Here is a 111,542-nt window from a genome sequence, read left to right on the forward strand (position 1 = left end):
GCCGAACAGCGACGCGGAGGCGAGGACGCCGGTCCGCCCGCGCTCGTCGAGTTCGCGGAGCGTCTCGCCCGTCACCCGGGCGCCCAGCGAGTGCGCGAACAGGTGGACCGGGCGCCCGTCCTCGTCCGCCCACGCCGTCAGCCAATCGGCCAGCGGGACGGCGTTCGCCTCGGCGGTCTCCTTCGCGGGTCCCCAGTCGTCGTTCGACGCCCACGAGTAGCCGATCACGGGGCGTGCGCTCTCAGCGCCGGCGTCACCGTCGCCCGCCCCGCCCGTCGCCGCATCCAGCCCCAGCCGAGCGGTGTACGCCTGATCGCGGGCGGACTCGGCGTCCGCGCCGAGACCGTGAACGTACAGGACCACGGAGTCGGTCCCGCCGAACTCCCACGAACCCGACCGCTCCGTCGGGTCCGCCTCGTCGAGGCGCCCGCGCGTCGACACCATCGGCTGCGTCTCGGGCGCGTCGTACCCGCCGGAGTCGCCGTCGAGCGCGTTCGCGACGTAGAGACCGCCGCCGCCGAGGAGACCGAGACCGCCCGCAGCGCCGTACAGGAGTCGCCGTCGCGTGACGAGTCCGGAGGGGCCGTCCGATGCGTCCGAATCGTCGGCAGGGATATCGGATGAGATATCGAATCGTCGGCCCGAACGATCAAATATCTGACGCGGCGGCGACGGCTGTTTATAAACGGATCTCCTACGTCGGGTATGAGCTACCCGGTCACGTACTACTGTCCCCACTGCGGGACGCTCGTCGCGCTCGAACGCGAGGGGTACCTCGCGGACAAGTCGGTGACGCCGTACCCGCTGGAGGGGTGGACCTACGTCGCGCCGACGGAGCCGTTCGACGCGGATGAAGACGGTGAGAGCGATGACAATACCGTTGAGGCGGATGGCGTCCGGTTCGTCTGCGGCGAGAGCGACGGGGTCGACTGGGACCCGCACGACGGCGTGCGGGGGACCGACGTGGGCGGCGACGAGCCGTATCGGGAGCCTGACGGCGAGGGCGTCGGCTGCGGCGAGCCGTTTTATTTGTCTTTCGTCCGCTACGAGGACGGCCGGGAGATCGACCCGGAAGCGGAGTCGGAGCCGGTCGAGATCAATCCCGATCCGCGGCCGAGCGGTCCCCGCGGGCCGGGCGGTCCCGGCGAGACCGGCGGCCCGGGCGACTCCGACGGCGGCTTCTGGTGACTACTCGGTGAAAGCTGCGGCCAACTGCTTATAAATGGTTGCTAGCGCAGAGAGTGTCTCAAAAACCCCAGCCGCTCGCTTATAAATAGTTGATAACAGATCGACGGCGAACACCGCCAAAGCCCCAGCCGTGAGGGCGGCGCACGCTCGCTGTCGTTCGAGACGCCTTCGGCGTCTCGTGATGACGAAACGGCTTCGCCGTTTCGAACCACGCTCCTCACTCGGTCGCTCACTCCGCTCGCTCCCTCGTTGTGGTGCTTGCGTCGCCTGCGCCGCCCTCGCGGCTGCCCCTTTGAGTCCCGTCCCGCACAGCACCTCACCCTCCCCAGCCTCGTCGGCGGTCCTCCGCTTCGCTCCGGACCGCCGACTCCCTCGCGCGTGCTCCTCGCGGCCGCCTTCGGCGGCCACTCGGAGGCGCGCGCCACCGTATCGTTCATTTATAAGTGTCGTCTCCGTGGACTCCCGAGACTTCGCGAGTCGAACAGCCAAACCCCTTAAACGGGGAGCGAGTAGCTCCGTCCATGGAAAGCATCAATCGGACCGCGATCGAGCTGGTCGACGAGGCGCTCGATTTCGCCGGCGAACTGGACGTCGTCGGCTACGAGCTGGACAACGGCGCCACCGTCGTCGACTTCGGGGTCGACGCGGCCGGCGGGGTCGAGGCGGGACTGCTGCTCGCGGAGATCCAGACCGCCGGGCTGGCGAACCTGCGGACCCGAATGGGAACGCTCGCGGGCGCGCCGCGCCAGTACGTCGAGCTGTCGACGGATCACCCCGCGGTCGCGCTGCTCTGCTCGCAGAAGGCCGGGTGGGAGGTCACGACCGAGGGCGGCTTCGAGGGCCTCGGCTCCGGGCCGGCTCGCGCGCTCGTCGGCCGCGAGGCGGAGTTCGAGCGCGTCGGCTACTACGACTCCTCGGAGTTCGCCACGCTCGCGATAGAGTCGACGACGCTGCCCGACGAGGCGGTCGCCGAGCAGGTCGCGGAGATGGCCGAAGTCGACGCCGAGGGCGTGTTCCTCCCGACGTTCGCCACCGGCTCGACCGCCGGCTCCGTCACCACCGCGGCCCGCGCCGCGGAGCTCGCCGTCTTCCGCCTGCTGGAGGTCGGCTACGAGCCGACGGACGTGCTCCACGCCTCCGGCTCGGCGCCGATCGCGCCCCCGACCCGCGACGAGACCGAAGCGATGGGCCGGACCAACGACGCGCTCGCGTACGGCGGCGAGGTCCACCTTCAGGTCGCCCGCGACGACGACCGCTTCGACGAGATCGTCTCGACCGCCAGCGAGGAGTACGGGACCCCCTTCGTCGAGGTGTTCGAGGACGCCGACTGGGACTTCTACGAGGTGCCGGAGAGCGTGTTCGCCCCGGCGCAGGTCACGGTCGACGTCGTCGACGGTCCCGTCTACACGGTCGGCGAGACCGACGAGGAACTGCTCGCGGAGTCGTTCGGCTACCGCTGATCTCCGTCGGACTCGACGCGTGCGACTCAAACCCGTCCCCGAACCCCCGACCGACCTCGATCGCCTCCGCGAGTACCAGCGCGCGGTCCCGCTCGTCCCCGGCGACACCGACGACTGCTGCGCCCGCCTCCGCCGGCGGTGTGACCTCCCCGACCGGCAAACGGCCAACGACTGGCTCGCGTTCCTGCGCGCGCTCGGCTTGGTCGAGGAGACCTCTCGGGGGTTCGTCCGCGCCGACGCCGAACCGACCCCGGAGCGCGTCCGCGAGGGGCTTCGGACCGGGATCCTGTTCGTTCCCGAGGCGCTCGCCGCGCTCGACGAGGCTTCGCCCGACGACCCCCTGACCCCGGACGACCTCTTCGCGGCCACCCGCGACGCGGTCCCGCGCCACGACCGCGCCCGCGACCCCGATTGGGAGGCCGCGTGGCGCGACCGCGCGCGGCGGCTGCTGGAGTGGCTCGCGCTCGTCGACCTCGCGGTTCGCGCGGACGCCGACCCGGACGGAGCCGCGGAAGGCGCCGGCTACGTCGCCGGCGACGCCGCCTGACGGCGCGACACTCGTCGTCCGCCCGACGGCTCGGCGCTCGCGGGCCGCCCTCCACCCCGACCGCCACCCCGCAACAAGCCTTTTACTCGCCGCCGGAGAGTGGCGCATATGGGACGCTTCGACGAGCGCACGGTCCGCTACGAGCCGACGAGCGTCAAGGACCTGCTCGTCGAGATGAAGGACACCGCGGAGCTACTGATAGACCTCTCGTACTCGGCGGTGCTCCACGGGAGTCCGACGGTCGCCCACGAGGTCGTCGAGCTGGAACACCGGATGGACGTGCTCCAGATGCGCGCCCGGATGAGCCTGATGCTCGCCGCGCGGAACCCCAACGAGGCGGAGACGCTCGCGCCGGTCCTCGGCGTCATCGCCGCCGCCGACAAGGTCGCGGACGCCGCGGGCGACATCGCCAAGATCGTCACCGAGGAGATCGGGCTCCCCGACGCGATGCGGGGCGCGCTCTCGGCGGGCGTCGAGACGCTGATCCGCGGGACCGTGGCCGCCGACTCCGCGTACGCCGGGCGGACGCTCGACGACATCGACCTCGAATCGGAGACGGGCGTCCGCGTCATCGCGGTCCGCCGCGACGAGGACTGGATCCTCAACCCCGGGCCGGGCACCCGACTGAAGGCGGGCGACGTGACGCTGTTGCGCGGGCCGGAGGCCGGCGTCGCCGACGTGTACCCCGAACTGAGCGGCGAGGCGTTCGAGCCGGAGCCGCCGGCCGAGCCGGCGATAGACGATCTGGAGCGCGCCGTCGACTCGATCGTGTTGATGAAGAACCTCTCGGAGCTCGCCGTCGATCTGGCGTACGGCTCCGTCCTCTTCGACAACGAGGAGCTGGCGGAGGAGGTGAGCAACCTCGAGATCGAGGTGGACGCGCTCCAGTCGCGGTTCGAGGCGTGGACGCTCCGCGCGGCGGCCGAGGCCGACGATCCGGTGTCGCTGCGCGGACTTATCCACCTCGGCGTCGCGACCGAGGAGATCTCCGACGCCGCGCTGGCGATCACCGAGGGCGTCCGCCGCGACCTCGACGTCCACCCCGTCGTGGAGATGGCGGTCCAGGAGTCCGACGAGATAATCACTCGCACCATCGTCGGCGAGGGGAGCGACCTCGACGGGACCGCGGTCGCCGACGGCGTGCCCGCGACCGACATCTCGACGAGCGTGCTCGCGATCCGCCGACCGGACGACGGGTGGCTGGTCGGTCCGGACATCGACACCACGCTGCGGGGCGGCGACGTGATCATCGCGAAGGGGACCCGGACCTCGGCGGAGGAGTTCGATGCCCTCGCGGCGTGAGGCGGACGGGGAAGCCAGGGGCGGGGAGTCGGACCCGGCTGCCCTCGCTCGGTCGTACTACGACGCGCTCGACGCCGGCGAGTACGACCGGCTCGCGTCGCTGCTCCACCCCGAGTTCGTCCAGCGACGCCCCGACCGAACGTTCGAGGGGCGCGACCGGTTCGTCGCGTTCATGCGCGACGAGCGGCCGAACACCGACACCACACACGTCGTCGAGCGCGTCTATCCGGCCGGTCCCGGCGTGGCGGTTCGGGGGCGCGTGCTCGACGCCGACGGCGCGGAGCTGTTCGCGTTCGTCGACGTCTTCTCGGTCGACGCGGGGCGGCTGACCGCGCTGGAGACGTACGCGGCCGAATCGTAGACTGCGCGCCGGCGACACCGTCCCCCGAACGAGCTTCTACCAGGCCGCGCGCAACACGCCGAGGACCTCCTCCGCCGTCGCGTCGAGGTCGGCCGGCGCGCGCTCCATCGGCGGGTCAGCGGCGACGAACTCGGCGATTTCCGGCAGGTCCACCTCGTCGGTCTCGGGCAGGTCTCGGAGCCGGCTCGGCACGTCGAGCGCGTCGCGGACCTCGGCGACCGCCTCGACGACGTCCTCGGCGACCGCGTCGTCGTCGCGGCCTTCGGTCCGAACGCCCAGCCCGGCCGCGAGCGCCCGGCGGCTCGCGTCGACCCGGTCGAAGAGGGACGCCAGCGCGTGGGGGGCGACGACCGCGTGGATCGCGCCCTGTTGGACGTCGTACCGGCGGGCGAACCCGTGACCGAACGCGTGGATCACGCTGATCTTGCGGTCGAGCTGGACGAGCAGCGCCCCCACGACCGCGCGGTCGGTTGCGGCCTCGCCGCCCGGTCGGTCGCCGGCCACGCGGGGGAGCGCGTCAGAGAGGAGGCGGAGCCCGTGGACCGCGGCCGCGTCGCTCACGGGGGAGGCGTCGCGGGCGTACGGCGTCTCGATCCCCTTGTCGAAGCCGTTCATCGCCGATCCGGCCAGCACCGAGGTCGGCGTCGTCTCGAACAGCGCCGGGTCGGCGACGTCCGCGACCGGCCACGCGCCGCTCCCGCTGACGGTCACCGGCTGGCCGGTCGGCGACTCGGCGGCCGAAAAGACCTCCAGCGACCCGCCGGCCGAGACGTCCGCGCCGGCGAACGTCGTCGGGACGGCGACGACGGAGAGGTCGGGGTCCGTCCCGGCTGCGAGGTCGCCGAGGGCGTCCGGCCCGGTCTCCGCGTCGGCGCGGAGTTCGCCGAGGTCCCGGCCGTCGGCCGCGAGCAGCGTCGCCTGTCTGGCGATATCGAGGCTGGCGCCGCCGCCGACCGCGACGAGGACGCTCGCTCCCACCTCCGCTCGCGCGTCGAGCAGGTCGTACGCCGTCTCGACATGCTTGTCGGGAGCAGTCCCGTCGAAGACGCCGGCGAGCCGGTCGCCGAGGCCCTCCCGGACCGGACCCATCAGGGCGTCGTTCGCGCCCGTGTTCGATCCGCAGACGACGAGCGCGTCCCCGAGGTCGCGGTCGTCGAGCCAGTCGCCGAGACCGGCGATCCGTCCCCGTCCGTATCGGATCTCGCAGCCTCGGTGAACGTGTTCGAAGGAGTCCGCGATCGGTAGCATCGACGGGCGGTACGCGGGGCGCCGGCTTGTAGCTGTGGGAATGCTCCGCATACTGCGGTTTACTCCTGGACCGGGACCCGACGGTGCGCCGAATCGACCCTCCGACGCGTCGACCTCGCCGTTCACGCGCGCGGGCGTGCGCCGGGTTTAACTACTGACGGCGATTAGCGACGGTAAGTTCCTATGTCAGAGCAGAGCGAATACGGAGCCGGCCAAATTCAGGTCCTCGAGGGCCTACAGGCCGTCCGTAAGCGACCGGCGATGTACATCGGGTCCACGGACGGTCGGGGGCTCCACCATCTCGTCTACGAGGTCGTCGACAACTCCATCGACGAGGCCCTCGCGGGCCACTGCGAGGAGATCGAAGTTCGGATCCACGACGACGGCTCCGTCTCCGTCGCCGACGACGGACGCGGCATTCCGGTCGACACCCACGAGGAGTACGACCGCCCCGCGCTGGAGGTCATCCTGACGGTCCTCCACGCCGGCGGGAAGTTCGACTCGAAGTCGTACCAGGTCTCGGGCGGACTCCACGGCGTCGGCGTCAGCGTCGTCAACGCGCTCTCCCAGCGGCTGGAGGTCGAGGTCAAACGCGACGGCGGCGTCTTCCGCCACGAGTTCGCGGCGGGAGAACCCGCCGAGGACGGCTTCGAGCGCGTCCGCGACATGGACGCCGACGAGTCGACCGGAACCCAGATCCGCTTTTGGCCCGACGAGGAGATATTCGAAACGACCGAGTTCCAGACGTCGACGCTCGCCAACCGGCTCCGCGAGCTGGCGTTCCTCAACTCCGGCGTCGAGATCCGCCTCCTCGACGACCGCGACGACACCGCGGAGACGTTCCGCTACGACGGCGGGATCCGCGAGTTCGTCGCGTACCTCAACGAGACCCGCTCGCCGATCCACGAGGAGGTCATCTACTTCGAGGACGAGACCGACGGCGTCCACGTCGAGGTCGCGATGCAGGCGACCGAGGAGCTTCAGGGGTCCGTCCACGCGTTCGCGAACAACATCAACACCCGCGAGGGCGGCACCCACCTCACCGGCTTCAAGACCGCCCTGACGCGGACGGTCAACGACTACGCCAACGAGCACGGGTTGGTCGACGACCTCGACGCCAACCTCAAGGGCGAAGACGTCCGGGAGGGGCTGACGGCGGTCATCTCGATCAAACACCCCGACCCGCAGTTCGAGGGGCAGACGAAGACGAAGCTCGGCAACAGCGAGGTCCGCGGCGTCGTCGAGTCCGCGACCCACGAGAAGCTCGGCACCTTCTTCGAGGAGAACCCGGAGACCGCCGAGAAGGTCGTCCACAAGGCCGCGGAGGCCGCCCGCGCCCGGAAGGCCGCGAAGAAGGCCGAGGAGCTCACCCGCCGGAAGTCCGCGCTGGAGTCGACCGCGCTGCCCGGCAAGCTGGCGGACTGTCAGACCCGCGACCCGACCGAGGCGGAGCTGTTCGTGGTCGAGGGCGACTCCGCGGGCGGCTCCGCGAAGCAGGGCCGCAACCGCGAGAACCAGGCGATCCTGCCGCTGAAGGGGAAGATCCTCAACGTCGAGAAACACCGGCTCGACCGTATCCTCGAAAACGACGAGATCCGCGCGCTGATCACCGCTATCGGCGCGGGCATCGGCGAGGAGTTCGACATCGACGACGTGCGGTACAACAAGATCATCCTCATGACGGACGCCGACGTCGACGGCGCTCACATCCGGACGCTCCTCTTAACCCTCCTCTACCGCCACATGAAACCCCTCCTGGAGGCCGGCTACGTGTACGCGGCCCAGCCGCCCCTCTACCGCGTCCGCTACCGCGGCGAGACGTACGACGCGATGACCGAGGCGGAGCGCGACCGCATCGTCGCGGAGGAGTGCGACGGCAACCCCACGCAGGTCCAGCGGTTCAAGGGCCTCGGCGAGATGAACCCGGACCAGCTGTGGGACACCACGATGGACCCGGAGAACCGCCGGCTCAAGCGGATCACCATCGACGACGCGGCCGCGGCGGACCGCATGTTCAACGTGCTGATGGGTGACGCGGTCGAGCCGCGCAAGCAGTTCATCAAGGAGCACGCGACCGAGGCGGAGTGGGTGGACATATGAGCTCCGACGCCCCCGACGCCGACCCCGGCGACGTTCCCGCCGCGCAGGTGACGAACGCGCGCATCGAAGACGAGATGGAGCAGTCGTACATCGACTACGCGATGTCCGTCATCGCGGGTCGCGCGCTCCCCGACGTGCGCGACGGACTCAAGCCCGTCCACCGCCGGATCCTCTTCGCGATGAACGAGGCGGGCGTGACGAGCAACTCCGCGCACCGCAAGTCCTCCTCAGTCGTCGGCGAGACGATGGGGGATTACCACCCGCACGGCGACAGCGCCATCTACGACACGCTCGCGCGGATGGCCCAGGACTTCTCGATGCGCTACCCGCTCGTCGACGGGCAGGGGAACTTCGGCTCCGTCGACGGCGACCCGCCGGCCGCGATGCGGTACACGGAGGCCCGGATGTCCCCCATCGCCGAGGAGCTCATGGCGGACATCGAGCGCGACACCGTCGACTTCCAGGCGAACTACGACGACCGCCTCGAGGAGCCGGAGGTCCTGCCGGCGGCGTTCCCGAACCTGCTCGTCAACGGCTCCTCGGGCATCGCCGTCGGGATGTCGACGAACATCCCGCCGCACAACCTCGGCGAGGTGATCGACGCCACCGTGGAGCTGATCGAATCCCCCGACGCGACCGTCGAGGACCTGATGGAACACGTCAAGGGCCCGGACTTCCCGACCGGCGCGAACATCGTCGGGCGGAACGCGGTCCACAAGGCGTACAAGACGGGTCGCGGCCGGATCCGCGTCCGAGCGGAGTTCGAGGTCGACGAGGAGGAGAGCCGGATCGTCATCTCCGAGCTCCCCTTCCAGCAGAACAAGTCGCGGCTCGTCGAGCGGATCGCGGAGGACGTCAACGAGGGCGCCATCGAGGGGATCCGCGACCTCCGCGACGAGTCCGACCGCGACGGGATCCGGATCGTCGTCGACCTCAAGCGCGACGCGATGGCCGAGGTCGTCAAGAACCAGCTGCTGGAGAGCCACCTCGAACGCACGTTCGGCGTCATCAACCTCGCCCTGGTCGACGGCTCGCCGCAGGTGCTGGACCTCAAGCAGACGCTCGAACACTACGTCGACCACCGGCGCGACGTGGTCCGCCGGCGCTCCGAACACGAACTCGAAGAGCGCGAGGACCGCGCGCACATCCTCGAAGGGCGGCTGAAGGCGCTCGACAACGTCGATAGCGTCGTCGAGACGATCCAGGACTCCGACGACCGCGACGCCGCGAAGGCAGCGCTGGAGTCCGCGTTCGACTTCACCGAGGCGCAGGCGGCGCATATCGTCCGGATGCAGCTCGGTTCGCTCACGTCGATGGAGACGGCCGAGATCGAGGCGGAGTACGAGGAGGTGAACGCCCGGATCGAGCGGCTGGAGACGATCCTCTCGGATCCCGACGAGCTCGATCAGGTGATCGTCGACGAGCTGCGGGAGATCAAAGACGAGTACGACGACGAGCGACGCACGAGCTTCATCGAGGACGCGGGCGACGTGACCCACGAGGACCTCATCCCCGAGGAGGAGTGCGTCGTCGTGATGAGCGAGGACGACTACATCAAGCGGATGTCGCTGGACACGTTCCGCGCGCAGAACCGCGGCGGGAAGGGGATCATCGGCACCGGACTCAAGGAGGGCGACCGCGTCTCCTCCGTGTTCGCGGCCAACTCCCACGACTACCTCCTCGCGTTCACCAACCACGGGCAGATCTACGAGCTGAAGACCTACGAGATCCCGGAGATGTCCCGCACCGCCCGCGGGAAGTCCGCGGTCAACCTCCTCGATCTCGACGACGGCGAGGAGATCGAGTCGGTCGTCAACACCGAGGACCTCGACGACGACGAGTTCCTCACGATGGTCACCCGCGACGGCTACATCAAGCGGACCGCCGTCGACGAGTTCGGCAACATCCGGTCGACCGGGATCCGCGCGATCCGGCTGGAGGACGGCGACGAGCTGGTCGACGTGGAGGTGACCGACGGCGAGCGCGACATCGTCATCGGCAGCCGCAACGGGATGGCGATCCGGTTCGCGGAGTCGGAGGCCCGGGCGATTGGCCGGACGGCCCGCGGCGTGATCGGTATCGACCTCCGCGAGGGCGACGCCGTCGCGGGCGTCGCCGCCATCGACGACGAGTACCACAACTGGGTGCTCACCGTCACCGAGAACGGGTACGGGAAGCGCTCGGACCTCGACGAGTACCGCCAGCAGTCCCGCAACGGGAAGGGACTGATCGACATCAAGACCGGCGACCGCAACGGCGAGGCGGTCGCCATCGAGGCGGTCACCCACGGCGACCACCTGCTCGCGATGAGCGCGGCCGGCCAGATCATGCGGACCCGCGTCGAGGAGATCTCGACGGTGAGCCGCAACACGAAGGGCGTCATCGTGATGAACCTCGAACCCGACGACGAGGTCGCCTCCGTCGACATCGTCCCCGAGTCGGTCCACGCGGCCGATGGCGACGACGCCGAAGCGGACGACGACGAGTAACGTTCGGCGACCATCTTTTCGGCGCGTCGACGACCGCGAGCGGCGTGTGTGGGCTTGAAGTCCCACCGCGACAAGCGACCGCCATGGAACGACGTCGACTCCTCGCCGCGAGCGCCGGCGCGCTCGCCGGAGCGGCCGCGGGCTGTCTCGGGGTCGGCGAGTCCGAGCCGAGCCGCCTCGACCTGACGGTCCGCAACGACGGCGACGACGCGGTCGACGTGGAGGTGGTCGTCGAGGGCGACGACGGAACGACGTACGCGGAGGAGTCCGACCGCGTCGACGCCGGCGTCGCGCGGGCGTTCGAGGTGCCCGTCGGCGAAACCGGGCGTCACGAACTCGCGGTGACCGGTGCCGACTGGGAGGGTCGGCTGGCGTGGGACGCGGGCACCTGTCGCCTGTACGACGGGCAGATCACGGTCGACGGCGAGCAGGTCGCGGTCGCGGGCGAGTGCGCCGATCCGCGGTAGGTCTCTCAGGAAAGTTACTTACTGTCTCCGCGAAAACCCCCGGACGAGATGGACGAGTACGAGGGGATAGACGAGGTCGTACACGAACCGAGCGAGGCGTTCGCCGAGTCGACGAACGTCGCCGCGTTCATGCGCGAGTACGGGATCGACGACTACGAGGCCCTCATCGAACGCACCACCTCGGAGGTCCCGGGCGAACCCGACTCCGGCGTCGACTGGTTCTGGGACGAGATCGTCGACTACCTCGATATCGACTTCTACACCGACTACGACGCCGTTCGAGACGACAGCGACGGCCCGCAGTTCTCCGACTGGTACCCCGGCGGCGAGGTGAACGTCGCCCACAACGTCGTCGACCGCCACGCCGCGGTCGACTCGCCGAACCGCAACCGCGTCGCGCTGATCTGGGAGGGCGAGCCGGGCGACGGTCGCGAGATCACCTTTCACGAGCTCCGCCGGCAGAGCGACCGCGTCGCCAACTACCTGACCGAGGCCGGGATCGAGACCGGCGACACCGTCGGGCTGTACATGCCGATGGTGCCCGAGGTCGTCGCCATCCTCTACGGCTGCCTGAAGGTCGGCGCGATCGCGGTGCCGATATTCTCCGGGTTCGGCCGCGAGGCGACCGCGACGCGGATCGACGACGGGGAGCCGTCGGTGCTTTTCACCGGCGACGGGTTCTACCGCCGCGGCGACGAGGTCCGGCTCAAGGGCACCGCGGACGAGGCGGTCGCGGACGCCGGCCACGTCGAGGAGGTGGTCGTGTACGACCGACTGGGTGCGACGCCCGCGAGCGACGACGAGGCGGGGGGAGAGACCGGCACCGGTGGAGCGACCGACGACGCCGACCCCGTCCCCTGGGACGACGAGCGCGACCGGACGTGGGACGACGCGGTCGGCTCCCAGCCCGCGACGTACGAGACGAAACCCCTCCCGAGCGATCAGGAGTCCATGCTCCTGTACTCCTCGGGGACCACGGGCGAGCCGAAGGGGATCGTCCACACCCACGCGGGCGTCCTCACGCAGTGCGCGAAGGAGATTCACTTCGGCTTCGACCAGAAACCCGCGGATCGGTTCTTCTGGGTCTCCGACATCGGCTGGATGATGGGTCCGTGGACGCTGATCGGCAACCACGCGTTCGGCGGGACGGTGGTGATGTACGAGGGCGCCCCCGACCACCCCGAACCGGACCGCTTCTGGGAGCTGATCGACCGGCACGGAATCACGCAGTTCGGCATCTCGCCGACCGCGATCCGCGCGCTCCGCAAGCACGGAGACGAGTGGGTCGAGGGCCACGACCTCTCCTCGCTACGCATTTTGGGTTCGACCGGCGAGCCGTGGGACCCCGAGTCGTGGCGCTGGTTCTACGACGCGGTCGGCGGCGGCGACTGCCCGATAATCAACATCTCCGGCGGCACGGAGATCTGCGGCTGCTTCCTGATGCCGATGCCGAACCAGCCGCTGAAGCCCTGTACGCTCGGCGGCCCGGGACTCGGCATGGACATCGACATCGTCGACGAGACCGGCGAGTCGGTGCGGGAGTCGGGCGAGCGCGGCTACCTCGTCGCGCGCGATTCCTGTCCCTCGATGACGAAGTCGCTGTGGTCGGGCGACGAGCGCTATCTCGACGAGTACTGGTCGACGTGGGAGGACCTCTGGGACCACGGCGACTTCGCGCAGAAGGACGCGGACGGCTTCTGGTTCCTCCACGGCCGCGCCGACGACGCCCTCAACGTCGCCGGTCGGAAGGTCGGCCCGGCCGAGATCGAGGGCGTCCTCATCGACCACGACGCCGTCAACCAGGCGGCCGCGGTCGGCGTTCCCGACGACACCACCGGCACCGCGGTCGTCGCGTACGTCGTCCTCGAACCGGGCGTCGACCCGAGCGACGACCTCCGCGAGGAGCTTCGGGCCTTGGTCGGCGACGAACACGGCAAGCCGTTCCGGCCGCGAGAGCTGCTGTTCGTCGACGCCTTCCCGAAAACGCAGTCGGGGAAGATCATCCGTCGCGCGATCGAGTCCGTCTACAACGGCGAGGACCCCGGCGACCTCTCGTCGATGGAGAACCCGGAGGCGCTCGACGCGCTCCGCGACCCGTCCTGAGCGCGATCGCTGTCCGACCGAATCGGTCGCCAGTTAGCCGCTCGCGTCCGCCACCGCCTCGTCGAGCGCGTCGTAGTCCGGCTCCTGCCCGGCGTTCTCGGCGAGCCAGCGGTACGTCACGGTGCCGTCGGCGTCGATCACGAAGACGGCGCGCTGCGCGACCGTCTCGACCCCGTAGTGCTCGAAGTCCTCGATCACGTCGTACGCCTCGATCGCGCGGTGGTCGGGGTCGCCGACCAAGGCGAACGGGAGGTCGTACTGGGCGCGGTACGCGGCGAGCGCGTGCGGGAGGTCGGTGCTCACGCCGAACAGGGTACAGCCGTCGCGGTCGAACCCGTCGCGCAGCGCCTCCATCTCGTCGGTACAGGTGTTCGAGAAGGCGGCGGGGAAGAAGGCGAGCACGACCGGCTCGTCGCCGAGGTGGTCGGCGAGTTCGAACGGCGCGATGTCGCCGTCTACGAGCGATCCGGTGAAGTCGGGGGCGTCGTCGCCGACAGCTGGCATATCCGATTCTCGTCTGCCGGCCGTATCACCGTTTCGGCGGCGGCGCTCCGATCGAGCGAGGCAAAAAGACTATAGTCGCCACAGGGCTACTGCGAGATAGAGATGACAAGTGCGATTCCACTGTTCGGCGGCCTTCCGGTGGGGCCGGAGCTCCTCATAATCCTGCTCGTGTTGGTCCTGCTGTTCGGGGCGAACAAGATTCCGAAGCTCGCCCGGTCGACGGGGCAGGCGATGGGTGAGTTCAAGAAGGGCCGCGAAGAGATCGAAGAGGAGCTGAAAGAGATGGAAGACGGCGGAGAGGGGTCGACGCTCGACGACGAGGACGACGAGTTCGACGACCTCGAAACCGAGACCGAAAAGGAAACGAGCGCGTAACCCGGTCCCGACGCCGACGGACAGCCGCTGTCGTATTTTCTCCTCCCCCGTTCTGGGCGCGTGGCCTAGCGGACAGGGCGAGAGGTTCCTAACCTCTCGATCGCGGGTTCGAATCCCGTCGCGCCCGTTCCTTCGCTTCGCTCAGTCACGGGCGCGACTGGCTCCCCGCTCGCTTCGCTCGCGTGGATCCCGCCGCGCCCGCTACCTGCGAACAAAGTGAGCAGTATCGACGCAATCGGGACTTGAAGCAGGGAACGACCCCTGCCTCACTCCGCTCGCGTGGATCCCACCGCACCCTCGCAGATCGGCTCTGTTGAAATCCCATTAGTCAGATATATTACCGACTGAAACAGCCGGTCGATGAGAGCTGCGAAAAGAACAAACTGTTTCTCCTTGGAATGTAACTCTCTCAACGTGATCGATCAGGAGTTACGGAGAAACCTCTGTAGGGTAGGAATCATCGTTGTTGCTTTCTTCGGAGCGGTTTTTGTTTTCGTCTACCTCGATTCGCATTTCCTCAGCTCCCTGTTCTCGTTAGTCGCCGTCGCTGGTGTGTTCCTGCTCTTGAATCTTCAGAAGGCGTACTCAGTCATTATGATCGTCGTTGGAGTTCTCGCACTTGCGTTCGCCGTTCTCGGCTATCTGAATCTTGGTCTCGTAAATATGCCCGTTCTGTATGCCCTCCTCGCAGTACTGGGAATCGTTCGTGGCGGTCAGGCGTATCGAGCAACGGAAAAACTGTACTGACCGCGACTGGGCCAAAATATGTCCTTTGCTGAGGGTTTCAACAGAACCCGCAGATCATTTTAAATTCCCCTCACCGTCCTCGACGTCTCGGGAGCGTCCCTCAGTCCGATCCCTCGCCCAGCCGCGGAAACGAATGCGACGCGAGCGCGACCGATCCGACCGCGATAGCGAGCGTCGCGGCCGCCAGTCCGGTTCCGGGTTCGTACAAAAGCGGCGGGTGGTAGCCCACCCAGTAGTCGACGACGACGTTCGCGATGCCGAGCGCCAGCGCCGCCGCGAGCGCGCCCGGCGTCGTGCGTCCGAAGGCGGGAAACAGGAGGGCGAGTCCGACGAACAGCAGGTGCGTCCCGATCACGCCCCAGTAGTAGAGCCAGGCGTCGGGGGCGGCGACGTACTGTCCGAACGCGAGGTTGAGCGAGACCAGCGGCCAGACGCCGAACTGGACCAGCCAGACGAACGCGAGCGTCTGGAGGTACGCCAGCCCGCGCGAGTTCGGGGCGTCAGCGGTGACGTCGCCGCCGCGTCGGACGGTGGGCGCAGTCGCGACGAGGACGGTGCCGCCGAGCGCGACCGCGGCCGCGGAGTCCGCGTACAGCGGCCAGAGGGGGACCGGTACCCCGCCCGCCGTCGACGCGTAGTACCCGACTCCCACCGCGAGCATGAACGCGGTGAACGCGCAGACGACGGCGAGGCTCCGCGGCGTCCCGAGCAGCTCCTCCGCGATCGCCGCCCGGACCCGCCGCCTGACCGCGCGCCGCCGAAGGCGCTTGAGCCGCCGAAGTCGCCGGAACCGCTCGGTGCGTGTCACACCCGACGATCGGTTCGCGTGGGACTAAAACCCGCCCGTCCGCTGTCGATTATCAATCGCGGTGTTTTGCGAGACACCTTTTTCAACGGACGAGGCATTCCCGGAACCATGAGCAACGAGGACGCCGAGCGCTCCGCCCCGCGGTCCGATCCGAAGGGCGATCGCTCGGCGTCCGACGCGTCCGAATCCGGCGGGGAGGCGGCGGACGCAACCGAGGCGGACGCACCGGAAGCGGGCGCGGCAGAGGCGGACGCGACAGGGGCAGATGGGCCGGACGAAGACACGCCGAGCGCGACGGATTCGCCCCCGAAATCGCCGGATCAGACGGGTGACGACAGCTCGGGCGACGACAGCCCGAGCGACGACAGCTCAGACGACGACAGCCCGAACGACGACAACCCGGACGACGGAGCGTCCGAACCACCCGAATTCGACGAGGGGACGGGATCGAACGACGGGTCTCCGGTCGTCACCGGCCGGTACTCCTGGCGGTCGCTGCTCGCGGAGCGCGGACACGAGGGCGCCGCGAAGCGCGTGTACGGCGACGTGCCGGACGCGCCGGCGGTCCCGGGCGACGCGGTCGCGCTCCACCTCCCAGACGGCGTCGACGAGGTGATCCGGGCCGCCGGCGTCGACGAACCCTTCGAGACCGACGGTGAGACCGCCGTTCCCGGCCACGGCACCCTCGAGCGAGGCACGCTCGTGATCGGTCCGGACGCCGTCCTCCTCAGCGGTTCGGCGGTCGTACCGACGGGCGAGCGACGCGCGACGCCCCCGACCTCCCTGACCGCTGAGACCGACGAGAACGGGGGCGAAACCGCAGACGACGCCGAGGGGAGCGCGGACGCCGATCCCGAGACGGACTCAGACGAGGTGGCGGAGCCGGATCCGGCGGAGACCGCCGACGCGGCGGACGTCGACCCCGACGCCGACCCGGACCCCGACGCCGGCTCGGACTCTGTCTTCGCCGGTCCGGTCGGTCGGGGCGGCGTCCCCGGAATCGTCGTCGCGCCCGGAGACGGCGTCGAGTCGGTCCCGGCGCGCGCGCCGACCCCGGAGGAGTGGGACCGCGTCGAGTTCGATCCGGCGGACCTCCTCGGGTTCGATCCGAGCGAGTCGGAGTACCGGTTCCGCGCGGCCGCCGCGGTCGGCGACGTCCTCTGGGACATGTGTGCGGCCCGGTACGACCCCTACTCGGTCCCGGTGTTGAAGGGGTACTACACGTGGGACGACTACCGCGAGGAGTTCTTCCTCGACGAGGAGGGGAACCCGCCGACCGAGGAGAACGAGGCGGGAGCGGAGGTGCCGCTCTCGTTCACCCACGAGGACAAGACGGAGGCGCTCGGTTTCGACCCGGACCGCACCGAGGAGCTGCTCGGCGCGGGCGAAAGCGCCGCCGCCGAACTCGCGGACCTCGTCGACGAGCGGACCGTCGACGTCAACCCGGAGATCGACGAGGACGCGTTCTTCTCGACCGCGTCGGGCCACACCACCCTGACGAACCGGTACGACTTGGAGAAGGCGGTGCCGATGCCGAAGAAGACGCACTTCCGCGAGGAGGAGCGCTACTGGGTGAACAAGCCGTACGCGTTCGTCATCGTCTTCCGGTCGACGAAGGAGAACGAGGTGAAGTACTACGCGGTCCAGCCGTACCGGACGGAGATCGAGGCGGACCTCACCGAGTTCCTCACCGGGAAGCTCCGGACGTCGATCAAGTACGCCGACGAGTCGATCGCGGGCGGCGACGAGGCGTTCCGCGAGGAGGTGATCGTCGAGGAGACGCGCTCGCTGCTCGACCGGTTCGACCTCTACGAGGACGGCGGTGACGAGCGCGGGATCGCGGACACGCTGGTCGACCGGTTCGGCGTCGACCCGACGGACGGGATCGCCGGGCGGATCGCGGAGTCGCTGGGGTACGAGCCGCCCGTAGAGTCGCCGTCGGACCCGCCGTCGATTAGCGCCCGCCCGGAGCCGGCCGTCCTCGCGGAGGACGCCGAGACGCTCTCCGAACATCAGGTCGAGAAGCTGCTGTACTACCTCAAACGGGACTTCATCGGCTACGAGCGGATCGATCCGATCAAGTACGACATCAACGTCGAGGACATCTCCTGTGACGGGTACAACTCGCCCGTCTTCGTCTACCACTCGGAGTACGAGCAGATCATCACGAACATCCACCACGGCACCGACGAGCTGGACGACTTCGTCGTGAAGCTCGCCCAGCGCTCCGGGAAGGGGATCTCGAAGCGCCGGCCGCAGGTGGACGCCACCCTCCCGGACGGCTCGCGCGCCCAGCTCACGCTCGGCCGCGAGGTCTCCGACCACGGGACCAACTACACCATCCGGCAGTTCAACGACGTCCCGTTCACGCCGATCGACCTGATCAACTGGAAGACGTTCTCGCTCGACGAGATGGCGTTCCTCTGGCTCTCGATCGAGAACCACAAGAGCCTGATCTTCGCGGGCGGCACCGCCTCCGGGAAGACGACGAGCCTGAACGCGGTCTCGCTTTTCATCCCCTCGAACGCGAAGATCGTCTCCATCGAGGACACCCGCGAGGTGGAGCTTCCTCAGCGCAACTGGATCGCCTCGGTCACGCGCCCCTCCTTCTCCGACGACGACAAGGGGGACATCGACGAGTTCGACCTGCTGGAGGCCGCGCTCCGCCAGCGCCCCGACTACATCGTGATGGGCGAGATCCGCGGCGAGGAGGGCCGCACGGCCTTCCAAGTGATGTCCACGGGCCACACCACCTACACCACGTTCCACGCCGACTCCGTCGGCGAGGTGCTCAAGCGGTTCACCACCGACCCGATCAACGTCTCGAAGACGATGTTCACGGCCCTCGATCTGGTCTCCATCCAGACGTCGACCCGCGTTCAGGGGAAGAAGGTGCGCCGGAACAAGTCGATCACCGAGATCAACCACTACGACGCCGAGAACGACGAGATCAACGTTCAGGACGTGTTCCAGTGGCAGGCGGAGACGGACGAGTTCCTCCAGATGGGCGACTCGAACACCCTCGAAGACATCATGTTCGACCGCGGCTGGAGCCGGGCGACCCTCGACGAGGAGCTCCGCAAGCGTCGGGTCGTGTTGGCGTACCTCATCGACCGCGGACTCAACAGCTACGCGCAGGTGGCGGCGACGTTCCAGGCGTTCATCAACGACCCGGAGACGGTGCTGGCGCTGATGGCGAACGACGAGCTGGAGCGCTCGCTGGAGGACCTCCGCGAGATGGAGTCGGTGCTGATCAACGTCGACCGCGACAAGGAGGAGCTGGTCCCGCGGCCCGACCCGGACGCCGAGGCCGAGGCGGCGGTCGCCGAGATTCTCGACTCGGCCGAGGACCTGTTCGAGACGTACCGCGGCGAGGTTCCCGACTCGGTCGCGGACGCCCTCCTGGAGATGGACAGCGCCCGCGACGTCGAAGCCCGCCCGACAGCCGAGCGCGAGGCCCTCGCCGAGACGGCTCGGGAGGCGGACGCGACCGCGACGGATCCGGATACGGCGGCGAACGCGACCGACGCGGGCCTGATCGATGCGGACGCGACGACCAAGGACGCGACGACTACGGATCCGATCGACGCCGACCCCTCTGCCGCCCCGTCTCCCGGCCCCGCTCACGGCGACTTCGAGGGGGTTTCTGAGGGGGACGCGACCGCGGCCGGCGACGGCTCCGGCGATTCCGGAGAGATAGACTTCGAAGAGCCGTTCGACGAGGGAGTCGACGTACTCTCGTCGTCCGCGGAGCCGTCCGAGCGGGGCGCGGTACCCGAGACGGACGCCGCACCGGACGTGAGCGAGGGGTTCAGCGCCGCCGACCCCGTCGCGGGCGACGGTCCCGACGGAACCGTTGACGGGGAGCCAGGCGAGACCGACGAGGAGGGGACGGCGGCCGGCGGCGACGCGGCGACCGACGGCGTTGAAACGGCCGAGAGCGCCGACGCCGACGCCGACGACGCCGCTGAATCCGACGACATCGACCCCGACGACGACATCGACGACTGGGGGTTCGACGCCGTCGAGTCCGCGGAGGAGGGGTGACACGATGTCCGTCGTGAGGGCCGAGCAGTGAGCATCGACGTGGACGCGGGCGACGGGGGTCTCGACGCGAACGTCCTCGCGGAGCTGTGCTATCCGGTGTTCGAGCTGCTGTTCGACTCGGATGGCGACTTCGTGGACGACGTCGAGCGCAAGCTCGTCGAGGCGCGGATGCCGGACCAGGTCGAGATGTACATCTCGCTGGCGCTCGCCGTCGGGCTGCTGGTCGGCGGGGCGCTCTGGGCGCTCGGGACGCTCGTCGGCTACGGCGTGTTCTCGCTCGGACTGATCGACCCCGAGGCGCTCTCGCTCGGGATCCCCGCGCCGACGCCCGGCGTTCAGGCGGTGCTTCGGTCGCTCGTCGTCCCGACCGCGGTGCTCGTCAGCGGTCTCGTCTTCGGCTCGATCGGGTTCGCGATCGGGTTCGGCGGTCTCATCGCGGTCCCGTACTCGCGGGCCTCCTCGCGGAAGCGCGAGATCAACCTCCTGCTCGCGGACTCCGTCTCGTTCATGTACGCGCTGTCGGTCGGCGGACTCAACCAACTGGAGATCCTCCGCGCGATGGCGACCGCCGAGGACACCTACGGCGAGGTGTCCCGCGAGTTCCAGAGCATCGTCAACGAGACGGAGTACTTCGGCACCGACTACCGCAACGCGATCCGCCAGCAGTCGATGGAGACGCCCTCCGACGAGCTCTCGCAGTTCCTCGCCGACATGCTCTCTATCGTCAACTCCGGCGGCGACATGGAGGGCTTCCTGAAGGACAAAAAGGAGAAACACCTCCGCACGTCGAAACAGGAGCGCGAGATGACGCTGGAGACGCTGGAGCTGTTCGGCGAGATGTACATGACGCTCTCGCTGTTCCCCCTCCTACTCATCATCATCCTCGTCATCATGGGGATGATGGGCGAGGCCGACGACCGCCTGCTGTACGTCACGGTGTACCTGCTCATTCCGCTGGTCGGCGTCGGCTTCCTCGTGCTCGTCTCGACGGTGAAACAGGACGACCCGGGCGACGGCTTCCTCCAGCCCGACGGCGGCAGCGAACGGCTCCGACAGACCAGCCGGGAGGGCCTGTTCCACTTCGGGCTGGTGGAGGCGTTCGTCGGCAACTTCCGCGTCTTCGACCGCATCCGCGACCGCGAGGGGACTCACAAGACGATGGAGATCCTCTCCGCGCCGCACCTCTTCTTGCGCGAGAACCCCCTATACACGCTCGCGCTGACCGTTCCCGCGGCGCTCGCCTTGGTCGGCGTCGCGGCCGCGGCCGGCTCGGCGCCGACGACGCTCGACGGCTGGATCGCCCGCCCGGTCTGGTCGGCGTTCGTGTGGGTGTACGTCCCCCTCTACGTCGTGTTGCTCCCGCTCGGGGTCTTCTACGAGTGGCACCAGCGCTCGCGGCGGGCGGTGACGGGGAAGCTCTCCGAGACGCTCCGGAAGCTCTCCTCCGCGAACGACACCGGGCAGACGCTGCTCGAGTCCGTGCGCACGGTCTCGGAGACGTCGACCGGGAAGCTCGCGGAGGAGTTCGAGGTGGTTCACGCGAAGGTGAACTACGGGATGAGCCTGCGCGACGCCCTCGTGGAGTTCAACAACGCCTACGCGGTGCCCCGGCTCGCGCGGACGGTGAAGCTCATTACGGAGGCGCAGGAGGCCTCCTCGCAGATCACGGACGTGTTGACGACGGCCGCGCAGGCCTCGGAGAACCAGGACGACATCGAGCGCGAGCGCAAGTCCCGGACCCGGATGCAGGTGGCGATCATCGTGATGACGTACATCACGCTGCTCGGCGTGATGGCCATCCTCCAGACGCAGTTCATCGCCGTGATGGGCGACCTGGTCTCCCAGAGCGACGGCGGCGCCAGCACCGGCGGGGCGGGGTTCGGCGGCGGCGGCAGCATCGACCCCGACGTGCTCTCGATGCTGTTCTTCCACGCGGTGACGATCCAGGCGATCCTCTCGGGGTTCATCAGCGGCTACATCCGCGACGCGGAGCTCACCTCGGGCGTCAAGTTCGCCGTGATCCTGATGACCCTGGCGCTGGGGGTGTGGATCTATGTCGGGTGACCGCGCGCAGACCGTCCTCGACTTCGTCGTCGGGATGTCGGTGTTCCTCGTCGCGGTCGGGTTCACGTTCGCGTTCGTCCCGTCGCTGCTGGAGCCGTACGCCGTGGGCGAGGGCGCGACCGTCATCGTCGCGGAGCGCGGCGCCGCGCGGCTCGCCGAGTCGTCGCTCGCCGCCACCGGGTCGACCGCGACGCTCTCGCACGCCTGTACGCTCGCCTTCTTCGACGGGACGGACGCGGCGGCCGTCGAGTCGGACTGTGCGTGGACGGCGAACGCCAGCGACCTCCACGACGAGCTCGGTGTCGACGACTTCCGCGGACTCAATCTGACCGTTACCCAGCGCGGGACCGTCGGCAAGCTCGACCCGGACGGCGCGGCCGTCGAGATGCGCGCCGGTCCCGCGCCGCCGCGGACGGAGAGCGTCTCGGCCGCGAGCCGTCTCGTCACGATCGTCGACCCCGAGGACCCGCGGGGTCCCGAGACCTACCGGCTCACGCTGCGGGTGTGGTGAGATGTTCGTCGAACACCTCCCCGACGACCGGGGGCAGGCGCACACGTTGGAGGCGTTCACGGCAGCGCTGCTTCTGGTCGCCGGTCTCATCTTCGCGACGCAGGCGACCGCCGTGACGCCGCTTTCCGCCAGCACGTCGAACCAACACGTCGAGAACCAGGCGGCGATCGCCGCACAGGACGTGTTGACGACGGCGGGCGAAAGCGGAAACCTGACCGCAGCGCTGCTGTACTACGACGGAGAGGGGTTCGTCAACGCGAGCGAAGACGGCGCTTACGTCGGCGTTCCCCCGGGGCAGCACCCGCTTCACGACCCGCTTGCGGAGGCGTTCGGCGACCGCCAGATCGCGTTCGACATCGAGGTGTATTATCCCGAGAACGGTAGCGACGGGCTGGAAAGCGTCACGATGGTCAACATGGGGGAGCCGAGCGACAACGCGGCGACCGCGAGCACGCGCGTGACGCTGTACGGCGACGACCGGTTCGGCGATGACGGCGACAGGGACGCCCTCGCGGAGAACGGTACGGAGTCGTACTTCGCGCCCCCGGTCGACGGAGACCGGCCGGCGGTCCTGTACACGGTCGTGGAGGTGCGAATCACCGCATGGCAGATGTGACACTCCCCCGTATCCGTGGCCGCGGACGCGACGACGCCGATGCCGACCGCGAACGCGGTCGCCCGGGCCGCCACGGTGCGGACCGCGACGGAACCGACGGCGACGAGGACCGCGCGCAGATCATCCTCATAACCGGACTGACGCTCGCGGTCCTCTTCGTCGCGGTCGTCCTCCTGTTGAACACCGTCATCTACACCGAGAACCTCGCGACCCGCGGCACCGATGCGGGCGGGGCGGAGGCGATCGAGTTCCGCGATAGCGCCGTCGAGGACCTCGGCGGAATCCTGTACCGCGAACACCGGAACGGCTCCGAGAACGTGACCCGGACGTTCGCGGTGAGCGCGGAGACCTACGGCCGGACGATCGCGGACTTCCGGACGCGGGACAAGACGATAGCCGACGTGCGCGTGAACCTCTCCACCGCCGAGAGGGGCTACTTCATCGCGCAGAACGAGACCGACGGCGGGGTCCGGAACATGACGGCCCCCGACGACTCGACCGCGAACTGGACCCTGGTGAACGACGTCTCACGCGCCCGGAACTACCGGCTGACCGTGAACTCGACGTCCCTCTCGAACGACGAGGGCGGAGCGTTCGCGGTCGTGGCCGACGGCGCGGACGAGGACTGGTCGGTGACGCTGTCGAACAACTCGACTGACGCGATCACCGTGCGGGTGAGAAACGCGACGATCGACGATTCGAGGACCTTCACCCACGGGCCAGACGGGAACGTCACTATCGACCTGACCGCCGGTACGGTCGGCGGCCAGCGGTTCCCCAAGCTCGTCTGGGCCGGGGGCGTCCAGAACGGAACCGACCCGAACGAGTCGTATGACATCACCTACGAGAACGGCGACGAGGCTCGGGGGACCTACCACCTCGTCGTCGACGACTGCGACGGCTGCGGCGCCGACCCGCCTCCGGCTCGGTTCTCGGGGCTATCCGTCGTCGAGGGGATCTACAGCGTCGACGTCGAGCTCAGCCACCGGACGCCGGAGCTGACCTACGGCGACGTGGTTCGGATCGCACCGGGTGAGCGCGATGCGTGAGACGCCCGGGGGGACGGACCGCGCCGTGTCGGTCACCGTCGGCTACGTCATGACGCTCGCAATCTCGACGCTTCTGCTCTCGGGGCTGTTCGTCGCCGGCGGCTCGTTCGTCGAGACGCAGCGCGAGCGAGCGGCGCAGGGGGAACTCACCGTCGTCGGCGAGCGGATCGCGGCGGACATCGGCACCGTCGACCGGCTCGCGGCGAACGCGGCGTCGCGGGAGGATCTCACGGTCGACCGACCGGTGACCCTCCCCGAAAGGGTGTCCGGAACCGGGTATCGGGTACGCGTGACCGCCGACGACACTCGGGGGACGATCGCGCTCGAAAGCGATCGGACCGACGCGACCGTCGAGGTACCGTTCCGCACGAGCGAGAGCGTCGCGGTCGAGAACACGACCGTCGACGGCGGCGACCTTCGGATCCGGTGGGACCCCCCTGACGAAGGCGCCGGGACGAACGGCGCCGTGGTGGTGAGCGAGCGATGAGGGGTGCCGACCGCGGCGCCGGCTTCCGGAGCGCCGACCGCGGCGTCAGCGAGACCGTCGGGTTCGTGCTGGTGTTCGCGCTGATCGCGACGACGATCGCGGTCACGTTCACCGTCGGACTCGGCGGGTTGGAGGACGCCCAGCTCGCGGAGCGCGACAACAACGTCGAGCGCGCGTTCGACGTCCTCCACGACAACTTCAACGACCTCAGCCGGGACGGCGCGCCGAGCCGGGCCACCGAGCTCCGGCTCGGCGGGGGCGAGCTGGCGTTCGCGGACGACTCGACCTACAGGATATACAACGAGTCCAACGATTCGGTCGAAGGCTCGACGACGGCGATCGTGTACCGCGGCGCGGGCGAGACGGAGATCCGCTACGAACACGGTGCGGTGATCCGGAGCGACGGAGGGGGCAGCGTCATGCTTCAGGAGCCGGACGTCCTGTTCGGCGAGACGACGCTGATCGGACTCGTCGCCCTCGGTCCGAGGGGGACCGAGAGCGTCGGCGGCGACCGGACGGTGCTCGTTCGGGGCGCCCACCCCGACGACGGCACCGTGACGGCGGTGAGCGAAAACGTCACGATCCGGATCCGAGGCCCGACCGCCGACGCTTGGTACCGGTACTTCGACGACGAGAGAGACGGCGCCGGCGACGGGACGATCACCGACGTCACCCACACCCCGGCCGACGACGAGACGAGGGTGAACCTGAGCGTCGGCGGTGACGACCGGCTCGTGGTCCACCGGACGCTGGTCGACGTCCGATTCACCGACTGAGCGGGCCGCCTCCGTGCCGGAGAGCGGAGGGAACCGGGTCAGTCGTCTTCGATTCGGATCTCCTGGGTGGAGACGTGGAGGTAGTTGATCGTCGGAACGTCCTCGACCTCGTCGAACACCTCGGCGGTTTCGAGCGCCTCGTCGTACCGCATCGTGAACCGAGCGTCGTCGATGTCGTCGAACCCGTCGACGGTGAGCGCCCCGCGGATCGTGATATCGCCCTCGGCGTCGTCTACGTTCGCGTTCGGGGCGTACACCACGCCGGTGATGTCGACCGGCGCGTCCTCGCCGTCAAACTCCAAGTCGTCAGCGTTCGAGAACAGCCAGAACGAGCTTGCGGGCTCGTTCGGACCGGTGGAGACGGTCACGCCCTCGCCGCCGTCTTCACCGCCGATCTGGATGTCTCCGTCCGGGTCGTCGTGGAACAGTCGAAGCTCCGCGCCCTCTGAGACGCTCACCTCCGAGTGGTCTTCGATCGAGAGGTCGTCGCTCGCGTAGATCCGGACGTTTCCGTCGCCGACGACGGTGAGCTTTGCGGGGTTGGAGCCGCTCCCGCTCATCGCGAAGTCGTCGTCGACGCGGAGGTCCAGGTCTCCCTCCGTGACATCGAGCACAAGTTCGCCGCCGGACAGGTCGAGGTCGTCGAACCGGAACCCGGCGTGGTCGCCGCCCGCCTCGAGGGTGACGGTCCCGCCGTCGACGGAGAGTCCGCCGTCGCCCGAGGTGGTGACCTCGGCGTCTTCGACGCGGTACGTCTCGCTGCCGCCGGAGACGTCAAGTCCGTCTTCCACGGCCGAGCGATCCGTGATCGGCGCGTCGTCACCGAGTTCACTCCAAGATTCGTAGGTCGTCGCCGTGGCGTTGCCGTAGCGGGCGTCGTACTTGTCGAACGCGCTCACGAGGTATCCGTCGACCGGCTCCGGATCGTCGATCGTCGCCCGCTGTGTCACGTTACCCGTGACGTTGATCGGGTGGTCCCCGTTCTGGATCCCGTTGGGGTTCGGATGGATGTCGTATCGCGCCAGGAGGTCGCCCCGGATCGTCACGTACTCGGATTTTCCCCCTCGCGGGGAGTCGATCTCGCCGCCCGCTGCGATCACCGCGTTGTCGCGGCTCTTGAACGGATCCGTCTCGTTGGCTGAGTCGTAGCTGTCGGCCGTCAGCGACCCGATCGACCGCAGGTCGAACGTGCTACTGCCGAGCGTTCCCATCGAGTACGAGACCCCGGTTCCCACGAGGTCGCTCCGCAACAGGACGGTCACCGAGCCGTTGTTACGGTCGACGATCTGGGTGTCAGTCCGAGTCTCGAAGAACGACGCCCACCCCTCGTGGTAGTCGCCGGTCACCGTCACCCGGATGTCGTCGACGACCGGGTTCTCGGCGACGTGTCCCACCGGTGACCCCTCGCTCGTGAGAGTCACGTCACCGCCGTCGGCCGTCGCGTTCTCGGCGATCGTCACCAGCGGTACGGTGAGCGTCTCGCCGCGGTAGTGGAACTCCGGCGCGGAGACCATTCGGCTCCTGTTCCCGTCGCTTCGCCACACCCCCCCGCCCTGATATGCGATCCGCGTTCCGTCTCGCTCGTACACCAGCGCGCCGAGGCTCGCGTTGACGATCTCGTCGCCCGTCTCGTTCTCGGCGATCACCATCCGTCCCGCGTCGTGATCGACGGAGAGGTCGCCGCCGCCGCTGCCGAACGAGACGCGCTGCGACGGCGACCCGCCGTGCGCGACGAGGCTCGCCTTGGAGTCCATCTGCGTCATCGCCCCCTCGGCGCGCTGGAGGTCCGCGGTCCGCTGGGAGTCGTCGAGCGCGGCGCCGCCGAGCGCAACCGTGGTGCCGACGACCGCGACCGTCAGCCCCAACAGCAGCACGGTGCCGAGCACCTCGCTCTGCGCGCGCTCGGCCGCGGCTCCGCGGTCTCTCCCGCTCATGTCCTGTCGAACGCTCCGGCCGCTGATAAACGTGGACACCCGCCTATCAGTCGCGATAGCCGTGGAGCGGGGACGAACTCCCGCCGACGGCTCGGTTCGACGAGGCGCCAGAGAACAGGGGATATATCTCGTCGGCGCCCCTTCCGGCACCCGTGACCGAGCGACTCTACCTCGCGGACGACGCGGTGACGACGTTCGAGGCGACCGTCGAGCGCGTCCTCTCTGCCCCGGACCGACTCGTCCTCGACCGGACCCACTTCTACCCGACCGGGGGCGGCCAGCCGCACGACACCGGGACGATCCGCGCGGCCGACGGCGACGACGCGGGAGACGGGACCGCCGGGGACGGCGGCGCGCAGTGGCGCGTCGTCGACGTCGAGATGGCGGACACGGTTCACCACGAGATCGAGCCGAGCGACGGGACGGCCGACTCGACCGGCGGTTCCGACGACGCGCCTGCGCTCCCGGAGCCGGGAACCGACGTGGTCTGCGAGGTCGACGCCGACCGGCGCGCGGCGCACTCGCGGTACCACACCGCACAGCACCTGCTGTCGGCGCTGCTGCTCGCGGAGTACGGCGCGCAGACGACCGGGAACCAGCTGTACCGCGACCGCGCGCGCCTCGACGCCGCCTACGACCGGTTCACGGACGACGACCTCGACCGGATCGAGGCGCGGCTCAACGAGCTGGTCGCCGACGCGCGACCGGTGTCGAGCTACACGATGGACCGCGAGACCGCGGAGGCGACGCTCGACACCGACCGGACGCGGATCGACCTCCTCCCCGACTCGATCGAGGAGCTCCGGATCGTCGAGATCGCGGGCGCGAACGAGGGCGACGAGCCGTACGACCGCACCGCCTGCGCCGGGACCCACGTCGCGAACACCGCGGACATCGGCGAGGTCGTCGTCACGGGTCGAGAGACGAAAGGTCCCGAGGAGGAGCGCGTCCGGTTCGCGCTCGCCGAGCACGTCGACGCGGACTGATAGGGGCGTCAACGCCCCGAGAGCGCGCCCGGCCCTCGCCCGCGATCCCGCCGCTTATATACGATCCGCGGTAGGTTCGGGCATGAAGTTCTGCGACGAGTGCGGATCCATGATGAAATCCGGCGAGGGGGAAGACCACTGGGTGTGCGACTCCTGCGGCTACGAGATCGGGCGCGACGACGGCGACGACGAGTGGACGACCCAGTCACAGGTCGAGTCCGAGATCGTCGACGTGAGCGACGCCGAGGACAAGGGACTGCCGACGACGACCGCGCAGTGTCCCGAGTGCGACAACGACAAGGCGTACTGGTACATGCAACAGATCCGCGCGGCCGACGAGTCCGAGACCCGATTCTTCGTCTGTACCGAGTGCGAACACAAGTGGCGCGAAGACGACCACTGACCGGTTCGTCTCCCGTCCGCACACGATTCTCCCGGCGCCCCGCCCGTTTTATTTCCGTTCGGAGAGACGCGGGTCCATGGAGCCGCCTGTCGTCCCCCGCGACCGCCTCGACGGCTGGACGCTCGTCGCGGAGACGACGGAGCGACCCTTCGCCGCGGGACCGGTCTCGGTCACGGCGGGAACGACGCGCTACGAGCGAGAGACCCCGCCGCCGCGGCCGTTCTTCTTCGCGAGCCGGCTCCGCATCTCGCCGGAGGCCGGACCGAACCCCGCCCTGACCCGACTCGTCGAGTCGCGGGCCCGAGAGGGGTTCCGCGACCGGCTCGCCGACCGGGACATCGCTGGTCTCGAACGCCGCGACGACCGGTCCCTCGACGTCGACGACCCCGGCGCGTCGCCCGCGACGCTGTCGGTGTTTCACGGGCGCTGTACCGTCGAGGGCGAGCGCGTCCCGGTGGAGGCGTTGCTCGCGGTGTGGGAGTCCGGCGAGTATCTGATCGCGGGCGGCGCCTACCCGACCGCGGAGGGGTTCGAGGCGACCAGACGAGGGGTGTTGGCGCTGGTCCGCGGGGTCCGTCCGCCCGACGCGGCCGCCGACGCCGTCGGCTCCGGGCGTCCGGAATGACCGGTCAGCAGGCGACCGCGCCGGCGGTCGAGTCGATCGGCGACCCGTCGTCCTCGTAGTCGGCGTCCCCGACCGCGCCGTCGAACATCGGGAGCCGTAGCTCGTAGGTGTACAACACGTCGAAGGCCGCGAACGGGTCGACGCCGTCCGCGAGCGCCTCCCGGGCGGTCAGCCTGACGCCCGCCGCGAGCGTGACGATCGGTTCGCCGTCGAGCCGCCCGGCGGTTTCGAGACCGAACTCGTTGCCCGCGCCGGGGTCGGTCAACACGGAGAGGTGGATCACCGTCTCCATCGCCGCGCCGCTTCCGCCGTCGCCGATCGAGATCGGGTACCCCTCGCCGGTGAAACACTTCGTGATGGGGGCGACTCGGCTCCCGTTCGCCCCGACGCCCGGTCCGGTCGTCGCGGGACCGTCCGCGGGACCGGCGGCTGGGAGATCGACGGCCGCGGGACCGTCTCCGGGATCGACGGCCGACGCGTGGGAAGGCGGTCCCGACGCCGCGGCCTGTCCCGCGACCGCTCCGGCGCCGACGCTCGCGGCGACGAGCAACAGCGCGAGCGCGAGGGCGCCGACGCGGGTCCGTTGCGGACGGGTCATCGGCCGTCCCTTCGAGCGGCTCGCTTAAATCACCGCGGTCGACGGTATCAGTCGAGAGAATCGCCGCCGAGGAGCCCCTCGACGAGCAGCTCCGCGGACGCGACGTTCGTCGCCAGCGGCACGTCCTTCACGTCGCAGACGCGCAACAGCGCCGAGATGTCCGGCTCGTGCGCCTGCGCCGTCAGCGGGTCCCGGAGGAAGACGACGCCGTCGATCCGGTCGCTCGCGATCATCGCGCCGATCTGGAGGTCGCCGCCGAGCGGCCCGGACGACTGTCGGTCCACCGCCAGCCCCGTCTCCTCCGCGATGCGTTTGCCCGTCGTTCCGGTCGTCACCAGTTCGCAGTCGTCGAGGACGGCTGCGTGCGTCTCGACGAACGCGACCATCTCGTCTTTCAGCTCGTCGTGTGCGATGAGCGCGATGCGCATACGTGGCGGTCGCCGCGGCGTCGCTTAAGTACTGCCCTCGCCGCGGTCCTCGCCCCGATCACCCGTCGTCGGTCGACGGTCCCGCACACCGGTCTTCGAGCCAGTCGAACTGCGCGGACAGCTCCGTCCGGCGCTGTCGCTCGATGACGGTGGCGTCGAGGAGGTCGCCGACGAGCGCCACGTCGAGCGCGAACTCCGTCGTCGCGGTCACCTCGCTCCCCGCCCCGGTCGGCGTCACGACGTACGCCGTCCGCATCGCCTCGAAGATCCCCTCGCGCTGCTCGTAGGCGAGGTCGGCGTCGGGGTCGTCGACGACCTCCAGCGTCAGCTCGATGGCGGCGAGACCGACGTCGTTCGCCACGCGCACCGTCTCGCCGTCGACCGAGACGTCGTCGAACCCCGAGGACCGAACGAACGGTCCGAGGTCGTCCATCGCGTCGCGGACGGTCTCCGGCGGTGCGTCGATCGTTCGCGAGAGGGTGACAGAGTTCATGGGTGCGTGTCGGACCGTCTCGGTTTCCGGTTTGAAGTCGTTCCGTCGCTCACTCGGCCGGTGCGGTCTCGTCGCGGGTGCCGTCGCTGCTCGCGTCGCCCGTGTCGCCCGCGTTGTCGCCGCCGACCGCTCGGCGCGGGGCGAACCGGCCGAGGGCGACGCGCGCCAGCGTGCCGGGACCGTGCCGACGGATTACCAGGAGCGCGTTCGCCGCGAAGACGGCGACGCCGAGCGTCACCAGCGAGGTCCCGGCGAGCGCAATCTCGGGCGATCCGCCCGCGAGCGTCGCGCCCGACGCGCCGGCGGCGAGGTCGGCGCCGACGAGCAGCGCCGTTCCGAGGAACAGAAGCGCCCCGTCGGCGGCCGCGAGCCGGTCGTCGTAGAGGTCGTCGACCATCGGGACCGCCTCGAAGCCGACCCGGTCGCTGTACCGGTGGACCCAGACGATGAAGGGAACGATGTGGTACAGCGTCCCGAGGATGACGAACCCGATCACGCCGAGGAGCAGCAGCGGTGCGCTGCCGGGACCGCCGAGGACGTGGTCGGGGGCGGTCGGCGACCGGAGCCACGCGGGCGCGGCGGTCGCGACCCACGCCGGGAGCGCGAGCGCGACGACCGCGTACCGCGTGTGCATCGGCGTGCGCTCGACGCGCATCTCGGAGAGCCGGCGGGCGAGAACCACCGCGAACGCCAGCGCGGCGAGCAGGATCAGGACCGCACCGCCGCGCGCGAGCGCCGCGGACTCGACCAGTCTCCCGGCCGCGAGCGCGACGGCGCCGACGGGGTGGCCGACCTCCTCGACCGCGCGGAGCCGGTGGTCGACCCCGCGAAGCTCCGTCTGCGTGAACATCGTTCCGAGCTGGTACAGCGCGCCGTAGACGGTGGTCAGCACCGCGCCGAAGACGGCGAGGGTGACGTGGGCGCCGCGAACGCCCGTGTGCGAGACGCCGAGACCCGCGAGGAACCCGGAGCCGAGGTCCGCGGCGAGCAGGACGCCGAGTCCGGTCAAGACGACGAAGAAGGCGAGCGCGACGGCGAAGTGTCGCTCGGTCACGTCGAACTCCTCGACCGTCGCGAGCGTTCGCCCGACGTTGTAGACAAACGTCCAGAAGCCGGCGAGCATCAGGGCGCCGAACCCCGCCAGCCACGAGAGCCGGCCCAGCGCGAGCGCGGCCGCGAACCCGACCAGCCCGCCGCCGACCAGCGCGAGCTGGACGCTCGCGAGCCGCCGCGAGTGAAGCGTCGTCCCCGACCACACCGGGACGAACTGCGTCATCGCGCCCATGATCGTCACGCACACCCACCCGACCAGGAACAGGTGGACGTGGACGAGACCGCCGAGTCCCGGCACCCCATCGACGACCAGTCCGATCCCGACGAGTAAGGCGGCGCCGAGGAGGGTCAGTCCGACGAGGAAATGCCGAAGCGGGACCGTCATCGCCGGTCCCCGCGACGCGTCGATACCGCCCGGAACTGCTCCCATGTCCGGAACACGGAACGCGTCCGCCCTCCGCCTGTTCCCGAAGATGTTCGCGGGATCGTCGGCACGCGGGAGTCGCCGTCGCGGTCCCGCGCCCCCGGACCCCCGCCGTCCGTCCCTTACCGACGGGAAGATGTTCGGCACAACGGGCGTGACGATGCGGCGTGAACCGTCGGCCATGACGGCAACCAGCGTCGACGCCGAACGCGAGTACGACGACCGTCGCTTCACCGCCCGCGAGGTCTCCCGCACGGACCGGTCGAAGACGGTCTGCGGCTACTTCGAGCCGGACCAGTTCATCCCCGTCCACGCGCCCGACAGCGACGTGACGATCGTCGTCCAGTCCGGGGAGGGTGTCGTCCGCGACGGCGACGAGGACCGCGCGGTCTCGCCCGGCTCGGTGGTCACGATCCCAGCGGGCCAAGACCGGGGCGTGCGTGCCGACGGGACCCGGCTGGAGGCGGTCCTCGTCACCGCGCCGCCCCCGACCGACGCGGAACACGAGCCGGTCCGACGGGGACTGAAGACGGGGACGTTCGACCCCGACGAGTGAGATTCGGCGCGACCTCGCCGACGGAGATTCGGCGCGACCTCGCCGACGGAGATTCGGCGCGACCGCGCGGGCGAAGATGTTCGCCCTCACCGATACCCCGGTCGGCGCCCCTGTTTCCCCCACGAATGGCCGCAACGACCTCACCGGCCCCGCGCTGCCGGTGCCGCCGTCCGCACGCCCGCGTCGACCGCGACCGCGCCAGATACCTCGCCGCGATCGACCGCCTCGCGGCCGACCCCGACGATCGGGTTCGAACGGGCGCCGTCAGCGACCGTCTCGGAGTTAGTCCAGCGAGCGTGACCGAGATGTTCGGGCGCCTCGACGCCGCGGGCCTCGTCGATCACGAGAAGCGGGCCGGAGCGCGGCTCACCGAGCGCGGCGAGCGGATCGCCGCGGAACTGGCGTGGCGGCGCTGCGTCGTTCGGACGTTCTTCAGCGCGGAGCTCGACTTCGGACTCCCCGAGGGGACCGGGTTCCGAATCGGGTTCGCGCTCCCCCGCGAGGGGGTCGAGCGCCTGTCCGCGATCACCGACGCGTCCCCGGGCGACCCCTGTCGGTCGAGCGGCGACGCGGCGGCGGGCTGTCCGTGGGCGAGCGGCGACTGATCGGGAGCCGGTCGTGCTCGCCGGACTCACTCGCGACGAGGAATCGACCGTGTCGCTCCCCGACGGCACGGCCTTAAGTCCGTCCGGTGACGAAAGCGCTCCATGCCACGCGACCGAGACACCGCGTCCCTCGGCGTCCGCACCGCCCGCGACGCCGCGGAGGTGTCGTAGATGGGCGGGGGAACGCCGGAGGACCGAACGCCGGGCGAGCGAGTGACGGAGGACCGAACGCCGGGCGAGCGAACGCCGGACGGTCGAGCGATCGGCGTCGACGTGGGCGGGACGTTCACCGACGTGGCGCTCTCGCTCGAGGGCGACCTCGTCACCGCGAAGGTGCCGAGCACCGACGACCAGAGCGAGGGCGTCGCGGCCGGCATCGAGAAGGCCTGCGAGGCGGCCGGTGTCGACCCCGAGAGCGTGACCGAGTTCTCACACGCGATGACCGTCTCCGTCAACGCGCTGCTGGAGGGCGACGGCGCGCGGACCGCCCTCGTGACGACCGAGGGGTTCCGGGACGTACTGGAGATCGGCCGACAGACCCGGCCGTCGCTGTACGACCTCGACGCCGAGAAGCCGGCGCCGCTCGTCCCCAGACGCCGTCGGTTCGAGGTGGCCGAGCGCGCGACCCCCGACGGAGTCGAGCGCGCCGTCGACGACGGGGAGATCGATTCGCTCGTCGCGGACCTCCGCGACGCGGACGTCGAGTCCGTCGCGGTCTGTCTCCTCCACGCCTACGCGCACCCCGAGAACGAGCAGCACGTCGCCGAAGCGCTGCGAGAGGCCCTCGACGCTCCGGTGTCGGCCTCCGGCGAGGTGCTCCCGGAGTTCCGCGAGTACGAGCGCACCTCGACGACGGTCGTCGACGCGTACGTGCGCCCGGCGATCGACGGCTACGTCGGTCGCCTCACCGAGCGGGCGCGGGACCTCGGGCTGCCGCAGCCGCGGATCATGCAGGCCAACGGCGGCGTCACCGACGCCGAGACGGTCAGGCGAAACGCGGTGACGACCGTCCTCTCGGGACCCGCGGCGGGGGTCGTCGGGGCGAGCGCGACGGCGGCGACCGACGCGACCGACGCCGACCGCGCCGGGCTGATCACCTTCGACATGGGCGGGACCTCCAGCGACGTGAGCCTCGTCCGCGACGGCGAGGTCGCGCGGACCACGGAGTCGACGGTCGCCGACCGGCCGATCGGGACACCGATGGTCGACGTCGAGACCGTGGGCGCGGGCGGGGGGTCGATCGCGTGGGTCGACGCCGGCGGCGCGCTCCGGATCGGGCCGCGCTCGGCCGGCGCCGACCCGGGTCCCGCCTGTTACGGGAAGGGCGGCACGGAGCCGACCGTCACGGACGCGAACCTCGTGTTGGGGTACGTCGGCGCGGACACGGACCTCGGCGGCGACCTGTCGCTCGACGCCGCGGCGGCCCGCGACGCGCTCGCCGACCTCGCGGAGGAGGCCGGGATGGACGGTCCGGTCGCGGCCGCGCTCGGCGTCCACCGCGTCGCGAACGCCGACATGACCCGCGCCATCCGCTCCGTCACCGTCGAGCGCGGCCACGACCCGCGGGCGTTCGGTCTCGTCGCGTTCGGCGGCGCGGGACCGATGCACGCGGTCCAGATCGCGGACGGACTCGATATCGAGCGCGTCGTCGTCCCGCACGCGTCGGGCGTCCTGTCGGCGTACGGGCTGCTCGCGGCCGACGAGACCCGGGACGCGGTCCGGACGCGTCAGGGACCGCTCGCCGAGGTCGACGCCGACGCGGTCGACGCGCTCTACGAGGAGTTGGCCGACGACCTGCTGGACGAGGTCAGCGACCCGGACGCGGCGCGGGTGGAGTACGCCGCGGACCTGCGGTACGCCGGACAGAGCTTCGAACTCGCCGTCGACGTCGAGCGCCCGTTCGACCCCGCTGCGGCCGGCGAGCGGTTCGCGACGGCTCACGAGTCGGCGTACGGCTACCGGGCGGACGAGCCGGTCGAACTGGTGAACTGCCGCGCGACGGCGACCGTCCCACGCAGCGCGCCGGCGATCGAATCCGTCGGCGGGAGCGACGCCGAACCCCGGACGACTCGCGAGGCGGTGTTCCCCGACGGAACTCACGAGACCCCCGTCTACGACCGGGAGCGGTTCCCGGCGGACGAGGACGTCGAGGGCCCCGTCGTGGTCGAGGGCGCGGAGAGCACGGTCGTCGTCCCGCCCGCGTGGCGCGTCCGGCTCCGCGCCGACGGCGCGCTGATCGCGGAGGTGAGCGACGCGTGAGCGACCCGGCGACCGAGGGTGAGATCGACCCGGTCACGCTGGAGATCCTCCGGAACCAGCTGGAGAGCGTCGCGAGCGAGATGGGTCACGTGCTGATCCGCGGCGCGTACTCGCCGAACATCAAGGAGCGGCAGGACTGTTCGACGGCGATCTTCGACGCGGACGGCCGGATGGTCGCGCAGGCCGAACACATTCCGGTCCACCTCGGTGCGATGCCCGACGCGGTCGCGGTCGTCCTCGACGAGGACCCGAAGCCGGGCGACGTGTTCGTCGTCAACGACCCGTTCGCCGGGGGGACGCACCTGCCGGACGTGACGCTTGTCTCGCCGATCGCGCCGAACGGAGAGATCGTCGGCTTCGCGGTGTCGCGCGCGCACCACGCCGACGTGGGCGGGAGCGCGCCGGGGAGCATGCCGCCGGGCGCCCGGGAGATATACGAGGAGGGACTCCGGCTCCCGGCGGTCCGGCTCGTCGACGGCGGCGAGCCGAACGAGGCCGTCCGCGACCTGATCCTCGCCAACGTCCGGACGCCGGACGAGCGCGAGGCGGACCTCCGGGCGCAGCGCGCCGCGAACGCGCGCGCCGAGGAGCGCGTCGGCGAACTGCTCGACGAGCACGGCGACACGCTCCTCGACGCGTTCGACGCCGTCGTCGACTACTCCCGCGAGCGCGTCGAAAGCGAGATTCGCGACCTCCCGGACGGAACCTACCGCGCGGCCGACGCCCTCGAAGGCGACGGCGTGACGGACGCGGACATCCCGGTCGCGGTGACGGTCACCGTCGACGGCGCGGCGATCGGCGTCGACTTCGCCGGCACCGCCGACCAAGTGGACGGCAACCTGAACGCCCCGTTCTCGGTGGCGAAGAGCGCGGTCTACTTCGTCGTTCGCGCGGTCACGGACCCGGAGATCCCGCCGAACCACGGCTGTTACGAGCCGGTGTCTATCTCCGCGCCCGAGGGGTCCCTGCTCGACCCCCGGCCGCCGGCCGCGGTCGTCGGGGGGAACGTCGAGACGAGCCAGCGCGTCACGGACGTCACGCTGGCCGCGCTCGCCGAGGCGGTGCCCGACGCGATCCCCGCCGGCGGCCAGGGGACGATGAACAACGTGATCGTCGGCGACCGCGCGGGCGAGTTCACCTACTACGAGACGATCGCCGGCGGGTTCGGCGCCCGCCCGAGCAGGGACGGGATGGACGGCGTCCAGGTCGGCATGACCAACACGCTCAACACGCCCGTCGAGGCGCTAGAGACGGCGTACCCGCTCCGCGTCGAGCGGTACGCGCTGCGTCCGGGAAGCGGCGGCGACGGCCGCCACCGCGGCGGTCTCGGTCTCGAACGGACCGTCACCGTCGAGACCGACGCGACCGTCTCGCTACTGACCGAGCGCCGGAGAACCGCGCCGCGCGGCCTCGACGGCGGCGAGGACGGGGCGCTCGGCGAGAATCTGATCGACGGCGAGGCGGTCCCGGCGAAGACGTCCGTCGACGTCGCGGCCGGAACGACGGTCTCGATCCGCACGCCGGGCGGCGGCGGGCACGGCGACCCCGCCGAGCGCGACCCGGACGCGCGGGAGCGAGACCGTCGGGACGGGAAGATAGCGGACTGACGGGACAGAAAGGACGACGACGGCCGAGAAGAGGAGTCAGCGATCAACGGGACGGAGGACCCGGTCGAGTCACCGATCCGATCACTTGAACCGGAACGTCTCCAGATTCTTCGGCGCGAACGTCCGCATGTTGTAATCGTGGTACAGCGCCGAGGAGAGGTCCTGAACGGAGCCCTCGTCGCCGTGGACACACAGGACTTTCTCCGGGCGCGGGTTCATCGTCTTCACGAAGTTCTCCAGCCCCTGTCGGTCGGCGTGGCCGGAGAAGCCGTCGACGACCTCCGTCCCCATCTGGAGGGTGAGCGTGTCGCCGCGGCTCCCGCCGCCCCAGCCGTCGACCGGGATCTCGTCCCAGCCGTTCTGGATCCGGCGGCCGAGGGTTCCCTGCGCCTGGTAGCCGACGAACACGAGGTTCGAGTCCGGCTCGGGACCGATGTGGCGGAGCCACGACATGATCGGGCCGCCCTCGATCATCCCCGAGGTGGAGACGATGATACACTCGTCGCCGTCGGCGACCTCCTGTCGCTCCTCCTCGCCGCCGTCGATGTGGTTGAACTGGTCGGCGAGGAACGGGTTCTCGTCCTCGTGGAAGATGCGGTCGCGGAGGTCGTCGCGGAGGTACTCGGGGTAGGTGGTGTGGATCGCGGTCGCCTCCCAGATCATCCCGTCGAGGTGGACGGGCATCTCCGGGATCTCCCCCTCGCGCATCGCCTCCTCTAAGACGAGCATGATCTCCTGGGAGCGCCCCACGGCGAACGCGGGGATGACGACCTTCCCGCCCTGCTCGTACGTCTCGTTGATGACCTCCTTGAGCGCCTCCTCGGAGTCCTCCTGGTCGGTCTGGTAGTCGTTGCGGCCGCCGTAGGTGGACTCCAGCACGAGCGTCTCGACGCGCGGGAAGTCGTTGACCGCGCCGTTGAACAGCCGGGTGTCCTCGTAGTGAATGTCGCCCGAGAACGCGACGTTGTAGAGACCGTCGCCGATGTGGAAGTGGGTGACCGCGCTGCCGAGGATGTGGCCCGCGTTGTGGAACGTGAGCTTCACGTCGGGGGCCACGTCGGTCACGTCGCCGTACTCCAGCGGGATGGTGTGTTTGATCGCGTCGCGGACCTGCGCGGACTCGTACGGCGGCGTCCGCCCGTCCTTCGCCGCGACGTCGAGGTAGTCGAGCGTGAGGAGTCCCATCAGGTCGCGGGTCGGCTCCGTCGTGTAGATGGGACCGTCGTAGCCGTACTTGTAGAGGAGCGGGACCAGCGCCGAGTGGTCGAGGTGGGCGTGGGTCAACACGACCGCGTCGAGGGTCGCCGCGCCCGCGCCGAGCGCCTCGGGCACCTGGAGGTACGGCACCTCGCCCTCCGCGCCGGGCTTGTCGCCGCAGTCGATGAGGATCCGGGTCTCGGGCGTCGAGAGGATGAACGCCGCACGGCCGACCTCGCGGCAGCAGCCGAGCGTCGTGATCCGGACCCACTCGTCGTCGGACATCTCCTCGCGGTGGATCTGGCGGCCGACGCGTTCGAGGATGTCGCGTCGCTCCTCGCGCTCGTTTTTCAGGAAGCCCCGGACGTTCGAGACGGTGGAGGACTCTATCGGCGGCGTCCGAACGACCTCGGGGGTCCAGCCGACCTCCTGCGTGATCTCGCGGAGCGTCGAGCCGCGGCGGCCGATCACCATCCCGGGCTTCTCGGCCTCGATGACGACCTCGCCGGTGTCCTCGTGGAAGTCGAGGTCGGTCACGCCGGCCTCCTCCGGGATCACGTCGCGGACCTCGTCCTCGGCCCGCGCCGGCGGCGAGAGGGCGCTCGGATCCGGTCGGACCGTGATCCGCTTGCGGAGCTTCGAGGCGAGCCGTCGGATCAGGTCGCCGTCGCCGGCGAACTGCTTCGGGTCGCGCGTGTAGACGACCAGCTCCGGTCCCTCGTATTTGACATCGGTGACCGTGATGTCGTTCGGTATTTCCTGCTCGATCTCTGATTTCAACGTATCGAGTTGCTTATCGACTTGACTCATATCTCACTGCGGGTCGTCGAGGCCGCCGTCGTCGAATCGCGGCGCGCGTCGCGCGGCGACTCGCCGCCGATCGGTCGACCGTGACGGGGTAGGCATAGTGGAAGTACTGTCCGTAGTGGTTCCGTACGCGGGAACAGCCAGCGAAAACCCGCTTGGTTCACGCTACTGCCCCGCCGTTATAAAAGCCTTCGCAAAGGGCAAGCCGACGGCGATCGAACCCCGTCTATGCGCGTCACGCCGCAGACGGTCCGCGACGAGCGCGACTGGGTCCGCGACCGCGCCGACGTCGTCGTCCCGATCCTCAACGACACCCGCGACCGGCTCGGCCGGCTCTTCGAGACGGAGGTGGACGCGGTCGCGCCCGAGGCGTACCGCCGCGAGGTCGACGCCGTCTTCGCCGACGGCGAGGTCGCGGTCAACGTCGCGGCCTGCGTCGCGCTCCTCCGCGACCTCGACGTGGCGGGGGACTACCCCGGGTTCGTCGTCGACGAGGTCCTCGGCCGGGAGCTGGCGGCGACGGTCGCCGGCGGCCGTCCGCTCTCGCTGCTCGCGCAGGCGACGTTCCACGTCGCCGACCTCCACGTGGACCGGGACGCCGCGGCCGATTCGGACGAGTCCGGCGCCGGGACGGCCGGCGCCGACGACCTCGACGCCGCGCTCGCCGCGGGGTTTCAGACGCGGCTTCCGGGCTGGGACTGGCGCGAGGGAGAGAGTCCGTTCGCGGTCGCCGCGGACGGCGACGCCGGCGATTCCGATTAGAACGGTCCGACTACGAAGTGAAGTTTTTCACCAGCCCGTACGCCTTGTCGAGCAGCGCGTCGGGGAGGAACCGCGCGAGGACGCCGACGCGAGCAACGGTCCCGGGCTGGACCCGTGCGGGGGGCCGGGTCGCGCTCGCGGCGTCGTAGATCGCGTTCGCGACCAGTTCCGGCTCGACCGCGCCGGGACCGTCGCCGCCGATCAGCTGCGCGTCCTCGAACATCGCGTAGAACTCCTCGTACGCCTCGGTCCGCTCGATCCCCTCGCGCTCCTCGGGGTCGGCCGCCGCTTCCGCGCGCTTCGAGAAGTTCGTCTTCACGGGACCGGGTTCGACGACGACGACGTCGATCCCGAGGTCCGCGACCTCGTTCCGCAGCGCGTCCGACATCGCTTCCAGGGCGAACTTCGACCCGCTGTACACGCCGCCGCCGGGCATCGACACGCGCCCCGCGACCGACGAGACGTTGACGATGGTCCCGTCGCGCTCGCGGCGCATCGCCGGGAGGACCGCCCGGATCAGCCGGTGCGGGCCGTACACGTTCACGTCGAACTGGTCGTGGACTCGCTCCGTGGTGACGTCCTCGACCGGTCCGAACTGTCCGTAGCCGGCGTTGTTGATCAGGGCGTCGATCGCGCCCTCCTCGTCGAGGATTCGGCCGACGACGCGGTCGACGTCGTCCTGGTCGGTGACGTCGAGCGTGGCGAGCTCACAGCCCGCCTCGCCGAGCGTTTCGACGTCCGCCGGGTTCCGCGCGGTGGCGTACACGGTCCATCCCTCGTCGAGGAAGGCGTGCGCCGCGGCGCGGCCGATGCCCGAGGAACAGCCGGTGATGAGTGCCGTCTTCTGCACGCGTTTTCGGTCAGTCTCCGACGGCATAACTCTCCCGACCGGTCGCGCCCGACCCGTCCCGTCTCGACTCGGGCCACTGCTCCCCCGTTCGGATTTTCGTCACAGCTCCTCGATTCGGATTTTCGTCACAGCTCCTCGATTCGGATTTTCGTCACAGCTCCTCGGTCCGGATCCCCAACGCCTTCGACGCGGGCGCGGTCCGCTCGAACCCCCACCGCTCGTAGAAGCCGTCGACGTCGGCGAGGAGGTCCACGTACGCGCCCTCGGGCGCGTTCTCGCGCAGCCACGCGACGAGCGCGTCCACCATCGCCGTCCCGATCCCCCGACCCTGCTGTGGCGGCGCGACTGCCGTGTCCGTGAGATGGAAGATGGAGCCGCCGTCGCCGACGATCCGCGCCATCCCGACCGCCGACTCGGTCTCCGTCTCGACGACGTGGACGCCGTACGTCGTGTTCGGTAGCCCGCGCTCGCCGGCCTCGCGCGACCGATCGGTCATGCCGGCGTCTCGCCTGAGCCGGCGGAACGCCGCGACGGACGGCGTCGTCTCTCGGAGCTCGTAGCCCGCCGGGAGCGCGGTCTCGCCGAGTCGCCGCTCGGAAGCGTCGGACCCGGCCGCGTCGTCGCTCATGCGCGGTCGTTCGCGGCCGCAAAAGTAGTCGCTTCGGTCGCGGGCGAGCCGACTTACTCCTCGTCGCTCTCGCCGTCGGTCTCGTCCTCGTCGGCCGGGAGCAGGTCGCGCTCGTCGAGGATCTCCTCGATCTCGTCGGTCGGTCGCTCGGCGTACTCGGGGTCGTCGACGGTGATCGTCGCGACGCCGACGCCGTCGGGGGTCAGCTCGCCGTCGTTCGACTGCGCGAGGGTGTCGAGCGCCAGCCCGACCGCCTCGTCCGTCGAGATACCCTCCTCGTACTCCGCTTCGAGGTAGTCGCGGAGGTCGCTGCGGTCCGAGCCGATAGAGAGCGCCTGCCACTCGTAGGGGGTGCCGGAGGGGTCCGTCTCGAACAGGCGCGGCTCGCCGTTCTCGATACCGCCGACGATCAGCGCGACGCCGAACGGGCGCGCGCCGCCGACCTGCGTGTACTGCTGGATGTGGTCGGTGATGTTCTTCGTCAGCGTCTCGATGCCGACCGGCTCGCCGTAGCGGAGCCGGTTCACCTGCGCCTGCCGGCGCGCGAAGTCGATGAGCTGACGCGCGTCGGCGACGTGGCCCGCGCTCGCGACGCCGACGTGGTCGTCGGCCTTGTGGAGCTTCTCGATGCTCTCCGGCTCCATCAGCGGGGAGCGGGCGCGCTTGTCGGCCGCGAGGACGACCCCGTCCTCGGCGCGGATCCCGACGCTCGCCGTCCCTCGCTTCACCGCCTCCCGGGCGTACTCGACCTGGTAGAGTCGGCCGTCCGGAGAGAAGATTGTGATGCCGCGGTCGTACGCCTGCTGTTGGGATTGGCCCTGCATGATATCACTCGGTGTCGAACGTCGTCGCGCCGACGCGACCCGACTCGACCCGCACGTCGCACGCGTCTCCGCGCGCGACAGCGGGCCGCTCGGCGCCCTCGAACGCGACGTCTCGCTGTGTCGAACTGGGGGTCGCGCGACCCATATATCTTTCCTCACAGGCACGCACCGTCCCCGAAATCCCCCTGACGAGGATTCCGACCGGCTCGCCGTCGACCTCGCTCACGCAGGCGATCGCGGCGCGCGCGTCGTCGACGTGGCCGTGTCTGACGCGGACGACGGCCTCGCCGGTCCCGTCCGCGTGCGAGAACGACAGCAGCGTGAGGTCGGCGTCGGCGCTGCCGGCGTCGCCGAGGAGGTTGCCGGCGCTGTACCACAGCGCGCGCTGGAACGCCCGCCGCCCGACCTCGGCGTCCGACCACGACTCGACCCCGACCGCGATGTACCGCCACCGCGGCCGGAGGTGTTTCGGGAGGTGTTTCACGGGGAGATCACGCCGGCAGCTCGCGGACCCGCTCCGCGACGATCACCGCCACCTGGTCGTGGACGCGCTCGACGGCGGTCACCGCGAACCCCTCCTCGGTGAACGCCTCGACCAGCGTGCCGACCGTCGCGGGGTCGTCGACCTCGGGGCTGTAGAACGGCGCGTCGGGGTCCGGGTCCTCGAAGAAGGCCACGTCGCCGAGGACGATCCGCCGCGCGCCCGTCTCCGACATGACGCGGATCGCCTCGCGCTTCTCGTCGTCCGCGAGGTGGTGGAGCGCGAAGTTCGAGGTGACGACGTCGACCCGCTGGTCCGGGTCGAGTCCGGGGTCGCGGAACTCCCCGTACGCGAACTCGACGTTGTCGAGGCCGCGGTCCGCGGCCTTCCGCCGACCCTCGTCCATCATCCCTTCGCTGATATCGCGCGCGAGGACGCGCTCCGCGTCCTCGGCGAGCGCGAGCGCGATGGCGCCGGTCCCGGCCCCCAGATCGAGGACGATATCGTCCGCTTCCGGCGCCGCGCGGTCGATCACGAGGCCCGCGCAGGCGTGGTACTCCTCGCTCTTCGAGTCGTCGTACTCGGTCGCCTTCTCGGAGAACCGCTCGGCGTGTTCAGCAACCGTCTTCTTCATACCTGCCACGTCGGACCCCCGGCTCTATGAAGCCCTCGGAGCGACGCTCCCGGTTCCGCTCGACGAGGTCGCCCCACGCCCGAAGCCCCTCGCGGACGGTCTCCGCGTCGAACCCGATCGCCTCGCCGACCGCGATCAGCTCCCGCGGCGCTCGCAGCTGGAGGTGCGAGCGGGCGTTCGCGCTCACGACGTACGGCGCGTCGTAGTGGTCGACTATCTCGCGGAGCTTCCGGAGGTCCGCGAGCGCCCGGACGCGTTTCCCGCCGGTCGCGCGCAGCGCCGGCCCGAAGTCGAACTCGACGCGGACGCCGTTGTCGCGCGCCGCCTTCGCGAGGACGTGGTTGAAGTCGCCGCCGTCCGCCATCGGGCGGACCAGCACGTCGACGCGGGACTGCTCGACCGCGAACCGGTTCACGGCGTCGTCCCCGCCGACGACGCAGACCACGGTCCGGTCGGAGCGGTAGTTCCCGACCGCGCCGGAGGCGCTCGTGGGGTCGTCGGCGTCTATCTCGACGGCGTCGACGGCGTCGATCCCGTACTCCTCGCGGAGGGCGTCCGGGTCGGTGACGGGACTCCCGTCGCGGTCCGTCGCGGCCGATCCCCCTCCGCCGTCGCCGTCCGCCGCGACCGATTCGCCCCCGCCGGTCGGCTCCAGCGCGTCGCGCGTCCGCACCACGATCCCGTCGTACCCGTGCCGGGCCGCGGTGGCGGCGTGGCGCGCGACGGTCGTCTCCCCGTCGGGGTGGGCGTGAACGGCCTCGTACATGGCCCGTCGTTTCGCGGCCGGGCGTATCGGCGTTGCGCTTTCGACGTCGACCCCGCCCCGGTCTCCCGCCTCACTCGTCTCCGGTGGTCTCCTCTCGCTTTTTCCACTCCCGCCGCGGGTCCTCGCCGGTGAACCACGTCGCGATCCCCTCGGGGTCGTCCTCGCGGAAGGCCCGCCGCCGGCTCCACTCGACGACCGTCTTCGCGAGCGTGATCGGGACGAGGAAAGGGAGGAGGACCGCTGCCGGCCCGAGCGCCCCCGCGACCGCGTCGAGCGTCCCGGATCCGAAGACGGCTTCGACCGAGATCAGCGCCACCGCGACCGCGGGGACGGCCAGCATCCCGATGGTGAGGTAAAAGGAGACGACGCGCTGGGCGGCCTCGACGACCATGTACGGCGACCGATCCTCGTAGGCCCGCTCCGCGAAGAACTCCCGGCGCACCTCCGCGACCTGCGCGAAGCAGACCCCGGCGGCCGCGAGTCCGACGGTCGGGGTGGCGTACGAGAGGGCGTCGCCGCCGACCCACGCGAGCGGGAACGCGAGGAAGAGAAAAATGCCGAGCGAGCGGACGACGACCCCGACGTTCCGGCGGTAGATCGGCGGGAGCCACGAGACGAGGTGAATCGGCTCCGGTTCCGTTCCCCACCGCTCCTCGTCGAGTTCGGTGTTCTCGGAGTAGCCGACGATGTAGAACGAGCGGTCCTCCAGATCGATCGGCCGCTCCGCGAACAGGGCGGCGACGCTGTGCGCGAGGACCAGCAAGACGACCTCGATCCAGTACACCGCGAGCAGTTCGCCGACGCGCCAGCCGAACGCGACGACGCCGACGAGCGGGAGGAGGTTGGTCGCGACCACGAGCGCGAGGGCCGACCGACTCCCGGCGGGAGGGCGAGCGCGGGGCATCATCTACCGGAGTCCAGATGTCGGCGAGAATAAAAGTTCCCGGTTCCGTCGGGGTCGACGCGGAGCCGCCTCGCCCTGTACGCGACGCCTCGCCCGACCCGACCGCTTTTGTCCGCCCGTCGGAACACTCGCGTATGCCCGCCGATCTGGAGGAGAAGACGGACCGGTACGAGCGGATGCTCGCGGACGCGCTGGCGGCCGCGGAGCCGCGACCGCCGGCCGACACGCCGCTCGGCGAGGCCGCCGCCGACGTGACCGAGATGGCCGAGTCGTACCTCGACGACGGCCGGCACTTCCGCGACGACGGCGACCCGGTGAACGCGCTCGCCTCGTACTCGTACGGCTACGGCTGGCTGGACGCCGGGGTCCGGCTCGGATTGTTCGCCGTGCCCGACGACACCGAACTGTTCACGACCTGAGTGAGGGTGACCAACGGGTCGCGCGACCTCCGCCGAGGGACGCGCTTAAGCGGCGACGCCCGCCACTGACGGCATGGACGAACTCGCGGACCTGACCGAGCGGCTCGTCTCGATCCCGTCCCACGAGGACGAGACGGCCGCGGGCGACGCGATCGAGGAGTGGCTGCGCGCGGAGACGGACGCGACGGTCGAGCGCGACGACGCCGGCAACGTCCTCGCGTTCGCGGGCGCGACCGACGACCCCGACGCCGACTCGCTCGCCCTCGTCGGCCACCACGACGTCGTGCCGCCGGCGCCCGAGCAGACGACGGGCGAGGGGACGGACGGCGAGTACGTGGTCGAGCGCCGCGACGGCCGGATCTACGGGCGCGGAACTGCCGACATGAAGGGGTCGGTCGCGGCCGCGATGTGCGCCTTCCGCGACGCGGCGCCGCCCGCGGGCCGCGAGCTGATCTTCGCGTCGTTCGTCGGCGAGGAGGTCGGCGGCGATGGCGCGCGACACGCGATCGACGCCGGGTTCGCGCCGGACCGGGCGGTCGTCGCCGAGGGGTCGACGAACTACTCGAAGCCGGGCGTCACGGACGTGGTCGTCGCCCACCGCGGGCGCCGGGGGTCGCGGCTCGTCGCGCGCGGCGAGGCAGCCCACGCCTCGGAGCCGGAGGCGGGCGAGAACGCGATCTACCGCGCCTGCGACGCCATCGACGGGGTCCGCGACCTCGACACGCCGCGGGCGACGGTCCTTGGGAACGACGTGTCGGGGTCGCTCGCGGTCACGATCGTCGACGGCGGCGAGACGTGGAATGTGATCCCCGAGCGCTGCGAGGCGACCGTCGACGAGCGGACGGTCCCGGGCGGCTACGCCGACTTGGAGGGCGTCGCAGACGCGGTGCCGGGCGTCGAGCTCGTCGTCGATCAGGACCTCCCGCCGATGGCCTGCGGCGACGCCGCGTTCGCGGACGCCGCGCTCGACGTCGCCCGCGCGGTCCACGACGAGCGCGGCCTCGACGCGCCGGAGCAAGTCACCAAGCCCCACGCGACCGACGCGGGGTGGCTCGCGCAGGCGGGAACCGACTGCCTCGTCTGCGGCGCCTCCGAGCCGGGGGAGGCGCACACCGACACGGAGAGCGCGAGCGTCGACGTCCTCGACCGCTGCTACCGGATTTACACCGGTATCGCCGAGCGGGAGTTGTAGCAGTTCAGCGGGGATCACGGCTCGGGCCGATCGGGCCCCGTGGGCCGATCCACTCGGCTCGCGCCCGACCCCGTATGGAAGGGGTTTTATGCGCCCCGCGGAAAGTGTGCGCCACTATGGGAGACAAGTCGAAGGCTCAAAAGAAGCGTCTGGCGAAGACGGAGCGCCAGAACACCCGCGTCCCCGCGTGGGTCATGATGAAGACGGACATGAACGTGACGCGAAACCCCAAGCGGCGCAACTGGCGCCGGAACGACCTGGACGAGTAAATGTCGACGAACGACTTCGAGGAGCGCGTCGTCACCGTCCCGCTCCGCGACGCCAAGGACAAGCCCGTCCAGCAGCGCGCCGACTACGCCATGAAGATCACGCGCCAGCACCTCGCCAAGCACTTCTCCGTCGACGAGGACGACGTGATCATCGACGGCTCCGTCAACGAGGCCGTCTGGACGAACGGGCGGCAGAACCCGCCCAGCACGGTGCGGGTCCGCGCGGCTCGGTTCGTCGAGGACGGCGAGCCGGTCGTCGAGGCCGAGCACGCCGAGTAACGTGTTACGGGCGACCTTCACCGGCTCGTCGTACGTGGGCGTGTTCGCCCGCGCCGTCGACGACATCCTCCTGATCCGGCCGGACGTCGACGAGGCGCTCGCCGAGGACCTCGGGGCGGAACTCGGCGCCGAGCCGCTGCCCACGACCGTCGGGCGGTCCAACACGGTCGGGGCCCTCGCGACGGGCAACGAGAGCGGCGTCCTCGTCTCTGCGCGCGCGAGCGAACGCGAGAAAGAGCGGATCGCGGACGTCGCCGGCGTCCCGGTGCGCGAACTCCCGGGCGAGATCAACGCCGCCGGCAACGTCGTCCTCGCGAACGACTACGGCGCGTACGTCCACCCGGACCTCTCGCGCGAGGCGGTCCAGACGATCAAAGACGCCCTCGACGTCCCCGTGACTCGCGGCGACCTCGGCGGCGTCCGGACCGTCGGCACCGCGGCGGTCGCCAACAACACGGGCGTGCTCTGTCACCCCCAATCGACCGAGTCGGAGCTTCAGGCCGTCGAGGAGGCGCTCGACGTCCGCGCCGACCTCGGCACCGTCAACTACGGCGCGCCGCTCGTCGGCTCCGGTCTCGTCGCCACCGACGAGGGGTACGTCGTCGGCGAGGACACGACCGGTCCCGAGCTGGGCCGGATCGAGGAGACGCTCGGCTTCATCGACTGAGCTTCCGACCTCTCTCGGAGCCTATCATCGCGATCTCGCGGAGCTGGCCAAAGTGATGTTTCGTCAGTCCCAGTCCGGAGAGCCGCTACGGAACCGCGTGGTTTGACCAGATTAACTTTATGACATGAATCTCCGGACCTTTCCGGAGGACTGGTGTGGTGTAGTAGCCCCATCATTCGAGCAGCTTCCGTGAAGCGGTCGAACGCCCACGAGTGTAACCTCACAAGCGTCTCTGCCGTTTGACGGCCTTCACCTCGAAGAGGGAGTCGTCGGACAGGACGGCCTGGACGCGGCCGTGCCAGACTTCTGCGAACAGTTCACGGTCCGCCTCGCTCGCCGTCCCTTCGACGATCCGTCGGAGGTTGTCGACTGCCGGCCCGCCGTCCGGAACGTCGCCGACGTGGTAGGTAACCTCGACGGCGTCGCCGGTGTCACTCCGGCGGAACCTGAACGTGGGGTCGGCACTATCGGGGTCGAACGCGTCGAACGTCAGCGTGTTCCGGCGATCACCGTAGCCCCCGGCGAGCCCGCGAAAGCCGTCTTCCTGTGCGGCGCCGGTCACGAACGAGATGAGACGCCCCATCACCCCGTAGGCGGCGTCGTCTCGCGGTCCGCCAGCGAGTACTTCGATCTCGCTGCGGATAGGGAGTTCGTCGGGATACAGCGCGGCGAGACCCAACTGGGCGACGCGGTAGGCGCCCGAGGCGGTCGGACAGGAGTGACCCGCCGCCTTCACCACGTCCTCGTAGGTGACGACGAAGGGGTCGCCGGGGTCGAGGACGGCGAGCGCTTCCGCGACGGGGTCGCGGACGCGGATCGGTTCGACGTCGTATTCGACGGCCCAGCTCTCCTCGGTTCGGTTCGTATCAGTCGGATTCGTGTTTCCTGACATCGTGAGTCGTCCGTTTGTATTCGGTCTGCTCAGTACCGCAGTAGGCGCATGCCGTTACCGATCACGGCGAGGACGCTGGCCTCGTGGACGAGCATCCCGAGCGCGAGGGTGACGTAGCTCGTCAACACGCCGGCCAGCAGCAGCGTTACCACGACGAGGGCCAGCCCGACGTTCTCGTAGATGTTCCGCCGCGCGGCCTTGCTCAGTTTCACCGCGTAGGGGATCCGATCGAGGTCGTCGGCCATCAGCGCGATGTCGGCGGTTTCGATGGCGGTGTCGGTGCCGGCGGCGCCCATCGCGATACCGACGTCGGCGGTCGCCAGCGCCGGCGCGTCGTTGATGCCGTCCCCGACCATCGCCACGACGTGGTCCGCCTCGCGGTACTCCGTGATGATGTCCTGTTTGTCCTCGGGCAGGAGCGCCGCGCGGTAGTCGTCGATGCCGACTTCCTCGGCGACCGCCCTGGCCGTCCCCTCGTTGTCGCCGGTGAGCATCACCGTCTCGATGCCCGCCTCCTGAAGCTCTCGGACAACGCCGGGCGCGGCCTCCCGCAGTCCGTCCCGCAGGGCGATCGCACCGACGACGCCGCCGTCTCGAACGACGTGGACGACGGTCTCTCCGCTCTCCTCGCACTCGCGGACGTACTCGGCGATTTCGTCGGAAACGTCGATCCCGCGCTCGTCGAGCAACGCGCGGTTCCCGACGACGATGTCGCGGCCGTCGTGGCCGGCGACGACGCCCTTCCCGGCGACCACGTCGAAGTCGTCCGGCTCGGGGAGCGAGCGCGCGTCCGGGGACGCCGATTCGGCGTCAGTCCGGGAAACCGTCGTTCCGCCATCGGTCGCGGGCGTCAGGCGGTCCCGTGCCGCGCTACGAATAGCGTCGCCCAGGTGGTGCTCGCTCCGCTTCTCGGCGATGGCCGCGAGCTCCAGCACCTCGTCGGGGTCGGTGTCGAACCCCTCGACGGCAGCGACTGCCGTCTCGCCTTTCGTGAGCGTCCCGGTCTTGTCGAAGGCGACCAAGTCGATCCGGCCGGCCCGTTCGAGGTGCTCGCCGCCCTTCATGAGAACGCCCGACCGGGCGGCGTTGCCGACGGCCGAGACGATGCTGACCGGGGGACCGATGACCAGGGCGCCCGGACACCCGATGACCAACAGCGTCAGCGACAGGATCGCGTTCTGTGTGACCGCATACGCTCCGACGGCGAGCACGATGATGGCCGGCGTGTAGTACCGCGCGAACCGGTCGATAAGGCTCTCAGTGGGCGACTGTGCCTCCTGCGCCTCCTCGACCCGTCGAATGATCCGTTGGAGCGTCGTGTCCGTGCCGGCACCGGTGGTCCTGACTTCCAGCGCCCCTTCCTGATTGATCGTGCCGGCGTACACCTCGTCGCCGTCGGCCTTGTGAACGGGCGCGCTCTCGCCGGTGACCGGCGCCTGATTGACGGCGGTCTCCCCGTCGATCACGTCGCCGTCCACGGGGATCTTCTCGCCGGGTCTGACGATGACGACCTCGCCCGCTTCGACCTCGCGGGCGGGCACCTCCCTCTGTTCGCCGTCACGGCGCACGGTGGCCGTGTCGGGCGTCATCTCGAGGAGTTCTTCGAGCGCGTTGCGCGTCTTCCGCATCGTCCGCCCTTCGAGGTACGACCCCAGCGCGAACAGGAAGACCACCGCGGCGGCCTCCCAGTAGGAGCCGATGGCGATGGCACCGATCGCCGCGAGCGTCACGAGCGTCTTGACGCCGAGCGTTCGGCTCTTCACCTCGTGGTAAGCGGCCTTTGCGATGTCGTAACCGCCGACGATCGCCGCGAGAATCAGGGTCGCGGTGCTCACGGTGTCGAGGGCGGGGACGTAGCCGAGGCTCCAGCCGCCGGCGTAGAGGAGGCCGCTCACCGCGACGATGACGGCCTTCCGGTGTTTGCGGTAGTACCGTTTGACTGATCGGGGATCCATACCGGACACCTCGTTAGGCGGGCTTGGGCGTGTAGCCCTGGGTTTCGATGATCTGTTCGAACGCGTCCGGGCCGGTGACGGCGGCGTCGTAGCGGATCTCGACGCGACCGGTCGAGTAGTGAACCGCAACGCTCTCGACGCCCTCGACGTTCGCGAGAGCGCGTTCGACGGTGCTCGCACAGCTCGGACAGTCGAAGTCCATCACGCGGAATTGGGTTTCGCTCATTACAGTTCGACGTAGCGCCCGTACCCACTAATATATTTTTTAAATGATATGTTTGAATTTCGATACGGAGCGTTTGAGCGGACAAACGGGTCGTCTCGGGCTTCGGCGAGTCGCCGGAAGCGGGCGTCAGACGGGGTTGAGACACCGGTCGTTACTACTTAGCGTGTCCACGGCGTCGACTCACGCATGAGCACGTCCAACGGGACAGAACTCGAGGACATCGCCGTTCGAGACACTCGGGTGTCCGATGCCATCGACGAACCGATGCGGGCGATGATTCTCGATATCCTCGCTGACGAGACGCTACCGGCAAGCGGGGTCCATCGCCGCCTCGCTGACAGGGGTGTCGACCGGACGGAGAACACTGTTCGCCATCACATCAACGAACTCCGGGACGCGGGGCTGGTCGACGTCGTCCGCTTCGAGGAGGGGCGCGGCGGGACGACAAAACACTACGGGGCGAACACGACCGTCCTCTCGTACTCGCTCCCGGACTCGGCCGACCCCGATATCGAGGAACTGATCGAAGCCGTCCGACCGGAGGTCGAGACGGCGCTCGCCGCGCTGACCGACGAATACGGCGACGTAATCGACGACATCACCGGAGCGATGGAGCCCTGTGAGCACTGTCGAACGCAGAAATACGAGACGTACGTCCTGTTGACCGTCTTACGACGAGCGTTCGTCGAGGCGTATCACGACGGACACGTTCAGTCCGATCGGCACTGAACCCCGGTCCGGCGGGACGGTTCCTGCTGCCCCCCGTGGTCGATTCGACGATCGGACGCGAACGACACGACGCTGAGAGGAGGCGGGCGGCGAGACACCGTGTCACTCATATATCGCGACGACAGTGTGAAAACGACGATGGCGCTCCTCGAAGTGACCGCTGCCACCGGCATTTCCGTCGTCGCCGGGACGGCGGTCACAGCCCTCCTCTGTATCGGGCCTCGACAGGTGTCCCGGGCGATGACCGACGTCGACGACCGCCTCCGCGAGATAGCCCCCTACCTCGGAGCGGCGCTCGCGCTGCTCGCTGTCAAACAGATCACGCAGGGGTATCGGCTGCGGCTCTCGCGCGCGCTCGATTGGAACATCACCGACGAGCTGTACGCGCTGGAAGGCGAATTCGTAGCGAGCCTTCAGAGCCTGACGCCGGACGCGACGCTGGAGTTCTTCACGGTGAGCTACATGGTCGGGTTCGCGTTCCTCCTCGTCGCGGCGCCGGTGACGTACTTCCTCTCGGAGGGGCACGGACGGCGACACCTGAAGGAGCTGCTCGTCGCGTACATGCTGAACTACGCGGTCGGCACCGTCTGTTACACGCTGTTCATCTCGTACGGGCCGCGGAACCACCTGGAGACGGTGTCCGGGCTGATGTATCGGGTCTACCCGCAGACGCAGGACCTCACGGCGGCGGTCGCGTCGAACACGAACGTGTTCCCGTCGCTCCACACCTCGCTGTCGGTGGCCGTCCTCGCCGTCGCGTGGCGCTCGCGGCGGACCCACCCCCGGTGGACGCCCGCCGCCGCCGCGGTCGCGGCCGCCGTTGTGTTCTCCACGATGTACCTCGGTATCCACTGGCTCACCGACGTCGTCGTCGGCGCCGCGCTCGGCGTCGGATCTGTGTCCGCCGCGGCGCGGATCGTCGATCGCGCCGAGTCGGGGTCGGCCGCTTCTCGCCCCGGCGGCGAACGCGAGAAGCCGACCGGGCGGCCCGGCGACGACTGACGAGGCGCGCGGACGAGGGGAACGCCGCTCTCGTCAGCGGACACACTCAAGTGCCGACGTTCGGCATGGATTCGTATGGCTCGAACCGAACGCGTCGCCGACGCGCGGGCGCACACCGGCGAGGGACCGCTGTGGCACCCCGCGGAGCGCCGACTCTACTGGGTCGACATCCCGGCGGGCGCGCTGTACCGGTACGACCCCGAAACGGGCGAGAACGCGGTCGCGTACGAGACGGACGGCGTCCCCCTCGGCGGGTACACGATCGAGGCCGACGGGGCGCTACTGTTGTTCACCCGCGGGGCGGTCGAGCGCTTCGTGCCGGGGGATGCCGACGCCGAGACCGTCCTCACGGTCGACGCGGACACGCGGTTCAACGACGTCGTCGCGGACCCGGAGGGACGGGTGTTCGCCGGAACGATGCCGGGTGAGGACGCGCTCGGCGACCTCTACCGGATCGACACGGACGGCTCGGCGCGCGTCGTCGTCGAGGGGCTGGACATCCCGAACGGGATGGGGTTCTCCGGGGACGGGACGACCTTTTACCTCACCGAGTCCGAGGCGCGTCGGATCGACGCGTTCGACTACGACTACGTCACGGGTGAGATAGCGAACCGCTGCGCCTTCGTCGAGACGCCGCCCGGAGACGGTGTCCCCGACGGCCTGACCGTCGACGCCGAGGACCACCTCTGGTCGGCCCGGTGGGACGGCGGACGGGCCGTCCGCTACGACTCGACGGGCAGGGCGGTCGCGGCGATCGAACTCCCCGCGCGGAAGGTCGCGTCCGTCGCGTTCGCCGGTCCCTCGTGTGACGCGCTGTACCTGACCACCGCGCTCGCGGGCGGCGACAGGGAACGCGAGGGCGACGGCGCGGGCGCGCTGTTCCGGGCGACCGGCCTTCCGGCGAGCGGGCGACCGGCGTTTCGGTCCCGGATCGCGGTGGCGTAGCGCTGGGGTTTTCTCGTGGGACGCGCCACGGGAACGCATGGCGCGCTACGACCCGTACTCGTTCCGCGGCCGCCTCCTCGCGACGCTGCGGCTCCAGTTCCCGGACGCGCTCGACCCGGCGGGCGGCTTCCGGCTGCTTGACCCGGAGCGCGGGGAGCCGGACGCGGGCGACCGGCGACACCTCGTCGCGACCTGCCGGTCGATAGCGAACTTCGCGGCCGGCGCCGTCGCGGGCGGTCCCGACTGGTGTATCGAGGCGACCGAACACGGGATCGCATTCCTGGAGTCCGCACACCGCGCGGACGCGACCGACCGGAGCGAGGGGTACCGCCTCGTCGTCGAGTCCGACGGCTCGCCCGTCGACCGCACGCGCTCGGCGTACGGCCACGCGTTCGTCCTGCTCGCGTACGCGCGGGCGACCGCCGCCGGCGTCGACGGCGCGGCCAGGGGACTGGACGCGACGGTCGACCTCCTCGACGCGCGGTTCCGCGACGGGACGGGCTGTCTCCGAAGCGACTGCGGTCCCGACTGGGTCGAGCGTGAGGCGTACCGCGGACAGAACGCCAACATGCACGCCTGTGAGGCGTTCCTCGCCGCCTACGAGGCGACCGGCGAGAACGCCCACCTCGACCGCGCGCGGCGGATCGCGGAGCGGCTGACGGTCGAACTCGCGGCCGAGACCGACGGCCTGCTCTGGGAACACTACGGCGCGGACTGGACCCACGACTTCGGGTACAACGCCGACGAGCCGCGCCACCGGTTCCGCCCACCGGGGTACCAGCCGGGCCACCATGTCGAGTGGGCGAAGCTCTGCGCACTGCTGGACCGGTACGACGCGACGGCACCGGCGGAGCGCGAGTCGGTCCCCGGCTCGGGCGACTGGTACGACCGCGCGGTCGCGCTGTTCGACGCGGGCGTCGACCTCGGCTGGACCGACGGCGGATTCGCCTACACCGTCGAGCGCGACGGGAGGGTTATCGTCGGCGACCGCTACGGCTGGGCGCTCGCGGAGGGGATCGGCGCGGCCGCGGCGCTCGCGGAGCGAGCGACCCGGCGAGGCGACGGTGAGGCGGCCGGCCGCTTCCGCGAGTGGCGCGAGCGGTTCGTCGACCGCGCCGACGCGTACCGCGGGCCGGCCGGACTCTGGTACGAGAAGCGACCGCTCGCGGGGACCGGCGGCGACCCCGTTCCGCCGGAGCCGCCGGGCGTCGAACCCGACTACCACCCCGCGAGCGCCTACTTCGAGAGCTGGCGCTCCGGGGTGCGATGAGGGCGGGCAACGAAAACCGAGGTCGCCGTCACTCCTCGTCGAGCAGGCTCTCGACGAGCTCCTCGGGGTCGAACAGGGTGATGTCGTCGTACCCCTGTCCGGTGCCGAGGAAGAGGATCGGCTTGCCCGTGACGTACGCGACCGAGATGGCCGCGCCGCCCGAGGAGTCGGCGTCGGCCTTCGTCAGGATGGCGCCGTCGATCGCGGCGGCGTCGTCGAACTCCTTCGCGCGGTTGACCGCGTCCTGCCCCGCGACCGCCTCGTCGACGAAGAGGGTCATGTCGGGGTCGACGACGCGGTCGATCTTCTCCAGTTGCGCCATCAGGTCGTCGCTCGTGTGGAGCCGGCCCGCGGTGTCGCCGAGGACGACGTCGACGTCGTTCGCCTCGGCGTACTCGACGCCGTCGTAGATGACCGCCGCGGGGTCGCCGCCCTGATCGTGGCTTATCAGGTCGCGGCCGAGCCGGTCGGCGTGCTCGCGGATCTGCTCGTTCGCGCCCGCGCGGTACGTGTCGCCGTTCGCGAGGACCGAGGAGTAGCCGCGGTCGGCGAGCCACTCCGAGAGCTTCGCGATGCTCGTCGTCTTCCCGACGCCGTTGACGCCGGTGAAGACGATGGTGACCGGCTTCTCGGCCTCCGCGATCCGCCCTTCGAAGTCGAACTGGCCGACCGCGATGACGTCGACGAGGGCGTCGTGAAGCGCCGACTCGACGAGTTCGCCGGTCGTCTCGACCTGCTTGCGCGACTCGCCGAGCATGCTCTCGCGGACGCTGTCGAGGATCTGCTCGGCGACGCTCATCTCCACGTCGCTTTCGAGCAGCGCCATCTCGAGGTTCCACAGCGGCTCCTCGAGGTCCTCCTCCTCGATGATTATCCGACCGGTCGCGAACGCCTTCGCGCGCTGGAAGGTGCTCGGCTCGTCGTCCGATCCCGTCTCGTCGGGGTCGGCGGCCGCGGTCTCCTCGACCTCAGCGGTCTCGGCGGTCTCAGCCGCAGCGGCGTCGGCCGTCGCGGCGTCGTCCTCGACGACCGCGCCGCTCTCGGCGTTCGCTTCCGCCTCGGGAGGGGCTTCTTCCTCGACCTCGGTCGACTCCTCGACGTCCTCGCGGAAGCCGGAGAGCTTGTCTTTCAGTCCGTCGAACACGGTCGAGTCCTCGTCTTACTCCTCGTCGTCCTGGGCCTGTCCCATCTGCTGCATCTGCTGTTGCTGCATCTGCTGTTGCATCTGCTGGGCCTGCTGTTCCAGCTCGTCGCTCTCGGACTCCAGCTCCTCGACCTCTTCTTCGGTCTCCTCGATGCGGTCGTCGAGCGCCTCCTGCTTGCTCCGGAGCACGTCGATGGCGTCGTCCTGCTCCTGCTCGGCGGAGTAGTTGCCGCCGAGCGAGACGATGACCTCGTCGATGTCCTGGACCTCCGCGCGGAGGTACGCGCCGCCGCCGAGCGGGACCTGGACGGTCGCGCCCGTGTCGAGCGTCTCGATGGCCTCGACCGCGTCGTCGATGTCGGCCTTCTCCTCGCGGTAGTCGGCGATCTCGTCTTCGAGCGCCTCGATCTCCTCGTCGAGCGCCTGCAGCTCCTGGGAGAGCTGCTGGAGCTGCTGTTGTCCGCCGCCCATCATGCCGCGGACACCTCCTCGATCTCGATCTGAGTGCGCTTCCGGTTGTGCTGGCTCCCGATATTGGTGTAGATCCGCTCGCGGGCGAGATCCTCGTTTTCCGCCTCGACGTCCTTCGTGAACGGCTGGTCGCCGTCTCGGCTCTGGAACCGTCCACTCACCGTGTATGTACTCATGTTCCCCGATCCGGCAGGGACAGGGAAGTATCTTCCTAAAAAGGGACAGGCGTCGGCCGCACAGCGGACGCGACGGAGGGGACGCGAGGGGTGCCAGAGAGGCGGTATGGTGCCAGTCAGGGCGCTATCCCGAGAGGTCCGCGCGCCGGAACCGAACGACCGCGAGCGCGACGAGGACGACCGCCGCCGCGAGCAGGATCGCCGCGCCCGTCAGGTCGTACTCGCCCAACACGAGTACCGCGGAGGGGTCGTAGTGCGCCGTCGGGCTGAGGTCCCCGAACTCCGCGTAGTCGGTGCTCGCGACGACGGACTCGAACATGAACAGGGCGAACAGCGCGCCGAGGGCGACCCGCTGGGCGATCCCCGGCCGCGAGACGAGCGTCGACACGGCGATCCCGACCGCGACGCACGTCAGGTGGTACGGGACCGCGAGCGCGTGGACCGCGCCGAGCCGCTCGACCGCGATCGTCTCGCCGACCGCGAGGACGCCGACGTACGCGACGACCGGCAGGACGAGGTTCAGCAGGGCGACGAGCGGAACCAGCCCGAGGAACCGCCCGATGACCACGTCGCGGCGCGCGACCGGCGCCGACAGCGTGAGGTCCATCCGCCCGGAGGCGACGTCGCCGGCGATCGTTCCCCCCGCGAGGTACGCGAGGTAAAGCCCGACCAGGAGCAGCCACGCGAACTGGTAGAACTCCACCGCCAGGAACCCCTCGATGGAGGAGATGGCGATGATCCCGAACGCCTCCTGAAACGCCGGCGGGAACGCCTCGACGTACGCGTCGAGGTCTATCCCGGCGGTCGACAGCGACGGGAAGAAGGCTAAGAAGAGGAGGAGGAACGCGGAGAGCAGCCCGGTCACCACGAGCGAGCCGCGGGCGCGCCCGGCCGCGTCGTACCGCGCGATAGCGAGCCACGGCGCCGGGCGGTCGCTCATCGGGCGTCACCCCCGGCGTCTGCGGCCGCGCCCCTCGACGCGCCACCGCCGCGCGTCGCGCCGCCTCCCCCGTCTCCGGTCGGTCCCGGCACGTCGCCGTCGTAGAACGTCATGAACGCCTCTTCGAGCGGCGCGTCGACGACGTCGAGGTCCATGACGGTGTAGTTCGAGAGGAGATCGATCAGCGCGTCGTACCCGCCGGTCCACGTGAACGAGACTGTCTCGCCGACGCGGAGGTTCATGGTGCCGCGAACCTCGAAGTCGGCGCGTTCGACATCTTCGGCCACCCGAACGCGTACCTGTTTCCCGCCCCGCGACCGGAGGTCAGAGACGGACTCGACCGCGACGAGGCGGCCCTCCCGGAGGACGCCGACGCGGTCGCAGAGCGCGGCCACCTCGCCGAGGACGTGCGACGAGAGGAGCACGCTCGCCCCGTCGTCGACGCGCTCGCGTACGAGGCTCGCGAACTCCTCTTGAAGTAGCGGGTCGAGTCCGGAGGTCGGCTCATCGAGCAGCAACAGGTCCGGGTCGTGCATGAACGCCGCCACGAGGGCAACCTTCTGTCGGTTCCCCCGCGAGAGGTCGGCGATCCGGCGCGACTCGTCGAGTCCGAACCGGTCGACGAGCTGCTCGCGGCTCGCTTCGCCGCGGAGCGCCGCCTGGTGGTCGAGGAACGCCTCCGCGGTGCGGTCGCGGTCGAGTCCCGGATCCCCGGGGAGAAAGCCGATCCGCTCGCGGGCGCGACGCGAAGCGACCGGATCGGTCGCGTCGTGACCGAGCAGCGTTCCGCCGCCGCTCGTCGGCGAGAGGAACCCCAACAGCGTGCGGATCGCGGTGGTCTTCCCCGCGCCGTTCGGTCCGAGGAACCCGAAGACCTCGCCGTCCCCGACGGTGAACGAGACGTCTTCGACCCCTCTGACGTCGCCGTAGTACTTGGTCAGGTTCCGGCACTCGATAGCGGGCATACCGTACGCAACTCCGCTACGGCTCTTAAATGTGGGAGTGCGTCGGAAAACGGAGAGGAGGCTCGACGAACGAATTCGTCGCGGTGTCACCCGGCGGAAGGTGTCGAAACCCGAAAGCCCGGAATCGCACCTTAGTCGATCCCGTGACGTTTCCTGAAGCAATCGCAACGGGGAGAGATTAGATATAGCGATATAGAATGTATGTGTTTCCTCCTGGGCTGATCGAGTTGTTCACTAAGCAACACAATCTGGTCGTCAGCGACCAACTGATAGGAAACGACGTTCCGAGAGGGATCTGCTCACGAGAGGAGCCGATAGACGTTCGCCTCGTAGGTCTCCCGCACTTGGTCGCCCCAGTTGTGGGTGTACGTGTCGATCACGTCGTCGGCGACGTCGCCACGGAGGTACTTCACCACGCCGCGGTCTCCGGTTCGGTCCCGGAGGTGCGTCGTGAAGAAGTGCCGGAAGTAGTGGGGCGTGACGTTCTCGTCGGCGCCGCCGCCCGTGCGATACCATCCCTCCTCGCGGGCGTACCGCTCGACGACGTGCCTGACCGCCTGCGGCTCCAGCCGTTCGCCCCACCCCTCCGCGGTACCGACGAACAGCGGTTCTGCCGGCGACGGCGAGTCCGGCCGAACCGCGAGCCAGCGCTTCAGCGTCCGACTGAGTTCGTCGTCGACCGGGATCACCGTCCCGCGTTTACGCTTGTTCGCGGCCGTTCGAATCTCCCCGTTCAGCTCCTCGCCGACGGTCGCCTCGGCGGTCACGAAGATCGAATCCGGCCGTCCGGACAGCGCCGGGCGGTCCCCGAGCGAGTACGCCGCATTGAGGTCCGAGTCGGTGACGGACAGGTCCCGTAAATCGAGGTTACACAGTTCGCCGACCCGCATCCCGGTCTTCAGCAGCGTCACCACGAGCGCGCGGTGGAGCGGGTGTCGGATCTCGGCGACGAACGACCGCATCGACGGAATCGAGACGTCGCGGCGAGCGGGGTCTTTGTCGACGGTCTCGTCCATCTCCTCCATCACCAGCGTCATCGGATTCCCGTCGAAGGCGCCCACCTCCGTCATGTACCCGTAAAACCGGTGTAGGTACGCCGCGTACGTGGCGACGGTGCTGTCGGCGACGTCGCCCCGCAGCGAGTGGACGAACGACATACAGTCGCGGTGGGTCGCAGAACCCGGGTTCGCGTCGTCGAGGAACGACTCGAATCGCCGGAGGACACGCTCGTACGCCGCTCTGGTCCGATCCGTCTTCCCGTGGTACGTGAGGTCTTCGAGGAAGTAGCCGATTGGGTCGTCGGGGTCGGGGGTCGTGCGCGTGCTACTCATCGGTCAACACGTACCCTCCGTCCCGGCCGCTGTACCGGACGCGGTTGCGATCCTGTAGGTCGTCGAGCGTCGCCTCCAACTCGTCTTCCACGTCGCCGACGACCGCCTGAACGAGATCGTCCCACGAACAGGGGCCCGATTCGAGAACCGTGTGGACGCGCTTTTCGAGGTCGTGACCCCCAGGGTCAGACCCCTCGGAAGCGGGTTCCTCGCGACCCGCCGCGTCAGTCGGCGCGAACCCCTTTCGTCCGGCCTGAACCATCGTCCTGACGAACTCGCTCAACGACATGTCGAGTTCGTCGGCGTGGTCGCGCCACGCGTCTTTCTGCTTCGCCGGCACGTACGTCTTCACCGACTGTCGATCCCCTGCCATCGTTCTCGGACGACGATACTCGATGGCGTAACTTCAATCTATCCCAGATTTCCGGATAAGGTCACTTATCTTCGTACGTAGAACCCTAATTCGACCGCAATGTTTGGTATATCCCGATACCCAGTACCCTACTCTCGGAAGTCTCGAACCAGATTTTAGGATATACAATTAGTGTGAGTGAGATGGTGGAATCGGAGCGATCCGGGTTGAGTCGGTTCACGGGTTCGGAACGACTCGCCCCGTCGTGCCCGCCGAGGTCCTCGGACGAGTACGACTCTGTTCGGCGTCACGCTTGGGGTTCGAAGCTCGGAGGGATCGAAACTACACCGTCTCCGGATCCGGACATACGGACTCGGCGAGCGTATCGAGACCCGACCCCATCTCAGCGCGAACGCGTATATCCCATACTGCTATATCGTCTGCGAGGTCAGACGCGAATCTCCGAGTCGGCGACCTCGCGTTCGAGCGCTCGGAGAACGCGGGACACCGATTCGTCCGTCTCGGCCGCGTTACGCATGAGGACCGTCTCGCTGGGGAAGAGGTGTTCACCGACGGAAAGCCCGTGTTCGCGCGCGGTAGAGCCGGTGACGGTGAGGTACACGCCGAGACCGACCCGGGCGATGGCGGCCTCCTCCTCCTCGTCCGCGTCGGGATACACGAACTCGACGCCGTCGAGCGCGTCGGTTCCCAACACCGCGGTGACGAGTCGTTCGTACCGCGGCGAGATACACAGCGGTCCCTCGTACTCGGCGAGATACGCGCGGTCGAACGTTGCGCCCGGCGATCTCCCCTCTTTGCGCCCCATAAGGGTGTGATACACCGTGTCGCCGAGTCCGGTCACGACTCGAACGTCGGTGTCGACCGGGTCGATGCGGTCGTTGATGTCGGAGATATTTCCGAGACCCGTCCCCCTAATCCCGACCACTTCCTCCAAGACGAGGTCCGCGGAGTCGAACCCGAGCGCGAACTCGTGGGTTCGCAGCGCCCGGAACGGCTCCTCGCGACCGACGAGTTTGACCGTCACGTCGCCCAGATCGACCGTGGCGGCGTCGAACACGATTCGGCGCGGCTTCCCGTTCCGGTCGTCTCGCAGCAGCGTGAACTCCGGCTCCGCCGGCGTCGCGGGGTCGGAGTACTCGGCCAGCCGTTCGTACGGTCCCCCGTCGGCGTCGACCGAGCCCTTGGTGACGGCCTTCTCGTACCGGAGCGTGTTACTGACGCTGTCCGCGAGCCGGTCGAGGCGGTCGTCGTCCGAAACGGCCGCAATCCGCTCTAAGACCGCTTCGAGCGGGCGTCCCTTGCGGGGGACGGCGACCGGAACCGGATCTGTCATTGACGTATCTGCGGCCGCTCGCGTAAAACGGGTTGCGTTTTTCGACTGGTCGAACGGGAGCGGCGGACGAAAATTTTGATCTGTCGATTATCGTCGTTAACGCCGCTTTACGGACCAAACGCCTCGTTGAGGCGACTACGGAACTCGTCGAGTTCGTCGAGGTGGTCGTTGATGTCGTCCAGCTCGGCGGCCACGTCGTCGAGGTCCTCGCCGAGGCGGTCCTCGATGTCGGTGAGCCGCGTGTCGACCTCCGCGAGGTCGTCCCACAGGTCGTCGAACTCCTCGTCGAAGCGGTCGAGATCGGACTCGACATCGTCTACACGCTCCGCCGCGTCGTCGGCACGTCCCTCGGCATCGTCGGCGCGCTCCTCGGCGTTCTCGGCGCGCTCTGCCGCTCTGTCGACCTCCTCGTACAGCGTCTCGACATCGTCGCCCAGGTCGTCGACCGTCTCCGCAACCGACTCGGTCTCGCCTTCGACCCGGTCTACATCTGCGCTGAGGTCGTCGACGTCGGTCTCGACGGTCGAGACGGCGTCTCGGACCGATTCGACCGTTTCGTCGACGGACGCGACCTCGTCTTCGACCGCGCGCACGTCACCTTCCACGTCCCGAACGTCCTCCTCGACGCTGTGAACGTCGCTTTCGACTGCCTCGACGCCCTCCTCGACGTCGTCGACTCGCTCCTCGACCGCGCCGACCGCGTCCGAGGCGGAGGCGACCGCGGAGTCGACGCGGGCGACGTCCGACTCGATCGCCTCGCGCTCGTCGGCAGCGTCGTCGAAGCGGTCGTCGAGCGCGGAGACATCGGACTCGACGGCGTCGACCCGGTCGTCGATCCCGTCGAGGATCTCCCGGGCGGTCCCCTCGCCGTCGATGAACTCCGCGAGCGCGTCGGCGTACGCCTCGATGTCGGCCACGCTCGACTGGAGGCGGGCGATCCGCACGTCGACGCTTCGCGGCACGCTCGCGTCGAACGCCTCCTCGATGGTCGCGATGTCCTCCTCGTCGGCCGCGCCCGTACGGATCTCGGCCGCCAGCGCGGCCGCGAGACCGCCTTCGCCGGGGAGACCCGCGCGCTCGTCGCTCTCCTCGTCGTCCGCTCCTTCGTCGGCGGTGCTCTCCGGGTCCGCTTCGACCGACACCTCCGCGTCTCCGTCGTCGATTTCGGGCGGCTCCCGGGACTCGTCGTCTGCCGGTTCGGATTCGGTCTCCGGTTCGGCCGCGGCACCGAGCGACGCTCCCTCGTGCGGGGTTACGGCGGCCGTGCCGTCGTCGGCGACCGCGCGAGGTTCCGGAGCGTCGACCTCCGGTTCTGCGTCGGCTTCCGGCTCCGCGTCGGCTTCGGATGTCTCGATGGATTCGACGTCCGTGTCCTCACCTCGAGACGCCTCTACTGGCTCTTCGGCCGGGTCTTCGGGCAGCAGCTCGTCGTCTTCCGCCATGCCGGGGAGCGTCGCGCGGTCGCCCGAGAGAACTTCCCTGACCGCGTCCGTGTCACCGGTGCCGAGGACGTCCTCGATCTCCTCGCCGACGGGCACGTGTTCGATCACCGGCGTGCCGAGGAACCCGTCGAGGTCGGGGTCGTCGTCGCGGATCCCGAACACCGTTTCGACGGTCTCGTCGGGGTCTATCACCCGTTCGAACTCTACGCGGTGGTCCTTGTACGCCGTCCAGTTCTCGCTTTCGTACTCCGGGTGGAAGCCCACTCGGTCCATCGGGAACGACTCCGGGATCCGGTCGACGATACGCACCCGTACGGGGTCCTCGCGGTGCGAGGAGAGAGTGTACATCACCGCGGGCACGGGGAACGCGTCGTCCGTGAAGGACTTCTCGACGCGGATGCCGTCCTCGTCGACGGTCGTGGCCGCCTCCGCCGTCCGTTCGCTCATACACTACGGTCCCGGAGCAGGGGCTTAAATTCCACGGGCCGGGTTTCGTGGTTGATAACCGAAACGCGGCGAAAACGGCCGCTCAGCTCCGGTCTACAGGTCTATCCGGTCGCCGATCTCGACTACCTCCAACCGATTCGGCGACTCGTAGCTCCGCACGTGGTCGTGGAGCGCGGTCGGGTCGGCGGTCAGCCCCTTCCACATGTCCCAGTGGGTCGGGACCAGCCGGTCGAGCCCGAGGTCGGCGGCGGCCGTCGCGATCTCGTTTTCGTCGCTGTACCACTTCGTCCGGACCGATTCGCCCGTCTCTTTGTCGGGAATCGTCCCCTCGGAGCCGAACGCGAGGATACCGAGGTCGATGTCGAACCGTTCTGCGAGGCCCGTGAACGACGGGGAGGGCTTGCTGTCGCCGGCGTGGAACACCGTGCCAGCCTCGTGTTCGATCACGAAGCCGACGGGGTGGGTGGCGTCCGCGTCGCGCGTCTCGACGACGTGGACGGTGAACTCGCCGATCCGCAGCTCGTCGCCCTCCCGCACCTCCGTGAACGCGGCCTCGCTCACCGCGTACTCGTCGGTCCACCGCTCCTCGTCGCGCGCGACCGCGAGCGAGTCGTCGGGCGCGACGAGGTCGGCGTCCGTGTTCTCGAGAATTGGCGCCTGCGAGGGACCGTGGACGTGGTCCGTGTGTTCGTGGGTGGCCAACACCGCGTCCGCGACGTCGACGTCCGCGGGATCGAACGGGATCGGGATCATCCGGATCGTCCGCGGCGGGTCGCCCGTGCCGACGTACGGGTCGATCCAGAGGACGGTCCCCTCGCTCCCCTTGACCGCGAAGCCGTTACAGCCCAGGTACCACAGCGCCACCGTGTCGGGGTCGGCGTCCGCGACCGCGCGCGGCAGCCAGTCGCCCCAGTCGGAGTCGACCATGGGCGTCGCTGCGGGAGCGGCCGGGGTAATTATTCCGGAGTTCGCCGGAACGCGACGAATTACGTCGGTCACTCACCGACGAATTTTTTCTGTCTCTACCGCCACAAATAAACTGTATTTCGCTATACTAAAATCCGTCCGCCGCGCTCGGTCCGAGCCGAACCCCGAACTCGCGAAAATCGAACCGAGACTGCGTCTACGGAAACGATGAGTCTGAGCGAAAACTCGGACCGCGCGGACCGCGACGCTACTCGGTCAAGAGCCGACCGGGCGTCCACTCGACGCCGTCGAGCTCGCGGTGGGTGAACGGGAGGGCGTCCTCGCCGCTGTAGCTCGCGACGAGGTGGCCGTCGCCTTCGAGGTAGTACTTGTACGTCGTCAGCCCCTCCAGCCCGACCGGGCCGCGGGCGTGGATCTTCCCGGTGGAGATGCCGACCTCCGCCCCCAGCCCGTAGCGGTAGCCGTCCGCGAACCGCGTCGAGGCGTTGTGGAAGACGCTCGCGGCGTCGACGCCGGTCATGAACGCCTCGGCCGTCTCGGGGTCCTCGGTGAGGATCGACTCGGTGTGTTTCGAGCCGTGTTCGTTGACGTGCTCGATCGCGTCGTACGCGTCGTCGACTACCCTGATCGACAGTTCGAGGTCGCCGTACTCGGTGTCCCAGTCGTCGTCGGTCGCGGGCGCGACGTCGACGACCTCGCGGGTCCGCTCGTCGCCGCGGAGTTCGACGCCGGCGTCCTCGTAGCGCGCGCCGAGGCCGGGAAGGAACGCGTCGGCGACGGACTCGTGGACGAGCAGCGTCTCGACGGCGTTGCACACCGCCGGGTACTGGACCTTCGCGTCGAAGGCCACGTCTTCCGCCATCGACAGGTCGGCGTCCGCGTCGACGTAGACGTGACAGATCCCCTCGGTGTGGCCCAACACCGGGATCTGCGTGTTCTCCTGGATGTAGGAGACGAACTCCGAGGAGCCGCGCGGCATCACGAGGTCCACGCTGTCGTCCAGTTCGAGCAGTCGGTCGACCGCCTCGTGCGCCTCGATGAGCGCGGCCCAGCCGTCGGGGAGGTCCGCGGTCGCGTCGATTATCGCCTCGTGGAGGATCCGGTTCGACTCGCTCGCCTCGCTGCCGCCCTTGAGGACGACGGCGTTGCCGGACTTCAGCGCGAGCGCCGCGATCTGGACGAGGGCGTCCGGCCGCGACTCGAACACGGTCGCGACGACGCCGATCGGCACCGCGACGCGGTACAGCTCTAAGTCCTCGTCGAGCTCGCGCGCCGCCAGCGTCTCGCCGAGCGGGTCGTCCTGTGCGGCGACCGACTCGACCATCGACGCGATATCCTCGACCTTCGTCGCGTCGAGCTTCAGCCGGTCGACCAGGGCCTGCGTGTACTCGCCGTCCGCGAGCATCGCCTCCGCCTCCTCGACGTCGGCCGCGTTCGCCTCGAGGATCTCCGACTCGCGCTCGCGGATCACGTCGGCGATAGACCGGAGCGCCTCGTCGCGGGTCGCTTCGTCGGCGTTCGCGAGCCGCAGGGCGGCGCGCTCCGCCCGGCGGGCCAGTTCGTCCGTGTCCGCTTCCAGGTCGGTGTCCGGTTCGGTGTGGCTCTCACTCATCGTCGTCACCCGTCTTGGGGACGAATAGCGTGCCCGTCGGCTTACCCGCTGCGATCCGCGCTAACACGTCGCGCTCGGCCGAGCCGGCGATGATCGCCGGGATCCCGTGGCGGCTCACGTCGTGGGCGCCCTCCACCTTCGTGCGGATCCCGCCGAAGTCGGTCTCTGTGCCGCCGCCGACGATCTCGCGGAGCCGCTCGTAGCCGTCGTCGACCGCCTCGATCAGCGCCGCGTCCGGGTCGCGCTTCGGGTTCCCGGTGTAGACGCCGTCGACGTCCGTGAGCGTCACGAGGAGGTCGGCGTCGAGTCCGAGCGCGACCGACGCCGACAGCATGTCGTTGTCGCCGATCCGCAGCTCGTCGGTCGCCACCGCGTCGTTCTCGTTGACGACCGGGACGACCCCCCACGACAGCAGCGTCTCGACGGTGTTGGTGAAGTTGTCGAACCGCTCGGGCGCGTCGAGGTCGGTCCCCGTCACGAGAATCTGCGCGACGTCCTGGTCGAACCGCTCGAAGCTCTGGGTGTAGTGGCGCATCAGCAGCCCCTGCCCCACCGTCGAGAGCGCCTGGCTCTCCGCGATGGAGTCGACGCCCTCGCGCGACTCCGGTCCCACGTCGAGCCGGCCCGTCCCGGCGCCGACCGCCCCCGACGAGACCAGCACGACCTCCGTGCCGCGCTCGCGGAGGTCCATCACGTCGGCGACGAGCTTGTCGAGCTTCACGCGGTCGAGCCGGGAGTCCTCGTCCGTCAACGAGTTCGTTCCGGCCTTGACGATCACGCGGTCGGCGGCGGCCGCCCGCTCGCGAGCGGCCGCGACGCGCTCGGCGTCGGCCGCGCCGACCCGCTCGACGCCCGCGTCCTCAGGCATCGTCGAACTCCGCGGCGAGCTCTCGGGACCGGCGCTCGGCCGCCGCGACGGCGTCCCCGACCGCCGCGTCCGCGTCGCTGTCCCACAGCACCTCCATCCCCTCGATGGTCGTTCCGTTCGGCGAACAGACCGCGTCGATCAGCTCGTCGACGCTGCGCTCGTCGCGCAGTACGGTCTCGGCAGCGCCCTTGAACGTCTGCGCGGCCAGCGTCTCCGCCTGCTCGGGGTCGAGTCCGCCCTCGACCCCGCCCTGTTTCATCGCGTCGATGAGGTAGAAGGCGAACGCGGGACCGCTGCCGTTGACGGCCGTCGAGACGTGCATCAGCGACTCGTCGACCTCGACGAACTCGCCGACCGCGTCGAGCATGGCCCGGACCTCGTCGGTGAGTCCCTCGTTGGTCGCGGCCGCGGCCATATCTCCGGTCTCCGCCGCGAGGTTTGGCATGATCCGGACGACCGGCGCGTCGGTGCGCTCGGCGACGAACTCGCGGGGCAGCCCCGCGGCCAGCGTCACGAGCTGCTGGTCCGCGCGGAGGTCGAGTTCGTCGAGCACCGCGGGCGCCACGTCCGGCTTCACCGCGAGGACGACGATGTCGGCGTCGCGCGCCGCCGCCACGTCGTCGGTCGTCTCGTCGACGGCGTCTTCGATCGCGGCGAGCGCCTCGGAGTCGAGGTCGATCGCCGTGAGGTGGTACCCCTCCGCGCGGGCGAGCCCCCTGAGCAGGGCGCCCCCCATGTTCCCGCAGCCGATAACGCTCACTCGAGTCATTTGGCTCTACGGAGTCGGTCGGCGGACATACCAACTGCGGTTTTCGCAAGTTTCCGCGAACCGGCGATACCCAGCGTCTCGGAGGGTGCTAAACCAGATCCGCGTACAGCGACCGGTACCGGTCGGCGATCGCGTCGAGCGAGAACGCCTCGCTGCGTTCGGCGGCGTTCGCGCCGAGTTCCGCCCGCCGGTCGGCGTCGCGAAGTTCGTCTATCGCGTCGACGAACCCCGTCACGTTGTCGCCGCGAGCGCGGTCGTCGTCGTCCCTCTCCGCGGCCTCTTCCCCGCTTCGCTCGTCACCCACCTTCAGGCAGTCCTCGCCGTCCGCCAGCCACGAGAACGTCTCGATGTCGCGGACGACGACCGGCTTTCCGGCCGCCATCGCCTCCAAGAGCGCGATCCCCTCGTTCTCCTCGTGGGTCGGGAAACAGAAGACGTCGCCCGCGGCGTACGCGCCGCGGATGTCGTCGACGAAGCCGGTGAACGTACAGTTCGCGGGCGCCTCGTCGATGAGTCTCGTCGTCTCGCGCCCCTTCAGCGACCGGTCGATCGGGCCGAACCAGACGAAGTCGACGTCGGGGGTCCGGTGGGCCGTCTCCACGAACGTCTCCAGCCCCTTCCGCTTGATCACGTGCCCGACGAGGAACACCGTCGGCGGGTCCAGGTCGTAGCGCTCGCGGTACTCGGTCTCCAGCGACTCGAACCCCGCCAGCTTCTCGCGGTCGACGCCGTTCGAGACGACGGTCGTGGGCACGTCCGCGTACCCTTCGATGAGGTCGCGGTTGTACTCGGAGGGGCAGATCAGGCGGTCGGCGAGCCCGTACGCGCGCCGGAGGTACGGCTTGAGCGGCCGCGCGAGCGCGTTGGTGAAGCGGAAGCTGTCGCCGAAGTCCTCGGCGGTGACGTGGGTGTGCGCGACGACCGGAACGCCCGCCTTCCGCGCGCGGCGCGCGTGCCAGACCGAGCGCGGTCCCATCACGTTGAGGTGGAGCACGTCGGCGTCGAGCGTCGGCTCCGTCGTGTACTCGATGCCGACCCGGTCGAACATCTTCCGCTGGTGGTCGACTGAGGCGGCGATGCCGCCGGTGACCTGGTCTTCGAACTCGAAGTAGTGGCTGACTTTCATCGGTGGGTACCGGGAGCCGGTCGCGCGGCGGTCGCGTCGGCCGGCGGGGTCGGGTCGGCTACTCGACTTCGAGCCACGGGACCTCCATCAGCGCGGGGATGTGCGTCTCGATGTGGTGTTCCCAGACGCCCTCCTCGCCGAACGCCTCGCCGTGGTCGGCGGTGACGACCACGTCGCCGTCGAGCTCCTCGACGAGTTCCGAGACGCTCTCTAAGGCGATCCGGAGGTTCTCCTCGTACATCGACAGCGCGGTCACGCGCGTGCCGTCCGTCACGAGGTCCTTCGGGTCGAGTTCGAGCCACAGGCCGGCCTTCTGGGCGAACTCGCTGTCGTCCAGTCGGCTCTCGATCTTCGGCCGGACCGAGTCGCTGAGCGAGGAGAGCAGCCCGCCGTCGTCGTCGCTGTCTCCCTCCGCCTCCTCTTCCTCCTGCCGTTTGATCCCCTTCTGGATCTGCTTGAGCTTCTGCCCCTTGCCCCGCGAGAGGTAGGGGGCGTGCGGTTGCATGTAGTGGAGGACGGTGCGGTCTGCGCGCTCGATCGCGTCGCGGTTGTTGCGGTACGCCGCCGCGATCCCCTCCGGCGGGACGGTGCCGAGGTCGTCGTCCCACTGGGTCTTCCAGACGTCGTGAATGTCGCTGATGTGGTCGGAGGCGGTCCACTCGTAGTCGCAGCTGGCGCCCCACTTCAGCTCGTTCAGCGGGATCCCCAGGTCGTTGATGAAGGGGTTTCCGGAGAAGTACGCGATGTCGTGGTCGCCGGTGAACGTGCGGTAGGCCCACTCCGGCGTCGACGAGCCGATACTCCGGCGCTTCTCGAGCGTCCCGTCGAGGTACTCGTCGTACACGTCCGCGAACACGTCGTACCGGCACGCGTCGAGCACCAGACAGTAGTCCCACTCCGACTCGAGGAACCGCTGATCTTCCATTGGGTGGTCCGTCGGCCCGCCGGTACGTATGTATTCTCATTCGCTCGCACCGAAACGGCGGCTCCCGCCGGGGTCAGGTCGCCGCTGAGGGACCGCCGCCCGGCGGACGCGAAGCAGACGTTTCAAGTTCGCTACGGCGTCACCTCGTCTATGGAAGGCCCACAACGACGCGCGCTGATCCTCGGGGCGGCCGGCGCGGTCGTCCTCCTCGCGCTGCTTTTCGTCGTCGTCGGGGTCGAGCGCGTCGTCGACGCGCTCGCGGCCGCGGACCCGGTCCTCGTCGCCGCGACCGCCGGACTCGGTCTCTGCTGGCTCGTCGCGTGGAGCCTCATGTTACGCGCCGTGCTGGGCGCGCTCGACGTCGAGCTGTCCGTCTGGACCGCGTTCCTCGTGTACAGCGGCGCCGCCTTCGCGAACAACGTCACGCCGTTCGGGCAGGCGGGCGGCGAGCCGGTCGCCGCGGCGCTCATCTCGAAGGTCGGCGAAGCCAGATACGAGACGGGACTCGTCGGTATCGCGAGCGTCGACGTGCTCAACGTCGTCCCCTCCGTGTCGCTCGTGTTCCTCGGCGTGGGTTCGTACGCGGCCACCACCGCGGTCGGCGACCGGGTCGGGTTCGCCGTCGCGAGCGCGGTCGCGCTGATCGCCGGGATCGTCACGGCGATCGCGTTCGTCTGGCGCTACCGCGTGGCGGTCGTCGACCGCGTCCCGGGGGCGATCGGCCCGTTCCTCGGGCGTCTCGACCGGTTCGACGCCGAGACGATCGAGGCCGGGCTCGCCGACCGGCTGGGGAACTTCTTCGCCGACATCGAGCGCGTCGGCACCGACCGGCCGCGACTCCTCGGGATCGTCGCGCTCTCGCTCGTCGGCTGGCTCTTTCAGGCGGCCGCGCTCACCGCCGCGTTCGCCGCGGTCGGTCACCCGATCTCCCCTTTGATCCCCGTCTTCGTCGTCCCGCTGTCGTACGTGGCGGGCGCGACGCCGCTCCCCGGCGGCCTCGGCGGTATCGAGGCCGCCCTCGTCGGCCTGCTCGTGCCCACGACCGGCGTCGCCGCGTCGGCGATCACCGCCGCGGTCCTCGTCTTCCGCGGCGCCGTCTACTGGCTCCCGATGGTGGTCGGCGGCGCGTCGGCCTCCGCGCTGGGCGTCAGGGCGTTCGAGTGAGTCGGGGGCTCCGCGACCCGTCGGGCTACCGCACCGAGCGCCGACGCAGCGCCACGCCGAGCGCGAACGCCGCGCTCCCGAGCGTGAGCGCGAGCACGAGCGCGACGACTGGGCCGATCCGCAGTCCGGTCAGGAGTTCTGCGCGCGGGTCGAGTCCGACGACGGACGGGCGCGGCACCGCGTAGCCGCCGGCACCGGTCGCGTCGCCGCGGACGAGCGCCGCGAGCGGCGGCACCACATAGATCCAGACCGCGGCGAGGAACACCGACACCCAGCCGACGAGGAGACCGCCCCGGTACCGGCCGACGTACCCCGCTGCGCCGAGCGCGACGGCGACGAGACCTGCCCAGAGCGCGTATCGTCCGGCGGTCCGCATCGGTTCCCACGGCAGGACGACGAGGAGCGATGCGGCGGCGAGGGCGACCGCGACCGCCCCGAGAGCGCGGGTAGCGGTCCGGCCCGTGCCGGGAAGGAGGGCGTTCGAGGACACGTCTCGCGATCACGGGGGGAGGACAAAAACGCTCGGGCGACTGCCGCCGGTCCGCGGTCGCGAGCGGCGGCCCCTCAGAAGAACAGCCACAACACGAGCAGCGCGTACAGCGTCACGAGCGAGATGATCGTCAGCCGGATGAGGATGTTGACACTGAACACGAGCCCGTTGTAGTCGTTCTTCAGGAGCTTCACCGGCTCCGTCCGGCGGCTGGCGAGTCCGACGGTCGCGGGCGAGAGGTCGTCGACGGCGCGGTCGACCGCGCGCTCGATGGCGTCGATGTCGGACTCGCGGGCGTTCGCCAGCTCGTGGATCGACGCGTGCGTGTCAGTCGAGAAGGGGATCACTTCGTCGAACTCCTCGCGGTACTCGTCGGCGGTCGTCCGCACGTCCGGGGTGAGTCCGTTCGTGTCGACGCCGATCCAGAGCACCTCCTCGCCGTCGACCGACTCGACCAGCGCCAGCGCGTTCTGCCCGGTCCGCGTCACCTCGAAGCCGGCGGCGTAGCCGGCGGCGAGTTCGGCCTCCGCGAGACGGTCGCGGAAGTCGTCGAACGCGCGCTTCAGTCGGTCGGCCGCGGCGGAGCCGTACTGGATCTCGGCGTCGGGACCATTCTGGATGTCGTGTCTGTGCTGGTCGATCAGCAGCACCTCGTCGTGGTCGACGTCGCGCATGAACACGCCGGTGTCGTAGTCGTCGATCCCCTCGCCGTGGAGGACTATCACCTCCTTGTCACCGATCCGGCGGCCGTGGAACCGCACGTCCGCGTACCCCTCACGGTCGCCGTACGACTCCGTGACGAGCCGCGAGGCGCGCTCGGTCAGGTCCGGCTCCGCGACCGCGTCGAGGATCCGCTCCGCGTCCTCGGGGTTCGAGAGGTCCTCCTTATGCGTACACGGGACGTGGAAGAAGAACCCGGCCGAGCCGTCGGCGGTGCCCTCGGAGCCGCCGTCGGCCGCGGCGCCCTCGCTCGCTTCGCCGTCGCCGTTGAGCGCGTCGATGAGGTTCCCGCTCAGCTGCCCGCCGCCGAACCCGCCGAGCGGACCGGGGTGGACCCACGGGGCCGCGACCGTGAGCCGGCTCCCGTTGTCGACCGCGAACGTCTCCACGGCGGGGCGGGCCTCGACGCCCAGGTCGAGCGACTCCCGATCGTTCCGGAGGAGGCCCGAGGTGAGCGCGAACGCGGAGACGTCGGTGTTGCTCTTGATCAGGTAGTCGACCACGAGGAGGATCAACACCAGGAAGCCGGCCGCGATGAGCAGCGAGGCGAACGCGAACACGTGTCGGTACGTCGAGAAGCCGAAGTCGCTGCCGCCAAGCGCGTAGAAGGCCGCGATGAGCAGTCCCGGTTCGGTCAGCGAGACGAGGAGGATCCGGTCGGAGCGGTCGATACCCGTCGAGACGACGAGCACCAAGATGTTGATCAGGTACAGCGTGATGAAGCTCAGCCAGATGATACTCCAGGCGTTCCCGACGTTGTCCGCGCCGGAGAGGACCAGCGCGTACACGAACAGGGCGAACTGCGAGGTGAGCGCGAGGAAGTAGCTCCACGACCGCGGGTAGCCGTCGAGGACGCGGGGGAACAGTTCGGCGGCGACGAGGAACGGGACGAGGAAGATGAGGGCCGCCACCGGAACGATCCGAGACGGGTCCGGATCGAACGGCGTGAAAAGCCAGATTCCCGAGAACGCGGCGATCCCGTAGACCGCGCTGAGGAGGACGAGCGCCGCCGCCTGAACCCGGAGCCGGGGCACGGAGAAGACGAGCCGCTGGAACGCGTCGACGTTGTCCGCGCCCATCTACGCGGGCACCCCGTAGATGGACTCGAGCTCGTCTATCGTCTCGGACACCGAGAACCGCTCGACCGCCCCGCGGGTGTCCCTGTCGCCCTCGAGGCAGTCGCGGACAGCCCACTCCATGTCGTCGAGGTCGCTCAGCGCGAACCGCGCGCCGTTCTCCGGACCGATCGTCTCGTCGAACGGCGCCACGTCCGCGGCGGCGACCGGGGTGCCGCAGGCGTTCGCCTCCAGCGTCGAGAGGCCCAGCGTGTCGCAGGTCGACGCGGTGACGAAGACGTCGATCGCCGCGTAGAAGTCGGGGAGGTCATCCCGCGGCAGGAAGTCGTGGAACCGGACGTTCGCTGGCGCGTCGGACTCCAGCTTCGCGCGGACCGGTCCCTCGCCGACCAGTTCGAACCGCACCTCCGGCAGCCGCTCCGCGAGCCGGAGGATCTCGTCGACGTTCTTCTTGTGGGTCATCCGCCCGCTGTACCCGACCACCGGGGCGTCGGCCGCGGTCGGGCCGCCGTCGGTGGCGAGCGCGGCCACCCGAGCGTTCTCCCGAGGCCGGAACCGGTCCATCTCGATCCCGACCGGCAGTCGATACGACTCAACGTCGCGCCGGATCCGCGAGGTCGAGGCCGTGACGCAGTCGAACGCGTTCAGGAAGCGGTTCTCGTAGGCGACGTACGCCTTCCCGACGAGACCGGCGAGGCGCTCGGATTTGAGCCCCTGAACGAAGTAGTCCTCGACCGGCGTGTGGTGGGTGTACACCGACCGCGCGCCGTACCGCTTCGCGTATCGGAGTCCCATCAGTCCGGTCGACGCGGGACCGTGACAGTGGACGACGTCGAGTTCGGGGAGCGTCGACAGGCGGCGGTAGGTCGGGAAGCGGTACTGCCGGTAGAACGGGTTCGGCAGCGACCGGACGGGGATCTCGTGGTCGTCGGGTTCGTGGCTGCTCGCGGGGTAGACGACGTACACGTCGTGGCCCCGCGCTTCGAGGCGGTCGCGCCACGCCTGAATGGTGTACGTGACGCCGTCGATGCCGGGAAAGTAGCTGTCGGTGAAAAATCCGATGTTCATGGTGGCGTCTGACGGTCGAGCGGTCGCGGTCGCCCGCGGTCGCCGCGGCGGACGCGGAGTGGAGGAGCCGAACCGGGTGCGTCGGGTGCCGAACCGGGTGCGTCGGCCGCGGGGGGCGTTACCGAGGCGGTCGCGCCGACGGGTAGTGCCGATACCACAGTTATTTGCGGAGTTCACCACCTGACCGCTTCAACATTTTCATTTCGCGAAGCGGTGCGGGCGTTGGGAGAGGCGCCGGGAGGCCGGGCGGATCCGGGCCTCGCCGGCGCAGTCCTCGGCAGTCGGACCCCGCCTGAGTCCTCGGCGATCGGACCCCGCCCGCTTAATCCCCGGGCGCCCGAACTGTCGGGCATGATCACGACCGACCGCATGGCGGCCGTCGACGCCAACGCGGCCGCGCTCGGCGTGCCCCGAAAGCAGCTGATGGAGTCGTCCGGTAACGCGGTCGCCCGCGAGGTGCGAGCCGTCGCGGACCCGGGCGCGACCGTCGCGCTCGTCTGCGGCCGCGGGAACAACGGCGGCGACGCCCTCGTCGCGGCGCGGTTCCTCGCCGAGTACGAGACACCGGTCAAGCTGCTCGGCCGCCCCGAGACGATCCGGACCGACATCGCCCGAGAGAACTGGGCGGCGCTCGGAAACGCCGCGATCCCGGCAGCCACCGTCACCGACTCGCGCGACTTCGATCTCACCGGTCCAGAGGGCGCCGCCGGCGACGACCCCGACGTGATCGTCGACGCGATGCTCGGCTCCGGTATTTCGGGCGACCTCCGCGAGCCGGAGCGGACTGCGGCCGCCGCGATCAACGCGAGCGACGCGACGGTGATCGCGGTCGACGTTCCGTCGGGAATCGACGCGGACACGGGGGAACCGACGGGAAACGGGGACGGCGACGCGGACACGGCGAGCGGCCCCGTCGCCGTCGACGCCGACCGCGTGGTGACGTTCCACGATGAGAAGCCCGGGCTGACCGCGCTGGACGCCGCGGTCACGGTCGCCGACATCGGGATCCCGGCCGCCGCGGAGCGGTTCACCGGTCCCGGCGACCTCCTCGGACTCGACCGCGACCCGGACTCCCACAAGGGGGAGAACGGCGAGGTCCTCGTGGTCGGCGGGGGACCGTACACGGGGGCGCCGACGCTGTCCGCGCTCGCCGCGCTCCGGGCGGGCGCCGACCTCGTCCGCGTGGCCTGTCCGGAGTCGGTCGCGAGCGAGGTCCAGGGGTTCTCTCCGAACCTCATCGTCCGCGCGCTCCCCGGCGACCGCGTCGGCCCGTCGCACGCGGAGCGGGTCGCGTCGCTCGCGGCCGGGACCGACACCGTGGTCCTCGGTCCGGGTCTCGGAGATGGCGACGGGACCCGGGAGTTCGTCCGCGAGTTCCTGACGACCTACGAGGGACGCGCCGTCGTCGACGCCGACGCGCTCCGGGTCGTCCCCGAGGTCGACACCGACGCCGACCTGATCTGTACGCCGCATCAGGGCGAGCTCGTCGGAATGGGCGGCGAGACGGCCGACGATCCCGACGAGCGCTCCGAATTGGTCCGTGAGTTCGCGGCCGACTTGGACCACACGCTGCTCGTGAAGGGCGCGGTCGACGTGATCGCCGACGGCGACGAGACCCGGCTGAACCGCACCGGCAACCCCGGGATGACCGTCGGCGGGACCGGGGACGTGTTGGCGGGAGCCGTCGGCGCGCTGGCGGCCGTGACCGATCCCTTCCGCGCGGCCGCGGTCGGCGCGTACGCCGTCGGGCGCGCGGGCGACGCCGCCGCGGACGCGAACGGCGCCGGACTGGTGGCGACGGACTTACCCGACCGGCTGCCGGAGGCGATGCGTAATGAGTGACGAGGGACGCGGGGGCGACGCCGGGGGGAGCGCCGAGTCCGACGGAGCGAGCGCGGCGTCCGCCGACGGGAGCGCGGACGCGCTGACCCACACCGACGACTCCGGCGACGTCCAGATGGTCGACGTCGGCGCGAAGCCCGACAGCAGCCGGCGCGCCGTCGCCCGCGGCGAGATCCGACTGACCCCCGAAACGATCGCCGCGGTCGAGACCGACGCGGTCGAGAAGGGCGACGTGCTCGCGACGGCCCGGATCGGCGCTGTTCAGGCCGTGAAACACACGTGGGAGACGATCCCGATGTGCCACCAGATCCCGATCACGAACGTCGACACCGAGTTCGCGGTCGGCGACGGCCGGATCGAGCTGACCGTCGCGGTCGAGACCACCGGGAAGACCGGCTGTGAGATGGAGGCGCTGGAGGGCGTGACGACCGGACTCAACACCGTCTGGGACATGGTGAAGGCGGCCGAGAAGGACGCCGACGGCGGGTACCCGGACACGCGGATTTCGGACGTCGAAGTGGTCGAAAAGCGGAAGGAGACGGTCGGGGAGTAGGTCCGGGGAATCGCGGAGCGAGTCGGGCCGGCGGTCGCCGGCGTCCGACTCGGCCCCTCGCCGGTCAATACACCCTGGTCAGAACACCCCGGTCGCGTCGCTCGCGGGATCGGTCGGCGCCATACCGGCGCTTCTCAGGCCGGTCCCATGAAGGGTATTCGGGACTTGGTGACGGATCTCACCGATCGAGGAACGGCGGGATGACGACCTCGGCGCGCTTCTCGTCGCCGCGCACGACCACGCTCACCTCGGTGCCGGCGTCGGCGTACGTCTCGTGGAGGTAGCCCAGTCCGATCGGCTCGTCGAGGGTCGGACTCATCGTCCCCGAGGTCAGCTTCCCGACGCGGGTGAGGTCGCCGTCGGTGACCGCGTAGCCGCCCCGGGGCACGCCGCGCTCCAAGAGGCGGACGCCGACGAACCTCTCGTCGACGCCCTGCTCCTTCTGGGCCTCTAAGGCGTCGTGACCGACGAACTCCGTGTCGAGCTTCACGACGAAGCCGATCCGCGCCTCGTAGGGGGTTCTGGGTTCGTCTTCCGGGTCGAAGTCCTGTCCGGACAGCAGGAACCCCATCTCGGTGCGGAGCGTGTCGCGCGCGCCGAGTCCGCACGGCTGCGCCTCGCGGGGCGCGTCGACGAACGCCTCCCAGACGGTCTCGGCCGCGGCGGCGGGACACATCACCTCGAAGCCGTCCTCGCCGGTGTAGCCGGTGCGCGCGACCCAGCTCTCGGTGTCCGCGACCGCGGCCGTCGTCGCCTCGAACTTCGAGAGGTCGACGACGCGGTCGCGGGGCGTAGACTCGTCGAGCGCGGCGGCGGCGTCGGGACCCTGGACCGCGAGCATCGCCCAGTCGTCGGTAGCGTTCGCGACGGTCGCGTCGAGGTCCCACTCGTCGCGGTGGACGGTCCAGCGGTCGTACATCTGCCCGTCGTGGCCCGCGTTCGGCACGAAGAGGTACGCTGGGTCGCCGCTCGGCGCGTCGAGGTCGCCGTCGTGAGTCGCTTCGAGGTCCGCGAGCGACGCGGCCGCCGCGCCCGCCGCGGTGCCGTCTGGGAGCCGGTAGACGACCGTGTCGTCGAGCATCACGCCCTCTTCGTTTGTGACCGCGGCGTACTGGGAGTCGCCGGGGTCGAGCGCGCGCACGTCGTTCGTCGTGAGCCGGTTCATCAGTTCGGTCGCGTCCGGGCCGGCCACCTCGATCTCGCCCATGTGCGACACGTCGAAGACGCCGACGGACTCGCGGACCGCGGCGTGTTCCGTCTGAATCGAGTCGAACTCGACGGGCATCTGCCAGCCGCCGAAGTCGGTGAACTTGGCGCCGCGCGCGTCGTGGGCGTCGTGGAGCGGAGGGAGGCGATCGGACATACTCGCACCTCATCGGGACGAGCCTAAGGTGTTGTGCCATCGGCGGTCCCCACGGCCGCGGCCCGATGCGGTCGAGGTCGGCTGCGACCGACGACCGACTCGGGCGACAGCCTCAAGCGGGCGCCGTCCCCTCCATCGGGCGTGAGCAGTCCCCGTCCCGATCGCACCGGCGCGGTCGCCCCCGCGGTCGCGGTCCTCCTGATCGCGGTCCTGCTCGGCGCGCTCGTCGGGACGTGGCCGCCGTTCGTCGCGGTCGAGAGCGGCAGCATGACCCCCGGCGTCGAGCGCGGCGACCTCGTCGTCGTCACCGCGACCGACCGGGCGCCGTGGGGCGACCTCTCGACCGCCGCGGACCCGGACGCGCCGACGCGGCTCGGCGGGACCGGCGACGTGGTCGTCTACACCGTTCCGGGCGCCGGGGGGAGACCGGTGTTCCACCGCTTGGCGTTCCCCGTCGACGCGGGCGAGGACTGGACGGAGCGCGCCGACCCGGACCTCCTCGCGGCCGACTGCGCGGAGCTTTCGACCTGTCCCGCGCCGTACGACGGGTACGTCACGCACGGCGACGCGAACGAGCTGTACGACCAGAGCGCGGGCATCGCGCCGGTGGTCCCCGAGGAGTGGATCGCCGGCAAGGCGCTGTTCGCGGTGCCGAACCTCGGCTGGATCCGGGTGGGGGTCGACGCGGCGGCCGCACGCTACGGCGGGATCGCGACCGGGGTCGTTCTCGTCGGCGTCGCGGGACTCGCGGGGGGAGTCGGTGCGCTGCTTGTAGGACGGATCCGGCGGGGCAAAGGGCGGTGAGTCTGCCTGTCGGCAGCGACTATTTAAACGGCTGATGGGGTCGGCGCGCGCCTCCGAGCGGTCGCCACTGGCGACCGCGAAGAGCGCGTGCGAGGGAGTCGCGAGCGAAGCGAGCGACGAGGCTGGGGAGGCGTGAGGTGCGGTTGCTGTGCGGGGCGGGACTCAAAGGGGCAGCCGCGGGGAGGCCGCAGGCGACGTAAGCACCGCAGGGAGCGAACGAAGTGAGCGACCGAGGAGCGCAGCGAGTGTGCGGCCTCCCCGCGGCTGGGGCTTTGGAGGTGTTCGACGCCGACTCGCCATTCACTTATAAAATACTACCGCGGACACCGTGTTCCGATCCTTATCGCGTCGAGGCCGATTCGGCACCCGCATCACCGTCATCGCTTTCGGCCGCCTCGTTCTCGTCGCCGTCGAGCGTCACGGAGCCGTTGGCGGCGTTGCGGAGCGCGTCCGAGCGCCCGAACTCGCCGGGCGCGATGGCGAGCGTCCGGATCCCGTAGCCGTTCGCGGTCTCGACGACCGGCTTGAAGTCCGTGTCGCGGGAGGCGATAGCGAGCGTGTCCATCCGGCCCTCGGCCGCGAACCGCGCGGCGTCGACCGCGAGCTTCACGTCCACGTCGCCGCTCGTGACCACGACCTCGAAGCCCCGGGCTTCGGCCGCCTGAATCAGCCCCGGCGTCGCGTGCTCGTCGAGGTAGAGCCGGGTCGTCACCAGCGGTCCCTCCGCCTCGGCGGCCCGGCGCACGTCGTCGAGGTCGACGTCGAACTCCTCGCGCAACACGTTCGGACCGTCGACGAACAGCGCCACGCCGCCGGCGTCCGCGTCCGTCTCGCCGTCCGCGTCTTCCGCGACGTTCACGTCCGTCTCGCCGTTCGCGTCCGTCACGCTGTCCGGCCCGATCTCGCCGTCAGCGATCGTCTCGCCGTCCAGCCCGTCGCCTCGGTCCATGGTCGGCCTTCGCCGCCGCCGGAAATAGGTATGGTGATTCTGCCGAACGACAGTCCCCGACTCCGCCCGATAGTTTCAGAACTTCAAGACCTTATATTCGTATTACGACTTCGATTACGTCCGTAGTGGATATACGGAGAATTGAAGTAGGGTGTCCAAGAATAACGAGATAAGATGTCACAATCGAACGCGTACACCGTCATTTCAGCACAGAACGATCATGATTGTACCACGGTACGTGCCCATCCGCGCAACGAGACGTACCACGTCGTCGAGTACGCCGACGAGGACGCACGCGAGCGCGTCGCGGACCTACCGGTCGGGTCGGTGGTCAAGATGGAACTGTCGCGTGCGGGTCGCCGGAGCAACGTCTGGTGCGCCGAGTCGGTCAAGACCGCACAGACCGACGGCGGGACGAACGAGGCGTAATCCGAGTGGCTCTCGGCGTAGAACCTCGGATTTATTGATATCCTCTTTGGTACGTGATCGACTGTACTACGGAGAACACCGCCAAATCTCTCGACTCTCATTTATAAGTGATTGACCGGCGATCGACGACAAACGCCTCCAAACCCCCAGTCGATCGCTTATAAACCTACACTGACGGATCGGCAGCAGACACCTCCAAAGCCCCAGTCGCGAGGACGGCGCACACTCGTTGCGCTCCTCGTCACTCGCTTCGCTCGTTCCTGCGGTGCTTACGTCGTCTGCGCCGTCCTCGCGACTGCCCCTTTGAGTCCCGCCCCGCACAGCAACCGCACCTCACACCTCCCCAACCTCGTCAGTCGCCTCCGCTTCGCTCCGCCGACTGACTCCAGCGAGAATCGAAGATTCTCTGGCAGCCGACGCGTAGCGCCGGCGACCTCGCGCGTGCTGCTCGGCCGCAAGGCGGCCTCGCAGGCACGCGCCACAGCATATTTTAAATTCGAAGCAAGACAGCTGCTCGTCTCCTTTATAAGTCGCGCGTGAGCCGCGGGTTCGTCACCGCGCCGTCGGCCGCGGAGGCGAAGTCGCGGCCGTACTTCGCGAGAATGCCGCCCTCGTAGGGCGGTTCGGGCGCCTCCCACGCCTCGCGGCGCTCGTCGAGTTCCTCGTCGGAGAGGTCCACCGACAGGTCGCGTTCGGGGATGTCGACGGTGACGTGGTCGCCGTCCTCGATGAGTCCGATCGGGCCGCCGACAGCGGCCTCGGGCGCGACGTGGCCGATCATCGGACCGCGGGTAGCGCCCGAGAAGCGGCCGTCGGTGAGCAGCGCCACGTCGTCCTCGTGGCCCGCGCCGACGACGGCGGCGGTGACGCCGAGCATCTCGCGCATCCCGGGACCGCCCCGGGGGCCCTCGTTCCGGATGACGATCACGTCACCGGACTCGATACCGCCCGACTGGACGTACTCCATCGCGTCCTCCTCGCTCTCGAACACGCGGGCGGGCCCCTCGTGGTAGAACTCGTCGTCGCCGGTCACCTTCAGCACCGAGCCGTCCGGCGCGAGGTTCCCGTCGAGGATCTTGATGGCGCCCTCCTCTTCCTTCGGGTCGTCGACGGTGTAGAGGAAGTCCGCCTCGATCTCGTCGTCGTCGGGCAGTTCGCCTCGTTCCTCCAACGCCGCGATCTCCTCGGCGAGGGTGCGGCCGGTGACGGTCATCGCGTCGCCGTGGAGCAGGTCGGCCTCCAGCAGGCGTCGGAGCACGACCGGCACGCCGCCGACCTCGTGGAGGTCGTTCATCACGCGGCTCCCGCCGGGCTGGAGGTTCGCGATCTTCGGCGTGCGCCGCGAGATCTCGTCGAAGTCCTCGATCGAGAGGTCGACGTCGGCCTCGCCCGCGAGCGCGAGCAGGTGGAGGACCGCGTTGGTCGACCCGCCCATCGCGGTCTGGACCGCGATCGCGTTCTCGAACGACTCCCGCGAGAGGATGTCCGAGGGGCGGCGGTCGTTCTCGATGCAGTCCATCGCGAGCTCGCCCGCGCGCTCGGCGACCGCGTAGCGCGCCTCGTCCTCGGCGGGCGGCGAGGCCGATCCGAGCGGCGCCATCCCGAGCGCCTCGGAGATAGAGGCCATCGTGTTGGCGGTGAACATCCCGCCGCAGGAGCCGGCGCCGGGACAGGCGTTGCGCTCTAAATCGTCGAGCTCGTCGGCGCCCATGTCCCCTTGCGCGTACGTGCCGACCCCCTCGAACACCTGCTCGATGGTCACGTCGCGGCCCTCGTGTTGGCCGGGCATGATCGAGCCGCCGTAGAGGAAGACGCTCGGGAGGTCCGTCCGAATCGCGGCCATCATCATCCCGGGGAGGTTCTTGTCGCAGCCCGCGACAGTCACGAGGGCGTCCATGCGCTCGCCGAAGGAGACGAGCTCGACGGAGTCGGCGATGACCTCCCGCGAGATGAGGCTCGCCTTCATCCCCTCGGTCCCCATCGAGATGGCGTCGCTAATGGTGATCGTCCCGAACTCGATGGGCATCCCGCCCGCGGCGTCGATGCCGTCGAGCGCGGCGTCCGCCACGTCGTCGAGGTGGACGTTACACGGCGTGATGTCGGCCGCGGGGTTCGGCACGCCGACGATGGGCGAGGAGAGGTCCTCGTCGTCGAACCCCATCGCGCGGAACATCGCGCGGTGCGGCGCCTTATCCGGTCCCTCGGTCACGTCGCGGCTCCGCAGGCTCTCGTCTTTTTCGCCGGCGAATCGGTCCGCGTCCTCCCGGCGGCGACGTCGATCGTCGTCGGATCTCGGCTGCTGTTCGCTCATATTCGACCCTGTCGCTCGGGGGTCTTAAACGGCCGCGTCGGGGCGAGGGTTGCTCGGCGAGGCGAACTGGTTCGGGGGAAGTCGGTCGGGAGCCGGCAGCACGTTTCCGCCCTCACACCCGCGCCTTCAGCTCCACACGGTAACCGAACGGATCGCGGACGTACACCGCGCCCGCCTCGCCGGTCGCGCCGAGCGGCGAGTCCAGCGTCTTTTCGATCTCGACGCCGGCGTCCGCCAGTTCGCTCTCGATTTCGTCGACCGACTCCTCGACGACGACCGCGACGTGGTCGTAGTTCGTCTTCGTCGGCCGCTCGAACTCGTCGGTCGGCCACAGGTGTATCACCGCGGTCGCCGAGAGCCGCACGTCGAAGAAGGGCTTCTCGCCGGCCGCGTACAGCGCGTCCTCGATCCCGAACCCGAGCTTCTCGCCGTAGAACTCGCGGGCCTCGTTGGCGCCGTCCTCGGGAATCCGGAGGTTGACGTGGTCGATGTGGCGTGCGTTCACTCCCGTCGATTCGGCGGCCGGGCGCAAAAATCGTTGGGGCGGAGCGGTTTCTCGGACGTGTTCGGGATGTCGATCCGAGACGGGACGCGGTCTCGCGACCCGCGAACGCCCGCGGAGTATTTATTCATAGACGTGTGACTATCGCACATGATCGTTCTCGAAACCGCAGCTGTGGCGCCGCTGATGGGCGGTATGGCCGGTTCGGGGATGGCGGGCGGGATGGGCGGTGCGATGGTCGTGTTCCCCCTCGTCGCGCTGCTCACCGTCGCGGCGCTGCTCGTCGTGGGCGTCGTCGGAATTCGGGCCCTCGAGGATGAGACCGGCGGCGGAGCGCGCCCGACCGAGACCGACGAGGATCCGGTCGAGCGCCTCCAGCGCCGGTACGCGGCGGGCGAACTCACCGAGGCGGAGTTCGAACGGGCGCTGGAACGCGAACTGGAGGGCGAGGGAGTCGACGAGACCGGCACGGGACCGATCGCCGGATCGGATCCGATCGGGGAGACGGAGCGAGCGCGGTAATCTCGGGGATCCGGTCAGGCGAACGCCGCCAGAATTCCCGCGCCGTCGGTGCTCCGGCCGAGGTCCGGGAGGGTGGCGCGCTCGGGATGCGGCATCAGCACGGCGACCGTCTCGCGCTCGCCGAGGACGCCGGCGACGTTGTCGGTCGAGCCGTTGGGGTTGGCCGCGTCGGTGACGTTGCCGTCGGCATCGCAGTAGCGGAAGAGGACGCGGTCGTCGTCGACGAGGTCGGCGTGGGCCTCGTCGCTTATCTCGAAGCGCCCCTCGCCGTGCGCGATGGGGACCTCGATCACGTCGCCCTCGCCGTAGGCGGCGGTCCACGGCGTGTCCGCGCGCTCGACGCGCAGGCGGACCGGCTCGCACTGGAAGCGCGCGGAGGCGTTCGTGGTGAACGCGCCGGGCGTCAGCCCCGACTCGGAGCCGATCTGCGCGCCGTTACAGATCCCGATCACGGGGACGCCCTCCTCGGCCGCGGCGCGGACCTCGTCCATGATCGGCGCGCGCGCGGCCATCGCACCGGCCCGGAGGTAGTCGCCGTAGGAGAACCCGCCGGGGAGGACGATCCCCTCGGCGTCGTCGGGGAGCCCGTCCTCGTGCCAGACGCGCTCTGCGTCGACGCCGAGGTGGTCCAGCGCGCGGACGGCGTCGCGGTCGCAGTTGGAGCCGCCGAACTGGACGACGGCGACCGTCACGCCGCCCACCTCGCGTGGACGGCCGCGGCGGTTCCGCCGGCACCGCTCGCGCCGGTGACGATCGGCGTCGTCTCGGCGACGGCGACCGTCATCGCTCCGCGACCGCCACGTCGTAGTCGTGGATCGTGGGGTTCGCGAGCAGCCGCTCGGCCATCTCGTCGGCGCGGTCGGCGGCCTCGCCTGCGTCGGCGGCGTCGAGGTCCACCTCGAAGCGGTCCGCCGAGCGGAGGTCGGACAGCTCGAACCCGAGCCGTTCGAGGGCCTGCTGGGTCGTCTCGGCCTCCGGATCGAGGACGCCCCGCTTCAGCCGGACCGTCACCGTCGCCGTGTACGCGGTCATACCTGTTGGTGCGGAGTCGTGTGTAAAAACCGTTTTGGAACGCCGCTTATACGCACATTCGTGGATAGGTATTGGTCGATCCTTCGGGAGGCAGGGACCGCACGGAACGAAAGGGGCAAACCCCTCCGACCGTTGGAGAGGGTGTATGCAGCCGCTCGAACCCGCGGAGGTGATCGTCGCATGACCCGCGAACTGACCGAGATCACGGTCGTCGGAGGAGACAAGACCGGACTCATCGCGCGGGTCACCTCGCTGCTGTTCGAGCGGGGAATCAACATCGAGGACCTCGATCAGGCCGTCCGCGAGGGCGTCTTCCGGATGACGACCCGCGTCGACACCGCGGAGATGGATACCTCCCGCGGCGAGCTCCGCCGCGCGCTCGCCGAGCTCGGCCGCGAGCTCGACGTGGACATCCAGGTCCGGTTCCCGAGCGACCGCGACGCCCGCCGGGTCGCGCTCTTGGTCACGAAGGAGACGCACGCGCCCGAGGCGCTGCTGGAGGCCGAGGCGCGGGGTGACCTCGCGGACGACGGCGAGGAGGCCGAGATCCCGGTCGTCATCGGCAACCGCGGCGACCTCCGGTCGCTCGCGGAGCGTTACGATAAGCCGTTCTACGACGTGGGCGACGGCAACGGAAACACGGACGAGGGACGCCTCCTCGACCTGCTGACCGAGTACGACGTGGACCTGATCGTCTTGGCCCGCTACATGCGGATCCTCTCGCCGGAGGTCGTCTTCCGGTACGAGGGCCGGATCGTCAACGTTCACCCCTCGCTGCTCCCGGCGTTCCCGGGCGCCGAGGCGTACCGGCAGGCGAAGGACGCGGGCGTCCGCGTCGCGGGCGTCACCGCCCACTACGTCACGACCGACCTCGATCAGGGACCGATCATCGCGCAGCGCGCCTTCGACGTGCCGCCGGGCGCCGACGTCGCCGAGATCAAGCGCCGCGGGCAACCCCTCGAAGCCGAGGTGTTACTCGACGCGGTGCGGCTCCACCTCGCGGACGCCATCGCGGTCCACCGGGGGACCGTCCACGTGCGCGAGGACGTCGACGTCGACGCGCGGCTCGGGCTGAGCGAGGCCGCCGTCGACGCGAATCCCGACGAACCGGTCGACGGCGAGCCGCTCAGGCGGTCTCAGGCGTCTCCATCGGACGACTGAGGAGTCGCAGCCGGAGAGATCGATCCGATCGAGTCGCCGACATCCGATCGAGTCGCCGACATCCGACCGATTCGCCGACCGACACCGCTCCACAGGCTATTTTTAACCGGGCGGACGCAACGACGGACCGATGACCGAACGTCGCCCGCGGACGGCGTTTCTCGCGGATACCGCCGCGGTCGTCCGCAGCGACGAGCGGCTGATCCTGCTGTTCCTGCTGTTGCTGTCGATCGCGGCGCTTGCGGTCTTCCTCCACTACACGACGCTGGTCTTGGAAGGGCTCCCCGATCCGCTCCCGACAGAGCCGATTCGGCCGTGATCGACCGTCTCAGTCCGGTCGGCGGTCCGCGGGCGGTCCGGCGTCGCGGCCGCCGGTCTCGCCGCTCTCGGCGGTCCGCGGTTCCTCGCCGATCTCCTCCATCACGCGGGCGTGGAACTCCCGGAGGACGGCGGACTCGTCGTCGGCGATGACGGTGTCGGAGTCGACGAGCGTCGCCAGCCCGAACGCGAGCGGGCTGGGCGAGTCGACGACGCGGTGTTCGACCGACAGGTCGCCCGTCGAGATCCGCCTGACGACATCGCGGATTCCCTCGACGTCGAGGCGGTCCTCCAACAGTTCGCGGTACGTCTCCTCTAACACGGCGAACCCTTCGAGGTCGGCCGCGAACGACAGCAGCATCTCGGCGGACACCTGCTGTTCGGCGGCCGACTTCTCGTACCCCTTGTACCGCTTTAAGATCATGAGCGAGCGCCCCGCGTCGATCCGGAAGTAGCGCTGGAGCAGGTCGGTCCCCCGAACGGCCTCGCGGAGGTCCTCGCGGACCGTCTCCGGGTCGAGGTCGGACAGAATCCCCGCCACGTCGACCTTGCGGTTCAGGGGGAGCGCGAGCGAGAACCCGCGGTCCGCGACCGCGACGGCGACGTTGGCGTCGGTCCGGTTCGCGACCGCGGCCGCGACGAGCCGCGAGAGGCCGTCGTTGAACCGCCGGCCGTAGACGGAGTGGACGTAGAACCGGCGCTTGTACTCGTCCCGGTCGAGCTCCTCCTCGACGACGAGGCGGTCGGGCGTCGAGACGCCGTCGAGGCCGGCGTACCGAACCTGCTCGTCGTACATGCGGGCGAGCGCGCGGACCGCGTTCTCGTCGAGGGGGAACTCGCGGAGCCACGCGCGGACCGCGGCCGGGCCGGCGTTCGGGCCGTCGCCGGCCAGCCGGTCGAGGAGTTCGGCCTGGAACGCCAGCACCTCGCGGGCGAGGTCCGCGGACAGCGGGAGGCGCTCCGCGAACCACGAGGGGACCGTCGGGCGCTCGCTCGTCCGGTCGACGTACACCTTCGAGCCGCGGCGGTAGCGGAACGCGAACCGCTCGCCGCCCAGCGCGAACACGTCGCCCGAGTCGAGCGTGTCGAGGTACGACTCGTCGAGGGTGCCGACCCACTGGTCGTCGCGCGTGAACACGTCGCAGGTGAACGAGTCGGGGATCGTCCCCACGTTCGTCATGTAGATGACCCGCGCGAGCCGCCCGCGCTTCCCGACGAGGGTCTCGCCGACCGGGTACTCCGGGTGGTGGTGGTCGCCCTCCGGCGGGTCGTTGGCGTCGCGCCACACCTTCGGGTAGACGTTCTTCGACTCCAGTCCGTCGTAGTCCGCGGTGAGATATCGGAACAGCCGCTCGTAGGCCGCGTCGTCGAAGTCGCGGTACGGGTGCGCCCGGCGTAGCACCTCCCGGACCTCGCGGTCGGGGCGGACCCGGTTTATCGCCATCCCGTAGACGTGCTGGGCGGCGACGTCGTAGGCGCCCTCGGGCGGGAACACGCGGTCGACGAAGCCGTCCTCGGCGCGCGCGAGCAGCGTCGCGCACTCGATCAGCTCGTCGCGGTCGAGCGCGAACACCCGGCCCTCGACTGTCTCCCCCGGGCTGTGACCCGCGCGGCCGACGCGCTGGAGCAGCGCGGCGACCGACTTCGGCGAGCCGACCTGGACCACCAGATCGAGGTGAGGCATGTCGATGCCGAGTTCGAGGCTCGTCGAGGTGGTGACCACGTCGAGGTCGCCCGCCTTCAGCCCCTCCTCGACGCGCGTGCGCTGCGCCTCGCCGAGGCTCCCGTGGTGACAGCCCGAGTTCGACTCGTCGTAGTCGAACCGCTGGCGGAGCTCCTGAAGGGTGCGTTCGGCGCCCGACCGCGAGTTCGTGAACACGAGCGTGTTCTCGTGGGACTCGATCAGGTCGCGGAGCGACTCGTAGAACCGGTCGGTCACCGCCGACCGCGGCGTGTGGATGAGGTCGGCCGCGGGCGTCCGGAGTTCGAGGTCGAACTCGCGAGCGAACCGCGCGTCGACCACCTCGCAGGGGCGCGTCTCGAACCCGTCGACGTCGCCGACCGCGCCGTCGACGCGGTCGCGCCCGACGAGGAACGAGGCGATCCCGTCGAGCGGTTCGACGGTGGCCGAGCAGCCGATCCGGGTGATTTCGTGGTCGGGTTCCGCTTCGACTTCCTCCTTCCCGCCGTTCCGCGCCAATTCGGTCAGCCGCTCCAGCGACACCGAGAGGTGCGTGCCGCGCTTGTTGGCGGCCAGCGAGTGGATCTCGTCGACGATCACGTACTCGACGGTCCGGAGCTTCTCCTTGAACTTCGGCGAGTTGAGCAGTATCGCGAGCGTCTCCGGCGTGGTGTTGAGGACGTGCGGCGTCTCCGAGAGCATCGCTTGCCGGTCCGCCTTCGAGGTGTCGCCGTGGCGGATCGCCTGCCTGACGCCGGGCTCGTAGTCGTCGTCCGCGACCTCCTCGGGAGTCGCGTCCGCGTCGCTATCGCGGGTCGCGGCCGCGTCACTCTCCTCGGCGTCGGCCGCGGCGATCGCCTCGCCGATCCCTTCGAGCGGGGTCGCGAGGTTGCGCTCGATGTCGTTCGCGAGCGACTTCAGCGGCGAGACGTACAGGCAGTAGACGGAGTTTTCCAACTCGCTGGCGCGGTCGCGCGCGAAGAGGTCGTCGAGGACCGCGAGGAAGGAGGCGAGCGTCTTCCCGCTGCCCGTCGGCGCGGCGACGAGGCAGTTCTCCCCGTCGTCGACGTGGGGGATCGCCTCCCGCTGCGGGGGCGTGAAGAAGCCGCCGTTCTCGGCGACGTACCCGCCGAACCGCTCGACCCACCAGCGACGGACCGGCGGCGAGAGCCGCGCGAGCACGTCGGCGTCGCCGAGCGGGACCGTCTCCGGGTCGAAGTCGGGGTCCGCGAACGCGCCGCGCTCGACCGCGTCCCGGAGGAGCGCCCGCGCGGCCGCCTCGTCGCCGCGGTCCGTGGACTCGCTCACGCCGATCACGAGGGTTCGGGAAGGGAAATCGGTTGCGTCGATTCTCCGCGGAAATTCGCGCAACCGACCCCAGTCCGTCGGCTCCGCGGAAATTCGCGCAACCGACCCGTTTATCCGCCGCGCTTCCGTGGCGCAACACGCATGAGCGGCACCTCGCCGGAGCCCGACAGACGGATCGATCGAAACCTGTTCATCACCGTCTCCGGCCCGCCGGGCTGCGGCGCCACGACGCTCGTCGAGGGGATCGCCGAGGCGCTCGACTGCGGCTACGTCTCCGGCGGCGAGCTGTTCCGCGAGATCGCGGCCGAGCGGGACATGAGCCTCTCGCAGCTCATCGCCGAGACCGGCGAGTCCGAGGAGATCGACCGCGCGCTCGATCAGCGCCTCCGCCGGATCGCCGAGAAGTGGGGGACCGCGAACAAGGCGTTCGTGCTGGAGTCGCGGCTCGCGGGCTGGATCGCGGGCAACCGCGCCGACCTCCGGATCTGGCTCGACGCGCCCGACGAGGTCCGCGCGGACCGAACCGCCGAGCGCGCGGAGATGACCTCCGAGATGCAGGTCCGCGAGGTCATCGAGGAGCAGCGCTACAAGTCCTACTACGGGATCGACCTGAGCGACCGCTCCATCTACGACCTGGTGATCAACACGGGGCGCTGGGACGCCGAGGCGACGCTCGCTCTGGCGCTCACCGGAATCGAGGGATACGACGTCGACGCCGACGAGGGCGCGTTCGACACGCCCGACTTCGATATCTGATCGGTCGATATCCGGGCCGGGCCGCCCGCTTATATTCCTTCGACGCGCCGGAGCGCGCTCCGCACATCGCCCGGGGTCGCGTACGGGCCGCCGCTCACCCGGTGGTCCGGGAGCAGGAGCGGGATCGGGTTGTCCGCGAGCGCGCCCGTCACGGTCTCCAGATCGTCTGCGTCGTCCGGGTCGAATCCGCCGAGCCGCGCGAGCCGGCTCACCGACACCTCCTCGCCGTACGGCACGCTCCGGAGCGACTCCAACACCTCTCGCTGGTCGGTCGGGACCGTCAGCCCGAGCGCGACCTCGGGGAACTCGTCGCGCTCGCCGTCGAGGTACGCGCCGATCCGGTCCAGCAGGTCGGTATCGTCCCCGGCGTCCGCCGGCGGCTCGGCGGGGAACGACACCGAGATGACGCGACCCCCGGCGAACCCCACCTGGACGGCGCGGCCGATCTCGTCGAACTCCCGGGCGAAAACGCCGGACGTACCCGATAGACTCATACCTTCATTCGAAGGGTCGATCACTTAAGATACCGGCCGCGAGACCGCTCCGCGCCGCGAGTGCGGGTTCCGGTCGAGCGGCGCGGTCCCCGCAAGCCTTATGAACAGATACGTACATTAGTGTATAGTAATGGACGATCCAGACGAGCTGGCGCCGGCGGTCAGGTCGATCCTGTCCGCCGCCCGAGAGCGCGCGAACGGGGGACCGGGAGCGGAGGTCGGCAGGACCGTCTCGGTCGCTCCCCGCGACCTCGCCGCCGCGTTCGAGCGGGCCGAGGCGGACGGGCGCGTCCCGGTGATCGCCGAGGTGAAGCCGACGAGCCCGACGACCGAGGGGACCCGCGAGGAGGACCCGGTCGCGCTCGCGCAGGGGATGGTCGCCGGCGGGGCCGCCGCCCTGAGCGTGCTCACCGAACCGGAGCACTTCGGGGGGAGCGTCGACACCCTCGACCGCGTGCGCGACGCCGTCGACGTGCCGGTCCTCCGGAAGGACTTCGTCGTCGACGAGGCGCAGCTGGACGCCGTCGAGAGCGACGTCGTCCTGCTCATCGCCCGCTTCGTCGGCGACGACCTCGGCGACCTGCTCGCGGCCGCCCGCGACCGCGGCTTTCAGGTGCTCGTCGAGGTCCACGACCGCGAGGAGCTGGAGCGCGCGCTCGACGCGGACGCGACGACGATCGGCATCAACAACCGCGACCTCGCGGAGCTGGCCGTCGACCTCGGAACCTTCGAGTCCGTGGCGCCCCACGTCCCGGACGAAGTCACGCTGATCGCGGAGAGCGGCATCGGTTCGCCCGCGGACGTCCGGCGGATGCGCGCGGCGGGCGCCGACGCCCTGCTCGTCGGGAGCGCCATCATGGACGGCGACGTCGAGGCGAACACGCGCGAACTGGTGCGGGCCGAGGCGGACGACGGCGGCGCGGTCGCGGACGACGGCGAGGGCGACGGTGAGGACGACGCGAACGGCGGGAGCGACACCCGAGACACCACGGAGACACCCACATGAGCGAGACCGACACGCGGACGACGGAGGAGACGGAGCGGGCGCGACGCCCCGGCCGCGAGCGCGGCCGCGACGACGGGAAGTTCGGCCGGTACGGCGGCCAGTACGTTCCCGAGGCGCTGATGCCCGCGATCGAGGAGCTGACCGACGCCTACGAGCGTTACGTCCTCGACAACGAGGACGGCTTCATGGACGAGTTCCGCGAGCGACTCGCGGAGTTCGGCGGCCGGCCGACGCCCCTCCAGCGCGCCGACCGGCTCTCGGAGCGCTACGACACGGAGGTGTTCCTCAAACGGGAGGACCTGCTCCACGGCGGCGCGCACAAGCTGAACAACGCGCTCGGGCAGGTCCTCCTGGCGAAGTACATGGGCAAAGAGCGGATCATCGCGGAGACGGGCGCCGGCCAGCACGGGACCGCGACCGCGATGGCGGCGGCGCACCTCGACATGCCCTGTACGATCTACATGGGCGAGCGCGATATCAACCGCCAGCGCCCCAACGTGTTCCGGATGAAGCTCAACGGCTCGGAGGTGAAGCCGGTGACGACGGGCCGCGGCACGCTGAAGGAGGCCATCTCCGAGACGATGCGCGACTGGGCGGCCACCGTTGAGGACACTCACTACGTGATCGGCTCTATCGTCGGGCCGCACCCGTTCCCGGTGATGGTCCGCGACTTCCAGGCCGTCATCTCCGAGGAGGCCCGCGGGCAGGTGGTCGAGAAGACGGGCGGACTCCCGACCGACGTGGTCGCCTGCGCGGGCGGCGGCTCGAACACGATGGGCGCGTTCGCCGACTTCGTCGACGACGAGTCGGTCGCGCTCCACGCGGTCGAGGCCGGCGGCTCGACGCTGGAGGTCGACGAGGAGGCGGGCGTCGCGCCCAACTCCGCGTCGCTGTACGCGGGCGAGGAGGGCGTCCTCCACGGCGCTCGCACGAAGCTCCTTCAGGACTCGGACGGGCAGATCATGGAGAGCCACTCGGTCTCCTCCGGACTCGACTACGCCGGGGTCGGTCCCGAGCTCGCGTACCTCGTCGACGAGGGGCGCGTGCGTCCGGTCGCGGTCGACGACGACGCCGCGCTGGAGGGGTTCCACCGTCTCTCCTCGACGGAGGGGATCATCCCCGCGCTGGAGACGGCGCACGCGTTCGGGTTCCTCGAAGACCACCACGAGGAGCTGGGCGAGCGCGTGGTCGTCAACGTCTCCGGGCGCGGCGACAAGGACCTCGACGCCGCCATCGAGGAGACCGACCAGCGCGACGTGGCGAACGCGCCGGACATGTCGATGTTTACGGGGGGGATCTGAATGGCGGACACCGGCAACTCCGCGGCCATCGCCGAGGCGTTCGCCGACGGTCCCGCCTACGTCCCGTACCTCGTCGTCGGCGACCCGGACTACGAGTCCTCGAAGGCGTACGTCGAGGCGCTCGACCGCGGCGGCGCCGACGTGATAGAGCTCGGACTCCCCTTCTCCGAGCCGATCGCGGAGGGGTCGACGATCCAGGAGGCGCTCGTCCGCTCGCTCGACGCGGGGATGACGCCCGACCGGTTCTTCGCGTTCGCGGCGGAGCTGGACGTCGAGGCGCCGCTGGTCTGTATGACGTATTATAACCTGATATACCAGTATGGGGATAGCGAGGCACGGAGCGCCTCGAACGCGAGCGGCGAAGCCGCGAGCACCGGTCCGCGTCCCTTCGTCGAGCGCGCCGCCGCGGCCGGCATCGAGGGACTCGTCGTCCCGGACCTCCCGGCCGAGGAGGCGGACCCGCTCCGCGAGGCGTGCGACGAGTTCGGACTGGACCTCGTCTTCATCGTCGCGCCGACCACGCGCGCGGACCGCCTCGACCGGCTGATGGACCGCGTGTCGGGGTACGTGTACGTCCAGGCGCGGCTCGGGACGACCGGCGCCCGCGACGACGTCTCCGACCAGACCACGGAGAGCCTCGACCGGCTCCGCGAGTACGACGTGCCGAAGGCGGTCGGGTTCGGCATCTCGACCGGCGACCACGCCGAGCGGATCGTCGCGGGCGGCGCCGACGGGATCATCGTCGGCTCGGCGCTCGTCGACACCGTCGCCGAGGGGGTCGCGGAGGACCTCTCGACGGACGAGGTGGCCGACCGCCTCGAGGCCCTGTCCCGCGAACTGAAGGACGGGGCCGTTCGTGGCCACCGCTCGCGGACCGACACCGTCGAGTCCGCCTGAGCCGAACCGAACCAATACGTCCCCGAACGAAACCGTCTTACCTCCGATTGACACACGCTCACACAACGACCGACCTCACCATGACAGCAGGACTCTCGGCACGACTCGACCGCATCTCCACGAACGACCAATTCCTCATCGTCCCGATGGACCACGGGATCACGATGGGCGCCGTCGAGGGGCTCGTCGACATCGAGTCGACGATAGACGGCGTCACCGGGGGCGGCGCGGACGCGGTGCTCACCCAGCGCGGCATCGCGGAGCGCGTCCACGAGAACAAGAACGGTGCGGGCTACATCGTCCACCTCAACGGGTCGACGACGATCGGTCCCGACGAGAGCGACAAGCGCGTCACCGGCACCGTCGAGGACGCGGTCCGCGCCGGCGCCGACGCGGTCTCCTTCCACATCAACGTCGGGTCGGAGTACGAGCCGAACCAGATCGAGGAACTGGCGGAGCTGACCGCCGACGCCGAGCGACTCGGCCTTCCGGTGCTCGCGATGGCGTACGCGCGCGGTCCGGGCGTCGACAGCACGGACCCCGAGTCGCTCGGCCACGCCGTCCGGCTCGCCGAGGAGCTCGGCGCCGACGTGGTGAAGACGGGCTACTCCGGCGACGGCGACTCCTTCGAGCGGGTGACGGAGTCGACCCGCCTCCCGGTGGTCATCGCCGGCGGATCGAAGGGGACCGACCGCGAGACGGTGGAGATGGTCCGTGGCGCGATGGACGGCGACGCGGCCGGCGTGTCGATGGGGCGGTCGATCTTCCAACACGACGACCCCGAGGGGATCGCCCGCGCGGTCTCCGCAGTCGTCCACGACGACGCCTCCGTCGAGGAGGCGCTGCGAGCGGGCGGGTTCGTTGAGGCGTGAGGTCGGGCCGTCGTCCGGTCCGGATCAGCAGGCGAGGCGTATCTTCTCGTGCGCCTCGGGTTCGCCGACCGGCCCGTCCGCGTCGACCGCCTGCTCGACGTGGAAGACGGTCACGGACGCCACGTCGCGGTCCGTTCGCTCACAGGCGTACGACGCGACCGGCCGATACCGGGACTCGCCGGCGTTTTTTATCCTGAATCCGAACTGATGCCAGAGGGTCGTCGGATACGTCTCCGCCGCGTCTGGCGGTCGGTCGTACGTGACCGCCCCGCCGTCGCGCAGGTCGATCGGGTCCCCGGACTCGGGCGTCCCGCGGACGACGTACCAGCTGGAGGCGTCCGGCGGGTCGGGCGCGAAGAACGACCAGCTCACCTCCGACAGCTCGCCGCTCGCCTCCGACGCCGGGAGGTCGACGAGACCGACCCCCGCCGCCTGCCACCAGACGAGCGCGAGGAAGAACCCCACGAGCAGCGCGGCGGCTCCCGCCCTGATCCCGCGGCGAGCCCGCGACGGATTCGGAGACGCGGCACGGCTCTCGGTTCCGCCGCCGCCCCGGTGCGTCCGGTCCGGCTCCCCGAGTCGCGTGGACTCGCGGAGTTTGGACGCGGCGGTCTCGACGAGGTCCCACGCGCCGGGCGGGAGAAACAGGAGGAGGATCGCGACCATGACGAACGGGAACACGGCGAGCCGCATCGTCGCGGCCATGCCGAGGTGCGCGGCGACGAACGCGAGGGCGACGCCGGTCCTGAGCCGCCCGGTCGCGACGATCAGCGCGGGAGACGCCGAGAGGAGCGCGATCCAAGACCAGTTTATCGCCGCGAGAACCGCGGCCTGGTCCGAGACGAGCGGCCCGAGCCACACGGTGAACTCTCCCAACTGAAAGATCCGCGGGACCGCGATTCCCGACATCCACGCGTCGCTCCGGTACTTCGAGACCGCGTTCGCCGCGTATATCGACACGAGCGTCATGAGCGTGACCGCCGTTCCGAGCGAACAGACCCGTGGATCGAGGGCATTCTCCGGGCTGTCATCGCCACCTCCGTCGGCGTCGCTCCGGTCGCTCCGGTCGCCCGGGCGGTCCGAACTGAGCGACCAGCGGGCGTCGAGCGGGAGGAAGAGGCTCAAGAACAGGAACACGACCAGGATCGTGTTCCCGCCGTTGATCACGTACGGGTTCCGAGCGTACAGCGACGCGAGCAGAACGAGGGAGAGACCCGTCGCCGCCCGCGTGCGATAGCCGACCAGCAGGCAGCCGGCGGCGAAACCCCCGCCCGCGAGCAGGCTCGCCTGTACCCACGCGGACCCGGAGATCGCGTGTAGCGAACCCCTCGCTAACAGCGGAAAGGTCTCGGCCAGCGTCGAACGCGGAAGGACGCCGCCGTCCGCGTAGAACGTGTCCACCGCCGGCAGCCGATAGACCACCAGGTCGGCGAGGACGAAGAGCGCCACCGCGATGCGGAACGCCCCGAGCGCTCGCGGATCGATCCCGAGGTGCGGCGCGACACGCTCGCGGACGGACTCGCGCGCGGCGGCGTATCGGGACCCCGCGTTCGGGGGGCGCTGGCTCGGTGGCGTCATTCGGTGTCGTGTATCGATCGAGGCGATCTCAGCGATAAGTGCTTTGTCGTCTTCTGGGTCGCGGTCCGCAACGCCCGAGCCTTTCGCAGTTTTCAAGCCGTCGCGCCGTGAGGATCCGTCAATGACACGCACGGTCTGGGTCAAAGCCGACGGCGACGTCGGCGACTGGGAGGCGCGCAAGCGACGGGTCACGGCCGCCATCGAGGCCGGCGCGGACTGGGTGCTCGTCGACGAGGGCGACGTGGGTCGCGTCCGCGACCTCGGTGACATAAACGTCGCGGCGTTCCGTTCTGACGCCGACGTGATCGACGACGCCGAGAGCGACGTCGAGGCCGACGCGTACTTCGTCGGGAAGGGCGGCGAGGGCGACGGGACGGTCTCGATGCCCGAGGACCTCTCCGGCTCGGCCGACCTGACGACGCTGCGCCGGCGCGACGACCGCGCGCAGGGCGCGTACGTCCGCGTCCTCGGCACCGAGTACGAGGAGTTCGCCCAGGAGGCCGCCGCCGACGCCGACTTCACCGTGATCGTCGGCGAGGACTGGTCGATCATCCCGCTGGAGAACCTCATCGCCCGCGTCGGCGAGGAGACCCACCTCGTCGCGGGCGCGACGACGGCCGCTGAGGCCCGGACCGCCTTCGAGACGCTGGAGATCGGCGCCGACGGGGTCCTCCTCGATTCCGACTCGCCGGACGAGATCCGCGGCGCGGTCGAGGCCCGCGACGCCGCCGACCGCGAGACGCTCGACCTCCGGTACGCCGAGGTGACCGAGGTCGAACAGACCGGGATGGCGGACCGCGTCTGTATCGACACGGGGTCGCTGATGGACGACAGCGAGGGGATGCTCGTCGGCTCGATGTCTCGGGGACTCTTCTTCGTCCACGCCGAGACCGCGGAGTCGCCGTACGTCGCCTCCCGCCCGTTCCGCGTGAACGCGGGCGCGGTCCACGCGTACGTCCGCAACGCCGAGGGCGGCACCAACTACCTCGCGGAGCTGTCGAGCGGCGACGAGGTCCAGCTCGTCGACACCGACGGCCACACCCGCGAGGCGGTGGTCGGCCGGGTGAAGATCGAGAAGCGTCCGATGTTCCGGATCCAGGCGGAGGTCGAGACGGAGGACGGCACCGACCGGATCGAGACGCTCATCCAGAACGCCGAGACCGTGAAAATCGCCACGAGCGAGGGGCGGAAGCCCGTCACCGAGGTCGAGCCGGGCGACGAGGCGCTCGTCTACTACGAGGACGTCGCGCGCCACTTCGGCGAGGCCGTCGAGGAGAGCATCATCGAGAAGTAGGTCGGCGGCGTCGCGCCCGCAGTGCGGTCGCCGCGACGCGTCGCGGTCGCGGAGAACCGGCCGCGATCGTGTCGACCAGAACGCATTTCACGGACACTCCGGATCCAGTGTTCATGGCAGTCGCTGACGAAGGCGGTCGTCGCGTCGCTGAGTTGGGATTCGTCGAACGGATTCGCCACCTGGCGGACGCCGCGAACCCGGCGTTCGCGGCCGGGAGCTTCCTCGTGCCGCTGGCGTTTCTCGCCGCGAGCCTCGCGCTCGCGAGCACCGAACTGCTCTTCTACACGCACGTCGCCGCCGGCGCGGTGTGGTTCGGGTTCGCGGTCATCTTCCCGGCGATCATCGGCCCGACGCTGGGCGGACTCGACGAGGAGGCGTCGGCCGCGGTGAACACCGCGCTCATTCCGAAGGCCGTCTTCTTCCTCGTCGGCTTCTCGCTGACGACGGTGCTGTCCGGAACGGTCCTGTTGACGCCCGACCCCGGACTCGGCTACGGGTTCGCCGGGTCGTGGTCCGGGCTCGCGCTCGCGCTCGGCTGGGGGCTGTTCGCGTTCGGGCTGGCGGTGCCACACCGCCTCCAACTCAGCGCGTACTACGAGACGCTGTCGCCGGATCCGGATTCCTCTCGGCTCGAATCGATCGAGAAGAAGAACCTCGTCGTCGGGCTGTTCGAGGGCGCCGTGATGCTCGCGCTCATCGTGTTGATGACCGGGTTCCGGCTGGCATGAGTTCGGAGTGAGTTCGGAGACGCTGGGAGACGCTGGGAGCGGACGCGGATCGGAACGACTGGGGCGTCTCGCGAGGAGCGGACGGTCGGGCACGCGACCCTTGAGGGACCGTCCCGCTCTCACCGGGATACCTGCTCGCGGCCCCTTCGGGGCTGGCCCGCCGACGGATCAGTACTTCTGAAGCAGGGGCGTCGCAGAAGTCGGACTCGCCTTGTCCCGTCCCGGACGCCGTCCGACGGCGTTTTACTCCGCTGGACGAGTCTGTACACGTGGAACCTCACTCCGTCCGAGACACGTGGACGAATCGGACGGGCGAATACTCGCCGGCGTACTACGCGCATTACGGTCCCGACGAGACGAGCGAGCTAATCTTCGAGACCCTCGACGAGCACCTCGGCCGCGACGCGGCGGTGCTCGAACTCGGGTGCGGCTCCGGTCGACACCTCGAACACCTCGCGAACAACGGCTTCGAGGACCTCTCGGGCGTCGACATCGACGCCGGGGCGTTCGACACGATGCGGGAGACCTACCCCGCGCTCGCCGCCGAGGGGACGTTTCACCGCGGCCCGATAGAGGACCTCGTCGGGGAGTTCGACGACGGGCAGTTCGACGCGGTCTACTCGGTCGAGACGCTCCAACACCTCCATCCCGACGTCGACTGGGTCTTCGAAGAGATCGTCCGGATCACCGGCGACGTCCTCGTCACGGCGGAGATCGAGGGACCGACGGGCGACGCGTCGGCCGACCCGGACGTGAACTACGTCGACGACGACACGCCCCTCTACTACCGGGACTGGAGCCGCGTCTTCACCTCGCTCGGCCTCGTCGAGGTCGACGTCGTCCGCGGCGACAGAGACACCACGCGGAGCTTTCGCACGCCCGGCTAATCGGCGGATCCAGCGTCGAAAAATCTTCTTTTGAAGGTCGGAAGCGGTATTCCTCGGCGACCCGAACCGACTCAGATCCCGTACAGCTCGCCGTACTTCTCGTCGACGTAGTCGAGGAAGGCGTCCGCCGAGAAGTCCTCGCCGGTCGCGCGCACCACCAGCTCGTTCGTCTCGTAGCGGGAGCCGTGCCGGTGGACGTTCTCCCCGAGCCAGTCGTGGAGGTCGTCGAACTCGCCGTCGGCGATCTTCCCGTTGAGGTCGTCGATGTCGTCCTCGGCGGCCTCGAACAGCTGCGCGGCCATCACGGAGCCGAGCGAGTAGGTGGGGAAGTAGCCGAAGTTGCCGTGGCTCCAGTGGATGTCCTGAAGGCAGCCCTCGGCGTCGTTCTCGGGCCGAATGCCGAGGTACTCCTCGTACTTGTCGTTCCACACTTCGGGCACGTCCTCGACGTCGAGGTCGCCGCGGATCAGGTCGCGCTCGATCTCGAAGCGGATCACGATATGGAGGTGGTAGGTGAGCTCGTCGGCCTCGACGCGGATGAAGTTGTCCTCGTACACCTGGTTGAACGCCTCGTAGGCGTCTTGAACCGTCGCGTCCTCCGTCTGCGGGAAGTGCTCCTGGAAGACGGGGAGGAACTCCTGCCAGAACGCCTCGCTGCGCCCGACGTGGTTCTCCCAGAGCCGCGACTGCGACTCGTGGACCGAGAGGTCGCGGGACTCGCCGAGCGGCGTGCCGAAGTGTTCCTGGGGAAGCCCGAGGTTGTACTGCGCGTGGCCGAACTCGTGGATCGTCGAGCCGACGGCGCCGAGCGGATCGTTCTCGTCGAACCGGGTGGTGACGCGGCAGTCGAACTGGTTGCCCGAGGTGAACGGGTGCGAGGAGACGTCGAGGCGGCCGCGGTCGAAGTCGTAGCCGACGAGTTCGAGCGCCTCCCGGGAGAGGGCCTCCTGCTCCTCCTCGGGGAAGGTCCCCTCGAAGGTGTCGACGGCGAGTTCGACGTCCGACTCGCGGATCTCCTCGATCATCGGGACGAGCGCCTCGCGCAGCTCCGTGAGGATGGACTCGGCGCGCTCCATCGAGAGGCACGGCTCGAACTCCTCGAAGAGGACCTCGTAGGGGTCGCGGTCGGGATCGATGTGCTCGGCGTACTCGCGTTTCAGCTCGACGTGTTTCTCGAGGTAGGGCGCGAACGTTTCGAAGTCGTCCTCGGCCTTCGCCTCCTCCCACGCCTGGAGCGCCTCGGAGCCGGTCTCGGAGATTTCCTCGACCAGCTCGACCGGGACGGCGTCGGCGCGCTCGTACTCGCGGCGGACCTCGCGGACGACCGCGGCCTGCTCGTCCGTGAGGTCGGCGTCGTCGAGCTCGTCGAGCAGCTCGCCCGTCTCGTCGGCGGTGACCATGTCGTGCTGGACCGAGGAGAGCGCCGAGAGCTGCTTCGACCGGGCGGGGGTGCCGCCCTCGGGCATCATCACCTGCTGGTCCCAGCCGAGGACGCCGGCGGCGCTGCCGACCGCGTTCCACCGCTGGACGCGGTCGAGGAGGGCGTCGTAGGCGTCCGGTGCGTCGGCTGCGTCGTCTGGAGCGGCTTCCGTTGCCATACGCCACGGATCGATCCCGGTCGTTAAGAAGGGACCGAACCCGGAACCGCTCGTTCCGCGCGCCGAACGGCCGGGGCCGCCGCGGAACCGCCGGGATCCGCTCGTCGCCCCCGTCTCCGAGATCCGCTCGTCGGCCTGCCCTTCGCCGAGCGCGGGATATATGCCCGCCGCCGCGGAACGACCCGTAACGGATGTCCGACGACGACTTCATCGACCTGCGGTCCGACACCGTCACGACGCCCTCCGCGGAGATGCGCGAGGCGGCCGCGACCGCCGAGGTCGGCGACGACGTGTACCGCGACGACCCGACCGTCAACGAACTGGAGCGCCGGGCGGCCGAGGCGGTCGGCACCGAGGCCGCGCTGTACGTCCCCTCGGGGACGATGGCGAATCAGATCGCGGTCCACGCCCACACGGAGCCGGGCCAGGAGCTGCTCTTGGAGCGCGAGTCGCACATCTACCGCTGGGAGCTGGCGGGCGCGGCCAAGCTCTCCGGCGTCCAGACCCGGACGAGAGACGCCGGCGAGCGTTGCGTCCCGACGCCCGACGCGGTTCGCGAGGGGCTCGTCGACGAGGACCTCCACCGGCCGGGAACCGGCCTGCTCTCCCTGGAGAACACGCACAACTACCGCGGCGGGACGGCGATCCCGGTCGACCGGATCGCGGCCGCGGCCGAGGCCGCCCGCGACGCCGGCGTGCCGGTCCACCTCGACGGCGCGCGCGTGTTCAACGCCGCGGTCGCGCTCGGGGTCGACGCGAGCGATATCGTCGCCCCCGTCGACAGCGTCACCTTCTGTCTCTCGAAGGGGCTGGGTGCCCCCGTCGGCTCGATCCTCGCCGGCGACGAGGCGTTCGTCGAGGACGCGCGCCGCGTCCGCAAGCTGTTCGGCGGCGGGATGCGCCAGGCCGGCATCATCGCCGCGCCCGGTCTCCGCGCGCTGGAGAACGTCGACCGACTCGCCGAGGACCACGCCAACGCGGACCGACTCGCGGCCGGGCTGGACGCCCTCGCCGGCGTCGACGCGCCCGCGCCCGACACCAACATCGTCGTGGCGTATACCGAGGACGCCGGCATCCCGGCCGAGTCGCTCTACGCGGCCTGTAAGGACGCCGGCGTCGGCTGCGTCGAGTTCGACGACTACGCGACCCGGTTCACCACGCACCTCGACGTCGACGAGGCCGACGTCGACGAGGCGGTCGACCGGATCGCGGCCGTCGTCGACGATCTGCGGGACTGACCGGCGGCTTCCCCTCCCTCCGCCGAACGAGTTAACTCCTCATCGTGACAACGGAGGGGTATGTCCGGACTCGACGGATCGACGACCGCGGCGATCGGCGGCGGGATCGGGGGTGCGACCGGGGGCGCGCTCGCGTCGGTGACGGGATTCTCCGTCGCGGCCGTCGGACTCGCCGCGGCGGCCGGCGCGGCGCTCGGGGGCGCGGGCTACTACGTCGCTCGGGCGCTCGCGTGAGGAGCGTTCGGCGCGCTCGCGCTCGACACGGAAACGTTGAATTCGAAGGGCGACCAACGCTCCCGCATGGACGCACAGGTGGTCGACGCGGACGCGCTGACCGACGGAACCGAGGTGACGGACGCCCGTCCCTGAGGTCGTCGGCGTGGACATCAGCGGTCGCCACGAGGAGGACGGCGAGTACCTGATGGTCGCGGCCGCGGTCCACGCGCGGGTGGACTCCTCGCGGATCCGGTCCGTGGAGGGGATGGGCTTCGCCGCCGCGCGCGAGGGACCGACGCTGGAGGCGACGGTCGCGCTCGCCGCCGAGGCGGTGGGGAACCTCCCGTCCCCGCCCGACGGACCGATCGTCGCGGAGAACGGCGAGTTCTACGAGGAGCCGGCGGCGCGCGTCGGACTCAGCTTCCAGCCCGAGTTTAAATACGTCGAGAGCATAGGCGAGCGCGAAACAGTGCAGGCAGCACACCACGCCGCGTACGCCGCCCGGAATCTCCTCCGATGAGCGGGGGTGCCGAGCAGGCGGACGCCGACGCCGAGCCGACCGCCGAGGGACGCCGAGCAGTCGTCGCCAAGCGCGTCGACTCCGGCGAAGCCGACCTCGCGGAGATCAGACAGCTCGCGGCCGCCGCGGGCTACGAGGTGATCGGCGAGCTCACCCAGACCCGCACCGAGGACGCCGCCTTCATGTTCGGGGAGGGGAAGGTCGCGGAGCTCCGCGACCTGGTCCGCCGCACCGACGCCGGATCGGTGATCATCGACAACGACGTGGGACCGTACCAGACGTTCAACATCGGCGGGAAGCTCCCCGAGGGCGTCGAGGTGGTCGACCGGTTCACGCTCATCCTCGAGATCTTCGGGCAGCGCGCCAACACGCGGAAGGCGCAGCTCCAGGTCGAGCTGGCGGAGCTGCGCTACGAGCTGCCGCGCGCCGAGGCGAAGGCGAGCCTCGCGAAGCGCGACGAGCGCCCCGGATTCATGGGACTCGGCGAGTACGACGAGAGCGTCGAGCGCGACATCAAACGCCAGATATCGGAGATCCGCGACGAGCTGGAGTCGATCGCGGCAAAGGAGGAGGCGCGCCGCGAGCAGCGCCGCGACTCCGGATTCGACCTCGTCGCGCTCGCGGGCTACACCAACGCCGGCAAGTCGACGCTGATGCGCCGGCTCGCCGACGAGTTGGCGGTCGACGAGAACGCCGAGCGCCACCGCGACCTCGACACCACCGCCGAGTCGCAGGACATGCTGTTCACGACGCTCGGCACCACGACGCGCCGGGCCGAGATGGAGAAGCGCGACGTGCTCTTGACCGACACGGTCGGCTTCATCGCGGACCTCCCGCACTGGCTCGTGGAGTCGTTCGAGTCGACGCTCGACTCCGTCTACCGCGCCGACCTCGTGCTGCTCGTCGTCGACGCCAGCGAGCCGGTCGCGGAGATGCGCGAGAAGCTCGTCACGAGCCACGACACCCTCTACGAGCGCAACGAGGCGCCCGTCGTCACCGTGTTCAACAAGATCGACCGGCTGGAGCCGGGCGAACTCGCGGACAAGCGCGCCGCGCTCTCGGGCGTGGCGCCCGACCCGATCGCCGTCTCGGCGAAGACGGGCGCCGGCGTGGCCGAGCTCCGCGACCGCGTCGAGGACGAGCTCCCCGACTGGGAGCGCGAGCGGCTCGTCCTCCCCGTCTCCGACGACGCGATGAGCCTCGTCTCGTGGGTTCACGACCACGGGCACGTCGCCGAGGAGACGTACGCGGGCGACCAGGTGACCGTCGACTTCGAGGCGAAGCCGTCCATCGTCGCCCGCGCTCGGGCGAAGGCGGCCGAGATCGCTGCGCCGCCGGCCGAGGAGTCGGCCTGACCGCCGGGGAGCCGTCTCAGTGGTCGAGCCGCCTTTCGAGCTCCGTCGAGGCCTCCGATGCCGGTCCCACCGGAGCGCTCTCGGCGGACGGGGACTCGGACAAAGTATACATTTCTCCGCGGGTCATAGCGTGTTATGGACGACTCCGGGGGCGACGGTCGGCTCGTCGACGGCGACGGAGACGTCGTCCCGCCGCCGGCAGAGTTTCGTCGGCGAGCGGTCGCGAGCGACCCCGCGGTGTACGAGCGGTTCGACCGAGAGGGACCGGACGCGTGGCGCGCGGCCGCCGACCTCCTGACGTGGGAGCGCGAGTACGAGACGGTCCTCGACGACTCCGAGCCGCCCTTCTACGAGTGGTTCCCGGACGGGCGGCTCAACGCCGCGGCGAACTGCGTCGACCGCCACCTCGACGAGCGGCGGAACCAGCTCGCGATCCGGTGGTTCGGGAAGCGCGGCGAGCGCCGGTCGTACACCTACCTCGACCTCCACCGCGAGGTGAACGCGCTCGCGGCCGGACTCCGCGACCTCGGCGTCGAGGAGGACGACGTGGTGACGCTGTACCTGCCGATGATCCCGGAGCTGCCGATCGCGATGCTGGCGTGCGCCCGGATCGGCGCGCCGCACAACGTCGTGTTCGCGGGGCTGTCCGCGGAGGCGCTCGCGACGCGGATCGACGCGGCCGACTCCGAGTTCCTGATCACCTGCGACGGCTACTACCGCCGGGAGGACGCGTTCAACCAGAAGTCGAAGGCGGACAACGCTCGGATCCGCGCCGAGGGGGAGCTGTCGGCCGCGGTCGTCGTCGACCGCCTCGGCGACGAGCTGTCGGTCTCGCTGGGCGACGACGAGCGGGAGTACGGCGCGCTCGTCGACGCGCACGACGGCGAGACGGTCGAGCCGGTCGCCCGCGACGCCACCGACCTCCTCTTCGTGATGTACACCTCGGGAACGACCGGGCGGCCGAAGGGGGTCGAACACGCGACGGGCGGCTACCTCGCGCACGTCGCGTGGACGACGCGGAACGTCCTCGACGTGCGGCCCGAGGACACCTACTGGTGCGCCGCCGACATCGGCTGGATCACCGGCCACTCCTACGGGGTGTACGGTCCCCTCTCCGTCGGAACCACGAGCGTGCTCTACGAGGGCTCGCCCGATTACCCCGACCGCGACCGCGTCTGGGACCTGATCGAGCGCAACGCGGTGAGCGTCTTCTACACCTCGCCGACCGCGATCCGGTCGTTCATGAAGTGGGGCGCGGAGTACCCCGACGCCCACGACCTCTCGTCGATCCGCCTGCTGGGGACGGTCGGCGAGTCGATCACGCCGAAGGCGTGGCGCTGGTACCGCGAGCACGTCGGCGGCGGCGACGCGCCCGTCGTCGACACGTGGTGGCAGACCGAGACCGGAGCCATCGCGCTCGCGACGCTGCCGGGCGTCACGCCGATGAAACCGGGGAAGGTCGGCCCGCCGCTCCCGGGTATCGACGCCCGCGTCGTCGACGAGGACGGCGAGGCGGTCGAACCCGGCGAGTCCGGCTACCTCACGCTCGCGTCGCCGTGGCCCGGGATGCTCCGCGGGCTCCGCGAGGGCGACGAGCGCTACCTGCGGGAGTACTGGCTGAAGGGGGAGGACGGCTGGCGCTACCGGACCGGCGACGGCGCGGCCGTCGACGAGGAGGGCTACGTCACGATCCTCGGGCGCGTCGACGACGTGATCAACGTCCGCGCCCAGCGGTTCAACACCGGCGAACTGGAGGCGGCCATCGTCGACGCCGCGGGCGTGACCGAGGCCGCGGTCGTCGGCGACGGTGACGGGCACATCGTCGCGTACGTGACGACCAAAAGCGGCGTCGAGCCGGACGGGACCCTCCGAAACGCCATCGCGGACCGGCTGGCGAGCGCCGTCGGCGACGTGGCCCGCCCGGACCGGGTCGTCTTCACCCCGGAACTCCCGAAGACCCGCTCGGGGAAGATCATGCGGCGGCTGCTGGAAGACATCGCCCGCGGCGAGGAGTTCGGCGACGTGAGCGCGCTCCGCAACCCGGAGGTCGTGGGCGAGATCGAGTCGACCGTTCGGAACGGGAGTAACTGATAGTAGTTTCTTTTCACTATTTGAGACACGTTTTGTAGTTACTTACCACCGGCGACCGAAAGCAGTGGTATGAACACCAGCGTCTTCTCGCGGGACGCGGTCCACGCCCGCCGCCGTGCGGTCGTCAAGACCCTCTGCTACCGGGCGTTGATGGTGACGATCACGGTCCTGGTCGCGTGGCTCGTCGTGGGCGACGCCGGTCAGGCGGCGAGCATCGGTGTCGTAACCAACGCCGTAAAGACGCTCACTTACTACGGCTACGAGCGTCTGTGGGACCACGTGGCTTGGGGCGTCGGCGCCTCCGGCTGACCGCGCCGATCGTTTCGGAAACTGATTTAGAGCCGAAACAGATCGATCGGAAACCGAGCTCGATCGGGAGACGGCTCGTGACATCGTGTCGAACTCTGCCGTAGACGGGTCATCTTCCGGAACAGTTTTGTTTCGGGTACTTGTTGAGTTCCGAAACGAATGGTCGACGGTCTCGACGCGGACGCCTACGACGCGCTCGTCACCGCCGCGGAGACGTATCGCGCGGCGCTCGTCGTCAGGCTGGCGGGCGAGGCCGGACTCCGAACCGAGGAGATCACCCGCGTCGCCCCGCGACACCTGCGCGAGGCGGAGTCGGTCGCGAGCGCTCGGATCCTCGCGGTGCCCGCGACCGACGGCGACGAAAGCGCGGGCGCGGAGTCGACCCTGTCCGGGGCGGAATCGATCGACAGAGAGACCGTCGTACCGGCCTCTCTGGCCGCCGGTCTCGACCGATACGCGACGAGCGAGGGTCTCGGCGACGACGACCCGTACGTCGACGTCTCTCCCCGCCGGGTCCAGATGATCGTGAGCGAGACGGCGGCGCGGGCGGCCGGTCTCACCGACGCCGCGCTCGACGAGCGGGTCACGCCCAGCGTCCTCCGGAAGACGTTCGCTCGCCGGATGCTCGTCGAGCGCGGCGTCGACCCGCGGGCGGTCCGCGACGCGGGCGGCTGGGAGTCGCTCGGCACGCTCGACGGCTACCTCGATCCGCTCGACGGGGAGGCGCTCGCGGCCGCGATAGCCGGTGAGGAAGACGCCGAGGGCGCGCCGGCGGAGCGGACCGGAACGACCGTCTTACCGGGGTTCGAGGCGCTCGCGGAACCCGGGTCGGCGGATCCCGTCACGGCGGTTCCCGCGGGCTTAATCGAGACCGACCGCTGGGCCGAGGCCTGGGTCGTCCGCCGGGCGGTCGGAGGCGAGCGGGCCGACGTGGCCGCGACCGCGGGCGTCGACCGAGAGACCCTCGCGGACCGGGGCGCGACCGCCGAGGGACCGTGGTCGGCCGCGATAGCGGACCGCACGCCGGCCGCGATCGACGGTAGCCAAGCGACGGGGGGGCGGCCGGCGGTCGCGGTGCCGGCGGTCTACGAGGGCGTCGTTCACGGGGCGCTCTGCGTCGTCGCGGCGGACGACGATCCGGCGGACGAGACCGAGCGGCGGGCGCTCGCCGCCCTCGGCCGGTGTCTCGGGCGGGCGATCACCGCGGACCGGTGGCGGGAGCTGCTCCACTCGGACGCGGTCACCGAAGTCGAGTTCCACACGACCGACGAGGGGGCGTTCCTCGCCCGCGCGAGCGAGCGACTTGGCTGCCGGATCGAGCTGGCGTCGACCGTCGACGTCGACGACGACGTCTCCCGCGCGTACCTCTCCGTGGAGGGCGCCCGCCCGCAGGACTTCGCGGCCGTCGTCGAGGCGTCGACTGGCGTCTCCGACTTCCGGGTGATCGAGACGCGGGAGGACGGCTGTTCGGCGTCGCTCCGCCTCGCGGGCGGGTCGCTGGTGCGGGCGCTCGTCGACCACGGGGCGACGGTCCGCGACGCGTCCGCCGCCGACGGCCGGGTCCGCGTCGTCGCCGACTTCCCCGAGGGAACGAACGTCAGGCCCGTCGCCGACGGCCTCCGTGACCGCTTCGCTGATGTCCGACTCGCCAGCAAGGAGTCCGTCGCGCGCTCGCCGCGCGCGGAGTCGTCGCTGCGGGACGGGATCGCCGACCGGTTCACGGATCGCCAGTGGGCCGCGCTGTCCGCGGCGTACCACGGCGGCTACTTCGACTGGCCGCGCGGGAGCACCGCCGAGGAGGTCGCCGACGCGATGGGCGTCTCGTCGCCGACGTTCCACAACCACCTCCGAAAGGCCCAGCGCGCCCTGCTCGACGGCGTCTTCGAAGACGGCGGGGAGCGGTCGGTCCGGGAGGGCGAGGAGCGCGCGGTCCGCACCGACGGGTGAACGCGGCGAGCCGGCCGGAGCGCCGACAGTCTATCACGATTTTTCGTATTTAGCGTGAGCGTTTATATGCCGATATCGGTTGGGTACGACCGTACCATGACAGAGGGAGACGGCCAACTGGAAGCGAGACTCGCGGAACAGGAGGTATTCGAGCCGTCGGAGTCGTTCGTCGAGCAGGCGAACGTCTCCGACCCGGAGATATACGAGGAGTTCGAGGAGAACTGGCCCGAGTGCTGGGAGGCGGCCGCCGACCTGCTGGAGTGGGAAACAGATTACGACCAGGTGCTCGACGACGGCAACCCGCCCTTCTACGAGTGGTTCACGGGCGGCGAGCTGAACGCGTCGGCGAACTGTCTCGACCGACACCTCGACGAGCGCGGCGACGAGGCCGCGATCGAGTGGGTCGGCGAGCCGGTCGACGAGGACGACCGCACGTACACGTACGAGGAGCTCCACCGCGAGGTGAACGAGTTCGCGGCCGCCCTTCGGGAGCGGGGCGTCGAGGAAGACGACGTCGTGACGATGTACATGCCGATGATCCCGGAGCTGCCGATCGCGATGCTGGCCTGCGCGCGCATCGGCGCGCCCCACAGCGTCGTGTTCGCCGGGTTCTCGGCCGACGCGCTCGCGACGCGGATGAACTCCGCGGACTCCGAGTACCTCGTCACCTGCGACGGCTACTACCGCCGCGGCGACCCGCTCGACCACCTCGACAAGGCGAACGAGGGGCTCGCGGGCGTCGAGCACGACACGACCACGGTCGTCGTCGACCGGCTCGGGCCGAACGGCGACGACTTCGGTCACGAACTCGGCGACGACCAGATCGACTACGGCGACCTCGTGGCCGAACACGAGGGCGCCGAGGTCGAGCCGGTCACGCGCGACGCCGAGGACATGCTGTTCCTGATGTACACCTCGGGGACGACCGGGAAGCCGAAGGGCGTGAAACACACGACCGGCGGCTACCTCTCGTGGGTGTCGTGGACCTCACAGTCGGTCCTCGACATCAAGCCGGATGACACGTACTTCTGTTCGGCCGACATCGGCTGGATCACGGGGCACTCCTACATCGTCTACGGCCCGCTCGCGCTCGGCACCACGACGATGATGTACGAGGGAACCCCGGATCACCCGGAGCGCGACCGCCTCTGGGAGATCGTCGAGGAGCACGAGGCGACCCAGCTGTACACGGCGCCGACCGCGATCCGGGCGTTCATGAAGTGGGGGTCGAAGTTCCCGGACCGCCACGACCTCTCCTCGCTGCGGCTGCTCGGCACGGTCGGCGAGCCGATCAACCCGCGCGCGTGGAAGTGGTACTACCAGCACATCGGCGACGAGGAGTGTCCCGTCGTCGACACGTGGTGGCAGACCGAGACCGGCGGGATGATGGTGACCACGCTGCCCGGGGTGAAGGACATGAAACCCGGAGCGGCCGGACCGCCGCTGCCGGGACTCGACGTCCAGATCCTCGACACGCTCGGCGACGAGGTGGAGCCGGGGAAGGCGGGCTACCTCACGGTACAGAAGCCGTGGCCCGGCATGCTCCGGACGCTGTACAACAACGACGAGCGCTACATCGAGGAGTACTGGGCGGAGTACTCCGACACCGACAGCGACGACCCCGACGACTGGGTGTACTTCCCGGAGGACGGGGCGAAGATCGACGAGGACGGCTACATCACCGTCCTCGGTCGCGTCGACGACGTGCTCAACGTCTCCGGCCACCGGCTGGGGACGATGGAGATCGAGTCGGCGATCGTCGGGGTCGAGGGCGTCGCCGAGGCCGCCGTGGTCGGCGGTGACCACGACATCAAGGGTGAGGCGGTCTACGCGTACGTGACCACCGAAGACGGCTACGAGGGCACCGACGAGCTCCGCGACGCGATCGTCGCGGGCGTCGAGGACGCCATCGGCCCGATCGCGCGGCCCGAGCAGGTCGTGTTCACCCCGGACCTGCCGAAGACTCGGTCCGGGAAGATCATGCGCCGCCTGCTCGAAAACATCGCCGACGGCGAGGAGCTCGGGAACACGAGCACGCTTCGGAACCCCGAGATCGTCGAGGAGATCCAACAGAAGGCCGACGCCGAGTAGCGCTCGGCGAACCGTTTTCGATCCGTTCCACTCACGACCACGACGGACGACACGACGACAAACATCACGAAAATACCACACAAACGAACCCGACACACACCAAAACATGACAGATAATACCTCACGCGAACGAGACGACGCGGCAACCGATGGTGGGCGCGCACCTAACGACGCGGCCACTGACGGTGGGCGCGCAACTGACGACGCGGCCACTGACGGCGGCGTCGCCTCCACGGGAGCCGCACAGGCGCACAACGACACCGACTACCTCGGAGCGGAGGTGAACATCCTGAATCCGAGCACGCCGTACATGCGCGACCACCTCCGTATCGTCTGGACGGGGTTCGCCATCTGGGTGCTCGCGGTGTGGGGACCGGTTACCCTGACACGACTGGCGACCGAGCCGATGACGCAGACGATGCCGGTCTTGGGCTTCCCGCTCCACTACTTCCTCGTCGCGTTCGGCGCGCCGACCAGCGCGCTGATCTTAGCGTTCTGGTACTCGCGAAAGCGGGACGCGCTCGACGACAAGTACGGCATCGAGCACACTGACGTCGCCGCAACCGACGGAGGGGTCGACGAATGACGGGCGCGTCGCTCCTCCTACAGAGCGACCTCCTTCCGGAGGCCCTCGACATCTCGTTCAAGCTCGGACCGTCGATCCTCGTGATCGGGATGCTGGGGCTGTTCCTCACGATCGGCTTCGTCTTCCGCGTGGCCGACACCGAGAACATGTGGGTCGCCGGCCGGTCCATCGGGAACGTCGAGAACGGAATGGCGATCGGGGCGAACTGGATGTCGGCCGCGTCGTACCTCGGCATGGCGGCGTCCATCGCGCTCGCGGGGTTCTACGGGCTGGTGTACGTCGTCGGCTGGACGACGGGGTACTTCATCCTGCTCATCTTCCTCGCCGCGCAGCTGCGCCGGTTCGGGAAGTACACGGCGCCGGACTTCGTCGGCGACCGATTCAACTCCGACACCGCGCGCGCCATCGCGGCGGTGACGACGTTCCTCATCGGCTTCGTCTACGCCATCGGGCAGGCGAAGGGGATGGCGCTCGTCGGCCTGTACATCTTCGGTAACTACGGGGGCCTCATCCCCGGTCTCGACGGGTATCAGGTGATGGTCGTCGCGATGATGGTCGTCACCGTCGCCTACCTGACGCTGTCCGGGATGCTGGGCGCCACGAAGAACCAGGCGGTCCAGTACGTCATCCTCATCTTAGCGTTCGTCGTCGGGCTGTTCGTCGTCGGCTACACCAACGGCTACTCGACGGTGCTGCCGCAGCTCGAGTACGGCGCGCT

Annotated in this window: 109 protein-coding genes and 1 tRNA gene (2 of these 110 running past the window's edge); 62 read left to right on the plus strand and 48 right to left on the minus strand. The window is 69.7% G+C overall.

Annotated features, from left to right (window positions below):
• A protein-coding gene (locus J2744_RS00820; RefSeq protein WP_209543202.1) for a DUF726 domain-containing protein crosses the window boundary here: on the minus strand, positions 1-444 show its 5' portion. 294 nt of this gene lie to the left of the window's left edge; 444 of the gene's 738 nt are visible here — the first part of the coding sequence; its start codon is at positions 442-444; its stop codon lies off the left edge, out of view.
• A 261-nt stretch (positions 445-705) separates the two neighbouring features.
• Between J2744_RS00820 and J2744_RS00825 the strand changes: the two genes are divergently transcribed.
• From J2744_RS00825 to J2744_RS00845, 5 genes are all read left to right on the plus strand, one after another.
• Entirely contained in the window at positions 706-1,188 is a 483-nt protein-coding gene (locus J2744_RS00825) for a hypothetical protein (protein WP_209543204.1), read from the plus strand.
• A 521-nt stretch (positions 1,189-1,709) separates the two neighbouring features.
• Positions 1,710-2,648, plus strand: a complete 939-nt coding sequence (mch, locus tag J2744_RS00830) for a methenyltetrahydromethanopterin cyclohydrolase (RefSeq protein ID WP_209543206.1) — start codon at positions 1,710-1,712, stop codon at positions 2,646-2,648.
• A 19-nt stretch (positions 2,649-2,667) separates the two neighbouring features.
• A complete protein-coding gene (locus tag J2744_RS00835) occupies positions 2,668-3,195 on the plus strand; it encodes a hypothetical protein (RefSeq protein WP_209543207.1) in 528 nt (175 codons plus the stop codon).
• Positions 3,196-3,303: 108 nt separating this feature from the next.
• Positions 3,304-4,497 (plus strand): potassium channel family protein, encoded by a 1,194-nt coding sequence (locus J2744_RS00840; protein WP_209543209.1) that lies wholly within the window; start codon positions 3,304-3,306, stop codon positions 4,495-4,497.
• Entirely contained in the window at positions 4,481-4,858 is a 378-nt protein-coding gene (locus J2744_RS00845) for a nuclear transport factor 2 family protein (protein WP_209543212.1), read from the plus strand. The genes J2744_RS00840 and J2744_RS00845 overlap by 17 nt, the downstream gene beginning before the upstream one ends.
• Before the next feature lie 36 nt (positions 4,859-4,894).
• Here the strand turns inward: J2744_RS00845 and J2744_RS00850 are convergent, their stop codons facing one another.
• Positions 4,895-6,106, minus strand: coding sequence for an iron-containing alcohol dehydrogenase family protein (locus tag J2744_RS00850; RefSeq protein ID WP_209543984.1), 1,212 nt, complete (start codon positions 6,104-6,106; stop codon positions 4,895-4,897).
• Between the two features lie 183 nt (positions 6,107-6,289).
• Between J2744_RS00850 and gyrB the strand changes: the two genes are divergently transcribed.
• The 4 genes from gyrB (at position 6,290) to J2744_RS00870 (ending at position 13,265) form a co-directional block, all read left to right on the plus strand.
• Positions 6,290-8,206: a DNA topoisomerase (ATP-hydrolyzing) subunit B gene (gyrB, locus tag J2744_RS00855; RefSeq protein ID WP_209543214.1), complete on the plus strand. Its 1,917-nt coding sequence runs from the start codon at positions 6,290-6,292 to the stop codon at positions 8,204-8,206.
• On the plus strand, positions 8,203-10,695 hold the full coding sequence (gene gyrA / locus J2744_RS00860) for a DNA gyrase subunit A (protein WP_209543215.1): 2,493 nt from the start codon (positions 8,203-8,205) through the stop codon (positions 10,693-10,695). Before gyrB ends, gyrA begins: the two co-directional genes overlap by 4 nt.
• A gap of 83 nt (positions 10,696-10,778) precedes the next feature.
• A complete protein-coding gene (locus tag J2744_RS00865; protein ID WP_209543217.1) occupies positions 10,779-11,162 on the plus strand; it encodes a hypothetical protein in 384 nt (127 codons plus the stop codon).
• Between the two features lie 48 nt (positions 11,163-11,210).
• Positions 11,211-13,265, plus strand: a complete 2,055-nt coding sequence (locus J2744_RS00870) for an AMP-binding protein (protein WP_209543219.1) — start codon at positions 11,211-11,213, stop codon at positions 13,263-13,265.
• A 33-nt stretch (positions 13,266-13,298) separates the two neighbouring features.
• On the opposite strand, the gene J2744_RS00875 is transcribed toward J2744_RS00870, so the two are convergent.
• Positions 13,299-13,769 carry a redoxin domain-containing protein gene (locus tag J2744_RS00875; protein WP_209543221.1) on the minus strand — a complete coding sequence of 157 codons (471 nt, stop codon included), beginning with the start codon at positions 13,767-13,769 and terminating at the stop codon, positions 13,299-13,301.
• Between the two features lie 102 nt (positions 13,770-13,871).
• Here J2744_RS00875 and J2744_RS00880 point away from each other — a divergent pair, with 102 nt between their 5' ends.
• The 3 genes from J2744_RS00880 to J2744_RS00890 all read left to right on the plus strand — a co-directional run bounded on the left by J2744_RS00880 (position 13,872) and on the right by J2744_RS00890 (position 14,891).
• The gene (locus J2744_RS00880) at positions 13,872-14,144 is read left to right on the plus strand and encodes a Sec-independent protein translocase subunit TatA/TatB (protein ID WP_209543223.1); all 273 of its coding nucleotides are present in this window, start codon (positions 13,872-13,874) and stop codon (positions 14,142-14,144) included.
• A gap of 54 nt (positions 14,145-14,198) precedes the next feature.
• Positions 14,199-14,271, plus strand: a tRNA-Arg gene (locus J2744_RS00885).
• A gap of 287 nt (positions 14,272-14,558) precedes the next feature.
• A complete protein-coding gene (locus J2744_RS00890; RefSeq protein ID WP_209543226.1) occupies positions 14,559-14,891 on the plus strand; it encodes a hypothetical protein in 333 nt (110 codons plus the stop codon).
• Positions 14,892-14,991: 100 nt separating this feature from the next.
• Here J2744_RS00890 and J2744_RS00895 read toward each other — a convergent pair whose 3' ends face one another.
• Positions 14,992-15,699, minus strand: a complete 708-nt coding sequence (locus J2744_RS00895) for a DUF1405 domain-containing protein (protein WP_209543228.1) — start codon at positions 15,697-15,699, stop codon at positions 14,992-14,994.
• Positions 15,700-15,807: 108 nt separating this feature from the next.
• Here J2744_RS00895 and J2744_RS00900 point away from each other — a divergent pair, with 108 nt between their 5' ends.
• The 7 genes from J2744_RS00900 to J2744_RS00930 are packed head-to-tail and all read left to right on the plus strand — an operon-like array spanning position 15,808 to position 25,249.
• Positions 15,808-19,746, plus strand: a complete 3,939-nt coding sequence (locus J2744_RS00900) for a type II/IV secretion system ATPase subunit (protein WP_209543230.1) — start codon at positions 15,808-15,810, stop codon at positions 19,744-19,746.
• 27 nt (positions 19,747-19,773) lie between these two features.
• Positions 19,774-21,810, plus strand: coding sequence for a type II secretion system F family protein (locus J2744_RS00905; protein ID WP_209543232.1), 2,037 nt, complete (start codon positions 19,774-19,776; stop codon positions 21,808-21,810).
• Positions 21,800-22,321: a DUF7287 family protein gene (locus J2744_RS00910; RefSeq protein WP_209543234.1), complete on the plus strand. Its 522-nt coding sequence runs from the start codon at positions 21,800-21,802 to the stop codon at positions 22,319-22,321. The genes J2744_RS00905 and J2744_RS00910 overlap by 11 nt, the downstream gene beginning before the upstream one ends.
• A 1-nt stretch (position 22,322) precedes the next feature.
• Positions 22,323-22,937: a DUF7288 family protein gene (locus tag J2744_RS00915; RefSeq protein ID WP_209543235.1), complete on the plus strand. Its 615-nt coding sequence runs from the start codon at positions 22,323-22,325 to the stop codon at positions 22,935-22,937.
• Positions 22,925-23,986 (plus strand): DUF7261 family protein, encoded by a 1,062-nt coding sequence (locus J2744_RS00920; RefSeq protein ID WP_245203112.1) that lies wholly within the window; start codon positions 22,925-22,927, stop codon positions 23,984-23,986. The genes J2744_RS00915 and J2744_RS00920 overlap by 13 nt, the downstream gene beginning before the upstream one ends.
• Entirely contained in the window at positions 23,979-24,473 is a 495-nt protein-coding gene (locus tag J2744_RS00925; protein ID WP_209543237.1) for a DUF7266 family protein, read from the plus strand. The genes J2744_RS00920 and J2744_RS00925 overlap by 8 nt, the downstream gene beginning before the upstream one ends.
• The gene (locus J2744_RS00930) at positions 24,470-25,249 is read left to right on the plus strand and encodes a DUF7289 family protein (RefSeq protein ID WP_209543239.1); all 780 of its coding nucleotides are present in this window, start codon (positions 24,470-24,472) and stop codon (positions 25,247-25,249) included. The genes J2744_RS00925 and J2744_RS00930 overlap by 4 nt, the downstream gene beginning before the upstream one ends.
• 38 nt (positions 25,250-25,287) lie before the next feature.
• Here J2744_RS00930 and J2744_RS00935 read toward each other — a convergent pair whose 3' ends face one another.
• On the minus strand, positions 25,288-27,183 hold the full coding sequence (locus J2744_RS00935; protein ID WP_209543242.1) for a DUF7289 family protein: 1,896 nt from the start codon (positions 27,181-27,183) through the stop codon (positions 25,288-25,290).
• Positions 27,184-27,335: 152 nt separating this feature from the next.
• Between J2744_RS00935 and J2744_RS00940 the strand changes: the two genes are divergently transcribed.
• From J2744_RS00940 to J2744_RS00950, 3 genes are all read left to right on the plus strand, one after another.
• Positions 27,336-28,169 (plus strand): alanyl-tRNA editing protein, encoded by an 834-nt coding sequence (locus J2744_RS00940; protein ID WP_209543244.1) that lies wholly within the window; start codon positions 27,336-27,338, stop codon positions 28,167-28,169.
• Between the two features lie 82 nt (positions 28,170-28,251).
• Positions 28,252-28,572 carry a transcription factor S gene (locus tag J2744_RS00945; RefSeq protein ID WP_209543246.1) on the plus strand — a complete coding sequence of 107 codons (321 nt, stop codon included), beginning with the start codon at positions 28,252-28,254 and terminating at the stop codon, positions 28,570-28,572.
• Between the two features lie 76 nt (positions 28,573-28,648).
• Entirely contained in the window at positions 28,649-29,197 is a 549-nt protein-coding gene (locus J2744_RS00950; RefSeq protein ID WP_209543248.1) for a DUF6517 family protein, read from the plus strand.
• Between the two features lie 4 nt (positions 29,198-29,201).
• On the opposite strand, the gene J2744_RS00955 is transcribed toward J2744_RS00950, so the two are convergent.
• From J2744_RS00955 to J2744_RS00970, 4 genes are read right to left on the minus strand one after another with little or no spacing between them, the layout of a single operon-like run.
• Positions 29,202-29,795, minus strand: a complete 594-nt coding sequence (locus J2744_RS00955; protein ID WP_209543250.1) for a DUF7332 family protein — start codon at positions 29,793-29,795, stop codon at positions 29,202-29,204.
• A gap of 47 nt (positions 29,796-29,842) precedes the next feature.
• The gene (locus J2744_RS00960; RefSeq protein WP_209543252.1) at positions 29,843-30,223 is read right to left on the minus strand and encodes a methylglyoxal synthase; all 381 of its coding nucleotides are present in this window, start codon (positions 30,221-30,223) and stop codon (positions 29,843-29,845) included.
• Between the two features lie 58 nt (positions 30,224-30,281).
• A complete protein-coding gene (locus J2744_RS00965; RefSeq protein ID WP_209543255.1) occupies positions 30,282-30,716 on the minus strand; it encodes an SRPBCC family protein in 435 nt (144 codons plus the stop codon).
• A gap of 49 nt (positions 30,717-30,765) precedes the next feature.
• Positions 30,766-32,154: a hypothetical protein gene (locus tag J2744_RS00970; protein ID WP_209543988.1), complete on the minus strand. Its 1,389-nt coding sequence runs from the start codon at positions 32,152-32,154 to the stop codon at positions 30,766-30,768.
• Between the two features lie 220 nt (positions 32,155-32,374).
• Here J2744_RS00970 and J2744_RS00975 point away from each other — a divergent pair, with 220 nt between their 5' ends.
• The 4 genes from J2744_RS00975 to J2744_RS00990 all read left to right on the plus strand — a co-directional run bounded on the left by J2744_RS00975 (position 32,375) and on the right by J2744_RS00990 (position 37,220).
• The gene (locus tag J2744_RS00975; RefSeq protein WP_209543256.1) at positions 32,375-32,749 is read left to right on the plus strand and encodes a cupin domain-containing protein; all 375 of its coding nucleotides are present in this window, start codon (positions 32,375-32,377) and stop codon (positions 32,747-32,749) included.
• Positions 32,750-32,874: 125 nt separating this feature from the next.
• Positions 32,875-33,354 (plus strand): metal-dependent transcriptional regulator, encoded by a 480-nt coding sequence (locus J2744_RS00980; protein ID WP_209543258.1) that lies wholly within the window; start codon positions 32,875-32,877, stop codon positions 33,352-33,354.
• A gap of 171 nt (positions 33,355-33,525) precedes the next feature.
• Positions 33,526-35,613, plus strand: coding sequence for a hydantoinase/oxoprolinase family protein (locus J2744_RS00985; protein WP_209543260.1), 2,088 nt, complete (start codon positions 33,526-33,528; stop codon positions 35,611-35,613).
• Positions 35,610-37,220, plus strand: coding sequence for a hydantoinase B/oxoprolinase family protein (locus tag J2744_RS00990; protein ID WP_209543262.1), 1,611 nt, complete (start codon positions 35,610-35,612; stop codon positions 37,218-37,220). The genes J2744_RS00985 and J2744_RS00990 overlap by 4 nt, the downstream gene beginning before the upstream one ends.
• A gap of 81 nt (positions 37,221-37,301) precedes the next feature.
• Here the strand turns inward: J2744_RS00990 and J2744_RS00995 are convergent, their stop codons facing one another.
• Complete coding sequence (locus J2744_RS00995) at positions 37,302-39,227, minus strand: beta-CASP ribonuclease aCPSF1 (RefSeq protein WP_209543263.1); 1,926 nt, start codon at positions 39,225-39,227, stop codon at positions 37,302-37,304.
• Positions 39,228-39,452: 225 nt separating this feature from the next.
• Here J2744_RS00995 and J2744_RS01000 point away from each other — a divergent pair, with 225 nt between their 5' ends.
• Entirely contained in the window at positions 39,453-39,986 is a 534-nt protein-coding gene (locus J2744_RS01000; protein WP_209543265.1) for a hypothetical protein, read from the plus strand.
• Positions 39,987-39,996: 10 nt separating this feature from the next.
• On the opposite strand, the gene J2744_RS01005 is transcribed toward J2744_RS01000, so the two are convergent.
• From J2744_RS01005 to J2744_RS01035, 7 genes are all read right to left on the minus strand, one after another.
• A complete protein-coding gene (locus J2744_RS01005; RefSeq protein ID WP_209543273.1) occupies positions 39,997-40,863 on the minus strand; it encodes an SDR family oxidoreductase in 867 nt (288 codons plus the stop codon).
• Between the two features lie 124 nt (positions 40,864-40,987).
• A complete protein-coding gene (locus tag J2744_RS01010; RefSeq protein WP_209543275.1) occupies positions 40,988-41,464 on the minus strand; it encodes a GNAT family N-acetyltransferase in 477 nt (158 codons plus the stop codon).
• Positions 41,465-41,517: 53 nt separating this feature from the next.
• Positions 41,518-42,288: an archaeal proteasome endopeptidase complex subunit alpha gene (psmA, locus tag J2744_RS01015; protein WP_209543277.1), complete on the minus strand. Its 771-nt coding sequence runs from the start codon at positions 42,286-42,288 to the stop codon at positions 41,518-41,520.
• Positions 42,289-42,292: 4 nt separating this feature from the next.
• Positions 42,293-42,772, minus strand: coding sequence for an Rpp14/Pop5 family protein (locus J2744_RS01020; protein WP_209543279.1), 480 nt, complete (start codon positions 42,770-42,772; stop codon positions 42,293-42,295).
• Positions 42,773-42,779: 7 nt separating this feature from the next.
• On the minus strand, positions 42,780-43,403 hold the full coding sequence (locus J2744_RS01025) for a class I SAM-dependent methyltransferase (RefSeq protein ID WP_209543281.1): 624 nt from the start codon (positions 43,401-43,403) through the stop codon (positions 42,780-42,782).
• Positions 43,384-44,169, minus strand: coding sequence for an RNase P subunit p30 family protein (locus J2744_RS01030; protein WP_209543283.1), 786 nt, complete (start codon positions 44,167-44,169; stop codon positions 43,384-43,386). The genes J2744_RS01025 and J2744_RS01030 overlap by 20 nt, the downstream gene beginning before the upstream one ends.
• A gap of 70 nt (positions 44,170-44,239) precedes the next feature.
• The gene (locus J2744_RS01035) at positions 44,240-45,076 is read right to left on the minus strand and encodes a DUF6498-containing protein (protein WP_209543285.1); all 837 of its coding nucleotides are present in this window, start codon (positions 45,074-45,076) and stop codon (positions 44,240-44,242) included.
• A 131-nt stretch (positions 45,077-45,207) separates the two neighbouring features.
• On the opposite strand from J2744_RS01035, the gene J2744_RS01040 reads away from it, so the two are divergent.
• The 5 genes from J2744_RS01040 (at position 45,208) to J2744_RS01060 (ending at position 47,899) form a co-directional block, all read left to right on the plus strand.
• On the plus strand, positions 45,208-45,492 hold the full coding sequence (locus tag J2744_RS01040) for a DUF357 domain-containing protein (protein WP_209543287.1): 285 nt from the start codon (positions 45,208-45,210) through the stop codon (positions 45,490-45,492).
• Between the two features lie 73 nt (positions 45,493-45,565).
• A complete protein-coding gene (locus J2744_RS01045; protein ID WP_209543289.1) occupies positions 45,566-46,684 on the plus strand; it encodes a M20 family metallopeptidase in 1,119 nt (372 codons plus the stop codon).
• Positions 46,685-46,800: 116 nt separating this feature from the next.
• Positions 46,801-46,953, plus strand: coding sequence for a 50S ribosomal protein L39e (locus J2744_RS01050; RefSeq protein WP_209543291.1), 153 nt, complete (start codon positions 46,801-46,803; stop codon positions 46,951-46,953).
• A complete protein-coding gene (locus J2744_RS01055; RefSeq protein ID WP_006629921.1) occupies positions 46,954-47,232 on the plus strand; it encodes a 50S ribosomal protein L31e in 279 nt (92 codons plus the stop codon).
• 1 nt (position 47,233) lies between these two features.
• The gene (locus J2744_RS01060) at positions 47,234-47,899 is read left to right on the plus strand and encodes a translation initiation factor IF-6 (RefSeq protein ID WP_209543293.1); all 666 of its coding nucleotides are present in this window, start codon (positions 47,234-47,236) and stop codon (positions 47,897-47,899) included.
• A gap of 220 nt (positions 47,900-48,119) precedes the next feature.
• On the opposite strand, the gene J2744_RS01065 is transcribed toward J2744_RS01060, so the two are convergent.
• The 3 genes from J2744_RS01065 to J2744_RS01075 are packed head-to-tail and all read right to left on the minus strand — an operon-like array spanning position 48,120 to position 50,972.
• Complete coding sequence (locus J2744_RS01065) at positions 48,120-48,791, minus strand: hypothetical protein (RefSeq protein WP_209543295.1); 672 nt, start codon at positions 48,789-48,791, stop codon at positions 48,120-48,122.
• 29 nt (positions 48,792-48,820) lie between these two features.
• A complete protein-coding gene (locus J2744_RS01070; protein WP_209543297.1) occupies positions 48,821-50,746 on the minus strand; it encodes a heavy metal translocating P-type ATPase in 1,926 nt (641 codons plus the stop codon).
• Positions 50,747-50,759: 13 nt separating this feature from the next.
• Positions 50,760-50,972 carry a heavy-metal-associated domain-containing protein gene (locus J2744_RS01075; protein WP_209543299.1) on the minus strand — a complete coding sequence of 71 codons (213 nt, stop codon included), beginning with the start codon at positions 50,970-50,972 and terminating at the stop codon, positions 50,760-50,762.
• A 186-nt stretch (positions 50,973-51,158) separates the two neighbouring features.
• On the opposite strand from J2744_RS01075, the gene J2744_RS01080 reads away from it, so the two are divergent.
• The 4 genes from J2744_RS01080 to J2744_RS01095 all read left to right on the plus strand — a co-directional run bounded on the left by J2744_RS01080 (position 51,159) and on the right by J2744_RS01095 (position 54,918).
• Positions 51,159-51,701: an ArsR/SmtB family transcription factor gene (locus tag J2744_RS01080; RefSeq protein WP_209543301.1), complete on the plus strand. Its 543-nt coding sequence runs from the start codon at positions 51,159-51,161 to the stop codon at positions 51,699-51,701.
• Positions 51,702-51,839: 138 nt separating this feature from the next.
• Positions 51,840-52,703, plus strand: coding sequence for a phosphatase PAP2 family protein (locus tag J2744_RS01085; protein WP_209543303.1), 864 nt, complete (start codon positions 51,840-51,842; stop codon positions 52,701-52,703).
• Between the two features lie 75 nt (positions 52,704-52,778).
• The gene (locus J2744_RS01090; RefSeq protein WP_209543305.1) at positions 52,779-53,648 is read left to right on the plus strand and encodes an SMP-30/gluconolactonase/LRE family protein; all 870 of its coding nucleotides are present in this window, start codon (positions 52,779-52,781) and stop codon (positions 53,646-53,648) included.
• Positions 53,649-53,685: 37 nt separating this feature from the next.
• A complete protein-coding gene (locus tag J2744_RS01095; protein ID WP_209543307.1) occupies positions 53,686-54,918 on the plus strand; it encodes an AGE family epimerase/isomerase in 1,233 nt (410 codons plus the stop codon).
• A gap of 28 nt (positions 54,919-54,946) precedes the next feature.
• Here the strand turns inward: J2744_RS01095 and ftsY are convergent, their stop codons facing one another.
• The 15 genes from ftsY to J2744_RS01170 form a co-directional block, all read right to left on the minus strand.
• Entirely contained in the window at positions 54,947-56,062 is a 1,116-nt protein-coding gene (gene ftsY, locus J2744_RS01100) for a signal recognition particle-docking protein FtsY (protein WP_209543310.1), read from the minus strand.
• Between the two features lie 15 nt (positions 56,063-56,077).
• Complete coding sequence (pfdA, locus tag J2744_RS01105) at positions 56,078-56,533, minus strand: prefoldin subunit alpha (protein WP_209543990.1); 456 nt, start codon at positions 56,531-56,533, stop codon at positions 56,078-56,080.
• Positions 56,533-56,709, minus strand: a complete 177-nt coding sequence (gene rpl18a / locus J2744_RS01110) for a 50S ribosomal protein L18Ae (protein WP_209543312.1) — start codon at positions 56,707-56,709, stop codon at positions 56,533-56,535. The genes pfdA and rpl18a overlap by 1 nt, the downstream gene beginning before the upstream one ends.
• Before the next feature lie 124 nt (positions 56,710-56,833).
• Positions 56,834-57,649: an ABC transporter permease gene (locus J2744_RS01115; protein WP_209543314.1), complete on the minus strand. Its 816-nt coding sequence runs from the start codon at positions 57,647-57,649 to the stop codon at positions 56,834-56,836.
• A complete protein-coding gene (locus tag J2744_RS01120; protein ID WP_209543315.1) occupies positions 57,646-58,614 on the minus strand; it encodes an ABC transporter ATP-binding protein in 969 nt (322 codons plus the stop codon). The genes J2744_RS01115 and J2744_RS01120 overlap by 4 nt, the downstream gene beginning before the upstream one ends.
• Positions 58,615-58,913: 299 nt before the next feature.
• A complete protein-coding gene (locus J2744_RS01125; RefSeq protein ID WP_209543324.1) occupies positions 58,914-59,945 on the minus strand; it encodes a tyrosine-type recombinase/integrase in 1,032 nt (343 codons plus the stop codon).
• A complete protein-coding gene (locus J2744_RS01130; RefSeq protein WP_209543326.1) occupies positions 59,938-60,318 on the minus strand; it encodes a DUF5805 domain-containing protein in 381 nt (126 codons plus the stop codon). The genes J2744_RS01125 and J2744_RS01130 overlap by 8 nt, the downstream gene beginning before the upstream one ends.
• A gap of 427 nt (positions 60,319-60,745) precedes the next feature.
• Entirely contained in the window at positions 60,746-61,651 is a 906-nt protein-coding gene (locus J2744_RS01135; RefSeq protein ID WP_209543328.1) for a hypothetical protein, read from the minus strand.
• Between the two features lie 107 nt (positions 61,652-61,758).
• On the minus strand, positions 61,759-63,540 hold the full coding sequence (locus tag J2744_RS01140; RefSeq protein ID WP_209543330.1) for an alanine-zipper protein: 1,782 nt from the start codon (positions 63,538-63,540) through the stop codon (positions 61,759-61,761).
• 93 nt (positions 63,541-63,633) lie between these two features.
• Entirely contained in the window at positions 63,634-64,467 is an 834-nt protein-coding gene (locus tag J2744_RS01145) for an MBL fold metallo-hydrolase (protein WP_209543332.1), read from the minus strand.
• Positions 64,468-64,714: 247 nt separating this feature from the next.
• Entirely contained in the window at positions 64,715-66,088 is a 1,374-nt protein-coding gene (locus J2744_RS01150; RefSeq protein ID WP_209543334.1) for a glutamate-5-semialdehyde dehydrogenase, read from the minus strand.
• Complete coding sequence (proB, locus tag J2744_RS01155) at positions 66,072-66,947, minus strand: glutamate 5-kinase (RefSeq protein ID WP_209543336.1); 876 nt, start codon at positions 66,945-66,947, stop codon at positions 66,072-66,074. Before proB ends, J2744_RS01150 begins: the two co-directional genes overlap by 17 nt.
• Positions 66,940-67,716 (minus strand): pyrroline-5-carboxylate reductase, encoded by a 777-nt coding sequence (proC, locus tag J2744_RS01160; RefSeq protein ID WP_209543338.1) that lies wholly within the window; start codon positions 67,714-67,716, stop codon positions 66,940-66,942. The genes proB and proC overlap by 8 nt, the downstream gene beginning before the upstream one ends.
• An 88-nt stretch (positions 67,717-67,804) precedes the next feature.
• On the minus strand, positions 67,805-68,842 hold the full coding sequence (locus J2744_RS01165; RefSeq protein WP_209543340.1) for a glycosyltransferase family 4 protein: 1,038 nt from the start codon (positions 68,840-68,842) through the stop codon (positions 67,805-67,807).
• Positions 68,843-68,900: 58 nt separating this feature from the next.
• A complete protein-coding gene (locus J2744_RS01170; protein WP_209543342.1) occupies positions 68,901-69,767 on the minus strand; it encodes a hypothetical protein in 867 nt (288 codons plus the stop codon).
• Between the two features lie 150 nt (positions 69,768-69,917).
• Between J2744_RS01170 and J2744_RS01175 the strand changes: the two genes are divergently transcribed.
• A complete protein-coding gene (locus J2744_RS01175; protein ID WP_209543343.1) occupies positions 69,918-70,931 on the plus strand; it encodes a lysylphosphatidylglycerol synthase transmembrane domain-containing protein in 1,014 nt (337 codons plus the stop codon).
• 25 nt (positions 70,932-70,956) lie between these two features.
• On the opposite strand, the gene J2744_RS01180 is transcribed toward J2744_RS01175, so the two are convergent.
• The 3 genes from J2744_RS01180 to J2744_RS01190 all read right to left on the minus strand — a co-directional run bounded on the left by J2744_RS01180 (position 70,957) and on the right by J2744_RS01190 (position 74,285).
• Complete coding sequence (locus tag J2744_RS01180; protein ID WP_209543345.1) at positions 70,957-71,421, minus strand: hypothetical protein; 465 nt, start codon at positions 71,419-71,421, stop codon at positions 70,957-70,959.
• A gap of 74 nt (positions 71,422-71,495) precedes the next feature.
• Complete coding sequence (locus J2744_RS01185) at positions 71,496-73,220, minus strand: DUF2070 family protein (protein ID WP_209543348.1); 1,725 nt, start codon at positions 73,218-73,220, stop codon at positions 71,496-71,498.
• Positions 73,221-74,285, minus strand: a complete 1,065-nt coding sequence (locus tag J2744_RS01190; protein WP_209543350.1) for a glycosyltransferase — start codon at positions 74,283-74,285, stop codon at positions 73,221-73,223. It abuts the gene before it with no gap.
• Between the two features lie 351 nt (positions 74,286-74,636).
• Between J2744_RS01190 and J2744_RS01195 the strand changes: the two genes are divergently transcribed.
• A complete protein-coding gene (locus J2744_RS01195; RefSeq protein ID WP_209543352.1) occupies positions 74,637-76,127 on the plus strand; it encodes an NAD(P)H-hydrate dehydratase in 1,491 nt (496 codons plus the stop codon).
• The gene (gene moaC, locus J2744_RS01200) at positions 76,120-76,680 is read left to right on the plus strand and encodes a cyclic pyranopterin monophosphate synthase MoaC (protein WP_209543356.1); all 561 of its coding nucleotides are present in this window, start codon (positions 76,120-76,122) and stop codon (positions 76,678-76,680) included. Before J2744_RS01195 ends, moaC begins: the two co-directional genes overlap by 8 nt.
• A gap of 178 nt (positions 76,681-76,858) precedes the next feature.
• Here moaC and J2744_RS01205 read toward each other — a convergent pair whose 3' ends face one another.
• Positions 76,859-78,043 (minus strand): glycine cleavage system aminomethyltransferase GcvT, encoded by a 1,185-nt coding sequence (locus tag J2744_RS01205; protein ID WP_209543358.1) that lies wholly within the window; start codon positions 78,041-78,043, stop codon positions 76,859-76,861.
• 141 nt (positions 78,044-78,184) lie between these two features.
• On the opposite strand from J2744_RS01205, the gene J2744_RS01210 reads away from it, so the two are divergent.
• The gene (locus J2744_RS01210) at positions 78,185-78,847 is read left to right on the plus strand and encodes a S26 family signal peptidase (RefSeq protein WP_209543360.1); all 663 of its coding nucleotides are present in this window, start codon (positions 78,185-78,187) and stop codon (positions 78,845-78,847) included.
• 340 nt (positions 78,848-79,187) lie between these two features.
• On the opposite strand, the gene J2744_RS01215 is transcribed toward J2744_RS01210, so the two are convergent.
• Positions 79,188-79,796, minus strand: a complete 609-nt coding sequence (locus J2744_RS01215) for an NYN domain-containing protein (RefSeq protein WP_209543369.1) — start codon at positions 79,794-79,796, stop codon at positions 79,188-79,190.
• Between the two features lie 174 nt (positions 79,797-79,970).
• On the opposite strand from J2744_RS01215, the gene J2744_RS01220 reads away from it, so the two are divergent.
• Positions 79,971-80,225 carry a hypothetical protein gene (locus tag J2744_RS01220; RefSeq protein WP_209543371.1) on the plus strand — a complete coding sequence of 85 codons (255 nt, stop codon included), beginning with the start codon at positions 79,971-79,973 and terminating at the stop codon, positions 80,223-80,225.
• Positions 80,226-80,748: 523 nt separating this feature from the next.
• Here the strand turns inward: J2744_RS01220 and ilvD are convergent.
• Together ilvD and J2744_RS01230 are read right to left on the minus strand one after the other, a co-directional pair.
• The gene (ilvD, locus tag J2744_RS01225) at positions 80,749-82,536 is read right to left on the minus strand and encodes a dihydroxy-acid dehydratase (RefSeq protein WP_209543374.1); all 1,788 of its coding nucleotides are present in this window, start codon (positions 82,534-82,536) and stop codon (positions 80,749-80,751) included.
• Between the two features lie 112 nt (positions 82,537-82,648).
• On the minus strand, positions 82,649-83,041 hold the full coding sequence (locus J2744_RS01230; RefSeq protein ID WP_209543383.1) for a VOC family protein: 393 nt from the start codon (positions 83,039-83,041) through the stop codon (positions 82,649-82,651).
• A gap of 147 nt (positions 83,042-83,188) precedes the next feature.
• Between J2744_RS01230 and J2744_RS01235 the strand changes: the two genes are divergently transcribed.
• Complete coding sequence (locus J2744_RS01235) at positions 83,189-83,560, plus strand: SHOCT domain-containing protein (protein WP_209543385.1); 372 nt, start codon at positions 83,189-83,191, stop codon at positions 83,558-83,560.
• A 14-nt stretch (positions 83,561-83,574) separates the two neighbouring features.
• On the opposite strand, the gene purQ is transcribed toward J2744_RS01235, so the two are convergent.
• Together purQ and purS are read right to left on the minus strand one after the other, a co-directional pair.
• Positions 83,575-84,252, minus strand: coding sequence for a phosphoribosylformylglycinamidine synthase I (gene purQ / locus J2744_RS01240; RefSeq protein WP_209543388.1), 678 nt, complete (start codon positions 84,250-84,252; stop codon positions 83,575-83,577).
• Positions 84,253-84,340: 88 nt separating this feature from the next.
• A complete protein-coding gene (purS, locus tag J2744_RS01245) occupies positions 84,341-84,592 on the minus strand; it encodes a phosphoribosylformylglycinamidine synthase subunit PurS (protein ID WP_209543396.1) in 252 nt (83 codons plus the stop codon).
• A gap of 180 nt (positions 84,593-84,772) precedes the next feature.
• On the opposite strand from purS, the gene J2744_RS01250 reads away from it, so the two are divergent.
• Both J2744_RS01250 and J2744_RS01255 read left to right on the plus strand, forming a co-directional pair.
• On the plus strand, positions 84,773-85,753 hold the full coding sequence (locus J2744_RS01250) for a formyltetrahydrofolate deformylase (protein WP_209543398.1): 981 nt from the start codon (positions 84,773-84,775) through the stop codon (positions 85,751-85,753).
• Positions 85,754-85,883: 130 nt separating this feature from the next.
• A complete protein-coding gene (locus J2744_RS01255) occupies positions 85,884-86,072 on the plus strand; it encodes a hypothetical protein (RefSeq protein WP_209543400.1) in 189 nt (62 codons plus the stop codon).
• A gap of 9 nt (positions 86,073-86,081) precedes the next feature.
• Here J2744_RS01255 and J2744_RS01260 read toward each other — a convergent pair whose 3' ends face one another.
• Positions 86,082-89,069 (minus strand): ATP-dependent helicase, encoded by a 2,988-nt coding sequence (locus J2744_RS01260; RefSeq protein ID WP_209543429.1) that lies wholly within the window; start codon positions 89,067-89,069, stop codon positions 86,082-86,084.
• A gap of 132 nt (positions 89,070-89,201) precedes the next feature.
• Between J2744_RS01260 and cmk the strand changes: the two genes are divergently transcribed.
• Entirely contained in the window at positions 89,202-89,816 is a 615-nt protein-coding gene (cmk, locus tag J2744_RS01265; RefSeq protein ID WP_209543431.1) for a (d)CMP kinase, read from the plus strand.
• 29 nt (positions 89,817-89,845) lie between these two features.
• Here the strand turns inward: cmk and J2744_RS01270 are convergent, their stop codons facing one another.
• A complete protein-coding gene (locus tag J2744_RS01270; protein WP_209543432.1) occupies positions 89,846-90,310 on the minus strand; it encodes an MGMT family protein in 465 nt (154 codons plus the stop codon).
• A 130-nt stretch (positions 90,311-90,440) separates the two neighbouring features.
• Here J2744_RS01270 and trpC point away from each other — a divergent pair, with 130 nt between their 5' ends.
• The 4 genes from trpC to J2744_RS01290 all read left to right on the plus strand — a co-directional run bounded on the left by trpC (position 90,441) and on the right by J2744_RS01290 (position 94,386).
• On the plus strand, positions 90,441-91,316 hold the full coding sequence (gene trpC / locus J2744_RS01275; RefSeq protein ID WP_209543434.1) for an indole-3-glycerol phosphate synthase: 876 nt from the start codon (positions 90,441-90,443) through the stop codon (positions 91,314-91,316).
• Positions 91,313-92,617 (plus strand): tryptophan synthase subunit beta, encoded by a 1,305-nt coding sequence (gene trpB / locus J2744_RS01280; protein ID WP_209543436.1) that lies wholly within the window; start codon positions 91,313-91,315, stop codon positions 92,615-92,617. Before trpC ends, trpB begins: the two co-directional genes overlap by 4 nt.
• Entirely contained in the window at positions 92,618-93,514 is an 897-nt protein-coding gene (trpA, locus tag J2744_RS01285) for a tryptophan synthase subunit alpha (RefSeq protein ID WP_209543438.1), read from the plus strand. It abuts the gene before it with no gap.
• A gap of 80 nt (positions 93,515-93,594) precedes the next feature.
• Positions 93,595-94,386 carry a 2-amino-3,7-dideoxy-D-threo-hept-6-ulosonate synthase gene (locus J2744_RS01290; protein WP_209543440.1) on the plus strand — a complete coding sequence of 264 codons (792 nt, stop codon included), beginning with the start codon at positions 93,595-93,597 and terminating at the stop codon, positions 94,384-94,386.
• A 24-nt stretch (positions 94,387-94,410) separates the two neighbouring features.
• Here J2744_RS01290 and J2744_RS01295 read toward each other — a convergent pair whose 3' ends face one another.
• Complete coding sequence (locus J2744_RS01295; protein WP_209543442.1) at positions 94,411-95,964, minus strand: HTTM domain-containing protein; 1,554 nt, start codon at positions 95,962-95,964, stop codon at positions 94,411-94,413.
• A 121-nt stretch (positions 95,965-96,085) separates the two neighbouring features.
• On the opposite strand from J2744_RS01295, the gene J2744_RS01300 reads away from it, so the two are divergent.
• The 3 genes from J2744_RS01300 (at position 96,086) to J2744_RS01310 (ending at position 98,873) form a co-directional block, all read left to right on the plus strand.
• Positions 96,086-97,258: a 3-dehydroquinate synthase II gene (locus J2744_RS01300; protein ID WP_209543444.1), complete on the plus strand. Its 1,173-nt coding sequence runs from the start codon at positions 96,086-96,088 to the stop codon at positions 97,256-97,258.
• 113 nt (positions 97,259-97,371) lie between these two features.
• Entirely contained in the window at positions 97,372-97,986 is a 615-nt protein-coding gene (locus J2744_RS01305; RefSeq protein ID WP_209543445.1) for a hypothetical protein, read from the plus strand.
• Between the two features lie 269 nt (positions 97,987-98,255).
• Positions 98,256-98,873 carry a class I SAM-dependent methyltransferase gene (locus J2744_RS01310; protein WP_209543447.1) on the plus strand — a complete coding sequence of 206 codons (618 nt, stop codon included), beginning with the start codon at positions 98,256-98,258 and terminating at the stop codon, positions 98,871-98,873.
• 71 nt (positions 98,874-98,944) lie between these two features.
• On the opposite strand, the gene J2744_RS01315 is transcribed toward J2744_RS01310, so the two are convergent.
• Entirely contained in the window at positions 98,945-100,471 is a 1,527-nt protein-coding gene (locus J2744_RS01315; protein ID WP_209543449.1) for a carboxypeptidase M32, read from the minus strand.
• A 191-nt stretch (positions 100,472-100,662) separates the two neighbouring features.
• Here J2744_RS01315 and J2744_RS01320 point away from each other — a divergent pair, with 191 nt between their 5' ends.
• The 10 genes from J2744_RS01320 to J2744_RS01365 form a co-directional block, all read left to right on the plus strand.
• Complete coding sequence (locus J2744_RS01320) at positions 100,663-101,709, plus strand: threonine aldolase family protein (RefSeq protein ID WP_209543452.1); 1,047 nt, start codon at positions 100,663-100,665, stop codon at positions 101,707-101,709.
• A 60-nt stretch (positions 101,710-101,769) separates the two neighbouring features.
• Positions 101,770-101,943 carry a hypothetical protein gene (locus J2744_RS01325; protein ID WP_209543454.1) on the plus strand — a complete coding sequence of 58 codons (174 nt, stop codon included), beginning with the start codon at positions 101,770-101,772 and terminating at the stop codon, positions 101,941-101,943.
• A gap of 145 nt (positions 101,944-102,088) precedes the next feature.
• A complete protein-coding gene (locus tag J2744_RS01330) occupies positions 102,089-102,445 on the plus strand; it encodes a DUF2209 family protein (RefSeq protein ID WP_209543456.1) in 357 nt (118 codons plus the stop codon).
• Positions 102,442-103,800: a GTPase HflX gene (gene hflX / locus J2744_RS01335; RefSeq protein ID WP_209543458.1), complete on the plus strand. Its 1,359-nt coding sequence runs from the start codon at positions 102,442-102,444 to the stop codon at positions 103,798-103,800. Before J2744_RS01330 ends, hflX begins: the two co-directional genes overlap by 4 nt.
• A 135-nt stretch (positions 103,801-103,935) precedes the next feature.
• Positions 103,936-105,891 (plus strand): acetate--CoA ligase, encoded by a 1,956-nt coding sequence (acs, locus tag J2744_RS01340; protein ID WP_209543460.1) that lies wholly within the window; start codon positions 103,936-103,938, stop codon positions 105,889-105,891.
• Between the two features lie 69 nt (positions 105,892-105,960).
• Positions 105,961-106,200: a DUF2061 domain-containing protein gene (locus tag J2744_RS01345; protein WP_209543462.1), complete on the plus strand. Its 240-nt coding sequence runs from the start codon at positions 105,961-105,963 to the stop codon at positions 106,198-106,200.
• A 159-nt stretch (positions 106,201-106,359) separates the two neighbouring features.
• The gene (locus J2744_RS01350) at positions 106,360-108,147 is read left to right on the plus strand and encodes a bacterio-opsin activator domain-containing protein (RefSeq protein ID WP_209543464.1); all 1,788 of its coding nucleotides are present in this window, start codon (positions 106,360-106,362) and stop codon (positions 108,145-108,147) included.
• Between the two features lie 96 nt (positions 108,148-108,243).
• Complete coding sequence (gene acs, locus J2744_RS01355) at positions 108,244-110,238, plus strand: acetate--CoA ligase (RefSeq protein ID WP_209543466.1); 1,995 nt, start codon at positions 108,244-108,246, stop codon at positions 110,236-110,238.
• A gap of 106 nt (positions 110,239-110,344) precedes the next feature.
• Positions 110,345-110,824 (plus strand): DUF4212 domain-containing protein, encoded by a 480-nt coding sequence (locus tag J2744_RS01360; protein WP_209543468.1) that lies wholly within the window; start codon positions 110,345-110,347, stop codon positions 110,822-110,824.
• Positions 110,821-111,542, plus strand: the 5' end (the start) of a protein-coding gene (locus J2744_RS01365; RefSeq protein WP_209543470.1) for a VC_2705 family sodium/solute symporter. The gene runs 1,078 nt beyond the window's last position; 722 of the gene's 1,800 nt are visible here — the first part of the coding sequence; it begins with the start codon at positions 110,821-110,823; its stop codon lies off the right edge, out of view. The genes J2744_RS01360 and J2744_RS01365 overlap by 4 nt, the downstream gene beginning before the upstream one ends.

This window comes from Halorubrum trapanicum, from assembly GCF_017873555.1.
Lineage (GTDB): Archaea > Halobacteriota > Halobacteria > Halobacteriales > Haloferacaceae > Halorubrum > Halorubrum trapanicum.

What these genes read in the sequence shown, in the direction of transcription:
- J2744_RS00840 (WP_209543209.1), top strand. Translation starts at nt 3,304, where the DNA reads ATGGGACGCTTCGACGAGCGCACGGTCCGCTACGAGCCGACGAGCGTC.
- J2744_RS00935 (WP_209543242.1), bottom strand. Translation starts at nt 27,183, where the DNA reads ATGAGCGGGAGAGACCGCGGAGCCGCGGCCGAGCGCGCGCAGAGCGAG.
- J2744_RS01075 (WP_209543299.1), bottom strand. Translation starts at nt 50,972, where the DNA reads ATGAGCGAAACCCAATTCCGCGTGATGGACTTCGACTGTCCGAGCTGT.
- trpA (WP_209543438.1), top strand. Translation starts at nt 92,618, where the DNA reads ATGGCGGACACCGGCAACTCCGCGGCCATCGCCGAGGCGTTCGCCGAC.
- J2744_RS01055 (WP_006629921.1), top strand. Translation starts at nt 46,954, where the DNA reads ATGTCGACGAACGACTTCGAGGAGCGCGTCGTCACCGTCCCGCTCCGC.
- J2744_RS00960 (WP_209543252.1), bottom strand. Translation starts at nt 30,223, where the DNA reads ATGCGCATCGCGCTCATCGCACACGACGAGCTGAAAGACGAGATGGTC.
- J2744_RS00870 (WP_209543219.1), top strand. Translation starts at nt 11,211, where the DNA reads ATGGACGAGTACGAGGGGATAGACGAGGTCGTACACGAACCGAGCGAG.
- J2744_RS01320 (WP_209543452.1), top strand. Translation starts at nt 100,663, where the DNA reads ATGTCCGACGACGACTTCATCGACCTGCGGTCCGACACCGTCACGACG.
- J2744_RS01215 (WP_209543369.1), bottom strand. Translation starts at nt 79,796, where the DNA reads ATGGACCGAGGCGACGGGCTGGACGGCGAGACGATCGCTGACGGCGAG.
- J2744_RS01350 (WP_209543464.1), top strand. Translation starts at nt 106,360, where the DNA reads ATGGTCGACGGTCTCGACGCGGACGCCTACGACGCGCTCGTCACCGCC.
- J2744_RS01030 (WP_209543283.1), bottom strand. Translation starts at nt 44,169, where the DNA reads ATGTACGAGGCCGTTCACGCCCACCCCGACGGGGAGACGACCGTCGCG.
- J2744_RS01125 (WP_209543324.1), bottom strand. Translation starts at nt 59,945, where the DNA reads ATGAGTAGCACGCGCACGACCCCCGACCCCGACGACCCAATCGGCTAC.
- J2744_RS01195 (WP_209543352.1), top strand. Translation starts at nt 74,637, where the DNA reads ATGATCACGACCGACCGCATGGCGGCCGTCGACGCCAACGCGGCCGCG.
- gyrB (WP_209543214.1), top strand. Translation starts at nt 6,290, where the DNA reads ATGTCAGAGCAGAGCGAATACGGAGCCGGCCAAATTCAGGTCCTCGAG.
- moaC (WP_209543356.1), top strand. Translation starts at nt 76,120, where the DNA reads ATGAGTGACGAGGGACGCGGGGGCGACGCCGGGGGGAGCGCCGAGTCC.
- J2744_RS01025 (WP_209543281.1), bottom strand. Translation starts at nt 43,403, where the DNA reads ATGAAGAAGACGGTTGCTGAACACGCCGAGCGGTTCTCCGAGAAGGCG.
- J2744_RS01175 (WP_209543343.1), top strand. Translation starts at nt 69,918, where the DNA reads ATGGAAGGCCCACAACGACGCGCGCTGATCCTCGGGGCGGCCGGCGCG.
- J2744_RS00925 (WP_209543237.1), top strand. Translation starts at nt 23,979, where the DNA reads ATGCGTGAGACGCCCGGGGGGACGGACCGCGCCGTGTCGGTCACCGTC.
- J2744_RS01295 (WP_209543442.1), bottom strand. Translation starts at nt 95,964, where the DNA reads ATGACGCCACCGAGCCAGCGCCCCCCGAACGCGGGGTCCCGATACGCC.
- J2744_RS01120 (WP_209543315.1), bottom strand. Translation starts at nt 58,614, where the DNA reads ATGCCCGCTATCGAGTGCCGGAACCTGACCAAGTACTACGGCGACGTC.
- J2744_RS00955 (WP_209543250.1), bottom strand. Translation starts at nt 29,795, where the DNA reads ATGACCCGTCCGCAACGGACCCGCGTCGGCGCCCTCGCGCTCGCGCTG.
- J2744_RS00865 (WP_209543217.1), top strand. Translation starts at nt 10,779, where the DNA reads ATGGAACGACGTCGACTCCTCGCCGCGAGCGCCGGCGCGCTCGCCGGA.
- J2744_RS00945 (WP_209543246.1), top strand. Translation starts at nt 28,252, where the DNA reads ATGAAGTTCTGCGACGAGTGCGGATCCATGATGAAATCCGGCGAGGGG.
- J2744_RS01045 (WP_209543289.1), top strand. Translation starts at nt 45,566, where the DNA reads ATGGACGAACTCGCGGACCTGACCGAGCGGCTCGTCTCGATCCCGTCC.
- J2744_RS01040 (WP_209543287.1), top strand. Translation starts at nt 45,208, where the DNA reads ATGCCCGCCGATCTGGAGGAGAAGACGGACCGGTACGAGCGGATGCTC.
- acs (WP_209543466.1), top strand. Translation starts at nt 108,244, where the DNA reads ATGACAGAGGGAGACGGCCAACTGGAAGCGAGACTCGCGGAACAGGAG.
- J2744_RS00995 (WP_209543263.1), bottom strand. Translation starts at nt 39,227, where the DNA reads ATGAGTCAAGTCGATAAGCAACTCGATACGTTGAAATCAGAGATCGAG.
- pfdA (WP_209543990.1), bottom strand. Translation starts at nt 56,533, where the DNA reads ATGGGCGGCGGACAACAGCAGCTCCAGCAGCTCTCCCAGGAGCTGCAG.
- ilvD (WP_209543374.1), bottom strand. Translation starts at nt 82,536, where the DNA reads ATGAGCGAACAGCAGCCGAGATCCGACGACGATCGACGTCGCCGCCGG.
- J2744_RS01250 (WP_209543398.1), top strand. Translation starts at nt 84,773, where the DNA reads ATGACCCGCGAACTGACCGAGATCACGGTCGTCGGAGGAGACAAGACC.
- J2744_RS00930 (WP_209543239.1), top strand. Translation starts at nt 24,470, where the DNA reads ATGAGGGGTGCCGACCGCGGCGCCGGCTTCCGGAGCGCCGACCGCGGC.
- J2744_RS01315 (WP_209543449.1), bottom strand. Translation starts at nt 100,471, where the DNA reads ATGGCAACGGAAGCCGCTCCAGACGACGCAGCCGACGCACCGGACGCC.
- J2744_RS00950 (WP_209543248.1), top strand. Translation starts at nt 28,649, where the DNA reads ATGGAGCCGCCTGTCGTCCCCCGCGACCGCCTCGACGGCTGGACGCTC.
- J2744_RS01090 (WP_209543305.1), top strand. Translation starts at nt 52,779, where the DNA reads ATGGCTCGAACCGAACGCGTCGCCGACGCGCGGGCGCACACCGGCGAG.
- J2744_RS01115 (WP_209543314.1), bottom strand. Translation starts at nt 57,649, where the DNA reads ATGAGCGACCGCCCGGCGCCGTGGCTCGCTATCGCGCGGTACGACGCG.
- J2744_RS00975 (WP_209543256.1), top strand. Translation starts at nt 32,375, where the DNA reads ATGACGGCAACCAGCGTCGACGCCGAACGCGAGTACGACGACCGTCGC.
- J2744_RS01070 (WP_209543297.1), bottom strand. Translation starts at nt 50,746, where the DNA reads ATGGATCCCCGATCAGTCAAACGGTACTACCGCAAACACCGGAAGGCC.
- J2744_RS01220 (WP_209543371.1), top strand. Translation starts at nt 79,971, where the DNA reads ATGTCACAATCGAACGCGTACACCGTCATTTCAGCACAGAACGATCAT.
- J2744_RS01270 (WP_209543432.1), bottom strand. Translation starts at nt 90,310, where the DNA reads ATGAGTCTATCGGGTACGTCCGGCGTTTTCGCCCGGGAGTTCGACGAG.
- psmA (WP_209543277.1), bottom strand. Translation starts at nt 42,288, where the DNA reads ATGCAGGGCCAATCCCAACAGCAGGCGTACGACCGCGGCATCACAATC.
- proB (WP_209543336.1), bottom strand. Translation starts at nt 66,947, where the DNA reads ATGCCTGAGGACGCGGGCGTCGAGCGGGTCGGCGCGGCCGACGCCGAG.
- J2744_RS01135 (WP_209543328.1), bottom strand. Translation starts at nt 61,651, where the DNA reads ATGACAGATCCGGTTCCGGTCGCCGTCCCCCGCAAGGGACGCCCGCTC.
- J2744_RS01080 (WP_209543301.1), top strand. Translation starts at nt 51,159, where the DNA reads ATGAGCACGTCCAACGGGACAGAACTCGAGGACATCGCCGTTCGAGAC.
- J2744_RS00985 (WP_209543260.1), top strand. Translation starts at nt 33,526, where the DNA reads ATGGGCGGGGGAACGCCGGAGGACCGAACGCCGGGCGAGCGAGTGACG.
- J2744_RS00845 (WP_209543212.1), top strand. Translation starts at nt 4,481, where the DNA reads ATGCCCTCGCGGCGTGAGGCGGACGGGGAAGCCAGGGGCGGGGAGTCG.
- J2744_RS01140 (WP_209543330.1), bottom strand. Translation starts at nt 63,540, where the DNA reads ATGAGCGAACGGACGGCGGAGGCGGCCACGACCGTCGACGAGGACGGC.
- J2744_RS01065 (WP_209543295.1), bottom strand. Translation starts at nt 48,791, where the DNA reads ATGTCAGGAAACACGAATCCGACTGATACGAACCGAACCGAGGAGAGC.
- J2744_RS01145 (WP_209543332.1), bottom strand. Translation starts at nt 64,467, where the DNA reads ATGGTCGACTCCGACTGGGGCGACTGGCTGCCGCGCGCGGTCGCGGAC.
- mch (WP_209543206.1), top strand. Translation starts at nt 1,710, where the DNA reads ATGGAAAGCATCAATCGGACCGCGATCGAGCTGGTCGACGAGGCGCTC.
- J2744_RS00880 (WP_209543223.1), top strand. Translation starts at nt 13,872, where the DNA reads ATGACAAGTGCGATTCCACTGTTCGGCGGCCTTCCGGTGGGGCCGGAG.
- J2744_RS01050 (WP_209543291.1), top strand. Translation starts at nt 46,801, where the DNA reads ATGGGAGACAAGTCGAAGGCTCAAAAGAAGCGTCTGGCGAAGACGGAG.
- J2744_RS01035 (WP_209543285.1), bottom strand. Translation starts at nt 45,076, where the DNA reads ATGATGCCCCGCGCTCGCCCTCCCGCCGGGAGTCGGTCGGCCCTCGCG.
- J2744_RS00825 (WP_209543204.1), top strand. Translation starts at nt 706, where the DNA reads ATGAGCTACCCGGTCACGTACTACTGTCCCCACTGCGGGACGCTCGTC.
- J2744_RS00910 (WP_209543234.1), top strand. Translation starts at nt 21,800, where the DNA reads ATGTCGGGTGACCGCGCGCAGACCGTCCTCGACTTCGTCGTCGGGATG.
- J2744_RS00900 (WP_209543230.1), top strand. Translation starts at nt 15,808, where the DNA reads ATGAGCAACGAGGACGCCGAGCGCTCCGCCCCGCGGTCCGATCCGAAG.
- J2744_RS00980 (WP_209543258.1), top strand. Translation starts at nt 32,875, where the DNA reads ATGGCCGCAACGACCTCACCGGCCCCGCGCTGCCGGTGCCGCCGTCCG.
- J2744_RS00965 (WP_209543255.1), bottom strand. Translation starts at nt 30,716, where the DNA reads ATGAACTCTGTCACCCTCTCGCGAACGATCGACGCACCGCCGGAGACC.
- J2744_RS00970 (WP_209543988.1), bottom strand. Translation starts at nt 32,154, where the DNA reads ATGACGGTCCCGCTTCGGCATTTCCTCGTCGGACTGACCCTCCTCGGC.
- J2744_RS01000 (WP_209543265.1), top strand. Translation starts at nt 39,453, where the DNA reads ATGCGCGTCACGCCGCAGACGGTCCGCGACGAGCGCGACTGGGTCCGC.
- J2744_RS00850 (WP_209543984.1), bottom strand. Translation starts at nt 6,106, where the DNA reads ATGCTACCGATCGCGGACTCCTTCGAACACGTTCACCGAGGCTGCGAG.
- J2744_RS01170 (WP_209543342.1), bottom strand. Translation starts at nt 69,767, where the DNA reads ATGGAAGATCAGCGGTTCCTCGAGTCGGAGTGGGACTACTGTCTGGTG.
- trpC (WP_209543434.1), top strand. Translation starts at nt 90,441, where the DNA reads ATGGACGATCCAGACGAGCTGGCGCCGGCGGTCAGGTCGATCCTGTCC.
- J2744_RS01360 (WP_209543468.1), top strand. Translation starts at nt 110,345, where the DNA reads ATGACAGATAATACCTCACGCGAACGAGACGACGCGGCAACCGATGGT.
- J2744_RS01010 (WP_209543275.1), bottom strand. Translation starts at nt 41,464, where the DNA reads ATGAGCGACGACGCGGCCGGGTCCGACGCTTCCGAGCGGCGACTCGGC.
- J2744_RS01095 (WP_209543307.1), top strand. Translation starts at nt 53,686, where the DNA reads ATGGCGCGCTACGACCCGTACTCGTTCCGCGGCCGCCTCCTCGCGACG.
- J2744_RS01005 (WP_209543273.1), bottom strand. Translation starts at nt 40,863, where the DNA reads ATGCCGTCGGAGACTGACCGAAAACGCGTGCAGAAGACGGCACTCATC.
- J2744_RS01325 (WP_209543454.1), top strand. Translation starts at nt 101,770, where the DNA reads ATGTCCGGACTCGACGGATCGACGACCGCGGCGATCGGCGGCGGGATC.
- hflX (WP_209543458.1), top strand. Translation starts at nt 102,442, where the DNA reads ATGAGCGGGGGTGCCGAGCAGGCGGACGCCGACGCCGAGCCGACCGCC.
- trpB (WP_209543436.1), top strand. Translation starts at nt 91,313, where the DNA reads ATGAGCGAGACCGACACGCGGACGACGGAGGAGACGGAGCGGGCGCGA.
- J2744_RS01190 (WP_209543350.1), bottom strand. Translation starts at nt 74,285, where the DNA reads ATGAACATCGGATTTTTCACCGACAGCTACTTTCCCGGCATCGACGGC.
- J2744_RS01235 (WP_209543385.1), top strand. Translation starts at nt 83,189, where the DNA reads ATGATCGTTCTCGAAACCGCAGCTGTGGCGCCGCTGATGGGCGGTATG.
- J2744_RS01345 (WP_209543462.1), top strand. Translation starts at nt 105,961, where the DNA reads ATGAACACCAGCGTCTTCTCGCGGGACGCGGTCCACGCCCGCCGCCGT.
- cmk (WP_209543431.1), top strand. Translation starts at nt 89,202, where the DNA reads ATGAGCGGCACCTCGCCGGAGCCCGACAGACGGATCGATCGAAACCTG.
- J2744_RS00915 (WP_209543235.1), top strand. Translation starts at nt 22,323, where the DNA reads ATGTTCGTCGAACACCTCCCCGACGACCGGGGGCAGGCGCACACGTTG.
- J2744_RS01255 (WP_209543400.1), top strand. Translation starts at nt 85,884, where the DNA reads ATGACCGAACGTCGCCCGCGGACGGCGTTTCTCGCGGATACCGCCGCG.
- J2744_RS01305 (WP_209543445.1), top strand. Translation starts at nt 97,372, where the DNA reads ATGGCAGTCGCTGACGAAGGCGGTCGTCGCGTCGCTGAGTTGGGATTC.
- J2744_RS01165 (WP_209543340.1), bottom strand. Translation starts at nt 68,842, where the DNA reads ATGAAAGTCAGCCACTACTTCGAGTTCGAAGACCAGGTCACCGGCGGC.
- J2744_RS00875 (WP_209543221.1), bottom strand. Translation starts at nt 13,769, where the DNA reads ATGCCAGCTGTCGGCGACGACGCCCCCGACTTCACCGGATCGCTCGTA.
- rpl18a (WP_209543312.1), bottom strand. Translation starts at nt 56,709, where the DNA reads ATGAGTACATACACGGTGAGTGGACGGTTCCAGAGCCGAGACGGCGAC.
- J2744_RS01205 (WP_209543358.1), bottom strand. Translation starts at nt 78,043, where the DNA reads ATGTCCGATCGCCTCCCTCCGCTCCACGACGCCCACGACGCGCGCGGC.
- J2744_RS01185 (WP_209543348.1), bottom strand. Translation starts at nt 73,220, where the DNA reads ATGGGCGCGGACAACGTCGACGCGTTCCAGCGGCTCGTCTTCTCCGTG.
- acs (WP_209543460.1), top strand. Translation starts at nt 103,936, where the DNA reads ATGGACGACTCCGGGGGCGACGGTCGGCTCGTCGACGGCGACGGAGAC.
- gyrA (WP_209543215.1), top strand. Translation starts at nt 8,203, where the DNA reads ATGAGCTCCGACGCCCCCGACGCCGACCCCGGCGACGTTCCCGCCGCG.
- J2744_RS01130 (WP_209543326.1), bottom strand. Translation starts at nt 60,318, where the DNA reads ATGGCAGGGGATCGACAGTCGGTGAAGACGTACGTGCCGGCGAAGCAG.
- J2744_RS01300 (WP_209543444.1), top strand. Translation starts at nt 96,086, where the DNA reads ATGACACGCACGGTCTGGGTCAAAGCCGACGGCGACGTCGGCGACTGG.
- proC (WP_209543338.1), bottom strand. Translation starts at nt 67,716, where the DNA reads ATGACTCGAGTGAGCGTTATCGGCTGCGGGAACATGGGGGGCGCCCTG.
- J2744_RS00920 (WP_245203112.1), top strand. Translation starts at nt 22,925, where the DNA reads ATGGCAGATGTGACACTCCCCCGTATCCGTGGCCGCGGACGCGACGAC.
- purS (WP_209543396.1), bottom strand. Translation starts at nt 84,592, where the DNA reads ATGACCGCGTACACGGCGACGGTGACGGTCCGGCTGAAGCGGGGCGTC.
- J2744_RS01085 (WP_209543303.1), top strand. Translation starts at nt 51,840, where the DNA reads ATGGCGCTCCTCGAAGTGACCGCTGCCACCGGCATTTCCGTCGTCGCC.
- J2744_RS01290 (WP_209543440.1), top strand. Translation starts at nt 93,595, where the DNA reads ATGACAGCAGGACTCTCGGCACGACTCGACCGCATCTCCACGAACGAC.